The organism is Calothrix sp. CCY 0018, from assembly GCF_963920925.1.
GTDB lineage: Bacteria > Cyanobacteriota > Cyanobacteriia > Cyanobacteriales > Nostocaceae > Rivularia.
Genome location: NZ_CAWUDI010000035.1, coordinates 1 through 97979, shown reverse-complemented (window position 1 = coordinate 97979; position 97979 = coordinate 1). Strand labels below are relative to the sequence as shown.

The following is a 97979-nucleotide window of genomic DNA, read 5'->3' as shown; positions in this document are numbered from 1 at the left end:
GTAAGTGAAATAAGAATCCCAGTATTTTAGCGAAGCGGAATGCTGGGAGTGTCAATGCCGATGTCGAACGCCAGAATAAACGGGATAATGTATCTACAAAAGAAGAAAATTTGCCAAAACTGTGGATTTTATCCCCAACCGTATCTACAACAATATTAGATGGATTTAAAGCCAGCCTCGACGAAGAGAATTTTGGTACAGGGGTTCATTTTTTAGGAGAGCATCTCAAAACCGTAATTATTGCTATCCATCAGCTACCCCAAACACCAGAAACCTTATGGTTAAGGCTTTTAGGTAAAGGAAGAGTACAGCAACGAGCCATCGAAGAATTAGAAAAGCTTCCCCAGAATAATCCCCTACGGGATAAAGCAATTGATTTATTATTGAGTTTAAAGACTCAAATTGAAATTAAACAAATTCCTGATGAAGAGGATAGAGAGGTACTGATGAATTTATCACCGATTTATTTAGAAAGATTAGCAGAAGCGAAACAAGAAGGACGAAATGAAGGATTGCAAGAAGGAGTTAAAAACGAACGTCGTACCGTTATCGAAAATTTCTTACGAGCCAGATTTGGTAATTTAGACGACGAATTAAATTCAATTATTCAACCACTATTAGGTTTAACAGCAGACGAATTTACACCGTTGTTAATACAGTTATCTCGCGAGGAGTTGATTTCAAGATTTAGGCAATAGCCAGTTTTTTTAATTACCAGGGATGCATTGCCAAAGTTAACAAGCTGCAACTTTTTTCATTGGCACTTGTAATAGCTTTCGGCAATGCATTTAATACATTAAAAGTATCATCGGTACCCATAATTAAGCTGCTTGCTTTAAAATTTAAGGTTTGATAATAGGTTGCATTAAATATCTCTTCAACTAAATTCAAAGTTTGCTTAATTTCATTTTTACGAATAAACATATTGCCCATAAAACCCGGAATTCTATCTGCAAGTTCGGGTTTTAGAGCGTAAAATAAGGCTGCGACAGGAGAGCATTTGTTAACTGAGATTAAATAGTTCGTTTTAATTCTAAAATAAAAGATTTAAAAAGCCGCAGAGACGCGGAGAGCGCTGAGGGAAGAGGTAGAGAGAAATAGATTGTTCTATATGCAAGTTAGAAGAATTAAATATTAAAATTATTGTATAACTGCTTCAAGTTGATTTAATATGCAAACAGTTCAAAAGTCATCAGCAAAAAAAGCCTGGGCTAAAGCTTTTCAAAAGCCTGCAACGGAATTTCCTTTAACTCCACTTTCAATAATTGAAGGTGAAATACCCGCAAGTTTAAATGGTACCCTTTATCGCAACGGGCCGGGAAGATTTGAGCGTGGTGGTATTTCTGTGGGGCATTGGTTTGATGGTGATGGTGCAATTCTGGCGGTTCATTTTACTGGGGGTAATGCAACTGCTGTTTACCGTTATGTACAAACTGAAGGATTTAAGGAAGAAGCAAGTGCGGGTAAATTGCTTTACGGGAATTATGGAATGACGGCACCGGGAGCAGTTTGGAATCAGTGGTTGAAACCAATTAAAAATGCTGCTAATACTTCGGTTTTGGCTTTACCAGATAAACTTTTGGCTTTGTGGGAAGGTGGAAACCCCCACGCACTTGATTTACAAAATCTCGAAACTTTAGGAAAAGATGATTTGGGGGGATTGGATGGTGGAGCTTATTCCGCACATCCGAAGGTTGATTCTGAGACGGGAGAAATTTTTAATTTTGGTGTTTCACCTGGTTTGAATGCAACTCTTAATATTTATAAAAGCGATGCTACGGGAAAAATTACCAAGAAAGCGGTACATCAATTAGATGGTGTACCTTTATTGCATGATTTTGTTTTAGCGGGAGAATATTTAATATTTTTTATTGCTCCGGTGCGGTTAAATTTATTAATGCCAGCAATTGGATTAAGCTGTTTTAGCGATGCTTTGGAATGGCAGCCAAGTAAAGGTACTCAAATTTTAGTTTGCGATCGCGATCTTAATATTGTCAGCCGTAGCGAGACGGAGCCTTGGTTTCAATGGCATTTTTCTAATGCTTATATGGATGATAGCGGTGCTGTAATTGTCGATATTGCTAGTTATGAAGATTTTCAAACCAATCAATTTCTTAAAGAGGTTGCCACTGGTGAAACTCATACTGCTTCAAAAAGTAAGTTAGCGCGGGTTTGTTTAAATCCGCAAACTGGTAAAGTTAGTAATATAAAAACATTATTTGATCGACATTGCGAATTTCCTATCGTACCCCAGCAAAATGTCGGAAAATTCTCTCGATATACTTATCTTTCTACAGTTAAGGAAGGTACTGATATTAGTAAAGAGATATTGAATAGTATTGCACGGTTTGACCATCAAACTGATACTATTACTGAAGCAAACTTTGGCGAAAATCTTTATCCTTCCGAACCAATTTACGCGCATAATTTCATTTTTACGGTTGTTTATGATGGGAATTCTGATAGTAGCGAATTATGGATATTTGATGCCGATAAGTTAAATGAAAAACCCGTTTGTAAATTGAGTTTACCTAGTGTAATTCCTCCCGGTTTTCACGGTACTTGGAAAGATGCTTAATTAGGCTCGTAGTTGCGCCGTCTTCGCTTCCGGCTAAGAGGCGCTAAAGCGCAACTACGAACCTTTTCTTTTTTTGGATTATTTACTATTAAGTAGGTAGGTACAATTAAATATGACTATGTAACAGAATGTAAAAAAAGCTGAAATCCTTGCGATTACTTCGTCGTACCTCCTCGTAATGACATCATTATAGTTATGTTTATTTACACCCAGGTACTTATCTCAAATCTATAATTACCTATCTCTCTATATCTTTCTTCTACGTCTAGTAAGGTTTTTTACAAGTAAATCTTTCACCGGGAAGGGATTAAAGCGATAAATCGCTTACTACAAACCGACACTGTAGTATATTGTATTATAAAACTGCGAATAGAGCGATCGCCAATCAAAACAACTTTTAACTGCCGAGTAAAATAGCTACTGCCATACCAACGAGGAACAATCCGAAAACCGTGTAAAATATTCGTGCGCCTTTACGACCGATTATTTTAACCAGGAAGCGAGCGCGATAATTGTTAAAATACCAATCCCAGTTAAAATAACTAGCTGCGACTGAGAATAAACCCGCTAATATAATCAAGATGCAAATAAGTATTTCTTCCATCTTTTTATAGTCTCGATAATTTTATTTACCTAAAGTACTTTATTAAAATTGATCATGAAATCAGTAAAAACTACATCTCCAAACGAAAAACTACCAACGATCACTAAACGCCAATACCACATTACTACCTTCGGTTGCCAGATGAATAAAGCCGACTCAGAACGGATGGCTGGCATTTTAGAAGACATGGGCTTTGAGTGGTCGGAAGACCAATACGATGCGGATATAGTTATTTGTAATACTTGCTCTATCCGGGATAATGCGGAGCAAAAAGTCTATTCTTATTTGGGCAGACAAGCGAAACGGAAGCGCAAGAAGCCGGATTTAACTTTGGTTATAGCCGGTTGTGTGGCGCAGCAGGAAGGAGAAACGTTATTAAGAAGGGTTCCGGAATTAGATTTGGTAATGGGGCCTCAACACGCTAACCGTTTGAAAGATTTGCTCGATCAAGTGTATGCTGGCTCTCAAGTTGTGGCAACCGATCCGGTGCATATTATGGAAGATATCACCAAGCCGCGCCGGGATAGTAAGGTAACTGCTTGGGTAAATGTAATTTACGGCTGTAACGAACGCTGTACTTATTGCGTGGTTCCGGGGGTGCGCGGTGTGGAGCAGTCGCGGACACCGGAAGCAATTCGCGCCGAAATGGAAGAGTTGGGCAGACAGGGTTATAAGGAAATTACTTTACTCGGTCAAAATATTGACGCTTACGGAAGAGATTTACCGGGGATAACTCCAGAAGGTCGTCGTGAGAACACTTTGACGGATTTGCTTTATTACATCCACGATGTACCCGGCATTGAAAGAATTAGATTTGCTACATCTCATCCCCGTTATTTTACTGAAAGATTAATTAAAGCTTGCGCTGAATTACCCAAAGTTTGCGAGCATTTTCATATACCTTTTCAATCGGGAGATAACGAAGTATTGAAGCGGATGGCAAGGGGTTATACTCATGAAAAATACCGTCGAATTATTGATAAAGTTCGCGAGTATATGCCAGATGCTTCAATTACTGCGGATGCAATTGTGGCTTTCCCTGGGGAGACGGAAGAACAGTTTCAGAAGACGATGCAATTAACGGAAGATATCAGTTTTGATTTATTAAATACCGCTGCATATTCACCACGCCCAAATACACCTGCGGCGGAATGGGAAGAACAATTGAGCGAAGAAGTTAAAAGCGATCGATTGCAGAGGTTGAATCATCTTGTCAATGTCAAAGCAGCCGAACGTTCGGAAAGATACATGGGACGTATTGAAGAAGTTTTGGTTGAAGATGAGAATCCCAAAGATAAAAATCAAGTAATGGGCCGTACAAGAGGAAATCGTTTAACTTTCTTTAGTGGTGATATTAATGAGCTTAAAGGGAAGATTGTGAAAGTGAAAATTAACGCAGTGCGTCCGTTTAGTTTGACAGGGGAAATTGTCGAAGTGCGGGAAGTTGTGGGTGTTTGATTAATAATGGTGTAGAGACGTAGCACTGCTACGTCTCCCTACAATTTGAGGATACAAGCAATGCAAACTGATAAAATACCCGAACAAAGATTAATCGAAAAAATACGTCAGCTAATTCCGGAACAAGTGGTGCTGGTTGAAAATTTTATTGATTCCTTATCTGAGCAAAATGAAGATTATAACCTTACCCTAGCTGCTACCAAGCTTTCCGAAGCAACGCTGCAAAAAATTTGGGATAATCCTGAAGACGCTGAATATGATCAATTATAAATTTGGTGATGTTGTTTTAGTTCGTAGGTTGGGTTAAGCGTTAGCGAAGCGTTTCCGTACCGAAGGTCGTCCCGGAAGGACTTAAGGACATAGCGCAACCCAACATAATTTAGAGATTAAACCAAATAATTCAATTAAAAACAATATAAAATACCTAACAAAACAACGCGCTTCATCCAAAAATTTATGTTGGGTTACGACGCAATATAAATCATAAGGTTAATCATTATCTTTTTGTGCGTCTAACCCAACCTACAACTGTAGTAAATAATTATTGCAGAGTAAGCCAATATACCAAAGTTGACTCATCTAGATGCATATGTTGTTTGTACTGTCACCTATATATTTAGTATGACGGATTAAACCTGTACCAGCAGTACAGAACTCATAAGTGAGAAAAGGATGACAGAAGAAAATCGCAGTGTCGAAATTGGTCGGGATGTGAAAGAAAGCGTAATTATTCCTGGTAATAGCAATACTGCGACTATCACCATCACCAATTACTATTACCGCGAACAGACAACAGTAACACCTGTTGCATCTACTGACACTGCTGATGAAAATCTTCCCTGCCCTTATCGTGGTTTGTTTCACTTTGGTCCTGATGATGCGGATGTTTTCTTTGGACGTGAGGTATTTGTACAAGAACTATTTGTTGCAACTCAAACCCGTAATTTTATACCCGTGTTGGGCGCATCGGGAAGTGGTAAATCTTCGGTGGTGTTGGCTGGATTAGTACCAAAATTGCAAAATGAAGGTCATTGGTTATTTACTCATTTTCGTCCCGGTTCTGAACCTTTTTATGCTTTGGCTGAGGCGTTAGTTCCACTTTATACGTCTGGCGATTCTACTACACAGATAGTTCAAACTAGCAAGCTAGCAAAATCCTTGGGGAATGGTGATATCACTCTTCCTAATATACTTTCCCATATCCAGCGCCAGCATCCCAATCATCGGGTGTTGTTGATTGCAGACCAATTTGAAGAAATTTATACTTTATGCGCGGATAATAAGATTCGTCATAGTTTTCTAGATACTTTATTAGCCAGCTTTCAATCTTGCTCTGCTCAATCTCAATATAATCATGTGCTAGTTGCAACAATGCGGGCAGATTTCTTAGGGAATGCTCTTTCCTATCCTCAATTTGGGGAATTGTTGCGAAATACTGACATCAAAGTCAGGTCAATGAACCGTGAGGAACTTACACAGGTAATTGAAAAGCCTGCTGACAAGTTAGGAGTGAGTTTTGAAGCTGGATTGGTACAACGCATTTTGGATGACGTGGAAGATGAACCGGGAAATTTACCTCTGTTGGAATTTGCATTAACGGAATTGTGGAAACGCCGAAAGCGTAAACAGTTAACTCATGCTGCTTATGAGGAAATTGGTGAGGTAAAAGGTGCCTTGGCTCGTCATGCAGATGAAAATTATCGCAAATTGAGTAAAACTGAGCAAGAACAGGTACAGCGAATTTTTATCCAATTAGTCCGTCCAGGAGAAGGTACAGAAGATACGCGAAGATTGGCAACTAAAGCCGAATTGAGTCAAGCAAATTGGGGATTAGTAAAGCAATTAGCAGATGCGCGATTGGTGGTAACAAGTCGTAATGCTGATAATCAAGAGACAGTAGAGGTTGTCCATGAGGCATTGATTCGTAACTGGGGTGAATTACGGCAATGGATGGACACAGACAGGAGTTTTCGCGTTTGGCAAGAAGGGCTGCGTTCTCGAATACATCAATGGGAAGAGACGCAACGGGATGAAGGGGCATTGTTGCGGGGTGCAGCGTTAGCGGAGGCGGAAGAAAAGCTCAAGCAGTGTCAAGATCACCTTGCTCAAGGTGAGGAAGAGTTTGTTAAGAAAAGTATAATACTCAGAGATAGGGAACAAAACCAACGGGAACGTGCAAGACGACGGACTATTTTAGGACTGGCCGTGGGTTTTGTTTTAGCTTTGGGATTATTTGGTTTTGCAATGATACAGACAAGAGAAGTAAAACGTCAATTAGACTGCACAAAAGTGATGTACAGCGCACTCAAAACACTACCCAGAGCAGAGGAGCTAGAATATGAAACATTCGTGGAATCTACAAGGAATAAAGCGATGGAGGTTGTGAAATGTATTGAGGGAAGGTGAAAATGATAATCGTTTCGTAGATACATTCCAATCTACATTTAGTACATTAACATATAGGCGTTTAAGTTCCTTGTTGAGATTTGTAAATAGAAACTTTTTTACGAAAACGTAGAATTCGATACCTGGCACCTAAAGATCGCTATTTTTTTGTAAAAACTGTATCGCTATTTTGGGGTCATAGCAGTTTGCCATCACGAACTTTTCGGCGACCTGACTTACTTCCGAATCTACAACTTCCCAATCATCCCAAGGTAGCCGCATTTGTCCCGGTGAAGTTTTCTTCTTCCCTTTACCCTTGGCAACTTTTTGTAACAGTTTGCTTCCCCAGTGGTAGCGTTTCTCAGGTTTAGCCTTTGGTTTATATTTTTTGCAAAATCCTCGGTATCTCGCTGCACATTCTTCCAACGTCCGTCCTAACGATAGAAATGCCGGATGCCATTGGGTAATCCCATCATCCGTCAATCTGTCATCTCATGTCCTTTAAAACTTACATCTTGCACCATTATCAACAACCGCCTTGGAATAAATTCCCAGGCTAAAAAGCAAAGTCAGATAAATCTGACTAGGCAAGCATTTTAGTACGTTTTCAACGTACTTTGTATATCAGCCTTGAAATTGATTTCTCTGTTCGATGCGCCTCCGGCTTACAAGGCGGGATTTGGGGCTTAACGAGAATGGTGCAAGATGTCAGTTAAAATGCTTGTCATTGTTCACTGCGTGAAGCAATCGCAAAGTGCTGAGATTGCTTCGTTACGCTACGCTCCACTCGCAATGACAAATATACAATTAATTTTTGTTTAAGTCCCGGTAACACCATGACAAAAATCCTCATCCTCTCCGCCAACCCGAAAAACACAAGTAATCTCCGCTTAGATGAAGAGGTGCGGGAAATAAAAAACACGCTGCAACTATCTCCCCATCGAGACGAATTTGAAATCATCACCGAATCTGCCCTACAAGTTGACGATTTAACCCGCTTCCTATCTCACCATCAACCAACAATCGTTCACTTTTCCGGACATGGTTCTGGTACTGATGGATTAGCCTTGGAAGATAATTATGGACACCAACAACTTGTAAGTACCCAAGCTCTGGCAAAGCTATTTGATTTATTTCAACAACAGGTTGAATGTGTTGTACTCAACGCCTGCTATAGCGAAACACAAGCCGCTGCAATTCACCAACATATTGATTGCGTGGTGGGGATGAATCAGGCGATTGGAGATAAAGCCGCGATTAAATTTAGCGTCGGATTTTATACTGCTTTATTTAGCGGGAGAGATTACCAAGATTGTTTTGATATGGGTTGCACTTCCATTGACTTACAAGGAATTCCAGAATATGCAACCCCAGAAATAAAAATTCGGCGACGACGTTATCAAAGGGAACAGCCAATCAAGCCTGTAAAATCTGACAAGAATAATGATATGAGTAACGATAACCAAGGCTCGCAAAATCGTTCAGTTTCCGTTGGAGGTAGCGTTACTGGTAGTGCAATTCAAACAGGAGATTACGACACTGCCAACATAAATTATCAACAAGTCAGTTTACCCGCACCTGAAACCGTCAACATCCAAGCAGAACTCAACACCTTACGTGAAATAATAGAGAAATTAAAAACCTCAGACCGTCGTAAAATAGAAAATGCCTTTGAAGATGCCCAGGAAGAAATAAAAAAACCACAGGCAGATAAAGATGAAGTGGGTGAAGCCTTAAACCGAGCCTTGAAATATGCTAAGAAAGCTGAAGGGTTTGCTTCTGTGGTAGAAAAAATCCAGCCCCACTTGGCTAAAACTACTGCTTGGTTGGGTGATAATTGGCATAAATTGTTAGGTTTGGTTGGTTTGACAATTTGATATGCTTATTTTTTCGATGCTCCCGTGCAATTCGATATCGTCAACTCACAATGCGCTTTGTTGGGTTACGACGCGATATAAAATAATTGGTTAATCGTTAAATCTTGTCGTGCGTCTAACCCAACCTACAATTACTGCTTGGTTGGGTGATAATTGGCATAAATTGTTAGGTTTGGTTGGTTTGACAATTTGATATGCTTATTTTTTCGATGCTCCCGTGCAATTCGATATCGTCAACTCACAATGCGCTTTGTTGGGTTACGACGCGATATAAAATAATTGGTTAATCGTTAAATCTTGTCGTGCGTCTAACCCAACCTACAATTACTGCTTGGTTGGGTGATAATTGGCATAAATTGTTAGGTTTGGTTGGTTTAACAATTTGATGTTGGATGATACGTTACGGCGAATAAGGGATATTAAAATGAAATAGAGATATGACTTCGCCGCAAATTACCCTACAAATACTTAAATATGACTACTAACTTAATCAAAAATACTACTCAAACGGACAAACTAAATTATTCAATATTAATTGAAGCCAAAGAAGGTGGATATCAAGCAACAGTTTGGGGTTTACCAGATTGTCAAGTATTTGCGACAACAAAAGAAGAAGCAATTAATAGTTTGCATGAATTTATGGAAAATCGATTAAAAAATGTAGATATAGTTACCCAAGAGATAGAAACACCAACAACAGAGCATCCGTGGATGAAATTTGCGGGGATGTTTAAGGATGACCCCATGTTTGATGAGGTTTTAGCACATATTGAAGAGTATCGTAGAGAACTCGATTCAGAAACGGAAGAGTATTATCGCCAACTTGATGCAGAAGAAGGGAAACAATCGTGAGTTTGTGGATATTAGATACCGATTCGGTGTCACTTTTCCAAAATGGGCATCCTAATATTAACAAACGTATTAGTACAATTTCTCCTGAAAACATATCTGTGACAATTATTACATTTGAAGAGCAAGTTCGAGGAAGATTTAATGTAATTAGGAAAGCTGATTCTGCGGATAAATTGGTAATAGCATATTCCAGACTGCAAGCGACATACAACTTCTTTGATATTGAGCCACTCCGCGCTATAAATAGACGCGGATTCAGGCATTACCTTCTAACTTTTAGTCCTTCTGACTTATCTGGTTAGAGGCTGTACCTTTATTAGACATCTGCTAGTACGGGACTATAACTATCCCTACTTTCACACTAGGCTACTTGTTCGCAGATTGATATTGTTGCCACCCGTCTAACAAGAACGGCTCCGTCCCTGGATATTCACATTGAGCATCCCAAAGTGACAACTTGTTGTTATAAACGCATCGACTCAAAAACGCTGAGAACAAATCGCGGTGCATCACAAACCCGGTTACATCTTTATGCACCCTTTCAGATAGCGATTTTTTGATGCGAGTGCCATCTAAATGAGTTTGTGATAGCGCGGTTGTTTGAGTAGAAAATGTTAGAAAATAACCGCCAGCGTTTCCAGCTTTGCGTTTAAGTTCGGATTGAAAAAAACCTGGTGACTTAGCGCTTATTGCTTTACCGTAGCGCTTCTGCCAACCTTTTATACTGACCTTCTCAGTTTTAATCTTATTGCCATAACGTAAAATCTCATTAACTAATTTACGATTTTGTGACTTTGCATAACTAGATTTACGACGTTCTAGTTCTGCTTTTTTAGCTTGTATCCGACGATAGTTTCTGGTTTTTATCCACTGCTTTTTACCTTTCTTAACTTTACCTTTTTTGCGAACAATTTTGTTACCAACTTTTTTATCAAAGTCAGGTTCAAAATTATCTGGATTATGCATTCTTTGAGAACGTGCCAGACAGCGTTGTAATGCTTTTATCTCGCGCTCAAAAGTTGGTACTTTCTCAGCAAACGGCAACAAGCCTGCTTTATTATCAGCAACAAACGCAACCGCCGCGATATTGACATCTAGTCCAACAATCCCTTGTGTTACGTAGTTAGTCGGTTTTCGGTAGGGTAGTCCTTCATTAATTAATTGAACATACCAACGTTTTTTACCATTAAGATTGCGCCATAAAATACGGCAATATTTAACAGGTGAATTTAAGCCATGAACTAATACTAGGTTGTTCCAATCGATAATAGGTTCTATAGTTAATCCGCACCATACAACATTGTCTTTCAGCCAACGCAAACCCTGCTTATTTGACTTGCCCTCTACTGATTTAAAGCGAGTAGGGACTTTAAAGCGTACTTGTTTAGCTAACCCAAATAAAATTCGCTCGACTGCTTTAAATGCTCTCGTAGCAAGTTTTTGTTGAGTCTGAGCATCAAGTTTATCTGCAATCCATTTAGACGACTTCGCTGTTAAGTTGGCGAATGATTGCAAATCATAATCAGAAAACCTTGATTGCTCCCTTACTGTTTTAAATAGCTCTTTACGTTCTTTTTTATCTTTCTCTCGATTAAGTTTTCTAGCTTGTTTATATAGCTCAGAATTACGCACTAACTCCATCCGAATTAAAGCTTCATTGAGACAAGCATTATATAGTTGTCTTGCAGCTTGAAATAAGGCGCTTAATTGTTTCTCTAACCTGCTATCAACTTTTAGCGGAAGTTCAGTGATGAAAGATGGGGTAGTACTCCGAGCCATTTGTATCACCTCCGGTGACGCTACGCTAACGACCTCCAAATGTTGTTTTTGTTCTCTTGTTATCTACTATAATTTAGTTGATCATAGTTGTCAACAGGTTAAAGCTATATACATTATTTTTATGAAAGCAGCGGATAGGAAATATCGACATAACAACCATTCAGTAGGCAGTGCAACAGTTCATTTAGTTTGGATTCCCAAACGGCGCAAACCAGTTTTAATCGGGGATGTAAAAAAAAGACTGCATCAAATAATTACAGATGTAGCTAATGAAAAAGGATGGTTTGTAAAGTGCCTAGAGATAGCCCCAGACCATGTTCATATACTCATCGAACATGAACCGGACACGGCTATAAATCAAATAGTGAAAGCTTTTAAAGGTCGTTCGAGCAGATATCTAAGGAAGGAATTTCCTCACTTATTAAAAATTCCTGCGTTATGGACTCACGCTTATTTTTACGATACGACCGGAAAAGTTAGTAGTGCGGTTATTGAAAAATATATTAATGACCCACATCATTATTGAAGGCGAATAAATTCGCTCGCGTCAAAATTCCACCCCGAAATAAATTTACGGGGCTATCTTTTTCCCGCATTATTTTCAGGTATTAATTTAATTGGCTTTTCACAAGAAGCTGCTAATTGTTATTCTCAATTGTTGCGTCAAAAAATTCGTATTGGTACGCAAGATTTACGAATTGCGTCAATTGTCATTTCTAATGATGGAATTTTGGTAACGCGGAATCAAAGAGATTTTTCTCGCGTACCCGATTTACAGTTTGAAGATTGGACGGTAGCTCTTCCCGAAGAAAACGGATAAATTTCTTTCAAACAAGGCGCTTTACCTAAAAATGTATGCTGGGTAATTTCAAATCGAATCACAACACGCTTTGTTGGGTTACGACGCGATATAAATGAATTGGTTAATCGTTAAATTTTGTCGTGCGTCTAACCCAACCTACCACTACCACTATTCCAAAATTGATTTCAAAAAACTTTTAAACTTTCCGGAATTGACATTCCACTATCGGTATCCTATCTTAGATGAGCTAGTTATTGCTTGCTAACTATATTTAACTGGGGAACTATGGCCCCTCTTCTTATATGAAACCTTCAAAAACCCGGTCGTTATGACTGGGTTTTTGTTGTTTAAAGGTTACGTAATGATTATGTAATCAAAAAAATTCAGCAATTTTAATAGGTTGTGATAACCTATCTGCAATTAGCTATTATATTTAAGTATTCAAGATGACAAAATTAAGGGTAGGTTTACTTTTTGGCGGCGTATCTGGAGAACACGAAGTTTCTATAGTTTCAGCTAAAGCAATAGCTGGAGCTTTAAGCGCTGAGGAAAACGCATCGAAGTACGAATTACTGCCTTTTTATATTAAAAAAGATGGTTCTTGGCAATCTCCCGATATAGCGCGTCAGGTTTTAGCCTCCGGAGTTGCATTATCTTGTGAATCTAAACCCAAACTTTGGCAATTTCCCGCAGAAGCGGAAACTGTTGATGTATGGTTCCCTATTCTTCACGGCCCAAATGGGGAAGATGGTACTATTCAAGGATTGCTCAGCTTGATGCAAGTTCCATTTGTGGGTTCTGGGGTGTTGGGTTCGGCTGCTGGTATGGATAAAATTGCCATGAAATCCGTATTTGCTCAAGCCGGATTGCCGCAAGTTAAGTATATGGCGCTTACTAGAGAGCAAATTTGGTCAAATCCTTGCGTCTTCCCCAAGCTCTGCGATGACATCGAGCAAACTTTGGGTTATCCTTGTTTCGTTAAACCCGCAAATTTGGGTTCATCCGTGGGTATCGCAAAAGTGCGATCGCGCTCGGAATTAGAAGCCGCTTTGGATAGTGCGGCAAGTTACGACAGAAGAATTATTGTAGAAGCTGGGGTAACTGCGAGAGAAGTTGAATGCGCTGTTTTGGGCAATGATAGCCCCAAAGCTTCGAGCGTCGGTGAAATCACTTACGAAAGCGACTTTTATGATTATGACACTAAATATACTAGCGGTAAAGCAGATTTACTGATTCCCGCACCATTACCAGATGCTGTAATAAAGCAAATTAAAGAGCAAGCAATAAAAGCATTTACCACTCTTGACTGCGCTGGTTTAGCACGAGTAGACTTCTTCTATGTCGAAGCTACAGGAGAAATTTTAATTAACGAAATCAATACTCTGCCCGGATTTACGGCAACAAGTATGTATCCGCAACTTTGGGCGAGCAGTGGCGTTTCTTTTCCAGAGTTAGTTGATCGGCTCGTTCAATTCGCAATAAAAATAAATTCAGTTTCAGAAAAAAGTCCGGTAGCTTTAAGCACCTGAATATTATTGAAAAAAGCAGATTAAGTAGTCTAAATTTATCAAAGAGACTACTTAAATTAAGATGGTGAATACGGATACGTGAAACCTTCGTACTTTAGTACAATTTATATCTTGAGAAGTACAAATCTGAAAAAAGCCATGCAAAACACTCAGAGTGTACAGCAGGAGTCGTCTGAAGTCAAAGAGTCCGCACCCGTTTCAGACAATAGCGAACCGGCAAGCAAAATAAACAGGTTTAGAAATGTAGCGATCTATTTGTTCATGCATTACCCCTGGCTATTTTTGGCTGGTTTGCTATTAATGTTTTTGGGAGGGGGTGCCCTATCGATATATAGCTTGGGTTATGTCGATGAAAGCATAAAGCGTAAAGACTCGGAAACATTACAGACTGAGGTAATACCACCGCAAGCACCTGCTGGAAATGAAGAAAGCAAAAACTCCATACCTTTATGGATGGTAGCTGCGATCGCTCTCAGTTGTGCTAGTGGATGTTTAGTGATTTTGAAAGTTCTGAATCGTCCGAGGAAAAAACAAAAAGTCAAGAGGCAGGTTGTTAATCGTGATGAAATACGTTTAGCACAGAGACGCTTTCAAGCGATGGAAGCACGTTTACCAAAAAGGAAAGCACCTCCTCGCCCACCGGGACCTCGCAGAACTCCTATAATGGCTATGCCTCCAAAAAAACCATTACCAAAGCCTGTTGTCACAGTTTTACCACCAGAACACAATTTTAAGCCGAATCAACAAAATCAAGATTCATTGGCTGACATAATGGATATTCGTAAGCAGACATCTTTGTCTTCAATGTTACGTAAGTAATAATTAATAGTTCTTCCGTACTTGTTATGCGGTATTAGATGTTCTAAAAAAGCGAACAGGAGACGGGGAACAGAAAAAAGTGTTAAGAGCTAAAATTCTTAAATAAAGGTAATCAAGAACTTAATTAGTCAAATTTAACTAATTGTTTAAAAGCTAAGTATTAAAAGTAAAAATTCAGGTTTGTGATTACGATCCACGCTTTCGAGGAGTTACTATCGATACGCGTGTTTTTTGTATGGAATTAGGAATGGGGAATGGGGAATAGAAAGCTCGGTATTATCGAGTGAGCTTTCCGGCTCGCACTCCGACTATTAATTTCACCGGAATGCATCTTAAAATCGTTAAGCCCAAAGACTCGCCTTGTAAGCCGGAGGCGCATCGAACAGAGAAATCAATTGATGCGGCTCAGCAGGCAAAGTACGTTAAAACTGATATCTTGCACCAATGTCGTTAAGCTTTCACAACCGCCTCGTAAGCCGGAGGCGCATCGAACAGAGAAATCAATTGATGCGGCTAATATACAAAGTACGTTTTAACGTACTAAAAGCCTTGCTCAGTCTTCTTTAGAAGACTTTATGTTTTAGCCTTGGAATTTATTCCAAGGCGGTTTACAAGACTTGTTGAGATTGGTGCAAGATTTTGGTCAAGGCAACTTTGCTTTTATAGCAATTCCAAATAGAAGACAGCCCTACAGAAATTAATTAGAACGACTATAACTAAAAACTAGAACTTCAAAAATCTTCTTTCTACTCCCTATCCCCTACCTTTACCCGGCAATGAAAAGGTTTTGAAAGTAGGAGAATGCATTACAAAATATAGCGATTCAACCAGGATTAAAGGTTTTACATCAAAAATCCGCGAGAAATCAAGCAATTAACAGCTTTATTGCTTTCTTTTCAAAACAAATTGAGAAACCTGCCAAAATGGCAACTAACTTCCAATTTACTCAGTTATCTTTAATCAAGATAAACGACTTCAAGGGTGTTGTTATCAGGGTGTATCACTTTAATAACAAAAGGGTGATACACTTTTTACCACTAAATTATCTTTTCTTTAAGGGATACATATTCTAACAAAAGAACTAGATAATTGTCAATCAAAAAAAAATTAAAAATATAAAGTTTAGTTTGCTGCACTAGGAATACCAACCGCGTACAAAGATTGCGTTGACCCAAAAACAGCCCCCAAAATCAGGGCAATGTTTGTACGTATTCCAGAACGCTTCAGCAGTAAACGTAAGGGTGGGAGTGAATGCTTGTGATATGCATCCTCCCACTCTTATTTTTTGGGGAGATGGGGAGATGGGGCATGGTGGGATGGGGAGGTGGGGAGATGGGGAGAGGGGGAAGAATAACTAATTCACTACTAATTCACTACTTATTACTCACTCTTAACAGATAACTGATAGCTGATAGCTGATAGCTGATAACTGATAGCTGATAGCTGATAGCTGATAACTAATAGCTGATAACTAATAGCTGATAACTGATAGCTGATAGCTGATAGCTCAAAACTCCTAACTCTTAACTCCTAACTCTTACCTACTCCCTTCCTCCAAAAAACCTGTATTTCTTAAAAATTCAATTGTGGCTATTTCGATTGCATCTGCTGCACCACTCGAAGCGTCATGATGGCAATTAGCTAAAAGTTGAAATTGAGAATTCGGAAGTTTATCATGGAGTTTTTTTCCATCTTCAAGCGGGAACCAGCTATCTTGTTCTCCCCACATAATTAATGTGGGACATTCTATATTAATTAAATTGTCTTGAATTTTAGTCAACCAGTTAGGCTTGTTGTTTTGAGAGTTTGCAATTTCTCGTGCGGCAATTTGTAATTCTTGAGCAACTTTAAGAAAAGTACCGGGAAACTCAATATATGGGTAGGTTATCCAGAATACATTTTCTTGAGTCAACTTAGAAGGGTCATATAGTACGTTACGCCTTTCTATTGCCATGATTTCTCGGATCAATGGTGCAAAAAGGTAGCTCAAACGTAACTTGTCGATTAATTCGATTAATTCTAAAGGTGTTTGAGCAAGGATTGACATACCCCAATGAGGAAGTTTCTTTGCGAATATTGGAACATTAACAACTATTAATCGAGAAACTAGTTCGGGATATTCTTCGGCAAAGCCAAGAGCAATTAAAGCTCCTAAAGATTCTGATAAAATAACTACGGGTTGATCGCATAATGCCGTAATAATTCGTTGCAATTCAACTACTTGATGACCTGTAGTTTCTTCACGATGTAAAGGTTTTTCTGAGAATCCGAAACCTTTAGCATCAAAACATATTACTCGAAAATATTTAGATAATGGTTCGATAAGATGCCGCCAATTATAGCTCCAGCTACCAATACCATGCAGTAAAAATAACGGTTTCCCAGTACCTTTTTCACCATAGGCAATTTGTACGGGATAACCTTGACTATCAGTAATCGTTATTTTCTGTTGTCCTTGAGGAAAACTATCTTGCCACCAGTCTTTCATTTATCAATTATCAATTAACAATTATCAATTATCAATGGGGGATTGGGCATTGGGTATTATTAATAGTTTAGAATTTATAAATATTGAAGTCTTAACTCCTAACTCCTAACTCCTAACTTTCAACCTTTTTAACTGGCTGTAATAAGTCCCCAAATAAACCTTGTCACAATTACAGAAAATGTAACTAAACTGATAGCAAGTAATAATAATATAGCCAAAAGTACAAATACAAACCAAGTATCTGCTCTTTTCTTTTGGCTGGGAAATTTTAAATGTTCTTCTAATAATTGAATATTATGGACGTTGGATTTCCACGCAAAATCAAAGAAGTCCCCTAAAACAGGTATTACACCAATTAAGGCATCAAGTATAATATTGACCGTCATTCTACCTAAAGTTGCTTTTGAAGCACCCAATCGTGCGGCTTCTAAAACAATATAGGCTGAAAGCAAAACGCCGATAAAATCACCACCTACGGGTAACAATCCTAAAATTGGATCTAAACCTACACCGATTCCGGTTCCGGGGATAGTAATCGCTTTATCTAAAATGCGACTAAAAGTTCGCAGACGCTTTAAAGTTGGTGCTTTGGTATCGGGATTAAGAGAATAAAATTGAGAGGGTGGCAAAGACATGGGAGAAATAACTTTTATATAATGAAATCGCAGCTGCTATTACTGTTATAATTGAATATTAGACTATCTTGCAGTAAATATGTAGTTTGAAATACTAATCAATTTCTGTAACAGAATTTGGGTACATACTTTCACCTACGGTAACGTTTAATTGATTGCCTATTAGTATTACCGCAGCAGTCATGTAAAGCCATAGCATAAGTACAATAACAGTACCGATAGTTCCATATGCTTTATTGTAATTGCCAAAATTCGCTACATAAATTCGGAATAAATTTGATACAAATGCCCAGCAAATAGCCGCAAATAAAGCCCCTGGCATAATTGGGGTGCCTCTTTTCCAATAACTAGGACCATAACGATAAATAAAACCGAAAGCAGAAGCTACAATTACTAATGCTAAAGGAATACGCATCAAGTTCCATAAGTAAGTCAGAAAATTTAAGTAACCAGCAGAATTATCAACTATAAAGTTCAAAAGTTCTCCACTGATAAATACTAAAAGGCAAGCTATTAGTAAGAGGATAATAGTACCAACTGTTAATCCTAAAGATACTAGTTTTGCTTTCCAAAATGGGCGTATTTTATCTGGAGATGTTTGTTGAATTCTGTCTAAAGCAGCCATTGCCGTACTAATTGCACCCGAAGAAGTCCACAAGGCAGCCACAAAGCTTACAGAAAACAAACCGCCATTTTTTGAATTAGCAATTTCATTACTAGCAAATTCAGCAATTAAATTTAAAGCATCTTCAGGTGCAACTTTACTCAGTAATTGTGCTAATTCGTTAAAAATGTTTTGCAAACCTTCTTCAAACAAGCCGATTGCCGTCAAAATGGCAAGAATAGCCGGAAATAAAGATAGCATGGCATTATAGGCAATTTCCGAAGATAAACCTAAAAGTCTGCGTTTACCTACATTCCCAACGATTTGTTTAATAGTTTTAAAATTCAGGTGACGAAAGAATTTCAAAAATCGAGGTTTTATCATGTCAATCATCAATTATCAATTATCAATGATCAATTATCACCTGTCGAGTGCGGTTTAGAAAGGGGATGGGGGGATGGGGAGACAAGGGGAAATTAACTGCTCACTGGTTATTGCTCACTGGTTACTGTCAAAATCGCATTTGCTTGGGATTCTTCGCCGAGTTGTTCTATTATGCGTTTTTGATCGATTTTCCATTTTAATTCAAGGTATTCTTTAATTACTTTTGCACGGGTTTTACTGGTTTCTAGGGCTTCTTCTTGTTTTTGATTGGCAATTATTTTTAACCTTAAAGCTGGTTGTTGTTGCAATATAGAAACAATATTATCTAAAGTTTGTAGGCTTTGGGGTGTAAGTATTATTGATTTGTCTTGAAAGTCAATTTTTCCGGGAGTTACAGCAATTCTCTTCATGCTGACTTTTGTTGATGGGTAATTCAGTCTTTGTCTAATTTCGTTTGCAAGTAAAACTTGAGCGTCTTTATCAATATCGCGATCGCTTAAATATATTATGCGAATAGCCATAGGTTTATTCGGACTGTTTATTACCTCGTAATCGATCGTTTTTGCAGGTGGTGGAAGCTTTAAATTAAGTAAAGCCGATTTGACTTCTTGTAAGAAATTGGCTTGTAATTCGGCAACGGTAATAATTGGTTCTGGAGGTTCTTCTTCAGGTATTGCGGTCAAAATTTTGCTTTGTGCTGTAGGGATTTCAATTAAATTTAAAGATACTAATTCTGAAGGCTTATTTAAACGTTTAGCTAGCAGTTCGACAAAGTAATTTTGTTCTCCCGGCGTATATAATTCGCTAGTGAAAATTTGAAGCTGAACCTTCAACTTTTGATTGAGTTCGCGAGTTGATACTTGACTAATAAAAGAACGCGGTTTGCCGTTAGGTGAACTGGCAAATTCTTCTAGCCAAATACTTCTCACTGCCGAATTAATATTATTTTCTTGCTGTTTAATAACTATTTCTTGTCTGAGTCGGATAAATGATTTATAAAGCGGAATTAAAATAGTCAAGATAGTAAATACAATTAATATAAACCTACCGGGAAGACTACCAAATTTTTTGAGATGCTTTGATTGGGGGAATATTTCTAAAATATTTTTAACCCAGACAGTTTCTCTGTATTTTCTGCGCCATTCTCTTATTTTTTGTTTTGTTCTAACGCTATCAATATGTAAAGCCAGAAAAACAGTCATTGCGGTAAAAGTAATTGCTACCAAATTGGTGAAAAACAACAATCCACCACCACTAGCAACCCGTAATCCATTAACCATATTTACGCTGAGTGCAATACCAAACCCGTAGCCCACAACACATAAAGGCGGCATCAAAGCAACTGCGATCGCAACCCCAGGAATAGAAGTCGCAACCCCCTTCGGCTTCTTACAAACTGCCAGGGAACCCACAGCACCAGAAAATAATGCGACTACCAAATCCAGAATATTTGGTTGAGTACGCGCTAAAATCTCCGGTGTCATTTCCTTAAAAGGCAGCACCGAAACCAAAAACACCGCAAATAAAATAGCAACCAAACAAGAAAGCGCCAGTTTGATAATTGCCCGCAGAGCCAAAATCACATCACCAGCAGCCAAAGCCAAACCGTTACCCAAAATACTCCCCATCAAAGGAGAAATCAGCATCGCTCCAATAATCACCGCAGGGCTATTAAGCACCAACCCCACAGTGGCAATACCAGCAGCAAAAATCACCTCAATCCAATAGCTAACATCTCTAAGGCTTACAGAATCGCATATATCCAGATAAACCTCTTCCTTGCGAGCAGCATCGATATTCAAATTATCCGAAAGCCAATCTCGAAGCTTACCAACCGTTTGATGTTCTTTATCTTGCTGATTCATATCTTAATATGGGAATTGGGCATGGGGAGAGGGGGAAGAGGGGGAGACAAGGAGTGAGTAACGAGTAACGAGTAATGAGCAATGAGTCGGAATGGAAGATTGAGCAGCACACATAAAAAGAAAATATTGTTGCTAAGTAACGAGTAACTCTTAACTTGCTACTCCTAACTCCTAACTGTTAAGTGTTAAGTGTTAACTGCTCACTGTTAACTGATTACTGCTTATACTAACGCCAAATTATCGTAAATATATAGTGGTGCGATACTAAGCACCGTTGGCAATAAAATTTCTAAGAAGAATAAAAAAGATACAAGTATTTTTCTATGAGTGAAGATTTAACTAAGCAATGGTTGACGGAAATTCAATCGATGAAACAGCAGATAGCCCAGCTTAAAGCCGAACAGGTTGCTAATTGGGAAAGTGCAGAGAAATGGCGTAAACTTTATAACACTGAAGCCGAACAACGCCGTACTGATGCTCAACTTTTTCGCCAGACTGTTGCTTCATTAAAAGCAGAAATTCAACAATTACAAGGTATAGAAGATGCCACACTTCCTGATAGCGATACAGCAATAGCCATTCAGCAAGAAGTAGCTCAACTTTCTTCCTTAGAAGAATTGAAAACCAAATTAACCGCTTCTATGAAAGAGCGCGATCGCCTTTTACAAGCTTTGAAAACCGAACAAGATAAACATTCCCAAACCCGTCAAAGTCTAACCACTGCACTAGGTGATGCCATCGATGGTTTCAAAAAGCAGAAAACAAGTAACAGTGAGCAGTGAGCAGTTAGGAGTTAAAAGTTAATTTCCCAATTACCAACTTTAATCAATTGCTTCGAGGATTTTGTCAAATTGGAAGTTTTCGGCGAAGTATCTCATGGTTTTTGTTAGTTGGGGATTTTCTGGGGGATTTTCTTCTAATAGCTCAAATATAAGGTTGTCGCTGCATTGGGCTGCTGCTTGTCGTATTTCTGCTATCCATTCAGGGGACATTGGAGATAATAATTTACGCAAGTTGGCTGTTGATGTGGTGTTTGGCTGTTGGAGACTCGGGTTTTCTTTTTGATATGAATATTGCACTCCCAGGTATTGATTTAATTTTTCTAATAATTTTTCTTTGGGAAATGGTTTGTTGATTAAATCGTCGCAACCAGCTGCAATAATTTCATCTCTTTGTTCTTCAAATGCGCTTGCGGTTAGGGCAATTACTACTGTTTTAGTGAGAGTTGAATTATTAGATGCTGTTTCTTGCTGTTTGGTTTTGATAATTTTGGTGGCTTGATATCCATCCATGATTGGCATTCGCATATCCATTAGTATTAAATGGGGTTCCCATTCTTCCCATTTGGTTATTGCTTGTAAGCCATTGGCAGCTTCGTTAGTACTAAATCCAAGTTGAGAAAGCATTTTTACTAGTAGCAAACGACTTTCGGGACGGTCATCAACTACCAAAATGCGATATTTTATTTGAGATGCTGCTAAACCAATAACTTGGCGGCTAGTTTTATCAATTTCGGTTTTTTGCGAGGAAGCAAGACTTACTTGAATGTCAAAAGTAAATTTGGAACCGACTTCGGGGGTACTTTCAACTGTAATGTCTCCTCCCATTAGCTGCACGTACTTACGGCTGATTGCTAAACCCAATCCAGTTCCCTGCTGCGATTTTCTCCCCGCAGAAGTTTGTCTAAAAGCTTCAAATAATAATCCAATTTCTTCGGGGGAAATGCCAATTCCCGTGTCGGTGATTTCAAAGATTAAATGAATGGGGGTAGAGGGGGTAGAAAAAGAATTAATATTCTCAATATTCCCCTTGTCTCCTTGTCTCCCCATCTCCCCATCCCCCCATTCCCCCATCTCCCCATCTCCCCATTCCCCCATCTCTTCCCCAACTCTGACGCTCAACTCCACGCTACCTTGTTTGGTAAATTTAATCGCGTTTCCTATGAGGTTGATTAAAACTTGACGCAGTTTGCTAGCGTCGCTTTTGATGTAGCGGGGAATTTCTGCTGTTTTGCGAAATCTAAGCTGCAATCCTTTGCTAGAAGCTCGGAAGCGTAACATTTCTTGTAGGTTATCTAAGAGTTTGTGTAAGTCGAATTCGGTAATACTTAATGATGTTCTACCTGCTTCGATTTTGGACATTTCGAGAATGTCGTTGATTAAGTTGAGTAAATGTTCGCCAGCACGGTTAATTATGGCGAATGTGTTTTGATGTTCGTTATTTATGTTGGAATCTTGGCTCATTAGTTGACTAAAACCTAAAATTGCATTCAGAGGAGTTCGCAATTCGTGGCTCATGTTTGTCAAAAACTCGCTTTTGGCGCGGTTTGCTGCGTCTGCGGCGATGACGGCTTGCTGTAGGGCAACTGATTGCTGTTGAGTTTGTGAAAGTAGCTGTACCTGTTGCAGTGCAACTCCCAACTGATTACCGATTTGGATTGCAATGCTAATTTCTCCAGTTTTCCATTCACGGGGTGCGGAATTTTGATAGCTTGTCAGCAATCCCCAAAGTTGATTTCCGCAGAATATAGGAACAGTTATGTAAGCTTTGGCTTGAAACTTTTCTAATAAGTTGACGTAATACTCGTTAAATCCAGCTTGGTAAATGTCGGAAACACAGATAAAACTTTCTCCAATGTTGTAGCTATCTTCTGGGTTTTCTGGTAAATATGTATCGCTTACTTGGTTTAAATTACTGTTGAGATTGCGGATTATAGATCCGTCTTCTTCTAAAACAACGTTTTGGAAATCTGTATTATCTTCTTCTGGGGACATTACCGATCGCCAATCATCTGCTACCGATTCAGCAACGAAACTACCGCAATCATCTGCATCTAAGCGATAAATCACAACGCGATCGCAGTTAAAACAAAAGCGCAATTCTTCAGTGGTGGTGGCGAAAATTTGCTCTATATCTAAGGTTTGCCGCATTCTTTGTAGAGTAGTAGCGATCGCTCTTTCTCTTTCGGCAGTTTCTTGTAAGGTTTGTTGGGCAAGTTTGATATCGGTAATATCGGTAACGGTGGCGATATAGCCTTTAAATTCACCGTTTTCGTCAATTTCGGGTAATGCTTGAACTTTAACCCAAACAATTCTACCATCGGGACGTAGAAAACGATGGTCGCTATCAAAGGGTCTTTTTACTTTTACCGCTTGTTTCCATGCTTTTACAACTTGTTCGCGATCTTCTGGATGTAATACTTTTATCCAACCTTCTCCCAGTGATTCTTCTGTGGAGAATCTGGTGATTTCGCTCCAATGCTGGTTAAAGTAAATACACGAACCATCGGCATCAATGTTGATAATTGCAACCGGGCAGGCTTCAGCTAAAGTTTGATACCGTCGCTGAGAGAGTTGTAAATTTAATTCTGCTTTTTTGCGTTCGTTGATATCTGCCCAGTAACCTACATATTCTAAAGGTTCGCCGTAAGAATTGCGTATCAGTCGGATTTGTTCTTGAAACCAATGATAGGTACCATCTCCGTGCAAAAAGCGATATTCACAAGTAGCATATTCTCGATCTAAAGCTTGCGACAGGTGCTCTATTAGTTTGGGTAAATCTTCTCGATGCACCTTATACTGCCAAAAACCGGGTTTTGATAAAAATTGTTCTGCTTGATAACCGACTATTTCACCAGCGTTTTGGCTGACAAATGTATGATCGAAATTTCCCGAAGCTAAGCGGCTAAAAATAACTGCTGGAGAGGAAGTTAGTAAATATTGCAAGCGTTCGGTTGCTAAACGCATTTGTTTTTCCGCATATTTACGGTTGCTGATATCTTCAATTACTCCGATGACATATTTAACTTCTCCGGAAGGTTTGCGTACTGCTGATGCTGTCAAATTTGTCCAAATCTTCTGGTTATTTTTTTTGTTAAAGGCTTTCTCTATTGCGAATACATCAATTTGATTGTCAACAAGCTGTTGATGACAATCGAGATATTCTGCCATAGAATCCGAGTGAGTAATTTCGGCACATTTGATTTTTAATAGTTGCGATTTGGAATAGCCAACAATTTTACAAAATTGCTCGTTGACGTTGATAAACTTACCTTCTGGGGAGACTTGAGCAATTCCTACCGCAGCATTTTCAAAAATGGCGCGGAATGCTTCTTCTCTTTCCCGTAAAGCTGTTTCGGCGCGTTTGAGAGCGGTGATTTCGATGACTACGCTTCCTATTCCTACGGGGATGTTATCTTCACCGGGGATGGGAAAGTAAGAAACTAGAAAATCGCGCATCACACCAGGTTGACTAATTAAATCAGCGCTGGTTTCGAGATTGAGAATAGGTTGATTGGTTGCTAAAACTTGTTGATAAATTGGTTCTACGATAGGAGCTATTTGAGGTAAAATATCTCGAACGGTTTTACCAAGATGTTCTTCTACCGATACACCGTTAATTTCAGCAAGTAATTTATTGATTTGGATAAATCTTAGCTGCCTATCTACAATATTTAATCCTACCGGGGCACTGCTAAAAAAAGCATTAAAACGAGCTTCCCTTAAAGCTACTTCCCTTTCCAAGTTTTTACGCTCAGTGATATCGCGCCCTTCGACAATTAACAACACTACTCGATTATTTTCATCAAATATTGGTTTGATAGAAGTGTCAATTGTCGATATAACGTTAGAAGAGGCGATAACTTCAACTTCCGAACGAATAAATTCACCGTTCGAGGCTCGCTCAATTATTGCTTTTAATTTCTCTTGACTAGAGCAAATCTTGTTTCCTAAAGATTCCCACAAGGGTTTTTCAACAACTTCGGTTTCTTCTACACGAAAAAAAATCAGAGCAGTTTGATTGAGCGAGATAGTTTTGCCATTCGGTTGTAGCAGAGCAGTCAATCCAAAACTAGAATTAAAAATTGCCCGAAAACGTCTTTCGCTTTCCTGTAAAATATATTGAGCTTGCTTGCGTTCGGTAATATCTTTATAAGTACCAGTCATTCGTAACGGCGCTCCAGCAGAATCGCGTTCATTAATTTTTCCGCTACATAGAATCCATTTCCAATCTTGATTTTTACAGCGCATCCGAAATTCTACTTGATAAATCGGACTTTTTCCTTGTAAATATGCTTTTAACTCTTGCTCGATAAACTGCCAATCTTGAGGATGTATCAGTCGTGCTGAAGTTTCAGCATCTGAGCCAAGTTCTGTATCTTCATAGCCGAGCATCTTCTCCCAACCCGAATCGCGGTAAACTTGGGAATCCGGAATATTCCAATCCCATAATCCTAAATCGCTGGCTTTTACTGCTAACTGCAATCTTTCTTCGCTGTATCTACGAGCAGTTTCCGCTTGTTTGCGTTTAATTAATCCCCCCAACTGTGCCGCTACAGCACCCACTAATTCCAGTAAACGTTTATCCCGACTTTTAGTAGTGGATTTGGCAATTATCAAAACAGCTAAAACTTCGCCTTGATTCAAAATCGGAACCGCAAAACAACTTTTAAAACCTGCTTTCAAAGCTTTATCTTTACGTCTAAACTTCGTCTGCGAAATTCGAGAAATATCTTCTATCCAATACGGTTGTTTGCTTTCCCAGACAATTCCGGGTAATCCCATTTTTTTTCTAAAGCTTATGGTTCCGTTGTGATTAAAAAACCCATCTAATCTATTTTGATCGCCATACCAACCCTGACAATATTCCAACACCTTACCATCGCTACTGGGAACCCATACTTCGCCAAATTCCCAATTAATATGACTGCAAATTAACCGCAGAATCAAACTAAAAGCGCTATCTATATTAACTGCTTTACTAATAGCTTGAGTTGCTTGCAATAACAAACCAGTTTCCAATGATGCCTGCTTAAGTTCGGTTATATCCCGTGCAGTTGCCAAAACATATTGAATACCATCGATTTCGATTAATTCCGCACTCAACAGCGTGGTTCTAACTTCTCCCCCAGCAGCGTTAAAATCTACTTCTAGGTTGCGGATTGCGCCTTGATAAGCTAAAAGTTCATTTAAACCATAATTTTCCTGTAAATCTTGCCAAATTCCTAAATCTTGTACGCTAGTTCCAACTACTTGCTCTCGGGTATAACCGAAAAACGTACAAAAGCTATCGTTAACTTCTATATATTTATTCTCAGGGAAAGTACTTAGAGAAATCGGATCGGGACTCGAACGAAAAGCAGCAGCCAACTTCTGCTCGCTCCAACGTCTTGCGGCTTCCGCTTCTTGTCGCGAGCGGGCTTCTAACGTCAAGGAAATTAAGTTAGCATTAGCACGTCCAAAATTGAGGTCTTCTTGCGTCCAATAATGCAATTTTTCTACCGCTTCTATACATAACATTCCAGCGGTGATGCCCCCCAAACGCACGGGCACGCAGAATAAAGAAGTAATATTAAAAGGTTCGAGATAAGTATCCCTCAAATCTTGAGTTCTCAGATCGAGAAGAGGATTATTAGTAGCAATAATTTCATCGGCATTCAAAGCTTCAAAGAAAACCGGATAATCTGCAATCTCGATGGAAATTCCTTCAGTGTGGCGATTAAGACTCCACTCGTATAAATTAACGCAGCGCATTACCGAAGCATTTTTCTCATACAGCCAAACGCTGGCTCGCTCTACCTTAACATTCCTCGCAGCAACTTTAGTTATCCTTTGTAAAGCCAGTGTCAAATCGCCATTATAAATCGCCGGATTTTTAGCTAATTGGGTTAATGCCAAGTTGTTTTTGCGTAACTTATAAGCACTTGTTAACAATGATTGGCGCACTTTTTTTCTTTCGGTAATATCATGTAAGGTGCTGATTACTTTAGTTACGTTACCTTCATCATCGTACAAAGGCATAGAACTATAAAGCAGATCGACAGAATTACCGCTTTTATTCAAATAAGTTGTTTCCCTTTCAAGAATCGGTTCGCCATTTATAATTTGTTCAAAAACCGACGATTCCCTGAGAATCAGCGAAGGCAATACAAAATTAGTGAAAAGATGATTAATTAATTCATTCGGCTCGTACCCCAAAACCTTCTTCACCGCCGAATTGACAAAAGTAATACATCCGTTCGTATCCGTTGACCAAATAATATCTTGAGATGTCTCAACTAACAATCGATATTGACTTTCACTTTTCTTTAAAGCAGCTTCTGCTTCCAAACGATGGTTAACTTCTTCTTCGAGACTTCTGCGTGCCAGACTTTCTTGTTTTAATAAATTAGCTTGAGCCAAAGCAATTCCCAACTGTGCCGCAATAGATTCGAGAAATTCTACTTCACCAGATTTCCATCGCCGCTGTAAATTAGCTTGATGCAAACAAATTATGCCGTTTGCTTTGCCTTTATAAGAAGTTCGGATTGTCAGCATCGATTTAACACCGACTTCGCGACATTTAGCAATACGATCTTTTAACAAGGGTTGTTGTTCTACATCATCAGTAACCACAGCCTTGTCTTGACTTAGCACCTCCTTGAAATAGGGATTATCCGCAGAGGGATTCTTCGGTGTAATAATTTGGCTATAGCCAGGAGCAAGATATTCTGCTTGAATAGTAATTTGAGCAACTGGCGAAGATGTGTAGCTAAAAACCGCTCCCCGACTGACATTCAAAGCCAAACCTATTTGTTGAATTGCAGTATTTAATATTGAATTCGCGTCAAATTCCGCACGAATATTATCAGAAATTTCCTTTAATAATTGACTTTTATCAAGTTCTTTTTGCAGCTTCACCTCAGCTTGCAAACGTTTTTTTGCTGAAGAGATAGCAGAAGCAGCAGCTTGCAAAAATGCGATTTCCGACTCTTCCCAAATTATGGCTTCACGATTTTCAAAACGAATAAACCCGACAAAATCATTTTTAACTACAATTGGTAAAATCAAAATTGCTTGAATACCGTTTTGTTCGAGTATTAAACGTTCTTCTTCAGGTAAATCTGCAACCAAACTAGAGATAATATCACCCTTAAAAAGTAAATCTTGCCAGCGTGGAAAAAGCTGCTCGCAACAATTATTTTTATTGTTATCTATATTGACATTATAATTACACCATTTAATAGCAAAAGAGTGATTTTCAACAAAGCATACAGAAGTCGCACCAGAAGCAATCCTCAAGCTTTCGGTAATCTGAGAATAACAATTGGTACTACCATCAAAACCTAGTAAAATGCGCTGAATTTCCACCAAAGCAGTCAAATAACCTTCGCGAGACTTATATTGTTGATTGCGGATATTTAATTCAGATGCAAAATTTTGTAGTTTCTGGTTTTGTTTTTTCAACTTTGTTTGTAATTTTTGAATAGTGAGTTGATTTTCAACCCTAGCTAACACTTCTTCAGCCTGTAAAGTACTTGTTACCTGAATTTCTCCTCCCATCATTTGTACAAACTTACGGGTAATTGCCAACCCTAAGCCAGTTCCTTGCAAAGATTTTCGTCCCGCATCAGTCTGTGTAAATGCATCAAATAAGTTATCCAATTCATCGGGAGAAATACCACACCCAGTATCTTCTACTTGAAACAAAAGCCGATAAGAATCAGAAATATTGCTCTTGTTTTCCGCTTCATCCATAAAACTGACTCGTAACGTGATGCTTCCTTGAAAGGCAAATTTAATTGCATTGCCAATCAGATTGCTCAAACAACTGTGTAATTTTTTGGCATCGGTATAAATATATTGAGGAACATTAGACGCGACAATAATATTGAACTGAATTTTTTTACTTTCTAAGTTAATTTGAAATATTTCTTTAATATTTTCCAGCAAGAAATATAAATCAAACCTTTTTTCTTCTAACTCAACAGCGCCTGCTTCAATTTTAGAGAGTTCTAAAATATCATTAATTAATTCAAGTAAATGATTACCGCTACGGTGAATAATATTGAGATTTTCTTGCTGCTCGGCATTTAACAAAGAGTCATGACTCATTAATTTAGAAAAACCGATAATTGTATTTAAAGGAGTTCGTAATTCATGGCTCATACTAGCCAAGAAATCACTTTTAGCTTGAGATGCTGAAATTGCTGCTATTTCGGCTTTACGTCGTTCTAGAATTTCACGCTGGAGCAGTTGATTTTGTGCTTTTATTTGCCGGGAAAGTCTTAGAACAGTTAATTGATGCTTGACTCTTGCTAATACTTCCTCAACTTGAAATGGCTTGGTTATATAATCTGCACCGCCTACTTCAAAAGCCTGAACTTTCTCGCAAACATTATGCAAAGCACTTAAAAAAATTATCGGAATATCACCACTATGTTTAGATTCTTTAAGCAGTTTACAAATTTCATAACCATCAATATCCGGCATTTTAATATCTAACAAAATTAAATCCGGTGGAGTTAACTGTACAACCGTAAAAGCCATTGAGCCAGAAGTTACTGACTGCACCGTGTATCCTTCTTCAGATAAAGTAGTCGATAGAATTTTAAGATTTTCTAAATTATCATCAACTATTAGAATATTTTCTTCACCTACTTGTCTGCGCGAATCACTTTTCATTACTGACATTGCAAAAAGCCAACATTTGATATAGCTTTCTACGCTACCAGCCTAAATCACCACGCGACAGTGACGGGTATCACCGTGGAGTGAAAATTATTAGATGGGGGGATGGGGAGACAAGGGGACAAGGGGACAAGGGGAGAAGATGAAACTAATTCACTACTCTCTACTTGCTACTCTCTACGATGCTTAGTGAGGGTAAAGTCGTTGGACTCCCTTTGAGCTAAGAATCCCCTTCCATTTATGGATGGGGAGTGTCAATCCTAACTGTATGTCCCTTTCGGGACACGCTCCGCTAACGCTAACACTGCTCACTGTTCACTGCTGCATTACTTAACCGATCGATAACATTTCATCAAGCAGACTTTGCGGATGCGCTCTCCCATACAAAACCGTCATTATTAAGATGACGGCTAAAAGGAGCAAACAATGGAAATAAAGTCAACTAACCCAACAACATCTCCTGCAAACGTTCCCTCTGGCTACTTAAACATTATGGGTTACGTTGATGAGTCAGAAGTAAATGGCCCAGGAAGTCGGGCTGTTATCTGGGTACAAGGTTGTAAGCGAGAATGTGGGGGGTGTTTCAATACAGATTCTTGGTCATTTGAAATCAATCAACTTGAATCGGTTGATTCCCTCGCTGAAAAAATCTTGAGTAAGCCGGGTAATACAGGTGTCACTTTTTCGGGAGGAGAACCATTTTGGCAAGCAACCGAGTTAGCGTCTTTAGCACGTAAAGTTAAAGCTTCTGGACTAAACGTGATGGCTTTTAGCGGCTTCACTTTAGAAAATTTGCAGTCAGAAAAAGCACCAGCAGGTTCTCAAGAATTATTAGAACAGCTAGATATTTTAATTGATGGCCCTTTTATAGAATCTTTAGCAATCAACTCCCCTAATTCACCCGTTTCATCCAGCAATCAGCGGGTGCGTATATTTAATCCAGACTTTGAAGACAAAATTACCTGGGCTAGCGATCAAATTGAAATTCACGTATTTAAAGATGGTAGTCGCTTAGTTACTGGCTATAAAGGTTGGTATGAAGAATAGGGATTGACACTCCCCACGGCTATAAGCCGGGGGATTCTTGCTTCGCAGGGATTCCAATGAATTTACCCTCAGCAAGCATCTTGACCGTGTGTCCCACGGCTGCAAGTCCACGAATCGCGACTACTTGAGCGGCTGCAACATCTCTATCGGTTGTATAGCCGCAATTTGAGCAAGCGTGAGTACGCTCTGAAAGTTCTTTTTTACCTGTCACAGTGCCGCAACTGGGACATATTTGGCTTGTTTTTCTCGCGTCTACCTTCTGAAAATAGACATCACGTTTAAAGCAAGTTTGCTCAAGGATATTGAAAAATTGACCGAATCCCGCATCAAGACAATGCTTGCTTAGCATCCCGCGAGATAGTCCAATTAAATTTAAGTCCTCAACAAACACCATCCCAGCGCCATTACAAATTTGATGAGACAGCTTTCGGTGACAGTCTTTGCGACAGTTAGCGACGTACTCATGTAATTTCGCTACTTTATGAAGTGCTTTTTTCCAGTTGTTCGAGCCGATCCTTTTTTTTGAGACGCGCTGTTGCAGTAATTTCAACTTGCTTTCGGCATCTAAAAAAAATCTCGGACGTTTGATTAAAAGACCGTTAGAAGTAGCGACAAAACTTGTTAGCCCAACATCGATTCCTACTGCTTCCCCGTGTGGCATCGGAGAAGGCGGATTAAGATCCCATTGGATAGTTAACATTACATACCACCCAGAAACTCTCTTTACCACACGCGCTTGCTTAATTACTCCCCCGTCTGGAATCTCTCTGGATTGCCTAAGTTTTATCTCTCCAATTATAGGCAATTTGATAAATCCATTTTGCAGCGGGTTTTTACCTAATTGTGGAAAAGAGAAAGACCGCATTCTTCCCCGCTTCTTGAATCTTGGGAACCCATGATTCCTTTCCCACATACTCACGCTCATGTTTCTCAAGCCGTCTTAATGTTTGTTGCAAAGATTGAGCGTTGACACGCTTTAAATACTCGCTTTCTTTACGTGCAACAGTTAAAGACTTGCATTGACTCGCAAATGTGGGACGAGGTGCATCCGCAGGAATGATATAGCAACTATGAAGGCTACAAGCATTTAACCGACAACTACGAGACTTGTACCAGTCCTTGCGTTCTGAAACAGCATAATTGTAAACTCGTCGATGAGTTTCCAGCCATTCTTCAAACATTACTATTTGGTTTTGAGTTGGCTTAAGCTTGAATTCGTAAGTCAGGTTAAACAATCGAGTTACCTCCCAACCGCATTATACATCATTGCTATCATTCGCTATGATGATTTTTAGGACTGCGACTGAAGTCGCAAGCGCACTACACCCCCATAGTTAGAAACTAGGGGCACTGTGCGCGTTTGCGGTAGGGAGTAGGGAGTAGGGCATGGGTAATTGGTAATTGGTAATTGGTAGTTGGGAGTGATATTTCTCCCCATCCCCCCATCCCCCCACCTAAACTTACAAAAAGCCCTGGAGGGATCTAAATGTCGGAAAACTTATTTTATCGTTGCGATCGCTTCATTCGTAGTGCCATTAACATAGCCTCTGAACAAAGGCTGGTATACGTTTGTGCTGCTCTCGGAATGGTTCAGATTTGATGACAAATTCTGTTTAAACCAATGGCTTGCTAAACGAGCAATCTCTTCTAATGCACCTGTTTCTTTAAATTGACGGCTTGCATTAGGGATAATTTTTAATTCTTTGTCAGATGCTTGAATTTGTTTAATTGTGTCTTCATTTGTGGCAATTGTGGGTAAATCGTTCTCACTCACAATCAATAAAGTAGGAGTTTGAACTTCGGATAAAACCTCATTTGTTAAACAGGTATTTCCGCTACAGGAAACTACAGCCCTTACTGCTGTGGGATTTTCTGCTGCTGCAAGTAAAGCCGCACCCGCACCCGTTTGCTCTCCAAAATAACCAATTTTCAGATGGGAGGTAAGAGAATAATTAAGCAGCCAGTTTGTTGCCCTAGTTAATCTTTTCGCAAGAAATTGAACGTTACTACTGCAATGTCTGCTGCGTAAATCAATTGCTTCTTCTTGAGGAGTTAATAAGTCAATTTGTACGGTAGCAACTCCGGCTGTTTTTCTTAATAAGTGAGCAAGGTAGCGATTACGAGTGCTGTAGCTACCAACCCCACTATTGTGTACAAATATAACCATTCCTTGGCAGTTTCGAGGTAAAACGATTTCTGCTTGCAAACGAATAGAATCAAGTTCGATTGAAACTATTTTTTCTTCAACGTAATTCAAAGCAGTGGAATTCATTTTGGTATCCTTTTTTTAAATGGTAATTATTTATTACTATTACCAATGTATACTGTCATTGCCCTGGTTCCGTAAATAATCGTATCTAAGGCATAACTAATTTGACAAGCGTTTTTTATTTTGTGTAATAGTACTGTGAACCAAACAGATTGCTTAAAATATGACCGGGGAGCAATATTTTACCTATTTAGCTAAAATTTTTCGCTTAATACTTAGTAACAATCGAAAACATCAAACAAGCTTTTAAGCCATATTTTTTACAAAATGTTAAGCTCATTTTAATAAAACTATTCCTATGCAAATCAATCAACAGTTGCATTCTGTGACACAATTTTTTGAACAGTTTTAGCAATAGCTCAGTGAAACTAAATTATTTCATTTATAGGCTAAAAATTTGAGGAAGTTGTGAGTATTAGTTGTTTTTTATTCTTTATTCAATTTTAATTACTGATAGTAATTATAAACAACTAGCTTAAGATATATACCGTAAGTATTAGATTGTACTTAGTCAGTAGATGATTCATAAGTAAAAGAATGTTGGGTTTCGGTTCAAATATAAATTATTCGCTCTGTTGCTATATTTGTTGTGAACCGCGAGCCGAATCTACAAATTAATTCTTAATTCCTAACTACTTCCTATTAGCCTTCAACACCTCTGCATATCGCTGTTCAACATCTTGCTTGTCTTCGTCGAAAGATAATCCTTGACGACTACCTTTTAAGATCAAATCTGCATGACGACGCAAGGCTTTTTTATCTGGGAAATTTTCTGTATATTCAGCAATTACCGCTATGGATTCTAATAAACGAATGGTAACTGCTGCATTGTTAGAGCAATTTTGACGAATTTGATTGAAAGCAACATCGGTTAAACCGGCAAACGTTACGGGATGAGCAATTACGCGGAGATTGTCAAAACCGTCGTAACGATAGGGGGAAGGGAAATTGGTTTGAGCTAAACGAGAAAGTCCCGCACTGAGGTGATCTATGCAGCGAATAGCGGTGAACGGATCGTTAAGGCTGGGAGATAAAGCCCGTAAAGATATTTCAACTAATTGATTGATCGGAAACTCTATATCTTGTTGTTCGGTACGTTCTCTACCTAAAATAAATGCGTTGTGAATTTGTTTTTGGATATCGTTAAAAGGTGTGGTGGAATTATCAGTTCCCATTGAAAATATCTTGACTAAATAACCTCCCTTAATTACAAATTTTCCAGGTCGAGTTAATATTTTTACCATCAAGTTATGTTTGCAAGCTATATCCATCAATTTATCGGTATCAATTGCTTGGACGTAACCTTTAGTTGAAGCTCTGATAGGAAAGGCTTCTCGATCAAAATCTTCCGGAATTAATGCTTCTGAATACTTATGCTCTGGTTCGGTATATCCGATTTTTTGGGGAAATAATCTTTCTATTGCCTCATCTAATTCTTGGCTAATTTGAGATATTACATAGGAAACTTGAATAATAGTTGATGCATGATGAATAAAGTAAATCAGCACTGCGGTACAAATTACGGCTAAAATAATTCCTACCGTTACCGAAAGATGCGGTACAAATTGATTTATATCTTCAGCGCTTCCATAGATAGCTCGCAATACTAATAAGGAATAAACAAAAGTGCTAATAAAAGTACCAAGTACTACTTTGTTTCCTACATCCTGCATGAAACTACGCAGAATTCTCGGTCCGAAATTTGAAGAAGCAAGCTGAAGTGCCACAATAGTGATGGAAAAAGCCGTTGCAGTAATGCCAATCGTCGAACCTGCAACCGACGAAAGTACACCACGGGCACCGTCGGCACTACCTGTATAAATCCAGCCCCATTTTTCAAGGGGGCCGTAGTAACCTAATCTATCTAATCTGAGTAAGCCAAACGCGATCGCAATTGCTCCAATCATCATCACTGCGGGTACAAACCAGTAGCTTGAATTAATGGAATCCCACAGTTTACCCAGTCTGATATTTTTCATTACTTATGATTATCATTTATCTATAATCGAAGCATTGCTACTGTTACCGTCTCCATTGTTGTTTTGAGATTGATTTTTAATCAGTCGGCTTAAGGAACCGCCAATGCTGCGACTTTTGGGAACTTCCCCATAAGCTGGCCATCCTTCTCGCTGACGATTTCTGTTGCCATCTGTCTCTTCCGTTTGATCGTGGAACAGGATTTGTTGAGTTGGGAATGGCATATCAACACCGTTAGCAGTTAATTTATTTTTGACTGCGGTGAGTACGCGATCGCGAAAATCGAGTGTATCGGCGCGACGAGGGGGTTGTATCCACCATCTACCGCGAATATTTACGGTAAAGTCTGCCAATTCCATTACAAGTACATCCGGTGAGGGATCTTGAAGCACGCCTTCGGTTTCGTTTATTGCTTCCAAAATTAACCGTTTTGCCTCGTCAATATCATCCCCATAGCCGATGCCGAAATCATATTCTATGCGTCGGTTTTCAAAAGCAGTATTAACCGTGACGGAATTAGTAAATAATTCGGCATTCGGAATCACAATTCGACGACCATCATAAGTTCTAATTGTAGTCGCTCGCGTTTCAATATTTTCTACAGTTCCTTCAAAGCTTTTAAATACAATTTGATCGTTAATTTCAAAAGGCTCGGTAAGTAAAATTAAAATTCCAGCTAAAAAGTTTTGCAAAATATCGCGGAAAGCAAAACCAACTGCTACACCACTTATTCCCAACAGATTCACTAAATCGCCAACTTTGAACGAGGGAATAATAATTGTCATTGCTACAAATGCACCAATTAAAATTATCGCCCCTTGCGCCAAACGACCCAAAACCATTCCCAAACTGCGAGCATTGCGACGATGGCGCGTTACTCGTCTGATTGTGTATTTAACACCCCTTGCAATAAAGAAAAAGACAATAAAAATAATAATTGCCAAGATGATACTTGGCAATCGAGCGATAGTATTATCTATCAATAATTGAGTTCTATCCCAAGCTGAAGTTATTTCCTCTTTTGCATTTTCTGTTGCAGACGGAGCTTGTGCAATTATCATATGTTAGTTGTTAGTTCTTAGTTGTTAGTTAATCTTACAATATATTAATAACCGCTTTGGTCGTCAATTTCCAGTTTGTAGGCATTTGATAAATCTGATATGTTGCACAATTATTAACATCGCCTTGGAATAAATTCCCAGGCTTATAAACAAAGTCGTCTAAAGACGACTGGACAAGAGTTTTACTTTTAGTGCGTTTTAACGTACTTTGTATATCAGCCTTGAAATTGATTTCTCTGCGTTCACGCGGAGCGTGCGGGCTAGAAAGCCTCCGGCTTACAAGGCGATTGCTGGGGCTTAATGAGAATTGTGCAAGATGTTAATTAAAATGTACTAGAAATAAATTAATATAATTTAGGACTTACGCAATCGCAACGCGAACGCTAACACTGTTCACTGTTAACTGCTATCTATTCCCTCGATTCAACTGATATATTTTCCAAGCTGTAAAGGTACCGATAGGACTCCAAATTAAATAAGGAACTAATAATAATGCTGCCCAAATCGATACTGGTAAAACAAACAAAGTAAGGATTAATCCGATAACAAATCCGACTCCTCCGACAATTGCCCCTGCTTTCATGCTTTGCAACCACAATGAAACTGGAGTGAAAGCCACAACTACAATTTCAAGAAGTAGATAAAAACCCATCAAAAACCAAGTTTGAGAACTACCAGGTTCGCTTTCCCAAACTATATAAGCAGACCATGCACCACAAATAAAAATTACCGTCCAAATAACTGGAATCAGCTTTTCAAATGTCAACCAACTCGGTCTTTGCAATCGCTTAAACCACTTGACATCTTTCGGTCTAATTATATTACTTCCGAGAGCCACGATTAAGGTTACGGCTCCGATTACCATCCAGGGTTTTAACATTGTTTTTTTATTGGGAGAGGGAGAGGGGGGATGGGGGGATGGGGAGATGGGGAGACAAGGGGACAATTAATAACTCCTAACTCCTAACTACTTCCAATTCCCCATGCCCAATCCCCAATCCCCAATTCCCATTTTTTCAACTTGCAATAAAGCTTTTGACTTTCATTTTTTTGCGACGCAAGCGAGCGATCGCCTGACGCTGTAATTGTCGGACTCTGGTATGGGAAATATCCATGCGTTTTGCGACTTCTGTTAATGTCAATTCGCGTCCGTCGCTTAAGCCAAAGTGTAAGTTAACAACTTCTCGCTGTTGGGGTGTCAACTCTACAAGCATTTCGTCAAGACATTCTTTGAGTGATTGACTGTTGACGTAATCATCGATGGAAGAACTTGTATCTTCAAGTAAATCTTGCAGTTCGGTGTCTTGTCCTTCACCAACTCGTAAATCTAAGGATACGGGTTGACGAGACATATGTAAATAATCTTGTATCTGCGAAGGTTTTAAAGATACTTGGGAACCAATTTCCGCCATCGTCGGGGTACGTCCTAATTCTTGGGTTAATTCCCGACGTGCTTTCTTAATTTTTTTCAGGGTTTGACATACGTGAATTGGTAGACGGATGGAACGACTTTTTTGATCTAAAGCCCGCGTAATTGCTTGTCTTATCCACCAATAAGCGTAGGTAGAAAATTTATATCCTTTATCGGGATCGAACTTTTCTACTCCTCTTTGTAAACCCAAAGTTCCTTCTTGAATTAAATCGACAAACTCCAAATTACGATGCTGATATTTTTTGGCGATCGCCACAACTAAACGTAAGTTGGCTTCAATCATTTTTTGTCGAGCCATCTCTCCGTTGTCAAGGGTTTCTTGCAGTTGAGATTCTGACATTTGTGCTGCATCAGCCCATTTAGAAAACGGCGGTTCCGAGTCTAATTTCTCTGCTAAATCTTCTTTAATTTTTAATAATTGAATTAACTGCTTAACTCGTTGGGAATAAAAGATTTCTTCTTCACGAGTTAATAATGGTACGCGCCCAATTTGAACTAAAAAAGATCGCACGGTATCTGTATTTAGTCTTTGAGTGGCGGCGGATGCTTTGGTTTGTCCCCTATCAACAATTGCTGGTTGCATATTAATCAATAACTCCTGAAGGCTTTAACTTGCGGATTGGTTTTGTTCACCGCTAGGGGGTGAGTTTAAAAAATCAAACTTTTTATATTTTACTTGCCACAGCTTTACTGTTCTTACTGACGTTCAATCTTTGTTTGAGATGTTCGGCTACTCTTAAAGCATTAGCTACTATTGTTAATGTGGGATTCATTGCCCCAATTGAAGGGAAGAAACTTGAATCTACCACATAAAGATTATCTAGATCGTGGGTACGACAATTCAAATCGAGAACATTAACTGTTGAGTCAATTCCAAATCGACAAGTTCCTCCCTGATGATTCATAACTTTTAATGGCATAGGTACTCCCCAAATTATTGGGAACCCAGCTTTTCGGAGGACTTTTCCAAATTGATGTCGCAAGCGACGATGAGCTTTTTGGTTGTTTGGATGATAATAAACTTTTATTTGTTTGTTTTTTGCTATTTCAACACGATTTTCAACATTCGGTAAGTCCTCACTTTGCATCCACCAATCTACAGAATGACTGGCAAAAACTTTTAATAAGCTGTTAGGAACCCATCGAGGAAAATCTGGGCGCATCATCTCCAATTTATGCTTACCCATTAAGTGAACGTGACCTAATGGGTAAGCATCTTCTGATGAACCAAAATAAAAATCGTTGATTGCTAACGTTTTCTGAAAAACTGTTTCATTCGGAACTGTGGAAATAGCATAAAGTTTAGTTGTATTATGCTTAACAATATTACGCCCTACCATTCCCGAAGAATTCGCCAAACCGTTAGAATGACTATCTGATGCAGAACGTAATAATAAAGCGGCAGAATTAATTGCACCGCAAGCAACTACAACAATATCGGCATTAAAAAATTTACTATCGCCATTTACAATTGCTTCCACACCCGTTACTTCACTACCGGAATTATTTGTAACCAAACGCTCAACTTGAGCATTAGTAATTAAGGTAACGTTTTGGTGTTTTAAAGCTTTATCTACACAGCAAACTTGAGCATCAGCTTTTGCATCAACCAAGCAGGGATATCCGTCGCAAGTATCGCAGCGAATACAAGGACTTTGAGTTTCATTATTAATATCGCGGTCGATTCCCATCGGTAGAGAAAACGGTTTTAAACCCAATATCTCTAAATTATCAACAACTTGCTTGATTCGCGGTTCATGGGGTAAAGCGGGATAATCGTATTCTTTTGAGTAAGGTGGTTCGGTTGGATCTCCTCCTCGTTTCCCATGAACTTTATACAGCTTTTCTGCTTGATTATAGTATGGTTCAAAGTCCTCATACTTTAAATCCCATGCAGGAGAAACCCCTTCATAATGCTCTATCTCATTAAAGTCTTGTCGGCGCATTCTCAATAAAGCAGCACCATAGATTTTAGTACTACCACCAACCTTATGATAAACAGTAGGCTGAAACTTTTTATCTTGAGAATTTAACCAGCGTTGCTCGGTACGATAAAGCCCATTACCGTAAACAGCAGCAGCATTCCAATTTTGCTTTTCTCTAGGGATATATTCTCCACGTTCGAGCAATAAAATACGTTTACCAGTTGAGGCTAAAGCATAAGCAAGAGTTCCACCTCCAGCGCCAGTTCCTATAATTATTATGTCGTAATATTTTTGCATTAATAGTGATTAATTATGATTAATTATTAGAAATTTCTGACTTATTTTGGTTCGACAAAAGTATTTAGTTCTATACTTAATAAAGTAATCGGAAAAATATATTTAATTTTCAGATAAATTCAGAAGAAAATATCAAGCACAAAGTATTTTAATACCTCATACTTGCAACTATTTTTATTGAATAGGACTTACGATCTAGCTCTATACTTAGTTTATGACTAAATTTAGTATGCCAAGCTTTTAAATCCTGCTCAATCTCTGATGAATAATCTTTGCTTAGAAAGATAGGGTAGAAAATATGAGTGTTTTTCATACTTCATACCTTATCTTTCATATCTTATCTAAGCAGTTACCTTTTGCTTAGACCAAACTCCATTCTCATCTTCTTCATATTTTTCGTGAACTGCATTCCAAGCAGCTTCTTCCGCTTTACTTTCATCGCTTGATTCATCGAACACGGTGTTGTAGCGCTCGATGAAAGTTTTTTGCGCGGCTTCCGATAAGTGCGATCGCACTTCAGGGGCTAAGTCTTCGGGACTATTACATTTACCGGAACAAGCACGAGGTAAAGTTGCTTCATTAGTATGAACTTCTTCACCACCAGCGCTTTCCATAAGCAGCGAAATCTCTCCAGATTTGTCCGCAGGTACTTCCGCCATGACGATAAACTCCCCAGCTTTCAAGCGAGTTTCGTAAATAGCAGCTTTCTCTTTAGGCATACCCAAAGTTACTAATACCGAAGCTAAACCCGCACCAGCGCTACCAGCTAAAGCACCACTAGCAGCCCCTAAGAGCGCTCCACCAATGGGGCCTGCTGCCACAATAGGACCTACGAAAGGGATGAAGAGTACGCCTACACCGGAAAGCAAGCCTAATAAAGAACCGAACAAAGAGCCAAAAACTGCTCCCGATCGCAATCCGCCGAAAATTACGTCTTTCTTAGTAATAAAACCCGAAATTCTAGTTTCAGATTGAAAATTGTTACCCATAACCGAAATGTGGTCGCGGGATACATTTCTATCTAACAAACGACGGACAACCTTATCGACTTGCTCTTGTTCTTTAAATACAGCTGAAACTGTACGTTCTGCTTTATAATCGGACATTTTGATTCCCCTGTATTAAATGCAATTCACGAATATGATTTGATAATGAAATTAGTTCTAATTAACTACTTCTAGTTAACGCCTACAGCGGTTTTACCAGGTTTTGAACCGTCTGCTTGTAGAGATTCTCCTTCAATAAAGGAGCGCAACATCCAAGCCATTTCTTCGTGACCTTCCATTAATCCGGTAAGGAAATCAGCTGTTCCTTCATCATGGAATTTATCGCCACAAGCATCGATATGTTCGCGCAAGTTGCGGATAACCTGTTCGTGATCATCTACTAATTTAGCTACCATTTGAGTTGCTAAAGGTAGGTTTTCTGGATTTTCTTTCAAAGAAGTTAACTTCAAAAATCCTTCCATAGTACTTACAGGGAAACCACCCAAAGCCCGAACGCGCTCTGCGATAGAGTCGATGCTGATGGTTAAGGTTTGATAGTGTTCTTCCCACAGCATATGCAAGCTGCGGAACTGAGGTCCTACTACATCCCAATGGAACTTTTTAGTTTTAACTAATAGTAGGTAAGCGTCTGCTAAGTCGTGATTCAATAAGTCGCAAACACCTTTACGCTGTTCATCTGTTAATCCAATGTTAATGCTACGCATAATTTATTTTCTCTAAATTTAACTCTCTCTCCATTTGAACATATTCACTTTTATGAAAAATCAATCCTAAGTGGGAATGTTGGGTTAGATTTTTTATCCATTGTAATTAGAAAAATTCTCAATATTTGATCGCGAGTAATATTGCGTCTTATACTAGTAATAATATGTAGTGTCCCGCCATCTAATACAGATAGTTAATCTACCGTTACACGACGTAGCATAAAACTAGGTCAATACTGGCAAAGGAATATGTAAATTGAATAAATTCAGTAGTTTGACTCAAAAATATTCTGCCTCCTCCGTTTAACCTCATGAGATTGAAGTCTCAATGGAAGAGGCTTGAACGAACCGTTTTTTAAACCTTAAAGCGAAGGAGTAGATTTGTTATCCCCTTCTTTCTCACCCTTACTCATTTTGCCAGTTTTATATTGTTCAGCCGCATCGTAATCTTTATCAACATCAACATTCGCGGCCTTTTCTTGTTCTTCGGCGATCGCTTCCTTGGTTAACTCAGCTTCCTGATTGGGTTCGCTATCAGTCTTGGGAATTTTTGCTTCACTCATTTTAAACGCCCTTATATTATCAAATTTTAGTCTGCAAGCTTTATGCTACAAAAAATACCGATATTTTATAACTGTTCTTACGGTGTAATTACAACTTATATCTATGGATTGATTTCATATTAGGAGTTAAATGATATTGGGATTAAGCATGGGGATTTAAATAAAAATTTTGGTCAAGGTAGATATCTACAACTTGACCAAAATTTTCTTTTACATGAGAAATATAGGGGAAACTAGATTATCCGCTATATAACTGCATGATTGGGGTGAATCACTACTTATCACCTGTAATTTTTTCGAGAAAACCTTCTACCTTCTCTTCCACAGTTACAGCCTCTTGGCTGTTGGATGGACGGTTCATGTTTTCAGCGTTAGCAGCACCTTGAACTTCGTTTAATCCTTTGTTGGATTCCTCGATTACTCTTTTGTTGGAAGGAGCATTATTTTCAGTTAACTCCTGAGTTTTCCGTTGAATATCATTTAACTGCTCTGCTCCTTTATCGGGAGAACTTTTAGAAGCGCCAATCGCAGCAGCGGGAAGTGCAGTAGAGAATACCAGCATTACGCACATTAATGCTGCAAACACAACACGAAGTGGACGTAAGTTAGATAGTAGTTTAGAACGAACAAAATTCATTGTTTTTCCTCCAAGGATACGGATTTTTTTTAATTTGAGAAAACCAAAGCATCGTTGTTTAATTCAATATTAGAAACGGTACTGCTAAAAGAATGAAGGAGAAGGATTAATTTGACTTTTTCCAAACATTCAAGCTTTGATATTGAGTTATACAGAACGTAAAGCATTTAGCATTCAGATAAACATTCAATAATCAATATTTATTGATAGCTGTACCTCTCCTAAATTCAACTCGTCTACTTAACCATTAAATATTTCGAGCCGTCTTGTTTATCAACAAACTCGCTTGGTTTTCGACTTTTTTTAATCTTTTTTAACTATATCAGACAACTAGTCTTAAGTTAGAAGGATGATAGTATCCCGTTACTTTTAGTTACCAAAAAAATCTTTGATAGCATCAATGGCATTTTCGCTTCCTTCTTCTACTTTATCGGAAGCATTATCAGCAGCGGATTTAGTATTTTCTACTCCCTGCTTAAGATTACCTTTTGCTTCCTTTGCTAAACCTTGTACTTCCTTACCTGCGCCATCTAATGTTTGCCCAGGAGAATTTCCTAAGTTACGTTGAGCTTTTCCTAATGCTTGCTCTGCTTCACCTCCAAGTTGATCGCCCGCACCTCTAAGAGGATTAGCTGCAATTAATTGTTGTGCATTTCCATCCATTGGAGCCGCAACCGCTGCTTGTGATGCATCAAACCATACGCCAAACCATACAGTGCTTAGCAGTAAAACACAGCTAAAAACTGATAGACAGTAATGTTTTACTATTTCAATTTTATTTTTACTTCGATCGGATTTCATAAGAAAATCTTGGTAGTTTGGAAACTCACGCTTTTTAAAGCTGAGAGGAAAAACGCCGCGAGTGGTTTTAACCACCTTGTCCCATTACTGCCTTGGGGTTACTTAATACCGTGTAGTTTTGCTTTCTACTTTCGTTCGGGCAATTGCAAACTGATATTTTTCACCCTGTACACGTAATGATTTTGCTCCTAAGAGCCTCCCTTTCGGGGTAATGTTAGCTTCGACAATGTTACTGGTCGGTGACTATCTGAAAGACACTTCCTTAACCCAATAAGAATGTATTAATCCTTCAGTTCTAGAGCAACAAACTAGCTTCGCATTTGTTGGTAGGTTCTTTAACTCTTGCCAGTAACGTAGGAACGCGGGTCCTTAGTCTGGTCAACTATGGTTTAAAATCTAGGCTAGAAGCCCAGTGTCTTTAGACCTGGGTTGTTGACCGTCAGACATTTTCCCTATTAACTTTTCTAATACAGTTGTAATACAAAAAAGTCAATAGTTTCATCAATCTTCCGAGCATAATTGATAATTAATTAATTGCGATAATACTACCCCTGAGATAGTTTTTTTGCGAGTCTTAATCATACTTTTGATAGAAGATTTTTGGGATTGCTATTAAACAGATGTTGCATAACACTTTCAATGTCTTTTACAACAATTTTAAGATTTATTTTTAAAGGTAAAGAAATATTAAGCTAATAAAATATTGTTAATAATAAATCATTATATAGTTGTTTGAAAATTAACGCGAAAAAATCTAGGTAAGAGATTGTTTTTGTTAATTTTGAGTTCTTAATTAATTTAGTTTTTTCGATTTTTATATTTTGATGCCGCTTTTTACTCACTTTATAAAGGTTCGTAGTAAGCGATTTATCGCTCTCTTTAAACTTACTACAAACCTGACGAACACTAGTACAAGTCGGCGTAAATAAGGCAACCATTAAAAATGGCTGCAAAGCTTAGAAAATCAAACTTCTTACTTCTTACTTCTTACTTCTTACTTCCGCGAAGCGGTACTAGACTGTATCCCTTGCAAGCAGGTTGACAATTTACTAGTTCAAATGTACTATAAGTAAAGAGGCATATAGTCAGCACTAAAATGCTGATATGCATTTATACACAGTTAAAACCCAATATCCTCAACAAACCCGGTTTTTGTGTCTGGTGTAAGATTTTTGTAATTTTTATAAACCTTTAAATTGTAAATACGAGGCGGTGATATCAATATGAAAAATATTGTCGGGAGCAGAATTAAGTTTGCGATTTATAATTTCTCGGCTCAAGAGAAGGCTTACTATGTTGCAGACAAATTTATTTTAGATAATGTAGATAATTTAAGTATAGAAGAACCCTTGGCTATTGATTATAGTTATCAAGTTTTTCTGTCTGAAAGTGCAAAACAAATTAAATGTACTGCGGGAATATTAAAGATTGATAATTTGCAGTTGGAAGATACGGGGATTATCTATAAATACAAGCCGATTAGTAAAGAAACCTATAGGCAGCTAGAAGTGCCAGTGGTGCAGAATCATCAAGCTGTGTATGTATTTACAAAAGCTAATTTGGTCGAGGGTAATATTAATTTGGCAAAATATTGTTTATTCAGTACTTTCAATAAAAGATTAATAGCTAAACACGCTCAAACATTTACTAATCAGCAGCTTGCTAACTTTGAATCCGATATTGAAGCAGCAATTTTTTCTCCTAAACTTATGCAGCAATCGGACTTTATTCAAGTGAAAAATAATGATAATATTTCGTTGTTAGAACTAATTAACTTATTATCAGAACATCGTCACAGCATTATCATTAACCTGAAATACTTACGGGAAAATTATCACTACAAAGGTGTAAAAAGGTTGAAAGGGAGTCGAGATATAAACGGGCAATTAATTAAACCTTGGCTAAAAACAGAATATATCGATGATGGTGATTATGTGGGGATGGGTTGCTTTGAAATGAACCGCAACACCGCTACGATAAATATGCTGGTAACTCGTAAAGTCAAACTTGTAAAAATAGAAGACGAAACGCCGATTATTGAAATTGCAGGTTTATTAGCGAATGATTTAACTAGCTACAACAACTATACAGTAGTGAGCGATCGCCAACCTTACATAAAATCACTCAAGGTGAAAATCAGCAGTAAGAAAACCTTTGATGTGCTTAAACAAAAAGGTGTAATTACAGCAGAAAGATTTGACTTTCATGATTGCCATACAATTAATTTAGATTTACCCTTAGTACCGTTAGATGGGAGATACAGCAACATTGACGGTTTATTTAATCAACTTGCAGAAGTAAGAATTTTGGCGAGCATTATTTCCGCGCATTTAAAGCAAGAATCGGATACATTTGTACCGGAACAATTGGATGAATTGAAGAGACATTATTTATCCGAGAATCTTTATTTAAACTTTCCTACAATTAAAGCTGAAGGTGCGATCGATCCGCGAATCAGCTATAAAATTGATCTTGGTAGTAAAGATATTCTCAACTTGGGTAAACTGTATTCTGCAAACAAATTTTTGGAAAGAAGGTATGAGGTTTACGATACCGAAACAGGAGAAATATATAGTAAACCTAGCTTTGAAATGACTTTGAGAGAAAATATTGCCGTTCGTCAAAAGTCGCTTTCACCAAGGATGAAAATTACCAAAGTCGATGAATTAATGAAGCCGATTTTTGATGATTTTTTGGGGATTGAAAGTAATGGGAAGATTGCGGAGATTTTGCAGTATATTGAAAACCTCTCTCCAAACCTCTCTCCTACGAGGAGAGAGGCTTTAAATTCTCCCCCTTCCCTCGCAGGGAAGGGGGCTGGGGGGTTAGGTTTGGTAGAAAAACAGGAAAAAATTACAGCATTAACCGCAGCGAAAACGAAATTGGATAATTATGTAGAGAAGATTTATCGAGATAGAATTTCACCTTTGGTATTTTACATTGGTTCCACCGGACTTTTACCTGATGGTATGGAAGGGAAAGTTATGAGTGCAATTCAACTTGCTGCAAAATATCCGAATTTACATTTTTCAAAGGATGAAGCTGAAGGATTATTTTTTGAAGTTGGTGATAGTTTGATTGGGATTTATGAAAAAGTGGAGTATTGCAGTCGGAAGGATTTGGTGGAGGTTTAGGGATTTTAGATTTTAACAACGGATGCTTTTATTTTGGATTTTAACAACGGATGCGTTTCTTTTGGATTTTAACAACGGATGCTTTTGTTTTGGATTGTTTTTCAAAATCGTCGCCCTAGCCCGCATCGCCGTCACCCTCGAAGGGTGACGGCGTTATTTTTTTAATTGGATAATGGCTGCATCGCCATATTCTTGACAAAACTTAAGAAAACACAATATATCTGAAACAAGGCACAATAGAAATATAGAGCATTCAATGCCCGCCTAAAATGAGTTACTGCCTGAATCCTAGTTGCCCAAACCCGCAAAATACCAATAGCGAAAAGTTTTGTTTGAGTTGTGGTGCCAAGTTACTGCTCAAGCAGCGTTATCGTGCGATGAAACCTATAGGGCAAGGTGGTTTTAGCAGAACTTTTTTGGCTAGGGATGAAGATAAACCGTCTATGCCTCTTTGTGTAATTAAGCAGTTTTATCCCCAAGCTCAAGGTACTGGTACTTTAGCTAAGGCGATAGAATTATTTAATCATGAAGCAATGCGTTTGGAAGAATTGGGCAAGCATCGACAAATACCCGAACTTTTAGCGTATTTTACTCAAGATGATAGACAATATTTGCTGCAAGAATTTATTGACGGGTTGAATTTATCGCAGGAATTGCAGCAAAATGGAGTCTATAACGAAACTCAAATTCAACACTTTTTAAATGAATTGTTGAGAATTTTGCAGTTTTGCCATCAAAAACAAATTATTCATCGCGATATTAAACCCGAAAATATTATTCGCCGTCAAAATCCTGCCAAGTTGAAAGGGCAAATTGTATTGGTGGATTTTGGTGCTTCCAAAGTTGTCACCCAAGCTTCCATGCAGCAAACGGGTACGAGTATCGGTAGCCCAGAATATGTAGCGCCGGAGCAGATGAGAGGTAGGGCATTATTTGCCAGCGATATCTATAGTTTGGGAGTTACCTGCATACATTTATTAACTGCGCGATCGCCATTTGATTTATACGATATTAATAATGATGTTTGGCTGTGGCGAAATTACCTCAACCTTAGCATTAATCCTAATTTGGGCAAAATATTAGATAAAATGATGGCGACTACTCCCGCACGTCGCTATCAAACTGTGGATGAAGTATTGAAAGATTTGAATACGTTACCAACTTTGATTTCGCAAACTAATAATGTTGTCAAACCAGTTGCCACACCTTTGATACCAACTCCACCGACGATTGTTTCATCATCTCCGAGTCAAATAGATAAGGAATTGGAAGAGATGAAAACTGTATTTATGAAAGGTAAAAATTCTCAAAATCAAAATTCTAATTCATCTTCTCATACGCAACAATCGGCGAAGAATAGCAAGATAGATGATGAATTGGAAGAGTTGAGAAAGAAGTATAAGGAATAGGGAATAGGGAATTGGGCATTGGGCATTAATACTGAAATGTCAGAAAACATTATTTATATAAATGGTTTTATTCGTACATTTATAAGTCTCAAGCATAAGATTTGCTTCAGCAATTTCCACATATGATCAAATTTCAGTATTGTTTCGCTTATCTCTTGAGAATCATCTGGTTAGCGTGAGTAGATAAATATGTAAATTATTTAAACTGCTAATAGTATGAGATACGCAAAAATACTGTCTTTAGTTTGTAAAGATATCGCTTTATTCGCATCAGCCAAAGCCTTTTGATACTCTCCAATTTGCGAGTAGCTCAAAGCACGATTAGCGTAAATAGCTGCGGAGTTAGGTTTGAGACGAATCGCTTTGCTATAATTAGCGATCGCACTTTGAAAGTCGTATTTATCTGATATCTTGCACCAATGTCGTTAAGCCTTCACAACCGCCTAGAAATCAAAATCATCGGCTAATATACAAAGTACGTTAAAACGTACTAAAAGCCTTGCTCAGTCTTATGAAGGAAGACTTCGTATATTAGCCTGAGAATTTATTCTAAGGCGGTTGTTGAGAATGGTGCAAGATGTCGTATTTATCTGACTCTGCTAAACCGCGTATAAAGTAATCATCTGCGGTGGGTGCTTTGGCTACTTGAGCAGGTATTTTAATAAACTAAACCGTAACCATCATTTAGCGGTTGTGAAGCATTTGCAGTAATTTCACCCTTTGTAAATGTATAAATTAAATTATAAATTGCCGCCGTAGCTTTAGGAAATCCTGCTACATAAGCTGTTGTACCTTCTTCACAGGTATTAGAATCGCCGATTTTAGCAGCTGTATAATTTTGATTGCTAGTAAATTCAGCGAGGAAGTTAAGGGCATTCCCAGCCAGAGCCTTGGAAGGAGAGGTAACGGATTAGCCCACAAGTCACGCAAAAAATATCAAGTCAAGGGTATATAGTTGCTGAAAAAAAGTGTAATTTATTGGAAAATAAAGTTTATCGGGCTTGTTGACATTTATCCGATTCAAGGAAAAGAGATTAATTTTATATGCACAAACCTAAAAAATCACTTTTTCAGAAGCTGCAACAGAATTGGCGTTTTGTCAACAGATGGTTTTTGGATACACCTCAAAGATCGCTGTTGATAGCTTATGAAGCAGCTTTGAAAATTCGAGATATTGAAGACAAGCATTTTAATGGGGGAAAAATATCTTCTGAATCAACCGAACATACGGCAAATATTTTATCTTATTGGCAAACACAACTTGAAAAAAAACTCAAAATAATTAACTTCAGATTAGCCGAATTTCAACGCAGTCGTTCTTTATTAACTGTATACGACCAAACATTTTTAGATAGATTAAAGTTTATTGATGAAGTAACAGCAAGATATGCAGTTGAAAAAGAGTTTCCTTCACGAAGATTAGCAGTTAATTTCGACTTCATACCTCTAAAACCGAAAGTAAACAGCGAAGCAGATTATCCCGATATCAATAAAATGAAAGTTAAACCTGTCTGGATAAAAACAGGTTTATTTCCAGGTTCAATTACTAGAAGTTTGCAAAAAGTTTTCAAAGAACTATCTCCACGCGCAGAAGAAAAAGCTGTTCAAGAGTTCCGAATTGCTAGCAAGAGAACAAGAATTGCTTTAAAGTTTTTAGCTACTTTAATCATAGTACCTTTTTTAACTTATTTCTTACTAACACAACTATTAATTTATCCAATTGTAGAGCGAGTCAGACCAGATGCTGCTGCCGATGCTTTTCTAAATACTCATATTGAAGAAGAAGTTTTACATGAATTCACAATTTACCAAAAAGAATTAAGACTTAGAAACTATTATCTTCAAGCACCACAATTATCACCAGAAGAGATACAGCAAAAACAAAAACAGAAAGCCATAGAAATAGCAGAAAAATTTAATCGCCAAAATAACCGCGCGATCGGTAACATATTCGCCGATTTAATCTCATTAATTGTATTTGCATTAATAATTGCTACCAGCAAAAGAGAACTAGCAATACTGCGATTATTTCTTGACGATGTTTTTTATGGACTCAGTGATAGTGCCAAAGCATTTCTAATTATTTTATTTACAGATATGTTTGTGGGTTTCCATTCACCCCACGGATGGGTAGTAATTCTCGAAGGATTTGCAGAACATTTAGGTATTCCACCGACAGAATACACAATATTTATATTTATCGCTACCTTCCCCGTAATTTTAGATACTATTTGTAAATACTGGATATTTCGTTACTTAAGTAATATTTCACCATCAGCATTAGCCACATTTAAAGAAATGAATGACTCTTGACGGGAATTGGGGATGAGGGAGAGGGGGGAGAAAATTCTAACTGGTAATTGATAACTGCTCACTGCTCACTGTTACCTGTTACCTGATGATCTCAAATCCCTGCAAACCTTCTGCTTCCGAATATTCTACCTGCACATTTTTGACAACGGCGGCATCTGAGCCTTGATGACACCAGCGAATCATTTCTTCTACTACTTCTAATTCACCTTCAAATACTGCTTCTACGCGACTATCGGCAAGATTTCGCACCCATCCGTTCAACCTTAATTTTTTAGCTGCATTCATTGTAGAGTAACGATAGCCTACTCCTTGAACTTTTCCCGATATAAATACGTGAGCGCGAGTTTGTTTTGGTAAATTAGAATTTGACATGATTTGATAAGAAAGGGAACAGGGAACAGTTTTCCTATATAAACAATATAAGATAGGAATTTTTCAACTCAAGAATTATACAATTACGTTTACCTACCTAATTCAAAATCCAAAAGAAGTTAAAATCTAAAATCCAAAATGGAATTACCTGCACTAACTACCGATACAATTTGGGCAATTCTCAAAGACGAAATTGATGATACCACCGTTCTCAATTTAGTATGGCATTATCTCGGTTATCGTTATGATGAATCTACGGGTAAATGGGATGTAACTAATGTATCTGAAGAATGGCGTACTGATTATCCAGAGCCACCTGATTTTATCGCCAATCGTCCCCCAACTGTTAAGTTAACTCGTTCGATTCCCAAGGAAAATAAACAGATTGCCAAAGAATTTTTAGGTTTTACTGGTTACAAAATTGGTGAATTTGGGCCAAGAGAAACACGTAGGGCAACTGCTGCTAATTGGTTACTTAGCTATATGAGAATTAATGGTAAATGTTAGTAATAGGGAGTAGGGAGTAGGGAGTAGGGAACAGTAAGACTAGATAATTTTGCACCTTTAACCATTAACCTTAAAAAATATGCGATCGCCTAAATCATTATTCTTTTTTATAGCTGCTTTTATTACGGTGGCTTTTCTTCTAATAAGTAAACCTGTCAATGCGGCGAAGGATTTACCGCGAGAAAAATCTGTGGGCAATATTGAAACAGTTGCTACTTTTAATGGTGCAATGCCTACGGGTGTTACTGTATCGCAGACGGGAAGGATTTTCGTTAATTTTCCTCGCTGGGGAGATAAGGTTGATTTTACGGTTGCTGAAGTCAAAAATAATCGTAGCGTGCCTTATCCTAATGCTGAGGTGAATGTTGCTAATAAGGAAAAACCCAAGGATTATTTACTTTCGGTACAAAGTGTAGTTATCGATGCGTTAGATCGTTTATGGATTTTGGATACGGGAAGCATTGAATTTGCATCTGTAATCGATGGTGGTGCAAAGTTGGTGGGAGTTGATTTGAAGACAAATAAAATTTTCAAGAAAATCGTCTTCCCTCAAGATGTGGCTTTGAAAACCACTTATTTGAATGATGTTCGCTTCGACTTGCGACGCGGTAAGGAAGGAATGGCATTTATTACCGATTCGTCGCAAAATGGTGCAAATGCAATTATTGTCGTCGATTTAGAAACAGGTAAAAGCTGGAGAAGGTTAAATAACCATCCATCAACCAAAGCCGAAGATATTGACAAATTTTTACCTATAGTCGAAGGGCAACCGTTGATGTCTCGTCCACCACAGGCAGAATTTAGCGCCTTTAAAGTTGGTGCAGATGGAATTGCAATTAGTAGTAATGGCGATCGCTTATATTATTGTCCGCTTTCAAGTAGAACTTTGTACAGCGTCAGCATAGATGCATTAGTAGAGCCAGCTTCAGTTGCAGAAGTCGCCAAAACCGTAATTAATCATGGTAACAAAGGTGGAGCTTCCGACGGCTTAGAATCCGACGCAGAAAACCGGATTTACGTTACCAATTATGAAGACAACGCTATATTGCGTCGTTTATCAAACGGAATGTACGAAACCGTAGTTCACGATTCCCGCATATTGTGGCCAGATACATTATCATTAGCTTCAAACGGATATCTATACTTCACCGCAAATCAACTTCACCGTCAACCCAATTTTCATAACGGCAAAGATTTACGCGAGAAACCTTACAGTGTATTTCGTACCAAAGTTGATGCCAAACCCGTTTTGTTGAAGAGTTAGGAATTTTTTCTTCCCCCTCACCCCCATGCCCCATGCCTAACGCCCCATGCTAGTACAAGTCGGCGTAAATAAGGCAACCATTAAAAATAGCTGAAAAGCCTAGAAAATCAAACTTCTTACTTCTTACTTCTTACTTCCGCGAAGCGGTACTAGGGTGTTGACTTTGATAGAATTTCCGCGCTTTTTGTTCATACAACTTTTATGTCGGTAAAAATCGCAACATACTTCCCTCACCCCGCCTCCGCCACCCCTCTCCCAAGCTTGGAAGAGGGATTTGTGATGAAGTTTTAGACTGAAAAAAATACAGAATCAACACCCCTCACTCCATACCCTTTTGACATTTCAGAGAATCCCGCACCCAAATTTTATAACCATCTATTTCGGTATATTGCTTAAAGTTATGATTTTTTAGTACTATTTCTAATTCTTCTTCCCATTGCAAGTTGGGAACACTGACAACTGTACCAATACACCATTTATTAATAAAGTTTAGGAAACGTGCTTTTATCCTTTGAGAAATTTGAGTTCCCGATATATAGCGAACTGCATCAACTCTACGTTCAACTTGTATATATCCAAAGTAATCTTTTAATAGGTAAAGATACATATTTCGTACTGAGATCAGAGGTGCATGATTGGATATCAAGGGTATCCAGGTAGATATTGCTTCTGGTGCTAAGATAGCTGTCTGAGGTGGATTTATACGATTAACTTTTTGAGCAATTGCATACTCAACTGATGGCACTTTAATAGTTGGAAATTTAATGATTGTTCCATTTTCTGGACGTAAGGTGTTTATGGGTAAAAGCATCACAATCGTTAGCGATAAACCAATTAAAAACCCTTGCTGTTGCAACTTGGGCATAATTAATTTGATTATTGGTTGGAGTAATCCTACAAAAAGAATTGCGAACAGAGTGGGAATAGGTACCGCCCAAAATATTCGCCAATAAGTTTCACTTGAGGTTACATAGTTAGTAATGAATCCAACACGCCAAGGATTTATTAATACTAGAAAGAAGCCTAATGGAATCACTAACAAATAGATCCGAACCTTTGGAGAAGTTGAAACCGTCCATGCACTCAGAAATGCTAATAATAATAGATAGAAAATAAATTGATTTCCTAAAACTTGATGAAGCGCATCAACAACAATACTTCCCTCGGAAATAGTAGAAACGACTTTCTCGGTAGTAGTAGTATTATTAAGACTAACTTGAGACATCATGCTTTGGCGCAATAACAGCCCTACGGCAATCAAATAGAAAGAGGAAAGCAAGCCTAATACGACTCGCTTGGTAGATTTTAATGTTGCTTGCCAAGTTCCTCCTAATGCCAGTGTGACTGCAAAAGGGGCAACAAATAAACCTGAAGAAGTTATACCCAATGCTGCAATCTGGCTGGCGCATAATAATACCCAGTCAGTTAGTTTTCCCTGAGAACCAAAATTCCATGCATATCGAAATATCAGAGGAACCATCACCGTTACCAAAATTCCCTTGCCCTGATATAATCTCACCAACGAAAAATTGCCATAGCTTCGGTGTACGTCTCCTAACAACACAAGCAAAATTAGGACAGTTACAAGTGCCCGCAGCCAGTATTTAGGAATTAGCAAACGTAGCAGACAAGCTTGTGCTAAGACAAAGAGAACGGCAAAAACAGGTGGAAGCACTACATGGGCAATGAAAATTGGAGATAAACCCGTCAGTTTTGCTGTTATTGCCCAAAATACTTCTAAACTATGCAATTTATAAACAGGTAGCACTAATGGCACATCTGCAAAACCGTGCATCGTATCTTGCTGCAACATCGGAATATTGGGAGCATCGAGCAAAGCAGTAGGAATGCTCAGAAAAAAAGCATCATCGGCATCAGAGCGGTGAGCAACCATCGTAATTAAAGCTGCAATCAAGCACAGCCCAACCGTAGCAGTATTATGTAGTTTTGAATTAATTGCAGTAGAAGTAACCCGGAAGGCGATAAAACGATTGTTTTTCAGATAGGCAAATATCAGGTAAGCAAGCGCAAGTCCCCAAAATAAAATGTATTGTTGGCTCAGGGCATAAACTGCGATGATAATTGCGCCCAAAATTAACCAAGCCCAAGCAATTTGCACATGAGATGAGCTATCCGAAATCAATTCTTTACCTCCAGTTAGCCCAACAGCCTTCGCTTCTTGCTTTCGATTGAGTTTGTTAAATTTCCATAACAAAAACCATGAAATAGTACTAAGCGTGAGAATTAAAGGCAATAGATTCAATAAAAAGGCGAAACTTTTATAGTTAAAAATGCAAACATTTGTAAAAACTGTCCAAATTGCAGTAAAGAGAATAAATGCAGATAGAATTCCTTCAACGAATTGCCAGAAGAAAATATACTTGAGATTAATCATGTTTAATCGCTGTTAAATTCGACAAAATCAAACTTTATCTCGATCTAAGGTTTCGGATTGAATATTTTCCTCTTAATTGTCAACCGTGTTTTTAACTTAAACCCGTAAGTATTTTCAAGGCTGGGGAATCCCTACTTTTCAAATTCTTTTTCTCAAGTTCATAAGTTTGGGTAAGATTACCGTAATGGGAATTACAAATTTCAAGAAGAGACAAGCTACATAATCTAAAATCTAAAATCGAATGACTGAATCAGGAAGCTACAAAAATACGGTAAATTTACCCAACACTAAGTTTGATATGCGGGCAAATGCTACGAAGCGGGAACCCGAAATCCAAAAGTTTTGGGCTGAAAATCAAGTTTACGAACGCCTTTCTCAAAATAATCCTGGCGAATTATTTATCTTGCATGACGGGCCACCTTACGCAAACGGTTCGCTTCATATTGGTCACGCTTTAAACAAAATTCTTAAAGATATTATTAATCGCTACAAAATATTACAAGGTCGTAAAATTAATTATGTACCCGGTTGGGACTGTCACGGTTTGCCAATTGAATTAAAAGTGTTGCAAAATATGAAGTCTTCGGAAAGGCAGGATTTAACGCCTTTGAAGCTGCGACACAAGGCGAAGGAGTTTGCTTTAGAAGCAATGAACGAGCAGCGGGAAAGTTTTAAACGTTATGGTGTTTGGGGCGATTGGGAGCATCCTTACTTAACTTCTAATCCCCAATACGAAGCCGAGCAAATTGCTGTTTTTGGCGATATGTTTTTGAAGGGTTACATTTATCGCGGTTTGAAACCCGTGCATTGGAGTCCAAGCTCTAAAACTGCTTTGGCTGAAGCTGAGTTGGAATATCCGGAAGGACATACTTCACCCAGTATCTATGCTGCTTTCCAAATGACGAATTTAGCAGATGCAGCAAAAGATAAATTATCAGAGTTTTTACCCGACTTAGGTGTAGCAATTTGGACTACAACACCTTGGACGATTCCCGGTAATTTAGCTGTAGCTGTGAATCCAGCGCTCAATTATGCTGTGGTGGAAGTTGAGAATTTAGCAGCAGTTAATTTTAAATATCTAATCGTTGCTGCGGATTTAGCGGAACGTCTTTCCGAGACATTTGGCGCTAAACTAACCGTCAAAGCCACTTTCAAAGGAAAAGAATTAGAAAATTCAACTTATCGCCATCCCTTATTTGATAGAGAAAGTCCAGTAATTATCGGCGGCGACTACATCACAACCGAATCCGGTACCGGCTTAGTTCATACTGCCCCAGGTCACGGTCAAGAAGATTACATAGTAGGACAAAAGTATAATTTACCAATTCTGGCTCCAGTAGATGCTGACGGAAAATTTACCGAGGAAGCCGGGAAGTTTGTCGGCTTAAAGGTTGTCGGTGCAAATAATCAAATTAGTGAAGGCAATCAAGCAATTATCGACGCTTTGACGGAAGCTCATTCATTAATAAAACACGAACCTTACGCGCACAAATATCCTTACGATTGGCGTACTAAAAAGCCGACGATTTTCCGAGCTACCGAGCAGTGGTTTGCTTCCGTGGAGAAATTCCGCGAAACAGCGTTAGAACAAATTAAATCCGTACAGTGGATTCCCGCACAAGGGCAAAATCGGATCACACCAATGGTTGCAGATAGAAATGATTGGTGTATTTCTCGTCAGCGCAGTTGGGGTGTACCGATTCCGGTATTTTACGACGAAGAAAGCAACGAGGTGGTGTTGAATGAAGACACCATCAAACACGTGCAAGCCATCATCGCCGAAAAAGGAACTGATGCTTGGTGGGAATTGCCCGTAGAAGACTTAATGCCGGAAAGATACCGCAATGACGGCAGAAACTACCGTAAAGGTATGGATACGATGGATGTATGGTTTGATTCCGGTTCTTCCTGGGCATCCGTAGTCGAACAGCGTCCGGAATTGCGCTATCCCGCTGACGTGTATTTAGAAGGTTCCGACCAGCACCGGGGTTGGTTCCAATCGAGCTTGCTTACCAGCGTTGCCGTTAACGGTATTGCACCTTATAAAACTGTGTTGACTCACGGTTACACTTTAGACGAGAAAGGATTTAAGCAAAGTAAGTCTTTAGGTAATGTAATTGACCCTAGAGTTGTAATAGAAGGTGGTAAAAATCAAAAGCAAGAACCCGCTTATGGTGCCGACGTATTGCGGTTGTGGGTATCTTCGGTAGACTATACCAACGACGTAGGTATTGGTAAAAATACCTTGAAGCAAATCATGGATATTCGCAACAAGATTCGCAACACCACGCGCTTTTTGCTGGGTAACTTGCATGATTTTACTCCCTTAACAGATACAATGGCTTACAAGGATTTAGCCGAAATCGACAAATATATGCTGCATCGGATGACAGAAGTATTCGCTGAAGTCACCCAAGCATACGAAACCTTTCAATTTTCGCGCTTCTTCCAAGCCGTACAAAATTTCTGCATTGTAGACTTATCCAACTTCTACTTAGATGTCGGCAAAGATAGATTGTACATCAGTAGTTTGGATGGCGATCGCCGTCGTAGCGCTCAAACGGTAATGCAAATCGCGCTAGAGAATTTGACAAAGGCGATCGCACCCGTATTGTGTCACATGGCAGAAGACATTTGGCAATTTTTACCTTACGAAACTGCTTACAAATCAGTATTTGAAGCCGGTTGGGTACAGTTAGAAGATAAATGGAAAAATCCCGAATTAGTAAAATTCTGGGAAAAAATCCGTCAAATTCGCAATGATGTAAATAAGGTATTAGAAGAAGCCAGAATCGATAAAATGATTGGCTCCTCTTTAGAAGCGAAAGTTTTGCTTTATATTAAAGACGAAGAATTGCGAAATGCAGTTAAATCGTTGAACGATAATAGTAACAATAATGTAGACGAACTTCGCTACTTATTCCTCACATCTCAAGCAGAGATTTTAGATAATCCCGGAGTAGATAATTGTAAGCACAAATTGCAGACAGATAACTGGGAAATAGGAGTTGCCAAAGCAGATGGTGAAAAGTGCGATCGATGTTGGAATTATTCAACTAAAGTTGGAGAATTTAAAGAGCATCCGCTACTTTGTGAACGATGTGTTAGTGCATTGAAAGGGGAGTTTTAAAAATTAGAAGTTAGGAATTAAGAAATATACCGTTATTTAACGGTGATACATATGAACCATGTAGAGACGCGATATATCGCGTCTCTACAAAGTTTGCTAACATACATTAAATCAGTAACGCATTTTATCTTTTTGTAGCGAAAAGCTGTGCAACCATTTCTGCACGAGATGAAACTTTCAGCTTACGGAACATTCGCTTTAAAGCCTGCTTGACGGAATTCTTGGTAATCCAAAGCTCATTTCCAATTTCTGCGTTTGTTTTTCCTAAAGCAACCAATTCGGCAATTTGTAATTCACGAGCCGTCAAAAGATTAGTTTTGTCAGGTTGATGCTGCGATTTTACTGTTGCAGCCCAAACAGATAAATGCAAGCAGATGGCACTCAAATCGGCTAAATTTTGGTTATCAAAAGCAGGCATTGACTTTTCACGGGTACAGCCCACTACACCCACTAGTTGACCGCAATTTACAATTGGTCCTGCCATCACGTGCCAATGATCGGCACGGGGACAAATTGTGTTCCAAGCCTTTGGTGAAATTACTAATTCTTCATGAACGGGACTATGGCGTTCTACCAAATAACGTACAACAGGATTATGTTTGATAGATAATCCAACTTTTAATATTTTCTGAAGATTGCTATCTGAAGCAGGAAATTGGTCGAAAAAAAAATTGCAGACCGTTTAGCTGTAAAGTACTCACCAATAAGCGGCATAATCTGCACTCTCATATCATGTTCGCTATGAACCTGGTTGATGGCTTCAAAAAGAGACTTCAAGGAAATTGTCATAGCTAAAATTATCCGAAGTGTACCCGATTGGGGTCTAGAAACATTAAATAACTCAAATTATATTGTCTTTAACCTTAAAAACAAATTTGGAAAGGTAAAAATGACACAAGATGCAATTTTCAGCCCCTTTTTTGCAACATTATTTTTAACATTTATAGTCTGGGTATATATGTATATCCGCCGTATCAGTTTTCTTAAAACAACAAAGGTTCAGCCGACAGAACTTACACCAAGTGCGCTGGCACAGATATCACCACCAAGCGTATTGAATCCATCAGATAACCTAAAGAACTTATTTGAGATTCCAATACTTTTCTATGCCCTTATCTTATACATATACGTTACAAAGCAGGTGGATACAGTTTATGTAAACGCTGCATGGATTTTTGTTGTATTTCGCACATTACATAGTGTTGTCCATTGCACGTTCAATTACATCATGCTGCGATTTTACCTTTACCTATTCGCCACACTCGCGGTATGGTTCATTGCAATCCGCGCAGCCTTAATCCATTTCAGCATATAAATTGCAGCGTTAGCAACCAAGCATCTTGAGGAAATTATCGCAAGGGAGCAAGATGCTCCTACTAACAATTACCAATTACCAATTACCAATTACCAATTACCAATTACAACTTTTGTAGTAATTCCTGAGTTAATTGAGTAAACGCTTTTGAACCTCCCGATTGAGGGCTATTTAACACCACCGGCATAAAACTATCAACTGCTTTAGCGACCTTTACATCAACGGGAATTTGACAGAAGATAAATATTTAACATTACTTATCAAGCAACGCCGAAATCCTTATATTCCATATAATATGAGAATTGCTGTGACACAAACTTCACCCTACGCGATCGCCTCAAGATGCAATCTCGAACTAAACCATCACAGCAACTATAAAAAGGACTGAACTAAATGAACAACAACCCTTCTAACGCTCCTGCACAATGTCCCTTTCGTGGAACCCGCGTTGGAGGCGCGCTCGGTTCTAAGCCGCAAACTGATGATTGGTGGCCGAATCGACTTCAGGTTGAGCTGCTTCACCAAAATTCACCCCTGGCTAACCCGCTAAAAGATTTTGACTACCAGGAAGCGTTTGGGAAGATTGACTTCCAGCAGTTGAAAAGCGATATCAAAACTCTACTGACAGATTCAAAAGACTGGTGGCCAGCCGACTACGGCAACTACGGACCTCAAATGGTTCGCATGGCATGGCACTCTGCGGGAACCTACCGCATCGCAGACGGTCGTGGTGGAGCGAGTCGAGGTATGCAGCGCTTCGCCCCGATTAATTCTTGGTGGGATAATGGCAACACAGATAAATCACGACGGCTGCTCTGGCCAATCAAGCAGAAATACGGCGCGGCACTGAGTTGGGCAGATTTAATGATTCTGGTCGGCAACTGCTCGCTCGAAATTATGGGTCTGAAGACCTTTGGCTACGGCGGTGGTCGCATTGATGCTTGGGAAGCAGATCGCGCCACCTACTGGGGACCTGAATTCTGGAACGGTGAAGCGTTCGGAGAAAATGGCAAGCAGCACGAGGGACATCCAAATGAAATGGTCACTCGAACAATTCGCTGGAACGGCGAACCCAAAGACGAACACTACGACCTCGAAAACCCTTTGGGAGCTTCGCACCAAGCTTTAATCTACGTCGATCCAGAAGGTCCTGATGGAAGCGGAGACCCAATTGCATCTGCCCGCGACATCCGCGAGACTTTTGCGCGCATGGCGATGAACGATGAGGAAACTGTAGCGTTGATTGCGGGTGGTCATGCTTTTGGTAAAAGCCACGGCATGGTTGCGGCAGATAAGATCGGGCCAGCCCCCGAAGGTGCGCCGATTCAAGCAATGGGTTTGGGGTGGCAAAATCCTGAAGGCACAGGGTTTGCAGAATACACAATGACGAACGGGATTGAAGGTTCATGGACACCAAACCCAACCCAGTGGGATAACAGCTACCTAGAAAATCTCTTTAAATACGACTGGGAACAAACCAAAAGCCCATCTGGTGCGATTCAGTGGAAGCCAAGCAATCCAGATGCGCCGAAAACGCCAGACGCGCACAAATCTGGTGTCGAGCATTCGTTAATGATGATGACTTCAGACGTTGCGTTGAAGGAAGATGGAGCCTATCGTCAAGTTTGTCAACGTTTTCTCGGTGATTTCGAGTACTTTAGCGATACATTTGCGCGTGCTTGGTACAAACTTACTCATCGGGACATGGGACCAAAAGTACGCTATCTTGGCCCAGAAGTTGCCGAAGAAGATCTGTCTTGGCAAGATCCGATTCCAGCACTTGACCACGATGTTGTAAATGATGCCGATATTAGTTCTCTTAAGGACAAGATTTTGGCGAGCGGACTCTCAGTTTCGGCACTGGTGTCGGCAGCTTGGGCATCGGCATCAAACTATCGCGACTCTGACAAGCGCGGTGGTGCAAATGGTGCGCGTGTTCGCCTAAATCCGCAAAAAGACTGGGAAGTGAACCGTCCGCAGGAACTCAGTCAGGTTTTATCGTCTCTTGAGCAAATTCAGGCGGATTTTAACGGCACTCAGTCGGGTAACAAAAAAATCTCGATGGCGGATCTTATTGTCCTCGGTGGCTGCGCTGCTGTCGAAAAAGCTGCCAAAGATGCTGGAATTGATACCAGTGTTCCATTTACGACCGGTAGAATGGATACTACTCAAGAACTTACAGATGTTGAAAGCTTTGAATGGCTCAAGCCAGTTTCGGACGGCTTCAGAAATTACCATAACGAGGCTGTGGGCTATAAGGTGAAGGCGGAGCGCATCTTCCTCGATCGCGCACAGATGCTTACACTAACCGCTCCCGAGTGGACGGTTCTTGTCGGTGGACTTCGTGTCCTCGATCAAAACTGGGATGGTTCAAAGCATGGTATATTTACCGATCGACCTGGCGTTTTGACCAATGACTTTTTCCGTGTCTTGACCAGTATGGACTACGAGTGGAAGCCAATCGACAATCGCGAGATGCTTTTTAATATATGCGATCGCGAAACAGGCGAAACGAAGTTTACGGCGACACGCTGCGATCTAGTCTTCGGCTCAAATGCGGAACTGCGTCAGGTGGCTGAAGTCTACGGTGCCAATGACGGTAACGAGCGCATGGTTAAGGACTTCGTTGTAGCTTGGAACAAGGTAATGATGCTCGATCGCTTTGACGTTCGCGCTTAACCTAGAATTATTGTACTGGTGGATGATTCCGTAGGATTGTCACCCATGTAGAGACGTTGCAGTGCAACGTCTCCATATTTTGGGTTTGTTAACCGATATGTAGCAAAAATCAAAATCCGCTCTCCTCAATTTTCTTTATTAACAACTAAGCAAAGTTGTAAGTATTCCTACCATATAATCAGTCAAATCTTGGTCAATAACAACACCAGTGGTTTTCCACCAGCGATCGTTTAGGTCTAAATTTCGCACCTGTTCTGTATCGACCGATCCTGTAATAGATAAATTGTCTGGCAATGACACTAAGGTTTTAATTTCGGGCTTGATAGTATTAGTTATAGGTAAAACAATAACCATCTTGCGCCGATGATTAAACTTAGTGTTGCTAATGACCAAGCAAGGTCTGGTTTTTCCCTGTTGCTCCCTACCCGAAGTTGGATTAAGGTTTATTCTGATAATTTCTCCTCTTTGAACGCTCACATTAACTCTCTCCCCTGTGGTTCAGACTCAAGAAAGTCCTGCAAATCTTCTGGATGTCTGTAATCTTCAGGAATACTATCTAAGATTTCATCCAAAGTTGGCAATGTTTTATCTTGCTCTATAATCAAGCGATCGCCTTCTAGACTTACCAAAATGTTGGTGTCAGCCTCCAATTTGAGATCGTTGACTATCGAACTAGGGACGATTAACCCCAAGCTATTCCCCCATTTTCTGATTTGACTTTTGATTTTCATAAATTAGACATAATATAATTAGACATAATATAACAAATTAGGGGAGCAAGATGCTCCCATTGCAATTACCAATGCCCAATCCCCAATTCCCAATTACAGTTTATTTAACAATTCCTGAGTCAACTGACTAAAAGCTTTTGAACCTCCCGATTGAGGACTATTTAATACAACAGGCATAAAACTATCAACTGCCTTAGCAACATTTACATCAACAGGAATTTGCGTTTGACAGATTTTTTCAGCACCATAATCTTGATAAACGCGGTTAATTACCTGCTTATAATATCTTCCAGTTAACATATTGCTGTTGGACATTGTAAACACAATTCCCAGCATTGAAATATTTATATTTGCCTCGTTTTCGTGACTTTCTTTCAACTGGGCAATGCGTCTTTCTAATAATTGAATACCCACCACAGATAAAGGTTCTGGCTTAGCAGGAAGAACGTAAAAATCACTCGTAGCTAAAGCACTACGGGTTAAAAGATTGTAGCCGGGAGCGCAATCGAGAAGAATAAAATCATATTCATTGCGTACAGGTTCTAAAATCTTACCCAGTAACACTCTTTCAAAACGATTCCAAATTGCTTCAAAGTTATTTTCACCCAGACTTACTGCTTGCTGGTGCAGCATTTGTGAAACAACAAATTCATCGTATAAATCAATATCTCCAGGTAATAAATCAAGCCCCGAAAGATTATTAAGTGAAGGTTGAACAATCTCTGTAATTGATAATTTTTCCCTATTTGGTGATTTAACAATATCATCGATCAAATACCTTAAAGTCCGCCTTTTTTTCCGCAGCTTAGCAAACTCAATCGGCGACATCATACTTAGAGTAGCGCTGATTTGGGTATCTAAATCCAACACAAGCACCCGCTTACCGTGATTTTTAGCCAAACAAGTTGCCAAATTAACAGTAAGAGTAGTTTTACCCACTCCACCCTTCATATTTGCAGTAGAAATTACATATCCCATACTTTAACTCCTCTTCCTCTGTAAACGTATCTATAACAGTAAATTCGATTTTAGATTTTGGGCTTGTAGTAGCGCTTTAGCGCATCCGGATTCGACAATATGAGGGGCTAAAGCGCTACTACGAACCTTCACAATGTTTTATGATTAAAAGCAGTCAGATTATACCTGTGAGTTGATTATTGGTAAAGCGAATTAACGTATTTCTTTAAAAATAGAAAATTTATTGATTAGCCCTCACACTCGCCTTGGAATAAATTCCCAGGCTAATAAACGAAGTCTGATAAATCAGACTGCATAAAGCATTTGGTAGGTTTTAATTCTTAAAGAATCTAAAACCATGCAATGTTCTCAACACCACCAAGAAATGCAATTTCCCGCTCTTATACAAAAGTCCTATAAATATTATGGAACAAAACTTTCAGTGCGTTTCAACGTACTTTGTATATCAGCCGCTTAATTTATTCCAAGGCGTGAAAGCAAATCGCGGATGCTGCAAAAAATCATTTCAAATCAATATTCTTCGCATACAAACTCTGCAACCGATGTAATTTAGAATTGACTTGGTATAGCAAATCACCTTTACCTAACAAATAAGCAGCAGCTGTTTTTTTGTTATCCCCTAAAATCATTTTAGAATCGGCTTCGCTAGCAGTACGTAAAGCAACTCTTCCCGGTAAATTCGAGCGAATTAACGGTGTAACTACTGAAGCTTCCGGGCGTTGAGTAGCAATTATTAAATGAATTCCGGCGGCGCGTGCTTTTGCACCCAAACGTTTTATACTTTGTTCTAAAGCACTACGAGATTCTTTTTCAGCCATAAAATCGGCGTATTCGTCAAAAATGCAGACGATGCGAGGTAAAGGTTTATCGACACGTTGATTATAAGCAGCTAAATCGGCGCATCCGGTTTTTTCAAACTGCTCATAGCGATATTCCATTTCCGAAACCAACTTATCCATCAATTCGATCGCATCTTCACTATCTTTAACTATTTGTGAATAAAGCCAAGGCATTTTTTCAAATTCGGGAAAAGTAACTCGTTTGGGATCTACCAAAGCAATTTTTAGCTGCTGCGGAGAATAGCGTTTTAGTAGACTGAGAAGTTGCGATCGCAAAAATTCGCTTTTACCGCTTCCGGTTGTACCACCAACTAAAAAGTGGCAGGTGTTGGGATCTGATAAATCTGCTTCTACTAATTTTCCTTCTAAATTTACGCCAATAGCAATTTTTACCGATGTAGTTTCGGGTAATTTTTCTGACTTGATATAATCATCAAATAAAGCTGCCTTTCTATTAGGGTTGGGTAAATCAACGCTGACGTATCCAGCTTGTGTAGCGATTAACGGTGGATTTTCTAATCCCAACTGTACCTGTAAATCTGCTGATAATTTGATAATCGAAATAACTTTTACACCCGATTGAGGCTTTATTTTTACCCTTATAAAACTGGGTGCAACAACAGCTTCGATAAAATTTACCTTAATTCCAAAGGATTGTAAGGTAGTTACTAATTCCTCACCAATTGCATCAGCGTTAACAGAATCTTCCTCTTCTTTTTCTTCTTCAAGCCCCCCTTGCTCAAGGGGGGTTGGGGGGATCTTAATTGAATCTTCTTCAAGCCCCCCTTCCTCAAGGGGGGTTGGGGGGATCTTTACCGCATCACCAAAATAACTTTGACACTTTTCTTGCTGGGGACAAATTTCGCATAAATAAGGCTGAGTTGTTGAAGGTGGGCAATTAGGTTGAGAATGTTCCCAATTTAACCATTCTTGCATCTGCTCTAATTTGTAGGGAATCAACTGATTTACAGTATTTTCTAATTGCTCCCAATCATAATAGTACTCTTTAAACTCCGGTAAAACGCAATAAACAGCCGAATCTACAGGTACTTGCTGCTTTTGTTGCAACATATAACCGTAAAGGGAAACTTGCGCTAATTGTGCCGATGGATCTAATTGTTGATAAGTTTTAAACTCAATTACACACAACCGCTTGCGTTCCCAATTGTATATCAAACAGTCGAATTCTCCCCTGACTTGTTGTTGGGTTCCATTTGGTAAATTGAAATAATGTTCTAATTTACGTTCTTCTGAAATAAAAGTGCTGCGAATTACGCTTTCTGCACTGCAATAGCGTCTATTTACGATCAAAATTTCTGCAAAGCGTTTAATTACACCTTGCAATCCCTGCCAAACTTTCAGCAATGGTTGAGCTTTGCTACTATCTTTCGCAACAATTTTTTCTAGGTAAGATAAAAATTTAGCTTGATAAAAAATCTGCTGCATTTCTCCAGCAACTTTTTCTATCTGTAACTGCGATGCTTCTAGTTGGAATAATTCTTTAAATCTAGGTTCGCTAATTGCTAAATTAATAAATTCATCGACTAAATAATGAAATATTTTACCGATTCCAGTTACAGTATCGCGGGGAATAAATAATGTATTTCCGCCAGATTTATCGCTGAGATAAAACAGACGCGGACATTCAAATGCAACTCTAACTTTGGTAACAGTTAAGGAAGAAGGATCGGTTTTTTTTGCCCATTTGTTTGTATTAGCTGCCATATCAAAAATATTATTGTTACTATCGGAATTAAAATCGGAATTAAAATCTAAATTAAAACCTAATAAATAGCGATGCACGGCAGCTAGATAAACCGTATCCATTGCCGCATAATGTAATTGTTTTTCTGCAAGAGGGCGTTTTCCCCAATCGCTAGCTCCAGATTCAGCATCTACATCAGTAAAATTGCAAAGTTCTGTTGCTAAAATTTTAAGTTTTAGATTAGACGTTTTTAATTTGTAGCGAGTAATTTTTCTAGATATTTTCAGCGTACAGGTAACATTTGGAATTGATTTTCCCCCTAGATATCTTAAATCAAAACTGGCATTGTGAAATACCTTTTCTATTTGGGGATTAACCATAATTTGGTTAATAAAATATGCTGCTAAATCGGGTTTATCCAACACATCCAAAATATAAGCAAACTCACCCGTTGAATCATTAGGGTTAGCTAATACCTGAATTAAAGATAGTCTGGGATTAGGAGTTCGATAGTCAGCAACTTCTGTATCCAGCCATAGTATTTTAGATGAGCTAAATTGATTTATTTGAGTTTTTATTTGAGTCGCATCTGTCAGGTAGAGCATTTAGATATATATATTGATGAAATATGATTTTAAAAACCTCTCTCCAAACCTCTCTCCTGCAAGGAGAGAGGCTTTGATATTATTCCCCATTCCCTTATAGGGAAGGGGGTTAGGGGGTTAGGTTCCGAGATGTTGTAAACTATTAAACTAAGCAATCAAACAAACCAATTGATCTTCCAACTTAGCTTTGGGATCGAGAATTTTAACTTTCCTTTCCTTACATAAAGCTTGAATTTGTGATATCACATCATTTTCACTGACATCAGGAAACTCAGCAATAGAATGTGTGATTAAAGTGGGAGTTCCCATAACGCTTTGAGTTTTTACCAAATTCAATAATAATTTTTTGACTGGTTCAAAATCTGGTTCTATTATCTCTTTATCAACAATTCCTAACTCTTGCAATAAAGTACATTTATCTAATAATTGAGATTCCCGAATTAAGGATTGTAGTTGTGGTAATTTAATTGTGTTACCAGCAATGACTAACTCATGAGCTAAAGCCGAATTTACCAAACTATGATAAGTAGCTAACAAGTGAACAGAAGCTAGATTGGGCTTAATATGAATATTTTTACTACCTGTAAAAATTTGCTGATACAGTTGATAACCCTTGAGCTTGCCGTTACCAACATTACCACTTCTAATCAGATACAGTTTGTCAGAAAGCTGTTTATTTATCGCTTTATTAGAAGCATTCATGACATTATAGAAACTTACCATGTTAGAATCTTCCGTCCAAACTATTCCTACCCTTTCGCGGTTTCGTGATTGTTCATAGCTCAAAGAATAACCCGCATATTTCCCACTAATAAGTTTTGGTTCAATGCCGTTAATTTGTAATGCTTCTAAGGCTTCTTTTAACATCCCAATTAAATCGGGTGCTGATAAAAAAGTGATTTTAGAGATTTTCTCTTGAATTTTCCTATATTCTTTTTGCCATAGCAATTGAAATTCAGCCGCAATTGTGTCCTCGTTTATTGCTCCCCGTGTCGTAGTAATAACTATGGGAGGTTTAGTTTGTCCGGGAGTTTTGATGCGAAATTTAACATTTTTGCTGCCTTCGTCTTGTGCGGGTATAGTACTATTAATCAGCGATAGTTTATATTTGTGATACTGATTCCTTGCCACAGTGAGCGCATTTCTTGGTAAAGTTTTACCACCGAGAAAACTTTCTTCTAAAAACTGCCGATCAAATGGAAAAATAGCTGATGTCGGCTGTACAACGGCTTTTTTATGTAAAGGCTTGAGACGATAAGCCCAAAGTGCTTCTACTTGTTCTAAGTTGATTTTTTTTAGTTTTATTGTTTTATCAATTCTGTCTCTATCTGCTGGGGGAATGCTGTCTAAATTTCTTCTTAATGTATTAGTAATTACGCTAATAATAACTAAAAAGTTTTTCAGATAGCTATTATGAATAGTTGTATTGACATTGAATAAAGATTGAAAATCTTGATAATCAGGGGACAAACGAGGAATATTATCCAAATTGTCAAAACATAAAACAATCGGTTGGGTTTGAGTAGAAATTCTGCCAAAGTTTGCCAAAATATTTTTAGCAGCATCTTCTGAATCAATGCAGCTTCTAACCTTTAAAAGTTCCATCGACTCTTCGCTTAAGTCATCTCCCCGCAACCACTCGCAAGCAATCTGCTGTAATTCTGGATTTGTTAAATCGTGCAGTACACCAAAAAAAAAGTCGGGGTTGTATATTCCTGCTCGATTGTAGGTTTTCTTGAGATGTTGGATAAATTTAAGGCGATCGCTCTGCAACAACTGCGAAATACTGTTGTCTTTGGTAAAGGCTGATAAGCTTTTGAGCCACAGCATCAACTGCGACTCTTGCTGTCCTTCGGGAACTTGAATTAAGCTATCAACTGTAGAACGTAAAACGTGTCTCCAGATATAATCGCTATCAGCCCAAGGACCGATATAAGCAAAAAAGGCTTTAGAATTAAGAATACGTTTGAGACGACCTAATAAATAGCTTTTACCAGAACCAGAGTCACCTAAAAGTAACAAGCTACGGCTACGATTATCTCTAATAACTAAATCGAGAACTCCTTCAACTTCACCGATTACTTCTTGATGAATTGAGTCAATACTGTCACTTGAATCCTGTTTTTCTCCCCAAAAGTTACCTGGTTTCAAATCTATAAGGTCAAAAGGATTGACCTCACTTTGAATAATATTTTTGATAGATGTCATGATTAAACTATGGTGTGAGTCGCGAATCGAAATTAAAAATAGTGTTTAGTACCGGATATTGTTATTCAATTGAAATAAAGAACAACGGGCCACCAGCATTTTGCACAATCCCAGCATCAATTTGTTCGGGAGTGTAAGCGCTAGCTTCTTGCAAAGTACCTAAATCAATTTTGTCGTCAGCTTGTAAGCGATAAAGTGCTTTATCTAACTCATCCCGCGACAACGGTGGCTGTAATTTTTGCCGCAAATGGAAGATGGGTAAATAATTTTCAGTTCCTATTTCCTTATCTAATTTCCGGATAATTTCTAAAATATCTTCGTCAGTAATATTAGTAATTTCTACAGGAGACTCCGTAGTAATACCAGCTTGTTCCGACTTCCAAAGTAGAGTTTTCCGTAAAAAGCGCAGGTAATTATTTAATAAATCCAAACTTATAGTTTTTCTATAGTTTTTCTCCGGAACAAAATCATCTCGTAATAACTCAATTCCGCGTTCGGTTAGCCATACTTCAGCTTTTGTTCTTTTACGTTTGATTTCAGCTTCAACTAATCCGCGATCGCCTAATTTTTTTAAAATCTCTTCTTTCTGTGCAGCTTTCAACGAAGATTTGATTTTACTCGGTGCAACTTTTCCCGCAGCTTTACTGACATTCTCCAGTATCTTCAGTTCTTTATCCTCGATGGGTATCTGTGCCGCATCAAGTTCCAATAAAGCCTTGCCTGGAGGTAAAATCTTGACATTAGCAATCTCGCGAGAATAATCGATGATTTCGCGATCGCCTAAACTTTGGCAAATTGAGTTTTTACCTTTAAATGATTTAAAAAGGTTGCCGCTCAATGTTGAGCGGTAGTTTTCGCAACCTAACAACTTAAGTAAGAACTTTAACTCGTTCGTATCCATAGGGGTAATCTTGCCTTCATATCAGTCAGCACTACCTGACTGCGAAGGTTGTAGGTTTGTTTCCTTTTTATACTAACGAAATATGCTGTTACTACGCTGCAAGATTACTAATTGAAAAAGAGTTAGGAGTTATGAATTATCTCCCCATCCCCCCATCCCCTTGTCTCCCCATCCCCCTATCTCACCCCTTAACCTTCCGCAAAGCATCAAACGCTCTACCCCTAACGCTCAGAGGTAACAAAGATAACCCCAAACCAGTCCATGCTTTAGCAGTAGAAAAAGATTTACCTTTCCTAACCAATTCTCTTCCCTTATCAGTTTCACCAGTTTCAATTAACCGCAAACCCAACAATAATTGAGTTTCCTGCAAACGCTTTAATCTAATATTCTCCAACTTCTGAGAATCAAACTTATAGCTTTGCAAATACTGCTGCTTTCCTGTTAAATAAGGAATTGCGCGATCGATTCCTTGCTGCTCTGCGTGAACTCGATATTCCATCAACAATTTCGGCAAATAATAACCTTTCTTCCCAGCCAAAGCCAAACGCACGAATAAGTCATTATCCTCGCAATTTTGCCAATTTGGCTGCATAAATCCAACTTCGACAACAGTTTGACGGCGAAATAGAGTTGCGCCAATTTGAAAACTTTGATTTACAAATACAGCTTCCAAAAGATTATTTACAACGCCTGACGCTAAATCTTTTCTTCCCCAAATACGGGAATTCTCCATAGTTTGAGCTTCATCGCGCTGATTATTAATATCAATTATCCAATGATCTGTACCAACAAAATCTATAGTAGAATCTTGTTCGAGGATTGCAGCAGTTTCCGCAATAAAATCCGGCGTTAAGCGATCGTCATCGTCAAACTTGATAAAATAATCACCCGTCGCAGCATCAAAACCGGAACGCATATTATTACTTTTACCAATATTTTGCTGATGGCGAATATATTTAATCCGATTATCTTGATACTTAGACATCAAATCCGCAGTACCATCGCTAGAGCCATCATCGCAAACAATCAACTCAAAATCTTGATAAGTTTGTTTGAGTACGCTTTCGATCGCAACAGGCAGCAAATCAATACGGTTAAATGTAGGAATACAAATACTAACTTTAGGCATAATATTAAAATAGGGAATTGGGAATTGGGCATTGGGCATTGGAAGTTTCTAGTGCGAGCATCTTGCTCGCTAGGAATAAAAATCTTGCTCGCTGTAAATAAATAGGGAGCGAGACGCTCCCACTACGGTATAGCTCCTAACTTTCCTATGCCCCATGCTAGGGTGTTGACTTTGATAGAAATTCCACGTTTTTCGTTCACACAACTTTTATGCCGGTAACAATCGCAACACTTATCCCTCACCCCGCCTGCGGCACCCCTCTCCCAAGCTTGGGAGAGGGGAGGGGGAGAGGGCACTCCGCATGAACACCAACGCATTTTTTGCATAAATTTTTATCTTTTAAAAAGGTATAGAATCAACAGCCTAGCCCCATGCCCCATCCCCAGTATAAATTTATTAATTCGCTTTAAAAACCAACTCCACCCCTTGTTTTGCTGTCTTAGATTCATTTAAAATAAATTCATTTGGTCTTTGATATTCTTTGAAGAGCTTTTCGATATTATATAATTCTATCGGTTCCATAAAATCGAACAACCTCAACTCAGGAAGCATTTCTGTTTTATCAATATAATGGTGAATTTTTGTATTAACACCGCTAATACCAACACTAGGTATGCCGAGAATATCAGCCAATATTACAGAATGCAAGCGGTTGCCGAAGTGTAAATCCATATTGCTTAAAATCTCTACAAACTCGATTGGTTTTTCCCAAGAGTGCAGTTTATAGTTAGATTCAGGTAAATATTTTTTAAGTAAGTGATGAAATTTATTATCGTTTCTTTCTTCTCCGACATGGGCTGGTAATAAATGAATGACTGAATTATATTTTTCAATAAAGGGTATTAGCTGTTGTGCGTAAAATTCTCCTCTTCCTTCACCCCACCAAAATTTTCCAGAAAAAGAAATATTTTTGATTTCGTTCTTATTTTTTTCTTTGATATAAGGTTGGTAATAATCTAAATCTAAGAATGCTAAGTCACCACCCAAACAACAGGCTTTAATCGGCTTAAGTTTTTGCAGAGCCGATTCGTAAGATTGTTTGTCTCTTAAATAAAGTAAATCGGCATTTTGAAAAACTTGACTTTTATTTTCTTTTTCATCGGAATTAATAGTTTCTAAACCTACGCCAAGGAAGCAGAAGCTTTTCCCAGTCCATTTTGATAATGACTGCAATCTTAATAAATTTGTGGGTTTATCTTCGATATTTAAAGTACCTCCACCCCAGATTAAACAGTTGCTTTGTAAAATAATAGAAAGTCTTTTTAACTTAGATAGCTTATTAGCCGCAAAAAACCTAACTTTATCTGTAGTCAGCTCGTAATAATCTTCCTGACAAAATACGAATATTTTTTTTACATCTTGCTTTTTAGCAAAATAATTAATTAACTGACGTAAAAATAAATCATCACCAACATTATGAAAACCATAATATCCCATTAATAAAATATTCATTTCAATTCTCCTTACTTGTAAAAAATATTTAACATGACTTAAAACAATTATTTAATAAAATATTGACATTAATTAATTGGCAAATATATCATAGTATTTTACCCATAAAAACAATTATTATTTGTTTTCAAAAATATATAAATTTTTCCGGATATTAATCAACTAAATATTGCTAATTATATAGACAATAATTCTAATTATTTCAATTCAAAACAACGCAAAACCCTATGAACATCTTGATACTATCTTCTACATTTCCTTATCCACCGACTCGCGGTGGAACTCAAGTTAGAACTTTTAATTTACTTAAGTATTTAAGCAAAAATCATCACATTACCCTGGTGACTCAACCCGAACCTGGAGTTACTGAAACAGAAATCGAAGGATTGCGGGATTGTGTGGATAAACTAGTCCTTTTTAATCGTCCCCATGACTCTGGTACCACCGGAGGAATACTGAAAAAAATTCAGCGTCTGAATAAATTTGTCAGTGAAGGTATCCCACCAAGCGTATTTAATCGCTACTCTGTGGATATGCAAAACTGGATTGATTACTACGTAGAAGCGGGTAAATGCGACACTATTACCAGCGAACACAGCGTTAATGAAATTTACGTGCGCCCTAGTTTCCAAAAAAAGATACGTACCGTAGTCAATGTTCATAGTTCGGTATACGGTAGCTGTCTTAATCAATTACAAAACGGAATTTCTGAAAATCCTTTACGAGATAAAATAAATTTACCCTTATTGCGTCGTTACGAAAAAACCTACTGCAATAAATTTTCAGCAATTGTAGCGACAACCGAAGAAGACAAAACTCAGTTACGGGAATTCAATTCACAAAGCGAAATGATGGTGATTCCCAACGGTGTCGATTTAGTCATGTTCCCCAATCGTACAGCAGATCCAGGAGGACACCGTTTAGTTTTCATCGGTGCAATGGATAATTTAGCAAACATTGATTCTGTATGCTTTTTCTGTAACGAAGTTTTACCCGAAATTCAAAAACAATATCCTGACGCAACCTTTGATATCGTAGGCTCTCGCCCAGTTGCAGAAGTATTAGCGCTCAAAGAAAAACCCGGAGTTAACGTCACCGGGAAAGTCCCTTCAATGGCAGAATATTTACACAAATCCACAGTTTGTGTAGTGTCAATGCGGACTGGTTTCGGAATCAAGAACAAAACTTTAGAAGCAATGGCTGCTGGTATACCCGTCGTCGGCAGCGATCGAGGTTTAGAAGGATTAGCTGTAGATGGTGAAAATGTAGAATTAAAGGCATTACGCGCCAATAAACCGCAAGAATATGTAAATGCTGTTAGTAAATTATTTGAGAATTCGCAGCTAAGAGCAGAATTATCTCACAACGCCAGAAAATTAGTAGAAACAGAATTTACCTGGGAAAGTGCGGGAAGACGTTACGAACAAGTTTGTGTGGGGAGTTAGTTGACCTTTTAAAACATTGTAGAGACGGCCATAGTATCGCGTCTCTACATTAAATTACGATGGTGGTTTCCAAATACAAATTTACTACTCCTGCGCGATCGCCTCGTACTAAGTTGTTGAAAGCGCTACGCGCTTTCAACAACTGGAAATATTTAGCCTTCAATGATGACATTTCCCTCGGCTTTAGTTACACAAGTAAGAACATAATCCTCTTCGCAATCAAAGCCTTGTTCGTAATAGACTTCTCCAGAAAGCTTATGTAACTTGCATTTACCGCAAGCTCCCATCTGACAACCGTAGGGTAATGTGATTCCTTCCTTTTGAGCTGCTTCTAAAATAGTTTCTTCTGCATCGCAAACTACTTCTTTTTGAGATTTAGTAAAAGTGACAATATTGCTTTTTTTGGAAGCTGGTTCATAAGGGGTTGAATAAAAATGTTTGGGAGTATCATCAGCTACCACAGGTAGATATTTTTTTGGTTTTTTAGAATAACCAAAGCTTTCTTCATGGTAGTTTTGCATGGGAAAATCTAACTCCCCCAATATTGCTTTTACGCTTTCTCTAAAGCTATCGGGACCGCAAACATATACAATTCTTTCTTGCAAATCATTGGCGATCGCCTTGATAGTTGCTTCGTTCAACCTGCCAGTATATCCCAACCATGTCGGGTTATATCCGCTACTGGTTAAAGTAACGGCTAACTGAAAATAAGCATTTCGAGAAGCCATTAATTCTAATTCTTGACGGAACACTATATCCTTAAGTGTTTTGGCGCTGTGGACAAAAGTAATATCAGCATTTGGAATTGTATCGCACAACCATCGAGACATAGACATCATTGGTGTGATACCGCTACCAGCAGAGATGAACATGAATTTGCGATTGAGATTATCCGGAATAGTAAAATTACCAGTCGGGGGACTAATTTTAATTTGATCGCCAAGAGTAAATTTATCGTGCAACCAGTTAGAAACTAAACCAGAAGGAACTCGTTTAACGGTGATTTCTAAATTCTGGGGACGTGAAGGGGTAGAAGAAATTGAGTAAGAGCGTTTGACTAATTTACCATTAATCTCTAATTCTAATGTTACAAACTGTCCTGGTTTATAATTGAATGTCGTCGGCGGAGAAGTAATAAAGCGAAAGGTTTTGACATCATGTGTTTCTTCAATTATTTGGCAACATTTAACTATTTGTTTATCCTGTGTATCTGAAGTTAGTTGGGTATCATCATTTTTTATTTGAGGTTTTAAAAACCAATAAGGATTTGACTTCTCTAATTTTTCTTCTTCAGACAATAGCAATAAGAAAAAATCCCCAATTTTGAGAATATCACCTAACTGTAAAATGCATTTTTGATTAACCAAAACTTCTTGATTATTCAGGCGCGAACCATCAATACTAGCAAGTTCAGTAAAGTAATAATTTTGCTGAAAGTAAGTTATTAAACCATGTATTCGACTCACCTCTGGCGTATCTAAAACTAAGTCGCAATTGGGATGTCTACCAATTAATAATGTTGAACCGTTGTCTGTTGAAGCAGCAAGTTCTTTTTCTTGTATAAAAGCTATCTTCGGATTAAAAACTGTAATTTTCATGATTAATTAAACTCCTTTGAACGATTGATTATTAGTTAATTGCTACTATTTTTGATGAATATTTTTTGTATAATTCTAGGATCGGAATTGGTAGGATTTTTCTATCCCGGTATATTGCAGTGATGTTTGTGAATATACTAAAAATGGTTGTTCGTTGCTTATTTCTGATAGCATGGAAAAATGCTCCTTTTCACCCAAAGCTAATTTTTGACGTATTTCTTGTAAAATTTCTAAACTATCAAAAGAGGTGAAGTTTTGTTGTGTCAATCCTTCTAACATAATTGATTTATAAATTTGTAATCGGTCTGTTTGTTGGAATTCTGGTAAAACAGAAACTAAGATAAATAATTCGTTTGATGATAATTCATCGAGAGAACGTCCTTTTAAGAATTGAGAGTTATCGATCGTAAATTTAGATAATTGACGGCGGAAACTATCAAGATTGCTGTCTCTTTGATACTGCTCAGAACTGCGTTCCCAAGTCCGAACCAACCATATGGTACTAACTATAACTACCAAGGTGTTAAATAATAGTTGTGCTGGAATGGGTAATCGCAAAATTTCTGGTCTTCCACCGTAAATAAAGAAACAGTTGAAAGCGACAAAGGTGCAAATCGTCAATATTCTGTGTAAAACTTGTTGCGAATTTATGCGGGGATTGCGTTTTTTTTCATAAGCCCGGTAAGCTTTTTCTATTTTAGTCAAAGCCCAGTTACTTACCGCAACTGCAAAAGCTAATGTTAATGGAACTGCGACGATTTTAGGTATATTAATTGGTTCGTTGAACAAGTAAAAACCAGGTTTCCAAAGTCTTGATAATTGATTTTCTTCATGCGTCCAAGCACCGGAGAAGCAATAAGAAAAGTTACCAGCGTATAATTTGTAGTAAACGAAGTAACCAATTACTAATCCTAAATAACCGTACTGTACAAATCTGCGTCCTGGTTTTTGTAAGTCATTCCAGTAAGATTTCTCCGCATCAATATCCATACAAGGAGATTTACAGCCGATACAAGCGCTTTTTTCCTGGTTTGTAGCTGTATCTACTGTACGACACATCGATTGAGTAATACTTTGGGGAGGTGCAGATGTCGCATTACTTCCTAATAAACCACGGGGACCAGTCAAAACAGTTTGAACAATGCCAAACGGACAAACATAATGGCACCAACTACGACCTCCGTATAAAAACACTACCGTAATTGACATGGCGATCGTACTCAGTAAAAATAAGCCCAAAGCAGTTCTTGCAGAGTTAACGAATAAAATCCGGGAGTTTAAACCAATGAACAGTAAACAGAATTGCAAGTATAAATGGTTACGCTGTAACCATCTATTTTGAGTTACGTCTAATCTTGGTTTTAGTCCTAAAGCGCGAGGGATTTGGGAAAGAAAGTATAAAGGACAAATACGCCGCCAAGTTTCATGTCCAAAAACTAATACAATCATGATGGTGCTGGGAATAATCATACCCCAAAAGATTCTTGCGCCAGCGGCATAAGGTTTTTGCTTTAAATACTCTCCTTGTACTGAAACTGGTGGTAAAGAGTCCCGTAAGGGGGATAACAGGTTACTGGGATTAGTCAAATGATGCGTTATCGGGTCGTAAAATAAAGAGAATATCAACAGCAACCATCCAATTACCAGCACCCATCTCACAGCGTGCATTCTTTTTTCGGATACTTTACTCAGCATAATTTTCCTTAGTGGACTAGTTCCTTAATTAACCCGGTGAATCAAGCATCTAGGTAGTGTGAAAATACCCGTTCTTTTTTGCTAATTCACCAGAATGCACTATTGTTGTTAAGCCCAAATTCTTGCCTTGAAATCAATAGATACGGCTCATATCCAAAGTACTATAAGTTTATAGGTACAAGAAATCACACTTTATTCAATACTTAATATCTCTTTACGATTACCGATTAAAAAAACCTGACAACACGCAGCCAAAAGTATGGTTTTAGGGAGCCACTCGATTGCATAAGTACTGGCTTTATCGAATGCGAACAAAAAGTTGAGTAAAGTAGTACTCACCCTTAGAATTCTTGGCAACGCCAATACCAGTTATTTGATTTGCACTTACTATATTCTTGTGATGCCCGGAACTTTGAATCCAACCCTTGACAGCGGTGTTTGCTGGATATCTATTGCCTTGGTTATAAGCGACGTTTTCCGCGACACCGCGCCAGAGAATTATACTATTAATCTGTTTGTACCGCGATTTAGATCCATCATGACCAAAAGGAGTCTGCTTTGCTGCCATCTTTTGGCTATGGTTTCTAGCTATCCTACTAACACGACTATCCAATTTTAAAGGTTGCAAACCACGAGAGCGACGGTATATATTGATTTGATTGTGAACAGTTCTTTCCAAAGCAATCAATTCATTAGATTGAGCATTAACTGGTTTTGAACCTAATACAATCGGAGAATCTGCGATCGCATTAACATCCTGAGAAAATTGAATCGTTTCTAATCCGCCAATCAGCATCATTGTTCCTAGAACAATTCCAGGGAGCGGTTTGAATATTTTGTGTATCTTTGAAACTCGATTTTTGCTTTCTGTTTTACCGCCGCACAAATTTATAGACATTTTTTTCTCACTACCAACAACTTGGATGGTATAAAATCAGTTTTTGTAGAGCATCAGGTTAAACTTGCGTGAATACGATTGTTTATTCCCCGTTGCTTTAATTAATAGAATAAGAAATTTACCAAGTTAAATAAACTACAAATTGTGGTGTCTTTAATACATTTTTTTGCAAGTCGAGCAGCTTAAATGTGTAAGTGGTTTTGCAGAAAAATGTATACCTACAATAGGATTTAAGAAAAAACCCCCAATAATACGGGGAGTTGGAAGGAACTTTATTTCTAAGAACACTTTCTATCACTTGTTCCTTGTCTCTGGCAAGGAACACAGAGTTGAAGGCTCTGCCTTCATTCATTAGACATCTCCGGAAAAGAAAAAAGAACTGTATACAAACCTCTCCCCCACTGGGAGAGAGGCTTAAAAACCCCCATTCCCTGGTAGGGAAGGGGGGTAGGGGGGTTAGGTATCTGTGTAATTTGGAACCAGATACATGATTTCCGGAGATGTCTATTGCTAGGCAGAGCCTCGCTTGTAGCGTTCCCAGGCAGAGCCTTGGAACGAGAGCTATACAAAAGTTGCTATAGCAACAGGATAATTATAGGGATGAGATCAAAACGGTTGATAGCGCAGCGAAAAGTAAAGTCCATTTTCTTGGAGGGAGTTACCTTCTTCTTCGTCTGCTATTAATGGAATACCGTAGTCTAGTTGTAACAATAAATCGCGTCTAGCTTGCCAGGTTAATCCCAATCCTAAACCTGCAATGGTCTGTGGATCGGGATTTTCTTCTTGGTTATTCCAAACAGTACCGATATCGAAAAATGGTCTGATTTGTAACAAGTTGTCTGATGTCAGGGGAAAACGCAATTCTACCGAACCAATAATCCCATTATCGGCGACAAGTTGGTTTTGGCTATATCCACGCACCGTATCTACTCCACCCAAACTAAGTTTTTCTAAGGATAGTAAACCATCTGGAGTCAGTTGAGCGTTGATTTTGGCTACCATTAACGTTTTCGGCGACAGTTGCTGTACCCATTGAAATTGTCCCAACCAAGTAAAAAATCGTCCATCAATTCCACTATCGTTGGTGGTAGCGTCAAATGCATCAATCCCTAAACTAAATTGCGATCGCGCTGCAAGTACTTGAGTTGCGTTTCGTTGCAACCACTCTTGGGAAAAGCGAACTACTGTTACTCTAGATTTACCGTCTTCTGGCCCCTCGGAGAAGGAAAAAGGTTCGTCATCAAGCAAAAATGTTTGAGAGCGACGTACATCTAAAGATAAACCTAGAACAAATTCTGTATCGGGTTTTTTGACTAAAGGTTGTCGCAAACCAAATGATAAAGTTTCTGAGTTGCTGCGGATACCTAAATCGGCAAATTGGTTTTCGATTATCTGACTATTATTGTTACTGTAGCTGATATTAACTGTACCGTCTTGGGCATTTAACGGTATTGTGTAGCCTAAGCTGTATATATCTAGACCATCTGTCAAACCGTATTGGGCGCTAAATTGGTCGCCAAAACCTAACAAGTTATTATAACTAGCGAATACAGTTCCTTGAAGAGAGCCGATAGTGGGAGATTGATTATTATCGATCGCAATACCTGCGTTAAAAGCAGGTGCTTCTTGTATTTGCACTTGCAAGATATTTCTACCAGTTGTATTACCTGCGATTAATTCTGCATCAACTTGTTGCAATAAAGGATCGAGTTGTAATAATCGTAGTGCTTGTTCTAAGCGTTTTTGGTTTAAGGGAGGTTTAATTGCTAACTGAAGGCGACTTCTGACATAATTTTTCTGTAGTCTATTGAGTCCTTTTATTTCAATTTGTTCTATTTCACCTTCTACTACCTGAATTTCGATCATGCCGCTTTCGATTGGTTGATTATTTAAAATAAATGCAGCAGAGGTAATATAGCCATTCTCAAGATATAACTTTGTGATGTCAGAACGTAGTTTAACTAACTTATCAAAGCTGACAGGACAAGCAACATTCTCGCAGTTTTGATATTTTTCCAGTAATTTATTAATCTCGTCTTTGAAAATTGTATTACCTAAAACTTTAACTTGCTTAACATTAATTAGTTCGTTGCTGGGAGTAGTTGGTGAGTTAGGTGTATCTGTCGAAGGTACTTGTAAAGAAGGTGGATTGGAGGGTTCTGGTTTCGAGGGTAGCGGTGTTTCCCTTGGTTTGGGAATAGTTTCTTCAATTGTTTCAGGTAAATTTGGGGGAATTGTCACTCCATCAGGGGGAGTTGATTGAGCGATCGCCAATTGTTTAAATGACATCAAACTGGCGATAATTAAGCTGAAAAGTACGAATGTTTTTATTTTTATATTTATTAACTGCATACTATTGAATTAATTGGTAATTGGTAATTGGTAATTGATAGTTGGGTCAAATTAAATATAAAACCTCACCCTGCCGTATCGCTTCCCTCTCCTTAGTAAGGCTACGGTGTACACAGAAGTACTCTCTACATAGGTTTCAGGGATTTTAACCCCCTTGAATCGTCATTGCGAGCGGAGCGTTAGCGCAGCGTCTCCCGGAGGGAGATAGCAATCGCAACATTTTGGGATTGCTATGTCCTGACGGACACGCTTAGTCTGACGACTCACTGCGTGAACGCTAACGTCGTTCCTCCTTCCCTAAGAGGGAACACTTCGTGAACGCAATGACAGGGCTTCGAGCGACTTGACGAATAGTTCAAAACCTATTCCCAGGTAGGATTTTAAGACTTGTGTGTACACCGTAGCCTTACTAAGGAGAGGGATTGAGGGTGAGGTCTTATCTTATATTTAATTACGCCTACCTACTTAATAGAGTTTTGGGGCTTTTATATTCCGTTTTTTTTAAGTGCCTACTCAAAATCCAAAATCTAAAAGACACGCATCCGTTGTTAAAATCTAAAATCGATTCACCTCCCACACTCTCTACTAAGAATACGTCGCCCATTCGCCAAACGATACACCCCAGTTGGTTCGACAATCGGATCTCCCATTTTCCAGCGACGACGCGGTAAGACCGCAGAGGTATTATTTGGGACAGGCTGCACTTCAATAGCAGAGTATTTTGAAGGGACTGCATCACCGGGACGATAGGGGAAACCTTGACTACCAATAATATAGAAAGTACCGTTTGTTTCCTTACTTCTGACTACGCAGCTAGTAGCAATTAAGGCTTCGCTATCAATTGTGTTTTGGGCTAATTCTATGAGGCTGTTTTGAATATTACTATTATTAGGTGCATTAATAGTTGTTACACCTTGAACACCTTGTTCCGAACTAGCTGTAATATCGCTTTGACTCGTTTGCCGATCGCGAGCTTCGATACCAAAGACACCTTGAGAGATAATATCAACGCTACCACCACTACCGCTGAAAGCATTGGCAGTGATATCGCTGTTTTCTTTGGGAATGGCAACGATAAATTTTGAGTCAATATTGATGTTACCACCATCACCGCCTTGTTGATCGGTACCTGCATTGGTGGAAATTTCAGCCCCGCGACGGAGCAAAAGTAATTTATCTACATTATTCAGGATGATGTTACCACCGTTTCCCGATGTGGATTCGGCGTTTAATTTACCAAGGTTATCTAAAGTGATTTCGGGGGAGTTGATTTCGATATTGCCTGTATTTCCAGAACCAGTGGAATTGACGAAAAAGCCACTGTTTGCGCCAATATTGCCGATACGGTTGGGAAAATTAGTCACTCGGTCATTGAAATTTGGGTCGTTACCATTAATAATTACTTTATCAGTAGCATTAACGGTTATTTTCCCTGCATCTCCATTGCTTGAGGTTGTTGCAGTGAGTTGTCCGCCATTGAGTGCTTCAAACAAATTCGCGTTTACTGTAATATCGCCACCGCGATCGTTATTTCCAGTGCGTGCGTCGAGTATTGCACCCTCTGCCAATTTAAATGTTGCTGCCCTAACGGTAATATTTCCACCCTTGCCTTGTGTACCCGTTCCCACTCGGCTGAAAATCGCACTGGAAAGTCCATTTTTTACACCAGCAATGTCAACATCACCCGTAACATTGATATTCACATTCCCCGCATTCCCTCTACCTGCATCTTGGGTATCAGATGCACTACGAGTACTAGTTAGTAATTGAGCGCCATCTCGTAGTGAAAGGGAACTAGCTTTAATATTAATATTTCCCCCATTACCCACACCCCCAGATCCCACCGTGCTGAAAACGTCGCCATCTGTAAGGGAAACGGCATCTTTTGCTGTTACCGTCACATTCCCCGCATTCCCTTGTCCAAATGTTGAGGCACTAAGAGATGCGCCCTCTCCTAAGTTAAACGAACCCGAGTCAATGGTAATATTTCCCCCGTTACCTTCTGCACCTGTTCCCACTAAGCTGCGAAGCCCACTGGGAAATGTATCTCTTTTACCAGCAATATCTACAACACCCGTAACATTGACATTAATATTTCCCGCATTCCCTTTACCTGCATTTTGAGTATCAGATGCTTCACGAGTAATAGTTGCTAATTGAGCGCCATCTCGTAGTGAAAGGGAACCGGCATTAATCTCAATATTGCCACCTTTACCCACACCTCCTCGTTCCACCGAACTGAAAATATCACCACCTACAAGGGAAACGGCATCAATTGCATTAACCGTCACATTCCCCGCATCCCCTTGTCCAAATGTTGAGGCAGTAAGAGATGCGCCCTCTCCTAAGTTAAATGAACCCGAGTCAATGGTAATATTTCCCCCGTTACCTTCTGCACCTGTTCCTACTCGGCTGAAGATGTCGCCAACTGTAAGGGAAACGGCATCTTTTGCTGTTACCCTCACATTCCCTGCATCTCCAATTCCAAAAGTTGAGGCAGTAAGTGAAGCACCTTCTGTTAAGTTAAATGTTCCTGCATTAATCTCAATATTTCCCCCTTTACCTTCTGCTCCTGTTCCCACCGTGCTGAAAATATTAGCATCTGTAAGGGAAACGGCATCTTTTGCTGTTACCGTCACATTTCCCGCATTCCCAGTTCCAAAAGTTGAGGCTCGAAGTTGAGCGCCATCTTGTAATAAGAGGGAACCCGAATCTATGGTAATATTACCACCATTCCCCTTACCGAATGTTGCTGTAGACAAAGAATTACGATTATTACCATTTGCTGATTGTCCAGTAATTTTTACGGAATTCTCAGCAATGATTGTCAAATTACCGGAATTGGCTTTACCTACATTTTCTGGATTGATCGTGCTAATAAGCTGACTTAATAAATTTATTGCTTCAGGTGAAGAAACTTGGAAATCGATAGTGTCAACATCTACATTGCTAGGGTCAAAAACATTGGTGAATATACTTCCTCCGTTTTCAACATTCAAATCTTTTGTCTCAATTAAGATAGAACCACTACCACCAGCACCTAATGATGATGTAGTGATTAAACCATCACTCAAATTTACAGAGTTAGTTGCTTTAATTTGTAACTCACCAGCATTTCCTTGACCTAAAAAAGTACTAACGAGTATATTTCCATTTTGTAAATTCAAGTCTTTAGTTTCAATCGAAATACTACCTCCGCTTCCTGTGGTTGTTCCATCTCCCCTACCAATTGCGAATGTAGATACTTGACTACTATTAAATATATTTATAGAATCCTTTGCTTCTAAGTTGATATTTCCTGTTTTTCCCGATGCAAGAAAAGAAGTAGCAGCAACTAAAGAATTTTCTTGGGCTATAAAGCTACCAACATCAATTGTGATATCTCCACTTTTCCCCGTACTAATGGTATTAGAGAGTATACGTGAATTTCCTGCAATCTCTAATTTGTCGGCGCGAATCGAAATCTCGCCACTATCTTGACTTCCAGTAGTTAATTCAATACTTGAAGCTCCACTGAGATTAACTTCATTACCTTCTATGCGAATATCACCAGCGCGATCGCCATCAACCTTGATTGCAGCATTGTTATCAATTTCAACAGATTTCCCTATGATATTAATATTTCCACTATTACCAATCGCGCCAGTATTAACATTGTTATAAACTTCACTTCCAGGATTGGCAATAGTTATCTTTTCTATTGCATTAAGTGCAATATCTCCTGCAACAGCATCAGGTGTCCCCAAACCTTGACTAATACCAGCAGAAAGTAAACTTCCTCCCGTAATTTCTATATTCCGAGCATTAACTGCAATATCACCCCCACCATCCGCTTCTACATATACAAAGGCTCGATTTGTCAGCGAAACATCCCCACGAGTTACATTCTCAGGAAATCCCAATTTAAAATTATCACCATTTATATCTAGCGCTACAGTTCCAGCTTCTGCCAATCCTCCCAACTCAACTCTGCCACCATAGGCGTTTAATTCCCCCAAATTCATGCTGACATTACCACCCACGAGCAGCAAACTTTTACCATCGGGAACGCGCAAACCAAATACGTTTCTCGAATCTGCTGGGTTTCTTATTCCTGTTGGTGCAAATGAGTTATTTTGAATCGCTGCATTTTGATTAATTTGATTAAACAACAACCCATTCGGATCTACAGTTAATAAAGATGATGTTTGGGGATTCGTCGCGCTAAAAAATCCTTGCTCACCAAAGGAAATTGCATTAGCAGTCGTGCCCACGAAGGAACCATTTACATCTAAAGTGCCATTTCTACCAAAAATAATTCCGTTAGGATTAATTAAAAATAAATTTGCATTGGTTGGATCGAAATTTCTATTTAATATCGTCCCCAAAATCCCATTGATAGAAGAAGGATTATTTCCGGTTACTCTTGTTAAAATATTTTGAATCGCATCATTGGGAACTACAAAATAAGCTCCTCGCCCTTCATTGACATTAAATTCCTGCAAACTATGGAATAAATTTTGACCGCGCTCTGCTCCACCTTCTATCAGGGTGCTGGGGATATCATTTACATTTATATTATTGTTAATTCGTGAAGCTTCAGTTCCTAACGTGTTATCTGGGACAATATCAATATTGGTTTGTGCAAAACACGGTTTGATTGATGTTATGCCCACACCAATAGAACCCAATAAAATCAAACTATATAATTTCCACTTGCACTCAATATTCTTCATTTCAACCCCTCATGCTTAAAAAATAATTTCTAACCATTACAAATATTAAATAGTCCGACTCCCAAGGTGTTTATGCAGTTACCTATAAAAATTCTTTTTTCCTCTCCCCTCTCTCCTACGAATTATCAACTACCAATTATCAATTACCAGTTACCAATTACACTCACTTCCCACACTCTCTACTAAGAATACGTCGTCCATTTGCTAAACGATACACCCCAGTTGGTTCAACAATCGGATCGCCCATTTTCCAGCGACGACGCGGTAATGCAGAGGTCTTATTTGGAACAGACTGCACTTCAAGCGCAGAGTATTTTGAAGGAACTGCATCACCGGGACTATAGGGAAAACCTTGACTACCAATAATATAAAAAGTACCGTTTCTTTCCTTACTTCTGACTACACAGCTAGTAGCAATTAAGGCTTCGCTATCAATTGTGTTTTGGGCTAATTCTATGAGGCTGTTTTGAATAGAATTATTATCAGGTGCATTAATATTTGTTACACCTTGAACACCTTGTTCGGAACTGGCTGTAATATCGCTTTCATCAGTTTGCTGGATGCGGGGTTCGATACCAAAGACACCGAGTGAGTTAATTTCAACTCTACCACCACTATCACTGAAAGCATTAGCAGTAATATCGCTATTTTCTTTAGGTATAGCGACGATAAACTTTGAATCAATATTGATATTACCACCATTGCCGCCTTGTTGAGCAGTACCTGCATTGGTGGTGATTTGGCTACCGCGACGCAGTTCGAGTAATCTATCTACATTCAGGTTAATATTACCGCCATCCCCTGAGTTACTTAGAGCTTCAATTTCGCTATTATTTAATAAAACTTTGTCAGCAGTGACAGTAATTTCACCAGCAGCACCGGAACCACTCGAACCACTACGTATACCTGCACCATCTTCAGTTGCCGAGTTTTCCAATTGTAGTAAGGATGTATTCAAAGTTATTTTGCCAGCATTTCCTTCATCTTCTGTGGTGGTACTAATTTTTCCTTTATTTGCTAAAAATATCTCCGAAGCCGTAACTTCTATTTCTCCAGCATTGCCCTTGCCTCTAGTAATACTGGTTAAACCACTAGCATTATCATTATTAGGATTAAATTTGATATTAGGATTATCACTGACAAATCCAGGTTCGGTTTCAATTAATATAGAATCAACATCAACTATAATTTTTCCGGCATTACCTGTAGATTCATTTCCTTCAGCACTACTAGTGATATTGCTATTGTTTTTCAAAGTCATTTTATCGGCTTGAATTTTGATTTCTCCACCAATTCCTGCTACAAAGGTTTGGCTAGTGATAGCACTATCATTCTGTAATAAAATAGAATCAACATTAATCTCAATTTCTCCAGCATTAGCCACAGAGCTAAAGTCATTTTCTTTTGCATTAGCATTTGAAGCAATGATGCCTTGATTGTCTAATATCAGCGAACCAGTATCTAGAATTATTTTACCAGCATTACCTTGCCCATTGGAGTCGGTAGTAAAAGCAGCTTTTTCAAGCAATAATATTTCATTGGTTGCATTTATATCAATATTGCCAGCATTATCATTCCCTTCAGTTCTTGTAGAAAAGTCACCATTTTTCAATGTAACTGAATTGGTGGCATCAATTTTAATACCTCTAACGTCGTCGATATCTTTTTTATTATTATCGCCTTTTGTAATGCTTCGTATTCCTCCCCTGTCTATATCTAGCGTATCCGTTTTAATTGTTACTAATCCGCTTTTGCCGTCACCTTGAGTTTCACTATTGATCAACCCATTTTTTACTGATAAAGAATTGACTTCAATATTTATTTTTCCTGCATTAACATTACCATTGGTTATGTTATCTATTGCCCCTCCTTGAAGAGAAAGTGAGTCCGCTTTGATATTAATATCGCCACCATTTTCTTCAGTAATGCCACCATTATCCACTAATACAGAAGCTTGTTCAATAAATATCTTATCTGCATCTATTGAGATATTTCCAGCCTTACCATTCGATTCATTAATTGTAGATAAACTACCACCTTTTAATGATACTGAATTAGCTTCAATAATGATATCTCGCGCATCACCATCGCTTGTTGTAAGACTTTGAATTAGTCCCCTTTCTAGCTCTAGATTGTCGGCTTTAATTGTTACCAATCCATTGTTACCAGCACCTTCAGTTTCGCTACTTATCAACCCACCTTTTAACGAGAAAGAATTGACTTCAATATTGATATCCCCAGCATTACCATTACCAATCGTGTTGTTTTCGATTCCTCCTTGAAGAGAAAATGAGTCAGCATTAATATTAATCTCACCACCATTGCCATCACCACTTGTTTCTCTAATAATGCCACTGGCGTTCATTTCAAAAGAACCTGCTGTGGAAATCCTAATTGGTTCCGAATCAGTTTTACCCGCGTTACTACTATTAATTGTTACATCGGAAAATAAAATATCATTTGCTGAAGCAGTAAATTTTCCTCCTTTTGTGTCAACCAAAAACCTGCCTTCTTCACCTGTACCAAGACTGATATTACCTTTACCGTTTTCATTCATATCTGCTTGTAATATCATACCCAAACGGTTATTCGTATCAATACCAAATTCTGGCAAATTAATATCGTTATCTGCTTGAAGGGTTAATGTTACAGGAGTATTATTTGCTGCTTTAATATCAACAAATTGATCAGTCTTGATATTTCCTGCTTGAGTGTCAGTCTTACTTGCTGCAATCGTGATATTATTCCCCGCGCTCAATTGCTTTTCTATGGTAGAAATATCTAACACGGTGTCGCTTTGTGCGGGTTGAAAAATTGCAAAATTATTATTGGTTGACGTGCCATTAAAACTCGAAGATGAACCAAAAATAATATTTCCAGAATTGAGCAACCAATTACCGTTTAAACCATTATTTGCATTAGTATCAACCGTTATGTCTGCAATATCTAAAAAATTAGTTCCAGAAGTTGCAACTGTACCACCATTACCATTATTCAAACCACCTCTAGCACTGAAACTTCCATAAGCGCGAGTTGATTCTGTAGCCGAAACCGTAATTTTACCGCCATCTCCTGTTGTTAAAGCGTTACTATTTATAGATGCTTTTGGATCGATATAAACTGCACTTGTATCGATATTTCCAACTGTTACTTCACCACCACCCACACTTCCAGAAACATCAAGTAATGAGTTTTCTAATAAACCAAGTCTTTCTCCAAGTACAATTACTTTTCCACCTACCCCTGCTTGTAAACTTGCTGCATCAATCCTACCTCTATTGATAACAGTTCCAATATTACTTGCATTCCCATCAATGATATCTAATTGTTGATTTTCCAGACTTAACAATTCTCCAGATTTGCCTAAATTAGCAAAACCTTCATTACTAATAGCTGCTATAGATATTTGTCCACCATTCGTTTTTAATTCCCCTGTATTTTCAAAACTGTTGCCAATTAAAGTAATATTTTTTCCACTATTAACACTCAGATTACCTGAATTACTAATAGTATTTGTTTGGTTTTTACCATACTGCAACCCCAAAGGAACGCTTACTGTTAATAAAGCTGTATTTTGTGGATTTATTGCACTAAATTCGATATCATCACCGAATTTAATACTATCAGCAGTACTACCAACAAAGGAACCACCAATATTCAACAAAGCATTTTCACCAAATACGATTCCCGCAGGATTAATTAAAAATAAATTCGCTTCACCATTAGCGCGAATTAACCCATTAATATTAGATTCAGAACCACCCGTAACGCGAGTAATAATATTACTTATGTCAACCCTATTATTAAAGTATGCTTCATCACCATTAATCACTCCAAACTCTTTAAAGCTGTGAAACAAATTATTATCAGCAGTAGTTCCACCTTGAATAATATTGATGTTTCCATCTTTTGTAACGCTGGAATTATTGGGTAAAGTGTTATCCGGCGTAATTTGAGCATTAGCAGGATTTATCCCAAAAGCACCGATCCCAGTGCAAGCAATTCCTAAAAACCAACCACAACGAATATTAATCTGAGATAGAGATTGTTTGATATTACACCCATATTCAACAACCCTCATCAAAACGTTGTTACTTTCATTGCACTTCATTTTATCCCCCTTATTTATGCTTTAAAAATTATTTTCTAACCATTCTTTTCTAAAATAGACATCTCCGGAAAACATTTCTATGGTTTCAAATTACACGCAAACCGCGAGCCCCCCTACCCCCCTTCCCTATGAGGGAATGGGGGTTTTTTAAGCCTCTCTCCCTGTGGGGGAGAGGTTTGGAGAGGGGTATTTTTCATTTCCGGAGATGTCTAATTGTCTTAAGAATTTCCTCTTTCTCACTTCCCACACTCTCTACTAAGAATACGTCGTCCATTTGCCAAACGATACACCCCAGTTGGTTCGACAATCGGATCGCCCATTTTCCAGCGACGACGCGGTTTCGTTGCAGAGGTATTATTTGGAACAGACTGCACTTCAACAGCAGAGTATTTTGAAGGGACTGCATCACCGGGACTATAGGGAAAACCTTGTTTAGTAATAATATAGAAAGTGCCGTTTCTTTCCTTACTTCTGACTACACAGCTAGTAGCAATTAGAGCTTCGCTATCAATTGTGTTTTGTGCTAATTCTATGAGGCTGTTTTGCAGAAAGCTGATATCCGGGATACCGCTGATGTTTCCGGCAGAAATACTACCACTAGCATTAACGTCTACGCGATTATTTCCGTCTAATGCATCTAAAGTAGCTCTGTTAGAGGTTTGTGGTGTGGGACTAAAAAGAGAATCGCTTAAAAAAGCACGGGTATCAAAAGTGATATTTCCTCCTTTACCTTCTGGAGCAAAGGCGAGAATATCACTGTCTTCTAAAGCAACTATGGCATTAGCATCAAGAGTAATATTACCACCACTACCTGCTGTTGTGGAAAGTGTTGTTCTAATGTCGCTGTTGTTGCGGAGGAAGATATTTTTTGCTGTTGTAATCTCAATGTTGCCTCCGCTTGATTGTTGCGATTGAGTAATAACTTGTCCGTCGTCGGCGTTGAAATCATTAGATAGCTCAATATTGATATTGCCTGCTTTGCCGCTTCCTTGACTTAGAGCGTTGATTCTGCTACCATCCTTAAGTTGTAAGGTTTCAGCAGTAATAGTTAATTGTCCTCCATCACCTGTTGAAGATGTACCAGCACCTATCAGCCCCCCACCTTGAATAAGCACTCTTTTAGCATTAATAATACTCAAGTCACCTGCTTTTTCTGCTGTCGAATTTTTCTCTGCTGAAGTAAACAAGCCACTGAGATATGGCAGATTATCATTTTGAGGATTGTTACCACCCGTACCAATTATTTCCACAACTTCGGCATCAATAATACTTAAATTTCCGCCATTACCCTTACCTTCGGTACTTGTAGCTACAAATGCTCCATCTTCAACAAGCATTCGTTTAGTAGTAATATTCACATCTCCCGCATTTCCTGTTGTATTTAGCCCTGCCGAAGCACTCAAGGAACTAGGAGTATTGCCGTTATTTCCCGTACCAATTAACTGCACAAGTTGTGCATCATTAATAGTTAAATCCCCACCCTCACCTTGATTAGATGTACCAGCACCTACTTCTCCTCCGTTTTTAATTTGCAAGGTACTAACATTAATAGTTAAATCTCCCCCCTCACCCGTACTATTAGTACCAGTATTAAGAATTGCTCCATCTTCAACAAGCATTTGTTTAGTAGTAATAGTTAAATCACCTGCATCCCCTGTTGAATCTTTCTCTGCTGCTGTAAACAAACCACTGGGATATGGTTGATTATTGTTGTCAATGCCGCCAAAACCAATCACTTGAACATCTTCGGCTTCAATTTTTAAATCTCCTCCATTGCTTCCACTAACTGTACTAGTAGACACAAATGCTCCATCTTTAATCAGTAAAGTATTAGTCTTAATATCTAAATTTCCGCCATCCCCTGATGATTCTTTCCTTGTTGAAGTACTTAGGGAACTAGGAGTGTTGCCATTATTACCGCCCGTACCAATTACTTGTATATCTTTGGCCTCAATATTCAAACTTACATTCTGAGCAGATGTACCAGCCTGTACGCTCGAACCACCTTCAACGAGCAAGCGATCGGTTTTAATAGTTAACCCTCCTATCATCTTGTCCTGATTTTCTCTACCTGTAATTACTCGTGCGCTATTTTTTAATAACAAGTCATTAGTGGTAATGTTCATATTTCCGGCACTGCCTTGGCCGTTATTACTCATACTCACAAAAGCTGAATTTTCTACAAGTAACTTATTACTATTAATAGTCAAAGAGCCTGCATCTCCTGTTGAAGAATCTTCTGCCACAACAAATAAACCACCGCCAAAACCAAGCAATTCCACTTTAGAGGAGGCGTTTTCAGAAATGGGATTAATTGTCATATCTCCCCCATTGCCTTCACCGAATGTATTCGCAGAGATAAATGCTCCACCTTCAACGAGCAAGTTATTAGTGGTGATATCTACATTCCCACCATTTCCTGTTGAGCCTTCCTTTGCTAAAGCGCTCAATTCACTCAAATTACCATCATTCCTCGTATTAATAACTTTTACATCTTGGGCATCAACGTTGACATTTCCACCATTCCCAGTAGTAAATGTAGCAGCAGTAACCTTTCCCCCATCCTCAATTTTTAAATTGTTAGCTTCAATCTTGATATCTCCACCTTTTCCCGCACCGTCATAAGCATTAGTAATAACGGTAGCTCTATCTCGAACTATCAACTGTTGAGTATTAACTGTTATATTCCCCGTCTCTTCTGCTCCTTCTTTGTTAACGTTATTGGCATATAAACCGCTAGGAACGAAAGTGTCATTTATTCCATCTATTTCAACTTTCTCTGTGGTATTAACTACTATGCCCGCGCTTTTCTCTGTACCTATTTGAGTTGACACTATTACGGAACTATTTGTAAGAGTGAGATTTTTACCCGTTACCCGTACATCACCCGCACCATACCCAGTCGCATCAACTGCTGAATCTTGAGATAGTCGAATATCTCCAAAATTTTCTACTTTCTCAAAACCAAAAGCAAAACCTTCTTCTTGCGGTGTAATGCTTACCTTACCATCTCCGGTAACGCTACCTAATTCAATTCTTCCACCACCAGCTTTTAACGTTGCACCTTCTAGTAAAACATCACCACCCAGTATTGCTAATGTCTTAGCATCTGGTACTCGCAAACCGAATTGTGGATCGAATACTTCTGGAAATGTTCTTGGAGGTTCAGCCTTGCTATTAATCTCAATTCTTCCGGGATTTTTTCCATATTGCAACCCCAAAGGAACGCTTACTGTTAATAAACCTGTATTTTCTGGATTTGTGGCGCTAAATTCGATATCATCTGCAAATTTAATACTATCAGCAGTACTTCCAATAAACGAGCCGCCAATATTCAACTTTGCATTTTCACCAAATACGATTCCGTTGGGATTAATTAAAAACAGATTTGCATTGGTTGGATCGAAATTTCTATTTAATATCGTCCCCAAAATCCCATTAATAGAAGAAGGATTATTTCCGGTTACTCTTGTTAAAATATTTTGAATCGCATCATTGGGAACTACAAAATAAGCTCCTCGCCCTTCATTGACATTAAATTCCTGCAAACTATGGAATAAATTTTGACCGCGCTCTGCTCCACCTTCTATCAGGGTGCTGGGGATATCATTTACATTTATATTATTGTTAATTCGTGAAGCTTCAGTTCCTAACGTGTTATCTGGGACAATATCAATATTGGTTTGTGCAAAACACGGTTTGATTGATGTTATGCCCACACCAATAGAACCCAATAAAATCAAACTATATAATTTCCACTTGCACTCAATATTCTTCATTTCAACCCCTCATGCTTAAAAAATAATTTCTAACCATTACAAATATTAAATAGTCCGACTCCCAAGGTGTTTATGCAGTTACCTATAAAAATTCTTTTTTCCTCTCCCCTCTCTCCTACGAATTATCAACTACCAATTATCAATTACCAGTTACCAATTACACTCACTTCCCACACTCTCTACTAAGAATACGTCGTCCATTTGCTAAACGATACACCCCAGTTGGTTCAACAATCGGATCGCCCATTTTCCAGCGACGACGCGGTAAGACCGCAGAGGTATTATTTGGGACAGGCTGCACTTCAATAGCAGAGTATTTTGAAGGGACTGCATCACCGGGACGATAGGGGAAACCTTGACTACCAATAATATAGAAAGTACCGTTTGTTTCCTTACTTCTGACTACGCAGCTAGTAGCAATTAAGGCTTCGCTATCAATTGTGTTTTGGGCTAATTCTATGAGGCTGTTTTGCAGAAAGCTGATATCCGGTATACCGCTGATGTTTCCAGCAGAAATACTACCACTAGCATCAACGTCTACGCGATTATTTCCGTCTAATGCATCCAAAGTAGCTCTGTTAGAGGTTTGTGGTGTGGGACTAAAAAGGGGATTGCTTAAAAAAGCACGGGTATTAAAGGCGATATTACCACCACTACCTTCGGGTGCAAAGGCGAGAATATCGCTGTCTTCTAAAGCAACTATGGCATTAGCCTTGAGTTCGATATCACCACCACTACCTGCTCTTGTAGAAAGTGTTGTTCTAATGTCGCTATTGTTGCGGAGGAAGATATTTTTTCCTGCTGTAATCTCAATGTTGCCTCCGCTTGATTGTTGCGATCGCGTTAGGATTTGTCCGTTGTCGGCATTGAAATCATTAGATAGCTCAATATTGATATTGCCTGCTTTGCCGGTTCCCGTACTTTGAGTGGATATTTTGCCACCGTTATTCAGATCGAGATTGGTAGCGCTTAGCATAATACCACCACCTGTATTAGAGCCTGTAGTATCAGCGTATAGCCCACTATCAGCACCAGTTTCGGTAATACTGTTAGCAATAAGTGGATTATCCCTCTGTGGATTATTTCTAATGCGGTCAATACGGTTTTCGTAATTCAACTCGCTTCCAGAGATAGTTATCTTGTTATCTGCATTGATAGAAATCTCGCCTGCTTTCCCTCTATCAGATGCTGTAGTGACAAGCTGTCCACCATCGGTAGCATTAAAAGTGTTTGTCTGCACCGTAATGCTACCCCCATTTCCACTTCCTTGAGTGCGAGTACTCAAAGCCGCGCCATCTTTAATTTGAAATTGTTTTTTAGCATCAATTTCAATTGAACCAGCATTACCTTCAGCGCTCGTAGTACTGAATAACCCACTGGGTAAACCGCTACTAGGAACGCTTCGGGAAATATCTACAACATCAGCTTTGACAATGATATTACCAGCATCTTCCTGTGAAGCCGTACTGGCTTTGACGATCGCCCCATCTGTAAGCACTAAAGAACCAGCTTTGATTTTAACTTCCCCACCTGGCCCTTGTGCAAATGGCTGCGAACCCGTGGTAATTCTTGTTGATTCTCCAGTACCAGCAGGCGCTCCTCCTTTAAGGGATATGGTTCCGGTGACTTGCAAATTTACTCTTCCCCCTTGTCCCTCTGCTCCTCCTGCCACATCCGTTATTAATGCTGCATTTTCATTCAAGGACAGTTCCTTAGCTTCGATGTAGATTTCCCCGCCGTTACCTATGCCAAGTGTTTGACTAATTATTTCACTAGCATCTGTAAGGGATACAGCATCTTTTGCTTTAACCGTCACATTCCCCGCATCCCCCTTTCCAAAAGTTGAGGCAGTAAGTATAGTACGTTCTGCTAAGTTGAAGGAACCGGACTCAACGGTAATATTTCCCCCATCGCCTTCTGCTCCTGTTCCCACCGTGCTGAAGATGCGAGCATCTGTAAGGGAAACGGCATCAATTGCATTTACCGTCACATCCCCCGCATTCCCCTTTCCAAAGGTTGAGGCACTAAGTTCAGCACCCGAACCTAAGTTCAAGGAACCGGAGTTAACAGTAATATTTCCCACATTGCCTTCTGTACCTGTTAGCACGTCGCTGGAAATCGCACTGCGAAATCCATTTTTCTCTCCAGCAATATCCACAACACCTGTAACATTCACATTCACATTCCCTGCACCTTCTTTATCTGCACTTTGGGTATCAGGTGCACCACGAGTAATAGTTAGTAGTTGAGCGCCATTTCGTAGTGATAGAGTTGCAGCATTAATATTAATATTGCCACTTTTACCCACACCCTGTGCTTCTACCGTGCTGAAGATGCGAGCATCTGTAAGGGAAACGTCATCTTTTGCTGTTACCGTCACATTCCCCGCATCCCCCTTTCCAAAAGTTGAGGCAGAAAGGAAAGCACCCGAACCTAAGTTCAAGGAACCGGACTCAACGGTAATATTCCCCCCGTTGCCTTCACCAAATGTATTAGCACTCACTTCTGCCCCATCTTGCACGAGCAATGTGTTAGTTTTAATAATCAAATTTCCTGCATCTTTTGTTGAGTTTCGCTCTGCGGAAGAAAACAAGCCACTGCCAAACACTGTACCTCTACCAATCAGTTGGATATCTTGGGCCTTAACGGTTAAATTTCCTCCTTTCCCCTCACCACGAGTTCTTGATTCAACAAGAGCGCCATTTGTTACGAATAATGAATCTGCAATGATACTAACGCCACCTGAATTACCTTTAGCTCCTTCTTCTACATTGGTTAATATCGCTGTAGGCAGTCCATTCACTCCATCCAAAGAAACCGTACCACCGTCAGCATTAATAGTTACCTTACCTCCATTTCCTTCTCCGCGAATACCAGCATCCAATCGAGCGCCATCTCGTAGTGATAGAGTTGCAGTATTAATCTCAATATTTCCCCCTTTGCCCACACTTCCTCGTTCCACGGTGCTAAAGATATTAGCATTTGCAAGGGAAACGTCATCTTTTGCTTTAACCGTCACATTCCCCGCATCCCCTTCTCCGCGAATACCAGTATTTAATCGAGCGCCTTCAGTAGCAGAAAGCGATCGCGTATTTATATTAATATCGCCTCCTTGTCCCTTTGCTTGCGATCGCACACTATTAAGAATGGAACTACTACTAATATTGATTTCTCCAGTCGCATCCAGAGTAATATCCCCCGCAACAGCTTCAGGTGTCCCCAAACCTTCACCAATTCCACCAATAAGACGACTTCCTGACAATATTTCTATATTTCGAGCATTAACGGCAATATCACCCCCACCATTTGCTTCTACATATACCCTGGCTCGATTTGTCAGCCATACATCCGCACGAGTCACATTCTCAGGAAATCCCAATTGAAAATCATCACCATTTATATCTAGCGCTACAGTTCCAGGTTCTGCTAACCCTCCTAACTCAACTCTTCCACCATAAGCGTTTAATTGCCCGCGATTCATGCTGACATTACCACCATTAAGCAGCAAACTTTTACCATCGGGTACCCGCAAACCGAATACGGCAAAACCCTGTGATTCTATTATTCCTGTTGATGCAACTGAGTTATTTTGAATCACTGCATTTTGATTAATTTGATTAAACAACAACGCATCAGGATTCACCGTTAATAAAGGTGGTGCTTGGGGATTTGTCGCACTAAAAAATCCTTGCTCACCAAATTTAATTGCATTAGCAGTTGTCCCCACAAACGAACCATTTACATCTAAAGTGGCATTTTCTCCAAAAATAATTCCGTTGGGATTAATTAAAAACAGATTTGCTTGATTACGAACAAAATTACTACCATCTCGCTGACGAATTCCTAAAGTCCCTAAAATTTCAGAAAGATTATTTCCCGTTACCCTTGTTAAAACATTTTGAATCGCATCATTAGGAACTATAAAATAAGCTCCTCTCCCTTCGCTGACATTTAATTCCTGCAAACTATGGAATAAATTTTGACCGCGCTCTGCTCCACCTTCTATCAGGGTGCTGGGGATATCATTTACATTTATATTATTGTTAATTCGTGAAGCTTCAGTTCCTAACGTGTTATCTGGGACAATATCAATATTGGTTTGTGCAAAACACGGTTTGATTGATGTTATGCCCACACCAATAGAACCCAATAAAATCAAACTATATAATTTCCACTTGCACTCAATATTCTTCATTTCAACCCCTCATGCTTAAAAAATAATTTCTAACCATTACAAATATTAAATAGTCCGACTCCCAAGGTGTTTATGCAGTTACCTATAAAAATTCTTTTTTCCTCTCCCCTCTCTCCTACGAATTATCAACTACCAATTATCAATTACCAGTTACCAATTACACTCACTTCCCACACTCTCTACTAAGAATACGTCGTCCATTTGCTAAACGATACACCCCAGTTGGTTCAACAATCGGATCGCCCATTTTCCAGCGACGACGCGGTAAGACCGCAGAGGTATTATTTGGGACAGGCT

64 protein-coding genes and 2 pseudogenes are annotated in these 97979 nt (G+C 38.8%); 23 read left to right on the top strand and 43 right to left on the bottom strand.

Features of this window, described 5'->3' with window-relative positions:
- The first annotated feature begins 110 nt into the window (after positions 1–110).
- Positions 111–698, top strand: coding sequence for a hypothetical protein (locus ACM03V_RS23535; RefSeq protein WP_414623227.1), 588 nt, complete (start codon positions 111–113; stop codon positions 696–698).
- A gap of 13 nt (positions 699–711) precedes the next feature.
- Here the strand turns inward: ACM03V_RS23535 and ACM03V_RS23530 are convergent, their stop codons facing one another.
- A complete protein-coding gene (locus tag ACM03V_RS23530) occupies positions 712–924 on the bottom strand; it encodes a hypothetical protein (protein ID WP_414623226.1) in 213 nt (70 codons plus the stop codon).
- Positions 925–1171: 247 nt separating this feature from the next.
- On the opposite strand from ACM03V_RS23530, the gene ACM03V_RS23525 reads away from it, so the two are divergent.
- Positions 1172–2578 (top strand): carotenoid oxygenase family protein, encoded by a 1407-nt coding sequence (locus ACM03V_RS23525; protein ID WP_414623225.1) that lies wholly within the window; start codon positions 1172–1174, stop codon positions 2576–2578.
- A 397-nt stretch (positions 2579–2975) separates the two neighbouring features.
- Here ACM03V_RS23525 and ACM03V_RS23520 read toward each other — a convergent pair whose 3' ends face one another.
- Positions 2976–3182: an immunity 17 family protein gene (locus ACM03V_RS23520; protein WP_414623224.1), complete on the bottom strand. Its 207-nt coding sequence runs from the start codon at positions 3180–3182 to the stop codon at positions 2976–2978.
- A 54-nt stretch (positions 3183–3236) separates the two neighbouring features.
- Between ACM03V_RS23520 and miaB the strand changes: the two genes are divergently transcribed.
- The 3 genes from miaB to ACM03V_RS23505 all read left to right on the top strand — a co-directional run bounded on the left by miaB (position 3237) and on the right by ACM03V_RS23505 (position 7046).
- Positions 3237–4640: a tRNA (N6-isopentenyl adenosine(37)-C2)-methylthiotransferase MiaB gene (gene miaB / locus ACM03V_RS23515; RefSeq protein WP_414623223.1), complete on the top strand. Its 1404-nt coding sequence runs from the start codon at positions 3237–3239 to the stop codon at positions 4638–4640.
- Positions 4641–4700: 60 nt separating this feature from the next.
- A complete protein-coding gene (locus ACM03V_RS23510) occupies positions 4701–4910 on the top strand; it encodes a toxin-antitoxin system, antitoxin component, Xre family protein (protein ID WP_414623222.1) in 210 nt (69 codons plus the stop codon).
- Positions 4911–5312: 402 nt separating this feature from the next.
- Positions 5313–7046: a hypothetical protein gene (locus ACM03V_RS23505; RefSeq protein ID WP_414623221.1), complete on the top strand. Its 1734-nt coding sequence runs from the start codon at positions 5313–5315 to the stop codon at positions 7044–7046.
- A gap of 129 nt (positions 7047–7175) precedes the next feature.
- Here ACM03V_RS23505 and ACM03V_RS23500 read toward each other — a convergent pair whose 3' ends face one another.
- Positions 7176–7508 (bottom strand): hypothetical protein, encoded by a 333-nt coding sequence (locus ACM03V_RS23500; RefSeq protein ID WP_414623220.1) that lies wholly within the window; start codon positions 7506–7508, stop codon positions 7176–7178.
- A gap of 353 nt (positions 7509–7861) precedes the next feature.
- On the opposite strand from ACM03V_RS23500, the gene ACM03V_RS23495 reads away from it, so the two are divergent.
- The 3 genes from ACM03V_RS23495 to ACM03V_RS23485 all read left to right on the top strand — a co-directional run bounded on the left by ACM03V_RS23495 (position 7862) and on the right by ACM03V_RS23485 (position 10056).
- Positions 7862–8902 (top strand): CHAT domain-containing protein, encoded by a 1041-nt coding sequence (locus tag ACM03V_RS23495; RefSeq protein ID WP_414623219.1) that lies wholly within the window; start codon positions 7862–7864, stop codon positions 8900–8902.
- A gap of 474 nt (positions 8903–9376) precedes the next feature.
- Positions 9377–9754, top strand: coding sequence for a type II toxin-antitoxin system HicB family antitoxin (locus ACM03V_RS23490; RefSeq protein ID WP_414623218.1), 378 nt, complete (start codon positions 9377–9379; stop codon positions 9752–9754).
- A complete protein-coding gene (locus ACM03V_RS23485; protein WP_414623217.1) occupies positions 9751–10056 on the top strand; it encodes a hypothetical protein in 306 nt (101 codons plus the stop codon). Before ACM03V_RS23490 ends, ACM03V_RS23485 begins: the two co-directional genes overlap by 4 nt.
- 64 nt (positions 10057–10120) lie before the next feature.
- Here the strand turns inward: ACM03V_RS23485 and ACM03V_RS23480 are convergent, their stop codons facing one another.
- Positions 10121–11533 carry an RNA-guided endonuclease TnpB family protein gene (locus ACM03V_RS23480; protein ID WP_414623216.1) on the bottom strand — a complete coding sequence of 471 codons (1413 nt, stop codon included), beginning with the start codon at positions 11531–11533 and terminating at the stop codon, positions 10121–10123.
- A 121-nt stretch (positions 11534–11654) separates the two neighbouring features.
- On the opposite strand from ACM03V_RS23480, the gene tnpA reads away from it, so the two are divergent.
- The 4 genes from tnpA to ACM03V_RS23460 all read left to right on the top strand — a co-directional run bounded on the left by tnpA (position 11655) and on the right by ACM03V_RS23460 (position 14683).
- A complete protein-coding gene (gene tnpA / locus ACM03V_RS23475) occupies positions 11655–12059 on the top strand; it encodes an IS200/IS605 family transposase (protein WP_414623215.1) in 405 nt (134 codons plus the stop codon).
- Between the two features lie 129 nt (positions 12060–12188).
- The gene (locus tag ACM03V_RS23470; RefSeq protein WP_414623214.1) at positions 12189–12353 is read left to right on the top strand and encodes a type II toxin-antitoxin system VapC family toxin; all 165 of its coding nucleotides are present in this window, start codon (positions 12189–12191) and stop codon (positions 12351–12353) included.
- 428 nt (positions 12354–12781) lie between these two features.
- A complete protein-coding gene (locus tag ACM03V_RS23465; protein ID WP_414623213.1) occupies positions 12782–13864 on the top strand; it encodes a D-alanine--D-alanine ligase family protein in 1083 nt (360 codons plus the stop codon).
- A gap of 138 nt (positions 13865–14002) precedes the next feature.
- Positions 14003–14683 (top strand): hypothetical protein, encoded by a 681-nt coding sequence (locus ACM03V_RS23460; RefSeq protein WP_414623212.1) that lies wholly within the window; start codon positions 14003–14005, stop codon positions 14681–14683.
- 1537 nt (positions 14684–16220) lie between these two features.
- On the opposite strand, the gene ACM03V_RS23455 is transcribed toward ACM03V_RS23460, so the two are convergent.
- The 4 genes from ACM03V_RS23455 to ACM03V_RS23440 form a co-directional block, all read right to left on the bottom strand.
- Positions 16221–17171 (bottom strand): alpha/beta fold hydrolase, encoded by a 951-nt coding sequence (locus ACM03V_RS23455; RefSeq protein WP_414623211.1) that lies wholly within the window; start codon positions 17169–17171, stop codon positions 16221–16223.
- 128 nt (positions 17172–17299) lie between these two features.
- Positions 17300–17806, bottom strand: coding sequence for a DUF4112 domain-containing protein (locus tag ACM03V_RS23450; RefSeq protein ID WP_414623210.1), 507 nt, complete (start codon positions 17804–17806; stop codon positions 17300–17302).
- Positions 17807–17900: 94 nt separating this feature from the next.
- Positions 17901–18794, bottom strand: coding sequence for a YihY/virulence factor BrkB family protein (locus ACM03V_RS23445; RefSeq protein ID WP_414623209.1), 894 nt, complete (start codon positions 18792–18794; stop codon positions 17901–17903).
- A 107-nt stretch (positions 18795–18901) separates the two neighbouring features.
- Entirely contained in the window at positions 18902–20659 is a 1758-nt protein-coding gene (locus ACM03V_RS23440) for a TIGR00341 family protein (RefSeq protein ID WP_414623208.1), read from the bottom strand.
- Between the two features lie 323 nt (positions 20660–20982).
- On the opposite strand from ACM03V_RS23440, the gene ACM03V_RS23435 reads away from it, so the two are divergent.
- Positions 20983–21441, top strand: coding sequence for a hypothetical protein (locus ACM03V_RS23435; RefSeq protein ID WP_414623207.1), 459 nt, complete (start codon positions 20983–20985; stop codon positions 21439–21441).
- Positions 21442–21480: 39 nt separating this feature from the next.
- On the opposite strand, the gene ACM03V_RS23430 is transcribed toward ACM03V_RS23435, so the two are convergent.
- Positions 21481–30102 carry a PAS domain S-box protein gene (locus tag ACM03V_RS23430; RefSeq protein WP_414623206.1) on the bottom strand — a complete coding sequence of 2874 codons (8622 nt, stop codon included), beginning with the start codon at positions 30100–30102 and terminating at the stop codon, positions 21481–21483.
- A gap of 432 nt (positions 30103–30534) precedes the next feature.
- On the opposite strand from ACM03V_RS23430, the gene ACM03V_RS23425 reads away from it, so the two are divergent.
- Positions 30535–31155, top strand: coding sequence for a 4Fe-4S single cluster domain-containing protein (locus tag ACM03V_RS23425; protein ID WP_414623205.1), 621 nt, complete (start codon positions 30535–30537; stop codon positions 31153–31155).
- A 19-nt stretch (positions 31156–31174) separates the two neighbouring features.
- On the opposite strand, the gene ACM03V_RS23420 is transcribed toward ACM03V_RS23425, so the two are convergent.
- The 13 genes from ACM03V_RS23420 to ACM03V_RS23360 form a co-directional block, all read right to left on the bottom strand.
- Positions 31175–32020 (bottom strand): RNA-guided endonuclease InsQ/TnpB family protein, encoded by an 846-nt coding sequence (locus ACM03V_RS23420; RefSeq protein ID WP_414623204.1) that lies wholly within the window; start codon positions 32018–32020, stop codon positions 31175–31177.
- Positions 31989–32390 carry a helix-turn-helix domain-containing protein gene (locus ACM03V_RS23415; protein ID WP_414623203.1) on the bottom strand — a complete coding sequence of 134 codons (402 nt, stop codon included), beginning with the start codon at positions 32388–32390 and terminating at the stop codon, positions 31989–31991. The genes ACM03V_RS23420 and ACM03V_RS23415 overlap by 32 nt, the downstream gene beginning before the upstream one ends.
- Positions 32391–32653: 263 nt before the next feature.
- Positions 32654–33427: a dienelactone hydrolase family protein gene (locus ACM03V_RS23410; protein ID WP_414623202.1), complete on the bottom strand. Its 774-nt coding sequence runs from the start codon at positions 33425–33427 to the stop codon at positions 32654–32656.
- Between the two features lie 629 nt (positions 33428–34056).
- Positions 34057–35403, bottom strand: coding sequence for a DUF2254 domain-containing protein (locus ACM03V_RS23405; RefSeq protein ID WP_414623201.1), 1347 nt, complete (start codon positions 35401–35403; stop codon positions 34057–34059).
- Between the two features lie 12 nt (positions 35404–35415).
- The gene (locus ACM03V_RS23400; RefSeq protein ID WP_414623200.1) at positions 35416–36462 is read right to left on the bottom strand and encodes a mechanosensitive ion channel family protein; all 1047 of its coding nucleotides are present in this window, start codon (positions 36460–36462) and stop codon (positions 35416–35418) included.
- 406 nt (positions 36463–36868) lie between these two features.
- Positions 36869–37342 (bottom strand): TspO/MBR family protein, encoded by a 474-nt coding sequence (locus ACM03V_RS23395; protein ID WP_414623199.1) that lies wholly within the window; start codon positions 37340–37342, stop codon positions 36869–36871.
- Positions 37343–37478: 136 nt separating this feature from the next.
- Positions 37479–38477, bottom strand: coding sequence for an RNA polymerase sigma factor, RpoD/SigA family (locus ACM03V_RS23390; RefSeq protein ID WP_414623198.1), 999 nt, complete (start codon positions 38475–38477; stop codon positions 37479–37481).
- Between the two features lie 82 nt (positions 38478–38559).
- Positions 38560–40116: a GMC family oxidoreductase N-terminal domain-containing protein gene (locus tag ACM03V_RS23385; RefSeq protein ID WP_414623197.1), complete on the bottom strand. Its 1557-nt coding sequence runs from the start codon at positions 40114–40116 to the stop codon at positions 38560–38562.
- 341 nt (positions 40117–40457) lie between these two features.
- A complete protein-coding gene (locus tag ACM03V_RS23380; protein ID WP_414623196.1) occupies positions 40458–41222 on the bottom strand; it encodes a ChaB family protein in 765 nt (254 codons plus the stop codon).
- Positions 41223–41293: 71 nt separating this feature from the next.
- Positions 41294–41827, bottom strand: coding sequence for a Dps family protein (locus tag ACM03V_RS23375; protein ID WP_414623195.1), 534 nt, complete (start codon positions 41825–41827; stop codon positions 41294–41296).
- A gap of 362 nt (positions 41828–42189) precedes the next feature.
- Positions 42190–42390 (bottom strand): hypothetical protein, encoded by a 201-nt coding sequence (locus ACM03V_RS23370; RefSeq protein ID WP_414623194.1) that lies wholly within the window; start codon positions 42388–42390, stop codon positions 42190–42192.
- A 274-nt stretch (positions 42391–42664) separates the two neighbouring features.
- Entirely contained in the window at positions 42665–43027 is a 363-nt protein-coding gene (locus ACM03V_RS23365) for a hypothetical protein (protein WP_414623193.1), read from the bottom strand.
- A gap of 369 nt (positions 43028–43396) precedes the next feature.
- Positions 43397–43828, bottom strand: a complete 432-nt coding sequence (locus ACM03V_RS23360) for a hypothetical protein (RefSeq protein ID WP_414623192.1) — start codon at positions 43826–43828, stop codon at positions 43397–43399.
- Positions 43829–45051: 1223 nt separating this feature from the next.
- On the opposite strand from ACM03V_RS23360, the gene ACM03V_RS23355 reads away from it, so the two are divergent.
- Positions 45052–46962, top strand: coding sequence for a hypothetical protein (locus tag ACM03V_RS23355; RefSeq protein WP_414623191.1), 1911 nt, complete (start codon positions 45052–45054; stop codon positions 46960–46962).
- A 269-nt stretch (positions 46963–47231) separates the two neighbouring features.
- Positions 47232–48371: a protein kinase domain-containing protein gene (locus ACM03V_RS23350; RefSeq protein WP_414623190.1), complete on the top strand. Its 1140-nt coding sequence runs from the start codon at positions 47232–47234 to the stop codon at positions 48369–48371.
- Positions 48372–48571: 200 nt separating this feature from the next.
- Here ACM03V_RS23350 and ACM03V_RS23345 read toward each other — a convergent pair whose 3' ends face one another.
- The gene (locus tag ACM03V_RS23345; RefSeq protein ID WP_414623229.1) at positions 48572–48751 is read right to left on the bottom strand and encodes a tetratricopeptide repeat protein; all 180 of its coding nucleotides are present in this window, start codon (positions 48749–48751) and stop codon (positions 48572–48574) included.
- 664 nt (positions 48752–49415) lie between these two features.
- Here ACM03V_RS23345 and ACM03V_RS23340 point away from each other — a divergent pair.
- Positions 49416–50684, top strand: a complete 1269-nt coding sequence (locus tag ACM03V_RS23340) for a proton extrusion protein PcxA (protein WP_414623189.1) — start codon at positions 49416–49418, stop codon at positions 50682–50684.
- 78 nt (positions 50685–50762) lie between these two features.
- On the opposite strand, the gene ACM03V_RS23335 is transcribed toward ACM03V_RS23340, so the two are convergent.
- Positions 50763–51056 (bottom strand): acylphosphatase, encoded by a 294-nt coding sequence (locus tag ACM03V_RS23335; protein WP_414623188.1) that lies wholly within the window; start codon positions 51054–51056, stop codon positions 50763–50765.
- Between the two features lie 138 nt (positions 51057–51194).
- On the opposite strand from ACM03V_RS23335, the gene ACM03V_RS23330 reads away from it, so the two are divergent.
- Positions 51195–51563, top strand: coding sequence for a DUF1823 family protein (locus tag ACM03V_RS23330; protein WP_414623187.1), 369 nt, complete (start codon positions 51195–51197; stop codon positions 51561–51563).
- A 79-nt stretch (positions 51564–51642) separates the two neighbouring features.
- The gene (locus tag ACM03V_RS23325; RefSeq protein WP_414623186.1) at positions 51643–52827 is read left to right on the top strand and encodes an L-dopachrome tautomerase-related protein; all 1185 of its coding nucleotides are present in this window, start codon (positions 51643–51645) and stop codon (positions 52825–52827) included.
- A 319-nt stretch (positions 52828–53146) separates the two neighbouring features.
- Here the strand turns inward: ACM03V_RS23325 and ACM03V_RS23320 are convergent, their stop codons facing one another.
- The gene (locus tag ACM03V_RS23320; RefSeq protein WP_414623185.1) at positions 53147–55222 is read right to left on the bottom strand and encodes a DUF6077 domain-containing protein; all 2076 of its coding nucleotides are present in this window, start codon (positions 55220–55222) and stop codon (positions 53147–53149) included.
- A 241-nt stretch (positions 55223–55463) separates the two neighbouring features.
- On the opposite strand from ACM03V_RS23320, the gene ileS reads away from it, so the two are divergent.
- Positions 55464–58352 (top strand): isoleucine--tRNA ligase, encoded by a 2889-nt coding sequence (gene ileS, locus ACM03V_RS23315; protein ID WP_414623184.1) that lies wholly within the window; start codon positions 55464–55466, stop codon positions 58350–58352.
- Between the two features lie 124 nt (positions 58353–58476).
- On the opposite strand, the pseudogene ACM03V_RS23310 reads toward ileS, so the two are convergent.
- Positions 58477–59141 (bottom strand): annotated as a pseudogene (locus ACM03V_RS23310) (response regulator transcription factor).
- On the opposite strand from ACM03V_RS23310, the gene ACM03V_RS23305 reads away from it, so the two are divergent.
- On the top strand, positions 59107–59667 hold the full coding sequence (locus ACM03V_RS23305; RefSeq protein ID WP_414623183.1) for an MAPEG family protein: 561 nt from the start codon (positions 59107–59109) through the stop codon (positions 59665–59667). The pseudogene ACM03V_RS23310 and the gene ACM03V_RS23305 sit on opposite strands and share 35 nt — an antisense overlap.
- A gap of 103 nt (positions 59668–59770) precedes the next feature.
- On the opposite strand, the pseudogene ACM03V_RS23300 reads toward ACM03V_RS23305, so the two are convergent.
- Positions 59771–59899, bottom strand: a pseudogene (locus ACM03V_RS23300) (ParA family protein); the annotation flags it as partial.
- 161 nt (positions 59900–60060) lie between these two features.
- On the opposite strand from ACM03V_RS23300, the gene katG reads away from it, so the two are divergent.
- Positions 60061–62346: a catalase/peroxidase HPI gene (gene katG / locus ACM03V_RS23295; RefSeq protein ID WP_414623182.1), complete on the top strand. Its 2286-nt coding sequence runs from the start codon at positions 60061–60063 to the stop codon at positions 62344–62346.
- A 138-nt stretch (positions 62347–62484) separates the two neighbouring features.
- Here the strand turns inward: katG and ACM03V_RS23290 are convergent, their stop codons facing one another.
- The 8 genes from ACM03V_RS23290 to ACM03V_RS23255 all read right to left on the bottom strand — a co-directional run bounded on the left by ACM03V_RS23290 (position 62485) and on the right by ACM03V_RS23255 (position 72894).
- Complete coding sequence (locus ACM03V_RS23290) at positions 62485–62823, bottom strand: type II toxin-antitoxin system PemK/MazF family toxin (RefSeq protein ID WP_414623181.1); 339 nt, start codon at positions 62821–62823, stop codon at positions 62485–62487.
- Positions 62820–63077, bottom strand: coding sequence for an AbrB/MazE/SpoVT family DNA-binding domain-containing protein (locus ACM03V_RS23285; protein ID WP_414623180.1), 258 nt, complete (start codon positions 63075–63077; stop codon positions 62820–62822). Before ACM03V_RS23285 ends, ACM03V_RS23290 begins: the two co-directional genes overlap by 4 nt.
- A gap of 93 nt (positions 63078–63170) precedes the next feature.
- On the bottom strand, positions 63171–64055 hold the full coding sequence (locus tag ACM03V_RS23280; protein WP_414623179.1) for a ParA family protein: 885 nt from the start codon (positions 64053–64055) through the stop codon (positions 63171–63173).
- Positions 64056–64555: 500 nt separating this feature from the next.
- Positions 64556–67204 (bottom strand): DNA translocase FtsK, encoded by a 2649-nt coding sequence (locus ACM03V_RS23275; RefSeq protein WP_414623178.1) that lies wholly within the window; start codon positions 67202–67204, stop codon positions 64556–64558.
- Positions 67205–67351: 147 nt separating this feature from the next.
- Positions 67352–69412 (bottom strand): ATP-binding protein, encoded by a 2061-nt coding sequence (locus tag ACM03V_RS23270; RefSeq protein WP_414623177.1) that lies wholly within the window; start codon positions 69410–69412, stop codon positions 67352–67354.
- 61 nt (positions 69413–69473) lie between these two features.
- Positions 69474–70313: a transcription factor RcaD gene (locus tag ACM03V_RS23265; RefSeq protein ID WP_414623176.1), complete on the bottom strand. Its 840-nt coding sequence runs from the start codon at positions 70311–70313 to the stop codon at positions 69474–69476.
- A gap of 181 nt (positions 70314–70494) precedes the next feature.
- On the bottom strand, positions 70495–71442 hold the full coding sequence (locus tag ACM03V_RS23260; RefSeq protein ID WP_414623228.1) for a glycosyltransferase family 2 protein: 948 nt from the start codon (positions 71440–71442) through the stop codon (positions 70495–70497).
- 396 nt (positions 71443–71838) lie between these two features.
- Complete coding sequence (locus tag ACM03V_RS23255) at positions 71839–72894, bottom strand: polysaccharide pyruvyl transferase family protein (RefSeq protein WP_414623175.1); 1056 nt, start codon at positions 72892–72894, stop codon at positions 71839–71841.
- Between the two features lie 227 nt (positions 72895–73121).
- On the opposite strand from ACM03V_RS23255, the gene ACM03V_RS23250 reads away from it, so the two are divergent.
- Complete coding sequence (locus tag ACM03V_RS23250) at positions 73122–74339, top strand: glycosyltransferase family 4 protein (protein WP_414623174.1); 1218 nt, start codon at positions 73122–73124, stop codon at positions 74337–74339.
- 152 nt (positions 74340–74491) lie between these two features.
- Here the strand turns inward: ACM03V_RS23250 and ACM03V_RS23245 are convergent, their stop codons facing one another.
- The 8 genes from ACM03V_RS23245 to ACM03V_RS23210 all read right to left on the bottom strand — a co-directional run bounded on the left by ACM03V_RS23245 (position 74492) and on the right by ACM03V_RS23210 (position 97682).
- Positions 74492–75937, bottom strand: a complete 1446-nt coding sequence (locus tag ACM03V_RS23245; protein WP_414623173.1) for an FAD-binding oxidoreductase — start codon at positions 75935–75937, stop codon at positions 74492–74494.
- Between the two features lie 75 nt (positions 75938–76012).
- The gene (locus ACM03V_RS23240; protein WP_414623172.1) at positions 76013–77632 is read right to left on the bottom strand and encodes a 4Fe-4S binding protein; all 1620 of its coding nucleotides are present in this window, start codon (positions 77630–77632) and stop codon (positions 76013–76015) included.
- 298 nt (positions 77633–77930) lie between these two features.
- Positions 77931–78530, bottom strand: coding sequence for a CAP domain-containing protein (locus ACM03V_RS23235; protein WP_414623171.1), 600 nt, complete (start codon positions 78528–78530; stop codon positions 77931–77933).
- Between the two features lie 606 nt (positions 78531–79136).
- Complete coding sequence (locus ACM03V_RS23230; protein ID WP_414623170.1) at positions 79137–80819, bottom strand: ShlB/FhaC/HecB family hemolysin secretion/activation protein; 1683 nt, start codon at positions 80817–80819, stop codon at positions 79137–79139.
- A 629-nt stretch (positions 80820–81448) separates the two neighbouring features.
- Positions 81449–85597, bottom strand: coding sequence for a filamentous hemagglutinin N-terminal domain-containing protein (locus ACM03V_RS23225; RefSeq protein ID WP_414623169.1), 4149 nt, complete (start codon positions 85595–85597; stop codon positions 81449–81451).
- Between the two features lie 163 nt (positions 85598–85760).
- Positions 85761–89708 (bottom strand): filamentous hemagglutinin N-terminal domain-containing protein, encoded by a 3948-nt coding sequence (locus tag ACM03V_RS23220; RefSeq protein ID WP_414623168.1) that lies wholly within the window; start codon positions 89706–89708, stop codon positions 85761–85763.
- Between the two features lie 236 nt (positions 89709–89944).
- Positions 89945–93487, bottom strand: a complete 3543-nt coding sequence (locus ACM03V_RS23215) for a filamentous hemagglutinin N-terminal domain-containing protein (RefSeq protein ID WP_414623167.1) — start codon at positions 93485–93487, stop codon at positions 89945–89947.
- A 163-nt stretch (positions 93488–93650) separates the two neighbouring features.
- Positions 93651–97682 (bottom strand): filamentous hemagglutinin N-terminal domain-containing protein, encoded by a 4032-nt coding sequence (locus ACM03V_RS23210; protein WP_414623166.1) that lies wholly within the window; start codon positions 97680–97682, stop codon positions 93651–93653.
- Between the last annotated feature and the right edge of the window lie 297 nt (positions 97683–97979).

What these genes read in the sequence shown, in the direction of transcription:
- ACM03V_RS23390 (WP_414623198.1), bottom strand. Translation starts at nt 38,477, where the DNA reads ATGCAACCAGCAATTGTTGATAGGGGACAAACCAAAGCATCCGCCGCC.
- ACM03V_RS23495 (WP_414623219.1), top strand. Translation starts at nt 7,862, where the DNA reads ATGACAAAAATCCTCATCCTCTCCGCCAACCCGAAAAACACAAGTAAT.
- ileS (WP_414623184.1), top strand. Translation starts at nt 55,464, where the DNA reads ATGACTGAATCAGGAAGCTACAAAAATACGGTAAATTTACCCAACACT.
- ACM03V_RS23380 (WP_414623196.1), bottom strand. Translation starts at nt 41,222, where the DNA reads ATGTCCGATTATAAAGCAGAACGTACAGTTTCAGCTGTATTTAAAGAA.
- ACM03V_RS23260 (WP_414623228.1), bottom strand. Translation starts at nt 71,442, where the DNA reads ATGCCTAAAGTTAGTATTTGTATTCCTACATTTAACCGTATTGATTTG.
- ACM03V_RS23465 (WP_414623213.1), top strand. Translation starts at nt 12,782, where the DNA reads ATGACAAAATTAAGGGTAGGTTTACTTTTTGGCGGCGTATCTGGAGAA.
- ACM03V_RS23240 (WP_414623172.1), bottom strand. Translation starts at nt 77,632, where the DNA reads ATGCTGAGTAAAGTATCCGAAAAAAGAATGCACGCTGTGAGATGGGTG.
- ACM03V_RS23250 (WP_414623174.1), top strand. Translation starts at nt 73,122, where the DNA reads ATGAACATCTTGATACTATCTTCTACATTTCCTTATCCACCGACTCGC.
- miaB (WP_414623223.1), top strand. Translation starts at nt 3,237, where the DNA reads ATGAAATCAGTAAAAACTACATCTCCAAACGAAAAACTACCAACGATC.
- ACM03V_RS23305 (WP_414623183.1), top strand. Translation starts at nt 59,107, where the DNA reads ATGGCTTCAAAAAGAGACTTCAAGGAAATTGTCATAGCTAAAATTATC.
- tnpA (WP_414623215.1), top strand. Translation starts at nt 11,655, where the DNA reads ATGAAAGCAGCGGATAGGAAATATCGACATAACAACCATTCAGTAGGC.
- ACM03V_RS23410 (WP_414623202.1), bottom strand. Translation starts at nt 33,427, where the DNA reads ATGAATTCCACTGCTTTGAATTACGTTGAAGAAAAAATAGTTTCAATC.
- ACM03V_RS23530 (WP_414623226.1), bottom strand. Translation starts at nt 924, where the DNA reads ATGTTTATTCGTAAAAATGAAATTAAGCAAACTTTGAATTTAGTTGAA.
- ACM03V_RS23350 (WP_414623190.1), top strand. Translation starts at nt 47,232, where the DNA reads ATGAGTTACTGCCTGAATCCTAGTTGCCCAAACCCGCAAAATACCAAT.
- ACM03V_RS23275 (WP_414623178.1), bottom strand. Translation starts at nt 67,204, where the DNA reads ATGCTCTACCTGACAGATGCGACTCAAATAAAAACTCAAATAAATCAA.
- ACM03V_RS23215 (WP_414623167.1), bottom strand. Translation starts at nt 93,487, where the DNA reads ATGAAGAATATTGAGTGCAAGTGGAAATTATATAGTTTGATTTTATTG.
- ACM03V_RS23360 (WP_414623192.1), bottom strand. Translation starts at nt 43,828, where the DNA reads ATGAAATCCGATCGAAGTAAAAATAAAATTGAAATAGTAAAACATTAC.
- ACM03V_RS23320 (WP_414623185.1), bottom strand. Translation starts at nt 55,222, where the DNA reads ATGATTAATCTCAAGTATATTTTCTTCTGGCAATTCGTTGAAGGAATT.
- ACM03V_RS23220 (WP_414623168.1), bottom strand. Translation starts at nt 89,708, where the DNA reads ATGAAGTGCAATGAAAGTAACAACGTTTTGATGAGGGTTGTTGAATAT.
- ACM03V_RS23330 (WP_414623187.1), top strand. Translation starts at nt 51,195, where the DNA reads ATGGAATTACCTGCACTAACTACCGATACAATTTGGGCAATTCTCAAA.
- ACM03V_RS23235 (WP_414623171.1), bottom strand. Translation starts at nt 78,530, where the DNA reads ATGTCTATAAATTTGTGCGGCGGTAAAACAGAAAGCAAAAATCGAGTT.
- ACM03V_RS23400 (WP_414623200.1), bottom strand. Translation starts at nt 36,462, where the DNA reads ATGATAATTGCACAAGCTCCGTCTGCAACAGAAAATGCAAAAGAGGAA.
- ACM03V_RS23440 (WP_414623208.1), bottom strand. Translation starts at nt 20,659, where the DNA reads ATGAATCAGCAAGATAAAGAACATCAAACGGTTGGTAAGCTTCGAGAT.
- ACM03V_RS23230 (WP_414623170.1), bottom strand. Translation starts at nt 80,819, where the DNA reads ATGTCATTTAAACAATTGGCGATCGCTCAATCAACTCCCCCTGATGGA.
- ACM03V_RS23405 (WP_414623201.1), bottom strand. Translation starts at nt 35,403, where the DNA reads ATGAAAAATATCAGACTGGGTAAACTGTGGGATTCCATTAATTCAAGC.
- ACM03V_RS23365 (WP_414623193.1), bottom strand. Translation starts at nt 43,027, where the DNA reads ATGAATTTTGTTCGTTCTAAACTACTATCTAACTTACGTCCACTTCGT.
- ACM03V_RS23395 (WP_414623199.1), bottom strand. Translation starts at nt 37,342, where the DNA reads ATGTTAAAACCCTGGATGGTAATCGGAGCCGTAACCTTAATCGTGGCT.
- ACM03V_RS23420 (WP_414623204.1), bottom strand. Translation starts at nt 32,020, where the DNA reads ATGCGGTCTTTCTCTTTTCCACAATTAGGTAAAAACCCGCTGCAAAAT.
- ACM03V_RS23265 (WP_414623176.1), bottom strand. Translation starts at nt 70,313, where the DNA reads ATGGATACGAACGAGTTAAAGTTCTTACTTAAGTTGTTAGGTTGCGAA.
- ACM03V_RS23375 (WP_414623195.1), bottom strand. Translation starts at nt 41,827, where the DNA reads ATGCGTAGCATTAACATTGGATTAACAGATGAACAGCGTAAAGGTGTT.
- ACM03V_RS23325 (WP_414623186.1), top strand. Translation starts at nt 51,643, where the DNA reads ATGCGATCGCCTAAATCATTATTCTTTTTTATAGCTGCTTTTATTACG.
- ACM03V_RS23435 (WP_414623207.1), top strand. Translation starts at nt 20,983, where the DNA reads ATGAGTGAAGATTTAACTAAGCAATGGTTGACGGAAATTCAATCGATG.
- ACM03V_RS23370 (WP_414623194.1), bottom strand. Translation starts at nt 42,390, where the DNA reads ATGAGTGAAGCAAAAATTCCCAAGACTGATAGCGAACCCAATCAGGAA.
- ACM03V_RS23490 (WP_414623218.1), top strand. Translation starts at nt 9,377, where the DNA reads ATGACTACTAACTTAATCAAAAATACTACTCAAACGGACAAACTAAAT.
- ACM03V_RS23245 (WP_414623173.1), bottom strand. Translation starts at nt 75,937, where the DNA reads ATGAAAATTACAGTTTTTAATCCGAAGATAGCTTTTATACAAGAAAAA.
- ACM03V_RS23270 (WP_414623177.1), bottom strand. Translation starts at nt 69,412, where the DNA reads ATGACATCTATCAAAAATATTATTCAAAGTGAGGTCAATCCTTTTGAC.
- ACM03V_RS23210 (WP_414623166.1), bottom strand. Translation starts at nt 97,682, where the DNA reads ATGAAGAATATTGAGTGCAAGTGGAAATTATATAGTTTGATTTTATTG.
- ACM03V_RS23430 (WP_414623206.1), bottom strand. Translation starts at nt 30,102, where the DNA reads ATGAAAAGTGATTCGCGCAGACAAGTAGGTGAAGAAAATATTCTAATA.
- ACM03V_RS23425 (WP_414623205.1), top strand. Translation starts at nt 30,535, where the DNA reads ATGGAAATAAAGTCAACTAACCCAACAACATCTCCTGCAAACGTTCCC.
- ACM03V_RS23285 (WP_414623180.1), bottom strand. Translation starts at nt 63,077, where the DNA reads ATGAAAATCAAAAGTCAAATCAGAAAATGGGGGAATAGCTTGGGGTTA.
- ACM03V_RS23450 (WP_414623210.1), bottom strand. Translation starts at nt 17,806, where the DNA reads ATGTCTTTGCCACCCTCTCAATTTTATTCTCTTAATCCCGATACCAAA.
- ACM03V_RS23355 (WP_414623191.1), top strand. Translation starts at nt 45,052, where the DNA reads ATGAAAAATATTGTCGGGAGCAGAATTAAGTTTGCGATTTATAATTTC.
- ACM03V_RS23280 (WP_414623179.1), bottom strand. Translation starts at nt 64,055, where the DNA reads ATGGGATATGTAATTTCTACTGCAAATATGAAGGGTGGAGTGGGTAAA.
- ACM03V_RS23505 (WP_414623221.1), top strand. Translation starts at nt 5,313, where the DNA reads ATGACAGAAGAAAATCGCAGTGTCGAAATTGGTCGGGATGTGAAAGAA.
- ACM03V_RS23385 (WP_414623197.1), bottom strand. Translation starts at nt 40,116, where the DNA reads ATGCAAAAATATTACGACATAATAATTATAGGAACTGGCGCTGGAGGT.
- ACM03V_RS23340 (WP_414623189.1), top strand. Translation starts at nt 49,416, where the DNA reads ATGCACAAACCTAAAAAATCACTTTTTCAGAAGCTGCAACAGAATTGG.
- katG (WP_414623182.1), top strand. Translation starts at nt 60,061, where the DNA reads ATGAACAACAACCCTTCTAACGCTCCTGCACAATGTCCCTTTCGTGGA.
- ACM03V_RS23525 (WP_414623225.1), top strand. Translation starts at nt 1,172, where the DNA reads ATGCAAACAGTTCAAAAGTCATCAGCAAAAAAAGCCTGGGCTAAAGCT.
- ACM03V_RS23255 (WP_414623175.1), bottom strand. Translation starts at nt 72,894, where the DNA reads ATGAATATTTTATTAATGGGATATTATGGTTTTCATAATGTTGGTGAT.
- ACM03V_RS23455 (WP_414623211.1), bottom strand. Translation starts at nt 17,171, where the DNA reads ATGAAAGACTGGTGGCAAGATAGTTTTCCTCAAGGACAACAGAAAATA.
- ACM03V_RS23225 (WP_414623169.1), bottom strand. Translation starts at nt 85,597, where the DNA reads ATGAAGAATATTGAGTGCAAGTGGAAATTATATAGTTTGATTTTATTG.
- ACM03V_RS23460 (WP_414623212.1), top strand. Translation starts at nt 14,003, where the DNA reads ATGCAAAACACTCAGAGTGTACAGCAGGAGTCGTCTGAAGTCAAAGAG.
- ACM03V_RS23335 (WP_414623188.1), bottom strand. Translation starts at nt 51,056, where the DNA reads ATGTCAAATTCTAATTTACCAAAACAAACTCGCGCTCACGTATTTATA.
- ACM03V_RS23480 (WP_414623216.1), bottom strand. Translation starts at nt 11,533, where the DNA reads ATGGCTCGGAGTACTACCCCATCTTTCATCACTGAACTTCCGCTAAAA.
- ACM03V_RS23520 (WP_414623224.1), bottom strand. Translation starts at nt 3,182, where the DNA reads ATGGAAGAAATACTTATTTGCATCTTGATTATATTAGCGGGTTTATTC.
- ACM03V_RS23510 (WP_414623222.1), top strand. Translation starts at nt 4,701, where the DNA reads ATGCAAACTGATAAAATACCCGAACAAAGATTAATCGAAAAAATACGT.
- ACM03V_RS23445 (WP_414623209.1), bottom strand. Translation starts at nt 18,794, where the DNA reads ATGATAAAACCTCGATTTTTGAAATTCTTTCGTCACCTGAATTTTAAA.